Genomic DNA, 115343 nt, shown 5'->3' on the forward strand with positions numbered 1-115343 from the left:
TTTCCCATGTGAAAGTAGGTCACTGCCAGACATTTATACTCCGGCCCTTGCTGAGGTATTTATCATTGACATCACCGATGTCGTGATCAATACTCTCAGCAGGGGCTTCTTTTTGGCTAAAATTCTTGCTTCGTCTGCTTCAAGAACTTCTATATCACACCCAGTTACTCTCTCTTTACCGACCTTTTTTAGAGTGATTTGCCTTACGCTTTATTCATTCTTCGTTTCTTTCTTTTCCAATGGTTGTGCGCCAGATAATTTTTTTTTAAGCGCTAATAACCCTTGATTATTAGGTGAGACGTGCAAGCCAGTTTGTAAGTGTATATTTGCTTGTGTTATATCACCATTATTAAAAAAATATAGGGCTTGTTTAAGGTATTGCCCAGAAATTTTTTCCAGACCTTTCTGTGCCTCTTTATTTCCGGGTTGGAGCTTTAATATATTTTTATAGGAATCTGAAGCATTGCTTTCAGGTGGCTCAATGAGTCGTCCAACAAGTAAATTAACCTCTGCATTTTCGATGAGTGTGTTGATTCTTTCTTGTTCTTTTGGTGTCAGTATTGCTGGTCTTATCTCTTTTTTTATTGAAATAGCCTCGGTGCTCTCTAGTGAGGGGTCGTTGAAATAACTGAAGCTTGTAATGGCTAATAGTGCGAGCCCAGCGCTTGCAATAATTCCACGGATTATTTGCGGCCTGTAAGAGTGGGGTGCGATACTTTCGATAAATTGCATGACGCTGGGTGTGCGGCTGTTTCGGTTGAATGCTAACCCATGTAAAAGCCCTTTCCATTGTTCTCTGGTGAAATTAGCGGGCTGTATGGGTTTGAATTTTTGATCGCGTGCTTGAGTAGATGATAGCTTGTTAAATGGGTGTCGTCCTGTTAACAGTTCATAAGTGATGCAGGCAACAGCATAAATATCATCACGTGGATCTGGATCTAACCCTTCTAGCATTTCACAACTCGCATAAGCGGGTGTAAGAGCGCCAAGGCTGCTGGGATCGAATATTGTGGTGTCATTAGACTTTGTGATTACCCCTGAATTTTCACTAAAGTTAAAAAGGGTTTTGTCTTGTGATGTTGAGCCTGCTTGTTTGAAGGCTCGTGCGATACCGAAGTCGAGCAGTTTGATTATGCCGTCGTGCGTGATAAAAATATTGCCAGGTTTTATGTCTGAGTGCACAATGTGTTGTTTATGTGCATAGGTTAGTCCTTCTCCTATGCCATTAATAATGGAGAGTACCTTTTCTACAGGAAGTCCTTTAGGTGTGATGGTTTTGTTGAACTTTGCAAGAGATTGGCCTTCCAGATACTCCATAGTCATAAATACAGTGTCACCATCCCGATCAAAGTCGTAAACAGTTACAATGTTGGGGTGTGCTAGTTTTTGCGCTTTTTTGGACTCTCTTTGCAGTGAAATCAGAGCATCAGGATGTTGCTTGAAATTTTCCGTGAGCACTTTAATTGCAACATAAGGCTCTCTATCCTGTGCTTCTTCTTTACGTAAATCCCGTGCTTTGTAAACAACACCCATGCCACCGCTGGCAATTGTTTGTTCTAGAACAAAGCGATTCTGAAGTGTTGTGCCTACTCCAATCTTTTTTTCCAAGTTTTTAGAGTTTGGTGGCGAATTATGAATCATATTACTCTTGAATCTTTATGGTTATCGCTGTGATGTTATCCTTTGCTCCTCGCTTAAGCGCTAAATCAATAAGTGCTTGAGCGGCATCTTCGCAATTTTTTTCAGTTAAAATTGCGTGGAATTCGCTGTTGCTAATATCCCTATAAAGCCCATCACTACACAATAAAATTGCATCTCCGAGAGTAAGGTTGAATGTGATGGAGTCAAGCTTTAGTGGTGTTTCTGCACCAACGGCACGTGTAATTACATTTGTTACAGGGCTTTTTTCAGCATCTTCACGGCGCAATATCCCTTGCTCAATTTGTTGCTCAACCAGGCTATGATCTTTGGTGAGCTGCTGAATCTCTCCATTTCGACATAAGTAAGCTCTGCTATCGCCCGCCCATAAGCAGCCAGCTTGCTTGCCATGAGCAAGCAGCGCAACAATAGTGCTGCCAATAACGTTGTCGTTGCCTTGTTTTGCTGACTCTTGAATGAGGTAACTATTGACTAGCTGAAGGCGGCTATCAGCGTGGTTCATGAACTCTTCCAGGCTGCTTGATTTGTTGAGTACGCCCATGTTTTTTACAATGGTGTAACTGGCAAAATCCCCTGCATTATGCCCACCCATTCCATCAGCGACCACCCAAATACCCATGTCAGGCCTGTTCAAACAGGCATCTTCATTAATTTTTCGAACATTGCCAATATGGGTCAGTGCGGCTGAAGACCAATGTAAAGTGGGTGAAGGATTCATAATAAAGTGTCCTAGGTCAGTGTGAATTTTTCTGTAGCCCTTTCGAATAATACATGATTCCCGCCTTATCAATAATAATCGCTTCAACTTCAGGAGTTGATTCGATAAGTTTCATGCCTTTTATTTGTCCCAAAACAAATATGCTTGTCGATAGTGCGTCGGTCGTAGTGGTGTTTGTGCCGATAACTGTAACGCTACGGGTTGAGCGGATGGATTCTCCTGTCTTAGGGCTGATAATGTGATGGTAGCGGATACCGTCACTTTCAAAATATCGCTCATAATCTCCAGAAGTCGAAATTGCAGCATCTGTCATAGGCAGAGCTGCGACAAGCTCTTGTTTGTTGCGAGGGTCACGGATACCGACCATCCAGGGTCGCCCTCGCTTATCACCGAGTATACGGCTATCACCGCCAGCCGTGACTATAGCTGAAGTAATACCTCTATCTGATAGCAGTGTAATGGCACGATCCACAGCATAACCTTTGGCTATGCCGCCCAAATCAATTTGTACATATTTTTGGTTGAAGTAAATTGTTTTTTTTGCTGGGTCGATTTTAATGTGACGATAATTAATTGCAGGTAGTTTGTTAGATAGTCTGGATGGTTCAGGTTTAATTTTGTTGCGGTAGTCATATAAGTTACCGACACTGGCAAATGTGATATCAAATGCACCTTGTGTACGTTCAGAGAACTGTAGCGAACGTTGTATAAGGTTCATCATTTCGTCGCTGATGACAACGGTTTGCCTGCCCGCCAGGTTGTTAATCTTTGACAGTTCACTATCAGGTTTATAAGGACTCATTAAGCGGTCGATGCGATGCATCTCATCAATCACCGCCTGAATAGCTTGGTGAGCTTGCTCTTTTTGGTCATGCCACAATTCTACTTGAACCACTGTGCCCATAATGGACTCTTCTCGGCTGAGCCACTCGGCACTTGTTAGCTGTGGCCATGCCAATATCAAAGTGAGAAAAATGAATTTTTGTCGTTTCAGCATATTATTTCACTTGTAACCAAAAAGTCACAGGCTGATCATTTTTCTAATAAAGCAGTAATAGTGTTCACTTGAGCATTTTGCTGTTGTTCTAATCTGAGTCGCCTGGCTCTAATAATTGCTTTAAGGTCTTCTAAAGCGGTTGAAAAATCGTCATTAATAATAACGTAGTCAGACTCACAAAAGTGTGACATCTCATCAATGGCAGAAGACATGCGCTTGGCTATGATCTCTTCACTATCCTGGCCACGCCCTCGTAGGCGTTGTTCTAAAATAGATTTAGAGGGTGGGAGAATTGAGATGCTGACACTTTTTGGAAGAGTGTGACGCACTTGCTGCGCACCTTGCCAATCAATTTCAAGAATCAAATCTTCACCTTTATTAAGTACTTCCTGGACAGTTTTAGTCGAAGTACCATAATAATTATCAAATACTTGGGCGTGTTCTAAAAAACCATCTTGTTCGAGTATGGCTTTAAATTGCTCAATAGAAGTAAACAAATAGTTAACGCCATCTTTTTCGCCTGGACGTGGGCTCCGTGTGGTGTGTGATATGGAAACAGATATTGAGTCCGTTGACTCAGTGAGCGCTTTTACTAAGCTCGTTTTACCTGCCCCTGATGGAGCAGAGATAATGTAGAGTGTTCCAATAGTCATAATTAAATTGAATAAATTGATATTTTAGAGCAATAAAAATCTAATTGTACCTGAGCAGGGAAGTTCACGAAACGGGGTGGATGAAAACAAGACCTAAATCCTGGTTCCCACATAGAGATTTCGATATATTTAATTTAACAATACCAGTAAGAACAATAAAAACTCGAAACGGTTTGTCAGGTAAAGCCTGATGAAGAAATATATGATAATCAGGTTAGATTAGGACGCTACACTGGCGTAGAAAATTTATTTTTTAATATTTTGTCAGTCAGACCGATAAAAAATCATCGGCTTCAGGTACTTTGTATAAAGTACTTCTGTATGATTGGAAGCTACGCTGATCAAAACTCCGTGAGATTACGTATAGCCATACAATAAGAAGGGAGGGTAGAATATAAGTCTAGCTGGCATCACTTTTGCACGTTTAACTTATGTTCTACTATTTATATAATTGTTATAAAATTTTTGGTACTCTAATGACTTCTTCGACGATAAGAAAAATACTGGATACACATGGCAGGCTCACTAAGCCTGCAGATGAATTGCAAGACCATAGTGATTTATATCATGCAGGTTTAACCTCATTAGCTACGGTGAGTTTGATGTTAGCTATAGAAGAGGAGTTTGATATAGAATTTCCAGACTCAATGCTGGGTCGAAAAACCTTTGGTAGTATTGAAGCGATTGTTGATGCTGTCGATGAACTACAGGAATAAATGCCCCTGCACCATTTGAAAGCACTTAGCGGATTTTTCAAACAAACCGCCTGATTTCGCTACTCTCCGAGGGTAGAAAATCTTTATAATTGTAAAGGGATAAAAAATGTTCAATCATGAATCACTGAACTCTATGAAATTTAAGAAGTTAGTTTTAGAGGTTAAGCGAATTGGTAAAGATGTTATTGCGCCAAATGCTCATGATGTCGATGAAAAGGCTCGATTTCCTAAAGAAAGCTTTGATGCGCTGAAAGATTTAAGACTGCTGAGTGCTTATCTACCTGAAAGTATGGGTGGAATGGGGCTCGACATTGTACAAATTACTAAAATTTGTGAAGTATTGGGTCATTATTGTGGTTCGACCGCAATGATTTACGCAATGCATAAAATCCAGGTCGCTTGTATTCTTCATAATTCGGGTGGGTCAGATTACTTCAAATCCTACTTAAAAAAATTATCAAGTGAACAAAGGCTTATTGCCTCAGCCACCACTGAAACAGGAGTGGGTGGGGATTTACGTTCGAGTATTTGTGCAGTTGAAAGCAGCGGGTCATCTTTCAAGTTAGTTAAAAAAGCCCCAGTAATATCGTACGGAATTGATGCCGATGACTTGATTATTACGGCACGTCGTAATCCTCAAGCGGCAAAAAGTGATCAAGTTCATGTTTTATTGAATAAAGGGCAATATGAGCTGGAACAAATTTCAGGTTGGGATACTTTAGGGTTTCGTGGCACTTGCAGTTCTGGTTTTACTGTGACGGCAAAAGGTGAAAATGAACAAATTTTACCGACCCCATTTGCGGATATTCTGAGCCAGACGATGCACCCTTTTGCACACATTACGTGGAGTGCATTATGGGTGGGAATTGCAGGCGATGCTGTTAATCTGGCACAGCAGTTTGTTAAACGTGAGGCTAAGCGAAATTTGGATATGCCACCTATATCAGCCATTCGACTGGGGGAGGTTGAGTGTGTATTGCAGACAATGCGAAATAATGTCGATGTGGCGGCAACTAACTACCTTAAAATGTTAAATGAGGGGGATGCCGAAGCCTTTACTAATTTTGGGTTTGGAATTCGTACAAATAATCTAAAAGTGGCGAGCTCTCAGTTAGTTGTTGATATTGTTGGCAAGGCTATGTTTATTTGCGGAATTTCAAGTTATCGCAATGATTCAAAAACCAGTTTATGTCGTCAGTTGCGTGATGCTTATGGGGCTGCGCTGATGGTGAATAATGATCGTATTTTACTGCATAACTCGACGTTGCTTCTGATGCATAAAGGAGATGAATAAGTGTGTTTGTCTCATGATTCTCTGGATGAAGCTTATAATTTTTATCGGCAACAATTATTAGAGGCTGGGTTATTACTTTCGTCGGGTGTGCCTGGTGTGTACGGCCTGAGTGGCGATTTTGAGGCTGTTGTTGAAGCTTTTGAAGGTTATGTTACCCGCATGGGTCACCATTTGGAGCCGGAGGTCGTACGCTTCCCTCCAATAATCAGTAGAAATACCTATCTATCTACTGATCATATTAAAACATTCCCTGACTTGATGGGGTCGGTTCACTCTTTCAAGGGAACCGAAAAGGATCATCTCAGGTTGGTACAAAAGCAGGAAGATGCAGAGAACTGGGCAGAAGAGTTAGACCCCACAGAGGTGATGATGGTGCCCGCTGCGTGTTACCCATTGTACCCAACCGCTGCAAATACTATATTGCCTGAAGAGGGTCGACTGGTTGACCTTAGAGCTTTTGTTTTTCGGCATGAGCCGTCACCAGACCCTGCTCGTATGCAAATTTTTCGACAGAGAGAGTATGTTCGTCTTGGCACGCCTGAGCAGGCACATGCTCATCGGGATTATTGGTTGAAACGTGGAGAAGAGATGTTATGTGCACTCGGGTTGGATGTGAAGCCTGTTGTTGCAAATGACCCATTCTTTGGTCGAGGAGGACGAGTGATGGCTGCAACGCAAAAAGAGCAAGAGCTTAAGTATGAGCTTGTAGCGCCCATCGCATCGACAGAAAAATTAACCGCTATTGCATCCTGTAATTACCACCTTGATCATTTTGGTCAAGAGTTTAGTATTAAAACACCTGATGGAGCGTTTGCTCATACTGCATGTGTTGGCTTTGGCCTGGAGCGTATTACGCTTGCAATGTTCAAAAAACACGGTTTTGATGCTGAAAAATGGCCCCTTGAGGTTCGGGGGCTATTGGAAATGTAATGCATCAGATAATTTCTCTAACCCCAGAAACTTACTGTCGTCATCGTATTCATGTTCAGGAAAGAGACTGGGCTGAAACCAACTGTTATGTTGATATCTGGATTGAATTATTGCATGCATTAGAATATGAACCGATTGCTGCGATGCCTTATACCCTGGCGATTGATTTTGAAGGCGATCAATGGACTTTCTTTAAGTTTCCTTTGGCTGATTTATATGATCTCTATGGAATAGATGTTCAGGAGCTTGCGATCTGGCAGCCTCTGGTTCAACATATTGAACAACAAGTGGCTCTAGGAAAACCCGTATTGGTTGAGCTGGACTCTTATTATTTGCCCGATACAGCCGGAACGGCTTATAAGATAGCGCATGTTAAATCGACAGTCGCCATTATTAAAATTGATGTGGAAAAACAACATATTGGTTATTTTCATGGCCAAGGATACTACTATTTGTCGGGCGATGATTTTATTGATGTATTTCGCTTGCGTGGTGAGCAGGATCCCGCCGTGTTATCGCCTTACGTAGAAATTGCAAAGCAGCGGCGCGTCAATAAACTGGATGCTTCCCAGACGCTTGATGTTTCTCTGAAACTATTAAAAAAACAGTTAAGACTATTACCAGAGAGCAATCCTTTTTTTAGTTTCAAGAAAAGGTTTGAAGAAGATTTGAAATGGTTGATGCATGAAAATATTGATACATTCCATCAATATTCATTTACGACATTCAGGCAGTTTGGTGCTTGTTATGAATTAGCGGCTACTTATTTGGAGTGGCTATCCCAGCAAGGTGTCACTGGCTTGGTGGAGGCTAGGGAAAATATTAAGTCTATCTCTGAAACATCCAAGTTTTATCAATTTCAGTTGGCACGTGCAATGAGCCGTAAGAAACCGCTTAATCTTGCTCCAGTTGATGCGATGGCTGAACACTGGGACTTAGCAATGGATCAGCTAACCACTAAATTTTTATAGGCTATGATGTAGAGAGTTAAATGGAATGATTCAACTTGTCGATGACTGGTTTCTCACTCAATCTGAACCCGACATGTGTTTGGTACCTTCTGATCTAATAAACCAAAAACTCAATTGGCTGACGGCTTGTGTGCCTGGAACCGTTGCGCAGTCCTTGGCTGGAGCATGTCAATGGTCACTTGATGATCGGGTTGATTTTGATGATTACGATTTTTGGTATAGGAAAAAATTTGATATAGCAGGTTTATCAGAACAGTTGCCTGTTTATTTAAACTTTTCTGGATTGGCAACGATTTGTGAAGTTTGGCTCAATGGGCAACGGATTTTAGAATCCAATAATATGTTTCTAAGTTATCAAGTTGATATTGCAAAATATATTCAGCCCAAGAACGAACTGTACATATGTTTTCGCTCATTAAATAAGGCTCTGTCTCAGCGCCGCCCTCGTCCGCGTTGGAAGACAAAGCTGGTCGAGCGGCAACAGTTGCGTTGGTTTCGTACCACTTTGCTTGGCAGAATTCCTGGTTGGACACCGCCAATTGCTCCTGTAGGGCCGTGGCAGACAATATCTTTAAGCGAACACCTGGAGCCAATCAATATAGAGGTCACTCCATCAATTGAAGGGCGTGCGGGAGTTGTCAAATTCTCTTGTGATATTTATCATGACAGTGAAGGAAAAGTGGACGCTGTGCTCTCAGTCGGAGGTATTAATGTTCAGCTAACCATTGAGAAAAAAAGTGGTGGGAGTCGTCTATACGGAACACTTGAAATTGATGATGTTACGCTATGGTGGCCTCATACACATGGCAAACCTTCACTGTATCCGGCGCTACTGCGCATCAAAGTCGCAGAAAAAGAGAGATCACACGCACTCTCCTCTATCGGTTTTAAAGAGGTGCGCATTGATCGCTCCGAAAACGAGTTTTGTCTCACGGTAAACAATACAGACATCTTTTGCAGAGGGGCATGCTGGACTGTTAATGATATTATCTCCTTAACAGGTGATTTGGGCGCACTTGAGCATACGCTAACTCTAATGCGAGATGCAGGTGCAAACATGATTCGTGTGGGCGGTACGATGGTTTATGAGCAAGATGCTTTTTATCAATTGTGTGACCGGCTCGGAATCATGGTTTGGCAGGATTTTATGTTTGCAAATATGGATTATCCTGTGGACGACGACAACTTCAGGGAATCTATTCAAACTGAAGCGCATCAGCTTCTCGCACGTCTGCGTCAATATGTTTGCCTGGCAGTCTATTGTGGTAATAGTGAAATAGAGCAACAGGCCGCCATGCTGGGAATGCATTCTGACGCTTGGTCAAATGATTTCTTCTTGAAACAGTTGCCGGAACTTTGTAGTACACACCACCCTGGTATTCCTTATGTTACTTCCACACCTTCAGGAGGGGCTTTGCCCTTTCATACTGACACAGGAGTGACTCACTATTATGGAGTAGGGGCATACCTGTGCTCAGTATCTGAGGTGAGACAGCATAATGTAAAATTTACTTCGGAGTGTCTTGGATTTTCCAATATGCCTGTTGCCAAAACACGAAACTCAGTGTTGGCGGGGCAAATTCCTGTGACCCATCATCCACGATGGAAGGAGAGGGTTCCCCGTGATTCAGGGACGGGATGGGATTTTGAAGATGTACGCGACCATTATTTGAAAGAGCTGTTTTCTGTTGATCCTGTGCAATTACGCAGTTTTGACAATGATAAGTACCTGGCATTGAGCGAAATAGTTTCTGGAGAAATGATGTCACAGGTGTTTGCCGAGTGGCGCAGTGATCATAGTGACTGCTCTGGAGGGTTGGTCTGGTTTCTAAAAGATCTTTTACCTGGTGCCGGATGGGGAATCATTGATAGCAATGGTTTACCTAAAGCTTGTTATTATTACTTGAAACGCTGCTGGCAGCCGATCTCTATATGTATGACCAATGAATCACTCAATGGCTTGCACCTGCATGTGATCAATGACACGGCTCAAAATTTTACAGGTGAATTGGAGGTGACATTACTGAATGAGTCGAGTGTCACTATTGTTAATGTGAAGACGGAAGTGGTTGTAGATGCAAGATCAACGCGACTTATAGGGTTAGATCAGCTGCTTAATACATTTTACGATACAACATATTCTTATCATTTCGGTCCATCAAAACATAACGTTGTTTCAGTTCGCTTATCAAATAAAGAAGGGAGCGAACTGAATAGTGCATATTATTTTCCGAATGCAGAAGTTCCTCGTTTAGAGGAAAACTCTGGAATTATTGCTGAGTTGGTTGAGTCTGGTAAAGAGAGGTATCAGCTGAATTTGTCATGTGAAAAATTTCTTTATACGGTGAATGTTGATATACCCGGTTTTATTCCAGATGATAACTATTTTCATTTGATGCCTGGCATTAAAAAGAGTGTCGAGGTCATTCGAGTGGGTGATGGTCAAAAACCTGCAAAAGGTTATGTGAGTGCTTTAAACATAAGTGAAGATGTTAGAGTTAAAGTTATTTTTCCCTGATGTCGCCATAAATTGTAATTTAAATAGATAAATAAACAGTAAATAATGCAGGGAGAAAGCTTCAAAATATAATGGTTGATTCTGATTTAGTCGTTCGTACGCCCTTTTATTTTGGCCCAGATGGCAAGAAATTGATTGGCTGGTTGCATACAAACGCCACAACTGAAAATCTTGATACAGCAGTGGTTGTATGTCCCCCACTCGCTGTAGAGTATATGAGCACCTACCGCTCAATGCGTTATGTGGCTGATTATTTTGCGTTGGCGGGAATACCTGCAATACGGTTTGATTATCATGGTACGGGTGACTCATCTGGTTTTAATGATGAGGGTAATCGCCTTGATCATTGGCTTTGGAGTATTGAGCAAGCAATGAGCGAGGTCAAAAAACTTTCAGGGTGCTCCAAGGTGGGTCTGTTTGGTTTGCGAATGGGTGCGACGCTCGCTTCATTGGTTTCAGCGAGAGTTGATGTTGATTTTTTAGTTCTATGGGCTGCTTTAGAGAGTGGTCGGAGATATATTCGTGAAATAAAAACAATTCAGATGACTGGAGTCAGTCAAACTGGGGTCGCGCCCAGTTTTGTTGAAGCTGGAGGAATGGTTTATTGGCCTCAAACGGCTGATGCAATCAGTCAGATAGATTTAATAAAGATTACACCTAAGGCTTCTCGTGTATTGATTATTCCCCGGGATGACTTGCAAGTAAAGACCAAATTGAAAGATGGCTGGGTCGCTCAAGGGGTTAGTGTAGAGCAGTTTGAATATTCGGGTTATTCCGAAATGTTGTTGTTGGCACTTAAATCGGTTGTGCCTCATGAGACTATTCATAAGGTGGTGAGCTGGGTCAGAGCGGGAATTGATTGTCCGAGTGCTACAGAGTGTGAAGCTGCAGATTTAGATGTTGCTACGAGCATATGGGTCAAGTCCATCTATGATAAAGAAAAGTATGGTCAAAATGAATCAAAAGTGAAAGAGTCATTTGTTCGATTTGGATCGGATAACAACAATTTTGCTATCTTGGTCGAACCGCCTGAAATAATTTCACCAGAACGTCCTATCATCATTATTGCGAGCTCGGGTGCTACGCACCGAGTTGGTCCGAGCCGATTATATGTGTCTTTAGCCAGAAGTTTGGCCTCTGAAGGTTTTCGCTGTTTGAGAATTGATATCCCTGGCTTGGGGGATAGTATTACTCATGACCACGAACAAGAAAATAGAGAGTACATTGATAAATCAAGTGATGTGATTCGTCAAGCTATGGAGTCATTCGGCTCTGCATACAAAAAAAACAGATACGTTGTGACAGGTTTGTGTTCAGGTGCTTATTTCTCTTTTCATGCGGCTCTGGATCTTAAGAATGTGGATATCGTAGAGAGTATTTTAATTAACCCTCTTACCTTTTACTGGTACGAAGGTATGGAGTTTGATAGTTCACCTGCAAAGAATTTTGGGCACTGGAATTGGTATATGAAGGCGTTGAAGGATCCCAGTAGCTGGTTAAGATTAATAAGAGGAGGGTCAGATTATTCTGAACTTTATGAAACGATAAAAAATCGAATAAAGATTATCATATCCGCAAAAATAAATTCAATAAAGAGTAGCAGAAGTGATAATGTCGCTGCTGAAGGTCATTCTAAAAATAATTTAAATATTGATTTAATGCAAATTGCTTCTCGCAACAGGCACTTATCATTTATTCTTGCAAGAAGCGATCCTGGGTATGATATTTTGATGACCAGCGCAGGAAAAACCGCGAAAAAACTTATTAACGATGGCAAAATAGATATTCATTTCATTGAAGATGCGGATCATACGTTCTCAAAGTATCAACCCCGATGTGATGCGATTGATTGTATGGTTAAGCATATTATTTTTCGGTATGGAAAAGAGTTGTAAAGGAAGGAAGTTATTGTGTTCGATTCGATCAACAAAGAGCTGTATTCAAGCAGTGATGGAGTTCACTCCTATATCAATACTACATTGCAGGCACCCGAGGTCAGCATCCTGGTAAAATATAAAGATGCCTATTACGGTAAAAAAATATTAGACATTGGTTGTGGTGCTGGCCGGACATCCCATTATTTCCGTAATTTTACTCATCAATATATTGGCGTGGACTACTCAAAGCCCATGGTTGATTTTTGTAAAAGCCAGTACCCTGAACTGGCATTTGAGCATTGTGATGCAAGAGATTTAAGCCATTTTGATGATGGTGAATTTGATTTTGTCATGTTTTCATACAATGGGATAGATTATATTGGTCATGATGATCGCATGCAGGTTTTAGATGAAATACAGCGCGTTTTAAAAAATGGCGGGGTGTTTGTTTTTTCGGCACATAATAGAAAATATAACCACATTATTCTAAAACCAAAGCTACAGTTGACACTTCACCCAGTTAGATTGCTTAAAAATGTAGTGAGTTATTATAAGCAAGAAAAAAATCATAAAGAGCTGATATCAAATGAGGTACACAATAAAAGCTTTTCGATTTTAAATGATAATGGAAATAATTTTGGCTTGCTAACCTATTATATTGACAGGTATAACCAAACTAAACAGCTAACAAAGAAGGGTTTCAAATTACTGGAAATGTTTCAGTTGAATGGCCAGGTTTTGTTGCCTGAGAAAGATGATTCTGACAGCGGTTGGATCTACTATGTATCCGAAAAAATATAGCAAGTCAGAATGTCCAAGTTACTACGTGCTCGCTCTTTACTTATGCCTTATTGAAATAGTCATATAATTTATATAAATATTTTACCCATTGGTTGCGTATAATTTGTACATTGACAATGTTGATACTGGAGCGGGTTAGTCGCTCTTTGTAGTGTGTGTTTTTTCCTTTGCCAGCTAACATATCATAGCTGTTTATATCGCTAGCGCATGCGTGCTCTATTTCATAGCCAAAATGTATATAACCTAATGCAATTTTTTTATGAACACTTTCATCAAATCCTGCTTGAATATTATACTTTTGATTATTAACAAGATAGTTGTACTGGATCGAAACGGGATTGTTATCTATAGATAATATTGAGAAGCATAATGCATTTCGTTGATCCATTAATTTCGCTAGAGTCGTATTGAAACGTAATCGTTTATCCCGAAAAACGGGGGATCCCCACCTTTTAGCGTGTAGGTGATTAAGTTGTTTGAATTGAGACTCAATATCATCGTTCTGTTTTGGATTGAAGTGGATCTCTCCCAGCTGATCAAGTATTTTTCGCCGATTAAATAAGCTAAGGCGTGTATTCTTCCCTAAATTTTTAATATAGTGGTCAAAGCTTCCGGTTGTTTCTATAAAAAAGCTTTTGAACTCCTCTGCTATGCGATAGTAGGAATTAGGAATGGGCTTCTCTTTTTTTAGCAGCTTGTATGTGTCTGAATCTTTTTTTAAGTCAACGAGTATGAGTTCATCCCATGTTGATAAGGTGTTTATATGTTTGTAGAAAGCGTTCACAACTTCATTTGATAGTGATTTTTCTGCAATAAAATCAAGGAGCTCAGTTCGCATCGTCGCTTTACCATGCCAGCAGTTACCAATGAACTGCAGCCTATGAGTCACAATGATCTTTTTTGACTTAGCTTTTGATAGATATAAAGGTGCAAGACCAACCAGATTACCCTTGTCATCTACGGCGGCCAAAAGTTGTAACTGCATCTGCTCAGGTTCGGCAAAGGTGTGCCACCATGTATGTTGCCACTCCCAACTCATAAATAGTGGATCTGAGTTTGATTTTTCTAATAGTAAATTCCAGGCGTGCCTGGAATCTCTAAACTGTTTTTCATTCCACGTCTGGATGTTGATTTGCTTCATATAAGGTAAAATATCTCAAGCCATTCGTATAAGTTGTGAGTCAGGTCATATTTCGTGACCGTTCTTTAGAGATTTTTAGTAAAGACAGGTAAATAGGGGGATAGGGGGATATCCATACCATACTTATAAAATTAATGTGCATCCTTGCTATTCCGAATATTATAAATAGCCGAGCTATTTAATAAACCGATGAGGGTAGATAATTTTCATAATAAAAGCTGGAATCATTTTCTTGATTTTTTTACGTAGTTCATCTGGCATCAAATCGCCAAAACTATTTAGAAGACGCAGGTACTTTCCACGGTAGCCATTGGTTCTGAGCTTTCTGTCATACCCCAGATCATTTTCACTTAATTCAAGTTGAAAGAATTGGCTGATTTTTCTGGCTGTTTCTTTTGAATTAAGAGCGTAATCTGAATAGTTCACAACAATATGTGGAATATTGTATTGTTGCATTGCATGCTCTGCTGTTTTCATATGGTGCTCAATGCGCCTAAAAGAGGCTTGTTTATCATCGTTGTTCCATCTTAGGCGAAGAAAACTTTGATGTATCTCTTTTGGGTCACGTTTTAGCAAAATAACCTTTGTGTTTGATTGCTTTAATAAAGGCCACCAATACCCAATTGTGTAACATAAACTCGGGTCTTTCCATAACCAGGGGGTATGTTCTTCAAACTGTGCAATCAGCTCTTTATGTGCTTTTGATGGTGTAAGGGAAAGTATTTTTTCTGTTTGTTGATCAGAAATAGCATCAAATAACCACGTATTTTCACATTCAAATCCAGCTGCTTTAAAAACCTCTGCGTTACATTTTTTTAAAGATTCAGCCTCCCAAAATCCATATGGATTATATTCATTGGCTTGCTGCAGTTGATTTTCTTCATTTTCAGTAACAAAGTAGCCACGATTTTTGAATATTGCAGCAGTCATGCTGGTTCCTGAGCGAGGTGAGCCAACAATGATGACATTTACACTCATTTTTTAACGTCTCGTTCTCTATTCACTTATTTCAGGTTTTTTATACAGGTGGACAAAGCGATCTGTTCGTTTGATGACTTCTTTTTTCCAGATATCCAATTGATAGTTGTCATCAGGGTTTCTGAGCACATCCAATGCTTTTACAAACTTGAAACCAGCACTTTCAATATCTTTTTTCGCCCACTCTTCATCAATCCGGTGCAGTTTAGGGGCACTCTCTTTTCCTGTTCCAGGCTCTGCCGCATGGTCAATAATTAATAATTTTCCGCCTGGTTTTAGCGCGGTGATGACTTGCTCAAAAAACTCTTCTCTATTGGCAGTAATGATGGGGTCTTTTCGTGGAACATAGATGTCATGATAGCTTAGACCAATGAAAATAAGGTCTGTATTGCTCGGTAGTTTCATATCAGCAAATTCGCTATCGAGGCGGACAACATTTTTCAGTCGTTCATTTTTTAATCGTTTCTCGAGATCTTCTTTTGAGAAATTTAGAAATAGCGAGTTATTTTGTATAGTCACACGTCCATCATCACCCACAATGTAATTAAAGAGTTCTGAGTAGTAACCACCGCCGCCAAGAAGATCAATAACAGTGTCTCCAGATTCAAGGCCAGAAAAGTTTAATACTTCGAGTGGTTTGCGTAATTTATCTTTTGAATGATCCTCTGTATATCGATCTGGCTGATGTATCGCTCTTTCATTAAGAGTCATGCTATCTAGATCTTTGGAACATCCAGCTACAAATACAACTACAGTAAGAAACAGGACTTTAATACGACCTAATATATTCATAATCATTACCTTGTTTTATCTCTCAAAAATAAGTGGCTCAACTGATTTTTACAAGATTATACAGCACACTGTTAAGAATACAGTTTTTTTAATATCAGATTTTTCCATCTTTGGCGGCTTTGAGTACGAGTGCATCAAATTTATCCGCTGCCATAAGGTTACGTTCTGCGACAATAATGTTGACAGGTTTACCCGTTTTTTCAGACTCTTTAGCGACTTCAGCCGCAGCGGCATAACCGATATCTGTATTCAATAATGTTGCAAGGGCAACACTGCTGTGCAGAAAAGCTTTACAGCGATCACGATCGACTTGTAAACCTTTTAGGTTTTTTTCAGTGGCGGCGTTAGTTGCATTGGTGAGCCACTCCATCATATCGAATAGTGCTGAACCGAGGGCGGGCATCATCACGTTGAGTTCCAGTTGTCCTGCCTGAGTCATATAACTGATAGCCGAATCTTGCCCAAGAACCTGAAAGCAGACTTGATTGAGCATTTCAAACATCACAGGGTTCACTTTGCCCGGCATGATGCTGGAGCCTGGCTGTACGGCAGGCAGCATGATTTCACCCAGACCTGTGCGTGGCCCTGAGGCGAGCAGACGCATGTCGTTAGAGATTCGTATTAACTCCAGAGAGACTTCACGAATGGTTGATGACAGGTGTTGTAGATCATTCATAGACTGCATTTGTGCCGCCAGATCATCGGCTGGACGAATCGCCTCGAAGGTCAGCTGCGCCAGTGCTTTTGCGACATTTTTAATATAGCCCGGTGAGGTATTAAGCCCTGTGCCGGCAGCACTGCCTCCCAGTCCAACTTCACAAAGCGGATCACGGCAGCTTTCTAAACGTGCTGCACAGCGCTTTAAAGTCCAGGCGTAAGCACTGAATTCACGACCTAATGTTGTGGGTACGGCATCTTGCAAGTGGGTTCGGGCACTTTTAACTGTATCTTCTTCTTGTTTGCCAATGCGTGCATATTCTGTGGCCATATCTTCAATAGCAGCAATTAAACGGGGGAGTTTTTTAAGCGCTGTTAAACGAATGGCTGTGGGGATTGTATCGTTGGTGCTTTGCCCCATGTTGACATGGTCGTTGGGATTAATGGGGCTGTATTCACCTTTTTCCCCCCCCAGAGCGACACTGGCTAAATTGGCAATCACTTCATTGCTGTTCATGTTATGGCTGGTGCCTGCACCAGCTTGAAAACGGTCGACTACAAATTGATCAATATAATGACCTTCAAGAATTTGATCGCAAGCGGCAATAATTGCTTTGGCTTGTTTGTCGTCAAGCCAGCCCCCTTGTTGGTTGGCCTCTGCCGCAGCACGTTTGATTTTTACGTGAGACTGTACGAAGTCTCGGTCAGGTGCTCGGCCACTGATCGGGAAGTTGGCGATGGCACGGGCGGTCTGAATGCCATACCAGGCATTCGCTGGAACTTGAAGTTCGCCTAAACTGTCTTTTTCAATACGGTAATCATCTGTTTGAGTCATTATTTGTGTTCTCCTGAAGAAATTTTAAGTAATACTTTGTCAAGTGCGCGTGAGGTCAACAGTCGCCGCAGTGCTGCAAAAAGGTAGGCTGGAAATGTGACGGGGTAGCGTAGTTTAGGTCGAGGACTTTCCAGTGCATGAATAAGCTTTTTGAGTACCGCATCGGGCGGCAGTGTAAAAGGCGCAACAGGGCCAGGATTTGTAAGGCGCTTTTCGATCGACTGGTAAATCGTGCGATGAACACTGTTTTCTGAGTCGATATTTTCCTTATACTTTTTGTAGCCATTGGCACGAAACTGGCTGGTAATAGGGCCTGGCTCAATCAGTGAGATTAAAATGTCGCTATTATTGATCTCTAAACGTAGTGTATCGACTAACCCTTCCAGTGCATATTTGCTGGCATTATAAGCGCCGCGATAGGAGAGTGCGACATAGCCCAGCAGTGAGCTGTTATAGATAATACGCCCATGCCCTTGTTGCCGCATGACTGGAATGATGCAGTTTGTCAGTTCCAGCGTTCCGAATAGATTGGTTTCAAACTGTGCACGTAATACGTCACGAGTTAAATCTTCCACGGCACCCGGTTGACCATAAGCTGCATTATTAAAGAGTGCATACAAAGTGCCCCCTGTACGAGATAACAACTCATCAACTGCGCTATGAATGGAGTCACTTTGATCTAAATCCAATAGAAAGCTTTCAAGGCCTTGTGCTTGCAGTGAATCAACATCTTTTTGCTGACGTGCAGTCGCAAATACACGATAGCCTTTTTTGTGTAGTCCCAATGCACATGCTAAACCAATGCCGCTGGAACAGCCGGTGATTAATATTGTTTTTTTGTTTGTCATGTGGAGAGCTAAGTTTCTCTTGTAAACGGATTTTTCAGAAGTATTCCAGAATAAAATTGACTGTTATTTAAATCTTCAGAGAGGATGATGTTGCATTTTGAATGTTCGGCCGCACTGATGATGCATGCATCCCAGAAATTGATCTGGTATGAAGTTTTGATCTCTACACTGCGTCTTATCAGAGCTGGGCTTTGTGGGATGATTTCCAGCCCTTCCAAGAGAAACAACTGCCTGAGAATGACATCTTGGCGTTGATGTAACTTATTTAGGGCTACATGAGCATACTCCTGTAATACCTGTGTAGAAATAACACCTGTTCCAAGCCGCATATGCTTTGCTACGATATTCAGAGCCTTTTTTTGCTTCTCCTCATCACGAGCATCGTTGGCATAAATTATGATGTTTGTGTCAATAAAAGTTTTGTTCATCAGTCGTTATAACGATCATAAATTTCATCTCTGGAAAACTTGAATCCGCTAGCAGATTTCCCCGGCATATTACTCGCTATTCGTACAAACTCATCGGCTGATTTTTCTGCATTACATTCGCCTGTAAGTTTGAGCAAATAATCTCTAATCAACTGGTTTAGCGATGTATTGTGCGCGCTGGCATATTCACGCCCCTTTTTGATCAGTTCTGTATCTGCTGAAAGTGTAATGTTCATAGTTTTCTGCCCTCAAATAATTTTTATGTGCTGTAAGTGTGCAAGTGTAGCGCGGCATTTTATTTTGGTCAAACTTTAGTGCAGTCAGCGTAATGGCTTTACAGGTCGCATGTTGAACTTAATGACATTGAGGGCAAACTCCTGACCACACTCGTGTACCCCATTCAATAGACCACTCTTCTTTACATTTGGGGGTATGGTCATCAGCGCTTGTATCGACATCAAGTAACAATTTACATACTCGGCAGTAAATATGGTCATGTGTTTCTGTATTGCTATCATATATTGCCTGTCCATCCACATAAAAGCGCCGAAGCAATCCTGATGATTCTAGTTGTGACAACGTCAAATAGACTGTATTTGGCGAAATAGTTGGAAAACGCTGGCATAACTCTTCATGCAATTCATTCGGTGTGCGGTGGCACTTCTCCAGCAGCAATTGCTTGCAAATAGCGATACGCTGCGGGGTTGCCCGCATCCCGTTATTATTTAATAACGTACTAATTTCAGTATCATTCCGTTTTCCATTCATATAATTAATCCTTTTTACTCTAAATTCGGGTCGATTATCCCTTTTCATTAATAAATTGACAAATAAACCAAACCTACTTTACTATTACTTAGGAGTTATTACTAATAAGTTTTAAATATTAAATTAAAAGAGGTACTCAATGAAAAATGTATTAAGCCGACGAATTTCCAGTGGTGTCACTATTGCAGCACTTGCTGTGTTTAGTGCCAGCAGTATGGCCATGTCATCCAAACCAGAAATACCCGCAGGTTTAGGGGCGTTGCCAACTGAAATTCCTGATAATCCTGCAAATCCACAAACAGCTGCTAAAATTGAGTTGGGTAAAAAACTTTATTTTGAACCCGCGCTTTCTGCCAGTGGGCAGTTTTCATGTAACTCTTGTCACAATTTGGCAACTTATGGCGTTGATAATCAAAAGTTTTCAGTCGGCCATAAATGGCAACGTGGGGGTCGAAACTCACCCACTACATTCAATTCAGCTTTCTGGAGCAAGCAATTTTGGGATGGTCGCTCAGAAACGTTGGAAGAGCAGGCAAAAGGCCCACCATTGAACCCTGTAGAAATGGCCAGTATTGATGAAAAAGAGGTCGTCGAACGCTTGAAAGAAGCGGGCTATACCGCAGAATTTAAAGTGGCGTTTAATAATGATGCGAATGCACTTACATACGATAACATGGCAAATGCGATTGCTGTATTTGAGCGCACACTCAATACCCCTAATGCACCATTTGATCAATATGTACGTGGTGAAGGTAAAATTTCTGAAGCGGCAAAACGTGGTATGAATACCTTGGTTGAAGCGGGTTGTACTGCTTGTCACAGTGGCCCATTGTTTACAAATAATCAGTTCATGAAATTTTCATACGGTACGGATGCAGGTGTAAAAGAGGTGACAGGTAAAGATGCTGACGATAAACTTTTTCGCGTTCAGTCTTTACGTAATATAGCCATGACTGCACCCTATTTTCACGACGGTTCAGCGGCAACATTGCATGATGCGGTGCGTACTATGGCGAAAGTACAGCTTGCAAAAGAGCTTTCTGATAATGAAGTGAATGATGTTGTTGCTTTTCTGGAAACTTTGACAGGTGAAACACCTCAGGTGACTTACCCTGTCCTACCACGTCCAAATGGTAAAACATTGACCTGGCGCGATTAAACCAATCACAGTTTTTTTCTTGGGCTCACATAGACCTCTTTTTAGTTGGTTTATGTGGGCTTTTTTGTGCTCGAAAATAACACCATGATAGGTATATACTGGAGTTCTCTTAGGCTTTTTGAGGGTTGATACCATGTCTGCTTATCGTCATATTTTGCTTGCAATTGATTTTACTCCTGCTGCATACCAAGTTGTTCAGCGGGTTAGGATTTTACTTGGAGAAGAGACAAAATTAACTGTGTTAAATGTTGTGGAGTATGCTTTACCGCTCGGTTTTGGGGATGATTTTACTCCAATGCCGAATTTATTGATCGAAGAGAGTATGCTTTTAGAAAAAGCAAAAGAGTCTCTATCACGCTTTGTTGATAAAGCTGGGTTGGCTTATGCAGAACAAATGATCAAAGTGGGTGGAACACAGAATGAAATTATTCAGGTTGCTGAACAAAAAAATGTTGACTTGATTATTTTGGGTTCTCACGGTCGTCATGGCATCAGTTTGTTGTTAGGTTCGACTGCAAATGGTGTATTGCACCATGCATCTTGTGATGTTTTGGCGGTACGCATTAAAGAAAAATAGTTTGTATTCTATTACAACTCGCTGAGTGCATGCCAAAGTGCATCTTCCAGCCCTGATGTTCGCTCTGTTGTGCGTTTAATTGCTATTTTTAATAAGTTTTCTGAGCTATATAGCGTTGCTATTTTTTTAGCGCGTGTAATGGCAGTGTAGATTAATTCTCGTGTTAATAGTGGTGTGTCCACTTCAGGGAGCACAATAGATACTTTATTAAACTCTGAACCTTGGCTTTTATGGATAGTCATGGCATAAACAGTTTCATGAGGAGGTAAGCGTGAGGGGAGAATTTTGCGTATGGTGCCGTCTGGCTGAGAAAAAAATACTTTTAATTGATGATCAGAATATGAGTCAATTTGTGTGATGCCTATATCACCATTATAAAGTTTCAGGTTGTAGTCATTACGCGTGATCATCACGGGTCGGCCTGCGTATGAAGGTGTATTAGCTGCTGGGATTAGTCCGGCTTTTTTTAATGCCACTTCCACTTGTGTATTCATTGCTTTGGTGCCGGATGATCCTTCACGTTGTGCACATAAAATACGAAACCGATTAAACTGTTTCAAGGCTTCTGAAGCAGTTTCTGCTTGAATGTAAACTGAATAAGCTTCTGCGGCTGACTTTGCAAGGGCAGAAAGCTGGCTCACTGAGCTTTCATGAAGGTGAATATCATTATACTTTTCTAAATTAAGAATCTTGAGTGCCGTCTCTGTATGGCCTTGGTTGATTGCTTGAGCCAACTGGCCAATTCCACTCGTATCGTTAAATCTGTAGCTTTTTCGCAGGAGTGCAATATGGTCACCAAAACTGGATTCTGGATGAGTACTGGGTATTTTATGCGCAGTCAATTGAGATAGAGTGTGGCAAAGCGATTCAGAATAACCTTTGTGCGGTTCACTACCGCAGATATCACCCAAAACACTGCCGGCTTCTACTGAAGAGAGTTGATCTTTATCACCTAATAAAATAAGGCGGGCATCAACGGGCAGTGCCGCGACTAATCGAGCCATGAGCGGCAGGTCAATCATTGAGGCTTCATCGACAACCAGCACATCCAAGTGTAATTGGTTATTTTTATGATAACGAAATTCCGTTTGATTCGGAATAACACCTAATAAACGATGAATTGTGGATGCTTCTTCTGGAATGATTTTTTTGATGGAATCACAATATTTAATATTTTCTTTGGCTTGCTTTATTGATTCATTTAAACGTGCAGCGGCTTTTCCTGTGGGAGCAGCAAGTGCAATACGACAGGCGGGTTGTTGTTGTGCTAATAGCAGCAGTATTTTTGTGATGGTTGTTGTTTTTCCAGTCCCTGGTCCACCTGATATGACTGTAAAGCGTTTCAATACGGCAGTGGCCGCTGCTATTTTTTGCCAATCAGGCTTGTTATTTGACGTGACAGGAAAAAGTTGTTCCAGGTTCTTTTTCAGTTGATCAATATTGAGATCGGAGACAGGTTTGTGAGTACGGTTTAGCAGGTTTTCAGCCAGTGATGATTGAAAAAAGTAATAACGACTGAGGTAGAGCCGGTTGTTGTGATCAAGTATAAGAGGGGAGTGCTCTCTAGGGGAGCCTGTAACACCGCTGGCATTTAAAGTGGATATTAAGGTATCAATATCAGGTGCTTTTATTGTTTTAATATCATCATGTTTTTGTGTGTTAAATAATACCTGATCGGCGATATTATTGAGTTCAATGCATATATGGCCTTCCCCAGATTTTTGACTGAGTAAGCTGGTTAGGAGCGCCAGAGTGTTTGATGGGTTTGTTGCTTGTTCATTAATAAAGTGAGCAAAATGCAAATCAAGCTGACGAATTAAACCGAGTCGAGCTAACTGCCTGAGCTGTTTTAGCATGAAATCAGAGTTCCTGGTTTTTATTTTCTGTAAATAGTTGATCTAATGACTGAATCAGACTCAAGGGTGGTTTGTCATGAAAAATGCCCGTTACGTTACCGTTTTCTGGTGACATTCCTCTTAAAAATAGATAATAAACACCGCCGATATGCTGTTTGTAACAATAATCAGGAAGGCGTTGTTGCAAGTAGCGATGCAAAGCAACGGTATAAATCAGGTATTGCAGGTTGTAGTGATGCTCTTCAATGGCTGAGTTGAGTTGAGTTGAGGCATAATCCTCTAACTGATTCCCTAGGTGGTTTGATTTATAATCAACAATATAATATCTGTTATTGTGCTCAAAAATCAGGTCAATAAACCCTTTTAGCACGCCTTGCATGGCCGGGAAGTTCAAAGTTGTTCTTATGTTTGTGTGGCGCATCAAAAGCTTATTTAATTGATTCGCATTAAACTGTGCCAAAGGAAAATAAAACTCCATTTCAACTATTTTTTTTCTATTCGCAATATTTTTTAATTTGATTGCATTAAGTGAATCGTTTGTAGCATTGAGTGGTGTATTTAATATATCCGAGACCCAGCTTTCAATAACAGGTGTCCATGAAAGATCGAAACCATACTGGGTTAACTGACGAATGACACTCTGATTTAGTGACGACTCTGTTATATTTGTAAAGTCGAGTCGTTCCAGCAAACTATGCAGAAATATTCCAGTATGGGCTCCTTTGGGAAACTGAAATCTGGAAAAGGGGTCAGCCTCCTTAGATTCTTGATAAATTAGCGTACTCTCTGGTGACATTTGAATCAAAGGGGACTGACCTCTTTTCTCGGTGAGCGCTGAATAACTGGTAATACGCCACTGTCTGTTTATTGTGCTATTAAATAGTCTGGCTTTATTGTTTTTTTCTATGGGTTCAATAGAATGATAGAGTTTTTCTTCTGGCTCAGGCAGTCGATTGACCTGAATCGCATCGGGTGCTATTTTTGCTAATGCTAATAATTGGCTCTTGATATCTGCATCAGTCAGTTCGTTAAAGTTTTTGAGCTCGCCATGCAATAAATAACCAAGTGCAGAGTTTTCTGCGCCCTTGATTTTCCCCCACGCGATATAACATAAATATTTTGCACGAGTGAGTGCAACGTAGAGTAAGCGAACCTGCTCTGCAAGCTCTTCTTGTCTGGTCATTTCACGGTGCTTCTCTTTGTCTTTAGAGTTAATGTCGACACAGAGTTGATTGTTGATTGGTTCATGGAAAATAACAGACTGGTTTTTATTCTGAGCTCGTGCGCTCCAGATAAAAGGTAGAAATACGACTGGGTATTCAAGGCCTTTACTTTTATGAATGGTGATGATTTTAATGAGTGATTCATCACTTTCCAGCCGCAATTGCTGCTCTTCATTTTCATCGAAATGAGTACGATTAAGGTCTAACCAACGCAGCAAATTTTCCATACCTGGCTGTGCTATGGCAGCATTTTGTAACAGCTCAGCAAGATGCAGAAGATTGGTGAGTGAACGCTCACCATCACTCTTTTTTAATAGTCTGTCGGGAATACCATACTCCTGTAATAGTTGCTGAAACATGACGATAAATCCATGTTCTAGCCAGCTTTGGTGGTATTTTTGTATTTGCAATAAAATCCTTTCCCATGCATGGTCACTATGGTTCATTGCTTCAAGCTGGTGAGCACTCCAGCCCAGCAGTGGCGTGCAAAGTGCGGCACGAAGCAAGCGCTCGTTACTGGGTTCAATAATTGCAAAGAGTACTCGATAGAGTGCGTTGCACTCGGGTGTGTTGAATACATTTTCTCTGCTGAGGCAAACGCTGGCGACTCGATATTGTCGCAAGGCATTTTGCATGACCTGTGCTTCAGTATGGCTGCGTACAAGAATGGCAATGTCTTGTGCTTGAAGAGGTTGTTTACCAATGACGGCTATACTCTGGTCACCTTGTGTCAATAGTTTGGTTATCTCTGATGCACAGCTTAATGCAATCTCTTTTTTTGCAATATTGGCTGGAACAGCTTTACTATTATCACTTTCTACTTGCCAAAATTGTACTGGCACGGGAGGAAATTTGTCGATAATAAGTGGCTCTTTATCGCTTTCCCCCGCCGCTTCGACAGCAATAAACGGGATATCTTCACTATATATAAAGGGTGAACCGGATTGCTCAAACAGAGTATTTGTGGCGTGAACCATTTTTTGAGTTGAGCGCCAATTAGTGCCTAGTGTGTGGCAGTTATTGGGGTTGTTAATAAACTTTTTGGCCTGGATGTAGGTGAAAATATCGGCTCCACGAAAGCTGTAAATGGCTTGCTTGGGGTCGCCAATCATTAACAAAGTGCTGTTTGGCTGTCTGTTTTCGGGCGAATTTGAGTAGAGAGTTTTGAATATTTCGTACTGCAGTGGGTCGGTATCCTGAAATTCATCAATCATGGCTGCGGGGTATTGGGCTCTTATTTTTTTAATAAGTGTTGCCCCAGCATCCGTACTTTTAATCGCATTGTTGAGTTGTAAGAGCAAGTCATCAAAAGTCAGTTGAGATTTTTCCTGTTTACGTATAGTCCACTCGCTTTTAAAATATGTAATAGCTTTTTGTAAGAGTATTAGGTGAATTTCTGTGCGTATTGACTCAATCAACGCTATAAATTCAGCGCAGTGCTTGAAAAAAATATGCTCAGGAAGCTCAGCTCCTTTTTTGAGTGAATGCTCAATTTTAGTGATAGAAAAAAGTTCGAATTTTTCGGGTGGATTTAACAGGGTTGTGCGATTTGAAAAATATTTTGTGGTATTGGAAATGTATGTGGGTAAACTCTTATTATAAATATTACGCTTTAAGTTTGTTGAGTTTAGCAGGTAGTCGCAAATGACCTCTTGCTCAGTATGCCAGATATTTTTGAGTGGCTCGAAAAGTGAAGTGGCTTTTTTGAGGCAGTCAGTTAAGCCAGATAATGACGTTGTGGGTAAGAATTTTATGTTTGTATGTTTGACGTATGGAGATATTTTTTCCCATAATCCAGCCGGTGTTTTCCAGGTTGATTGGGCAAATGCAATCAATTCGGCAGGTGCATCATAAAAGGTGATACGCCAGAAATCTTCAATGATTTGTCGAGTCAGAGTGCTTTCGTTGGTGAGCAGTTCAGTATCAAATAGTGTGCCGCTTTCAAAGGCATTTTCCTGAAGCATGCGCTGACAAAAGCTGTGTATGGTGAATATTGCGGACTCATCCATGCGCTTGAGTGCATCGTTTAACTGGACGAGTGCTTGTTGTTTGTTGTGGCAACTCTGTAGGAGTTTAGTCAGTGCAATATCAGTGCTGTGACCTTGGAGCAACAGTTCGCGAGCATCTTTAATGCGACGACGAATACGATCTCGCAACTCTTCTGTTGCAGCTTGAGTGAAAGTGACCACAAGGATTTCATCGACTTGCAATGGCTGGTTTTTCTCTTTATCGAGTAAATTGCCCAGTAAAAATCGCAAGTAGAGTGTGCTGATTGTGTAGGTTTTTCCGGTACCAGCAGAGGCTTCAATCAGGTGAAGACCATTTAATGGAAGTGTTAATGGGTTGAGTGTTTGCATGATGCAAACGTGACAGGAAAGGTAAAATGAGTCAAGAAAAAAGGTTTGGCAAAGTAAAGCCACTCGATAACCCAGCTGTGGGAGGGTGAATTACCGGATGAACTTTTTTTCCAAACCTTTATATAAGCTCCGCTTCAGTATCAATACCATCATCTACCTAACGGTATGTTCCTTCTCCATGACTTTTTATTATTTTTCCATTTAATTGGGCTAATTAGAGCATGGTTTTGGAATGGTGGGAATAAGGGTTAATACTTAATTTTAAGATGATAGTTAACTTTCAGTTATACATAAGTGTAAATTTATCACTTAAAATTTTAAAGGAAATGTACTATTATGCTCACTATAAAGGCATGTTATCTATTTTTTAAGATAAACGAATAAATTTAAAATCCTCCTAAATATACATATTTTACGAGTAAAAACAATAGTATAGGCCATTCATATGGAGTTGTAGGAATAACTTAGTACAGGTACTTAATGTTTGAATCCAAGCCACTGCTATGCGCCTCCAAAAAAAATGTTCATCAGTCTGAAGAACTTGAAACAACTGACCTGAATGATAAACTTATTCTTAAAAATATTCTCTATTCTGCTGACTCTGCAATTATTGCGACAGATCTAAACTATCGAATTATTTATTCTAATCCTGCGACTGAAAAAATATTGGATTACCGTTTTGATGCTTCCAGTAAAAGTTTAATTACAGATGTTTGTTCCAGACTTGCTTTAGAGCCGGAATATCTAGAGAAAATTACAGATGAAATTCACACTGAAGGGTCGTTTCAATTTTCCATCAAACTTGATAAGGGAGATGCCCTTAAATGTATTGAGTGTAAATTTTCTGGGATATGGAATGAACATAGAGTATTAATTGGTTTTTTGTTGATGGCGCAGGATGTAAGTGAGCGTGAGAAAGGTTTTTCTGTGATCAGAGCTCACCGTGCGGAGTTGGCTCAAGTTGCGCGCTTGAATGTAATGGCTGAAATGGCTTCCAGTCTGGCGCATGAACTGAATCAACCGCTGACTGTTATTTCCAGTTATTGTGATGCGGCACTGAATTTGATTGATAATGATAATGTGCCTTGTTCTGACCGTGTAATAAACGCACTAAGGCAAAGTCGCTCTCAGGCATTGCGAGCGGGTGAAATTATTAGAAGTATCCGTCAATTGGTACGTAAAGAAGAGGGTGAACGTCGATCGGTTAATATTAACAATTTGCTCGGTAATGTTATTGAATTAGTCGAGACTGATATTCATGATCAAAAAATAGTTTTACGGTGCTATATGGATTCTGAATTGCCTTGGGTTTCTGTCGATGGAATTCAGGTTGAACAGGTTATTTTAAACTTATTGCGTAATGCAGTGGAATCAATGGAAGCGTATGGTGAGTTGATTATTTCTACGGCGCTACATGAGGATGGAGAAAAAATTATTATTTCAATTCTAGATGATGGTGCTGGTTTTTCTGAGGAAATAAGTGACCGGCTATTTGATCCATTTTTTACAACTAAGGCGAATGGCCTGGGAATGGGATTATCGATCAGTAAAAATATTGTAGAGGCGCATGGTGGAAGTTTATGTGCTGAAAACATTCGGCCTCATGGTGCTCTTTTTTGTTTGACGTTACCGGTCGCTGTTAATGGAAAATAATCAGTCAACTGTTTTTCTGGTCGATGACGATCATGCTGTGCGCGGGGCGATTGAGCTGTTTCTTCATACAAAATACATTGCAGTAGAAACATTCTCTTCCGCACATGATTTTTTGGAGCGCTATGATAGCAATCAGGCTGGCTGTCTTGTTCTGGATGTTCGTATGGCTGGAATGAGCGGTTTGGAGTTACAAGATCTGCTTGTTGAAAAAGGAGTTAAAATTCCTATAATATTTATGAGTGGTCATGGGGATATCTCAATGGCAATGCGTGCATTTAAGGCTGGAGCTGTAGATTTTTTAGAGAAGCCATTTGACAATGACAGGCTGTTTGGCTGTGTTAACGATGCATTTCAGCGTGACATAGAGTTTCGTGAAGAGGATTGTTTGAAGAGAGGGGTTATGTCGCGTTATGAGCAGTTAACTCCGCGTGAGCGCGAAGTGATGGCGTTGGTGGTTAATGGTCTTAGTAATAAAGAGGCTGCACGAGTATTAGATATAAGTCATCGTACTGTTGAGATACACCGCCGTCGAGTGATGCGTAAAATGGACGCAGGATCAGTATCTGATCTTATGGGGAGTGCTATGGTGGGTGGGGTGTATAAACAGATATCATAATCTGTTTCTTGGGCAGTTTCCTAGCCAACAATATCCAGCGTTCGCTGACGAAAACCAACCCCAAGCTGTTTAGCAAGATTTTCGCAAGCATCAATATCTAAACCTTCAAGTCCATGAATGGCGGTGACAGTCACTTCGGGTACGTATTTGGGGGCTAGTCGTAAAAAATCGAGCACGGCATTGAATGACCCTTTGAGTGCCGGTTTGCAATGTTGATTGTAAACCGTTTCATTTTGACCGTTGAGTGAAACAGATAGCGCGTCAACTAATCCTTTAAATTCAGGTAATACATTACGTTTATGAAATAGGTTGGCGAGTCCGTCAGTATTGATACGTACTTTTCCTCCCTCTTTTTTGATGTGTTCGGCGACAGTGAGTAGTTCTTTTAATCTGAGAGTGGGTTCGCCAAAACCGCAAAATACAATAGAATCATAGTTTTTTGGATTGCCAATACTCTCTATGATTGATTCAATTTCGGGGCGTTGTTCCAGTGTCAGATCAAAATCATGAACCTTTTTGATGCCTTGTGTTTTAGGGCAAAATTTGCACTCCAGCGTACAGCGATCAGTGATGTTTAGGTAAAGGTTGTTGTTTATGCGATAGGCTATGGTTTGGTTCATAATATTATTTGAATATCAGTACGATTAAAAAACCCGCTACAAACAAGCGGGTTTTTTAGAATAAAACTTTAAGGAGCCTCTGGTCGACTCAATCAGAGGTTCCTTCAGCAATCATTTGATTTTTGCTTCTTTGTACATCACATGCTTACGAACAACGGGATCGAACTTTTTAATTTCGAACTTGCCAGGCATGTTACGTTTATTTTTTGTTGTCGTATAAAAGTGACCTGTTCCAGCTGAAGAAACCAGTTTGATTTTCTCACGCATAATATTCTCCTAGACTTTTTCACCACGGCTGCGGATTTCAGACAGTACGGTGTCGATTCCTTTTTTATCAATAATACGCAAACCTTTAGGGGTGATGCGCAAACGAATCCAGCGATTTTCGCTCTCAACCCAAAAACGGTGAGAGTGTAAATTGGGCAGGAACCGACGACGAGATTTGTTGTTGGCATGGGATACATTGTTCCCAGTCATCGGGCGCTTGCCGGTGACCTGACATACTTTGGACATTTATACGGTCTCCAAAACAGACTTAAAAAATATGTAACTATTCAGATTACAATCTGAATAGTTACAACAATAAAATATAATATTAGTTACAGTTTAGATTTTTAGAGCAAAACGAAGCTTTATATCAAATATCTGTGCTTAAATCAAACCACGTTCAACAAATGATACCGCTTTGTTGTCACCGATGACAAGATGGTCTAGTAATCGAACATCAATGAGTGCCAGCGCCTCTTTAAGGCGTTGGGTGATCACTTTGTCGGCATGGCTTGGTTCGGCAACACCCGACGGGTGATTGTGCGCGATAATCACAGCGGCTGCATTATGTGTTAATACACGTTTGACGACTTCACGAGGGTGAACACTGGCGCTATTAATTGTGCCTTGAAATAACTCTTCAAAACAGATCACACGATGACGGTTGTCTAGAAACAGACAACCAAATACTTCATAGCTGTAGTCTCTGAGTCGTGCAATCAGGTAGTTATGAGTATCTTTTGGGTTACTTAATGTGTCGCCTCGCTGCATCGACTCTTTTAAATAGCGGCGACCCATTTCCAGTACGGCCTGCAATTGTGTGTATTTAGTGGGGCCAAGTCCAGGTGCCTGGCAAAATCGTGTGATGTCTGCATTAAACAAAGCGCGTAATGAGCCAAATTCATTGAGCAGGTCGCGAGATAAATCGACGGCTGTTTTTCCACGGATTCCTGTGCGGAGAAAAATGGCAAGAAGTTCTGCATCTGAAAGTGCATTGGAGCCACGTTTTAAAAGTTTTTCACGCGGTCGCTCTTCAATGGGCCAATCTGTAATGGGTGGCATATGACCTCCTTGTCATGATGCTTTCATTGCTGTTTTTAGGTAACGTTGAAGTGCGAAAGAAAACAGCTTGTTATCCTGAGGGTGTGTTGAGTCAAACTCAATTCCCAAGCGGTATTGGTTTTTTTGACCATCAACAGGAGTGCACCAACGAGCCGCTCCATGAACGCTTAAGTGAAGTTCAAAAGCTTTAAGCTCAATGGTGACAGGAGTTTCTATTGTGATGGGTTGATTGCATTGTGTGCCTAGCCCATAGCATTGTACACCTAACCCATAGTTAGATAGATCAAATGCCCCACTGATTGATTGGCTCGTATGTTTGAATTTTAGGTAAATAACATTGCTCGTTTTTTTTATTTGAAAATTACTCCGGTAATAATTCCGTTTTTCCTTGGACATAATGCCTGATCTCTCCTTGAAATCATGGGGCTGTTCAGTTTGTCTGGTTACAGCTTACGGGGTCACCATTTACCATTGTGGGTGATGAGCGTGCTCTCCCTGTTCGAGCAATGATAATCGCACGATTATATCGGGACTTTCCTGAACATAATGTGAATGTACCATTGTTGCTAGTGATTCCTGTTGAATAGAAACTTAAAAAATAGTCTGTTCGGAAGCCATGATATTGCAGGTTGTTACCTCCTTTAAATGAATTTTGAGTTCGAATAATGAGTTCGTTCGTATCTCTTTTATTATTGTGATTGCTATCACTAAAAATAATCCAGCCTGATTGCCATTGTTGGGTGCGACTGCAGTGTGTGCCGTTATTGCTTTCACATAAAATAACTTTGTTGTCGCGTTTAATGGCTTCGGAGCGAGCCAGGTTAATATCAGCAATCAGAGAGTTGATTTGGCTGGTTAGATAGTTTTTTGTGAAAAAAGATTGCAGGGGCGGGAGTGCCGTTGCTGTGGTGATTGCGACAATAGCAAGCACAGTCAGGAGCTCTATTATAGTGAACCCATAATCACAGGCCGTTGGATCGTGAAAGCTCCGACGGCAAAAATTTTGGGTTTTGACATCCATGTCTTGCCCTTTGTTAGCCAATTAATATCCGTAATATGTGACACTTATCACAAAAAATCAAATTTAATTGATTTTTTGAACATTGGTTTTTTATTATTTAAGTAATTTTTTTATTCTGAATAGTGCTTTCTCTAAATTTTCCATGCTGGTTGCAAAAGAGAGTCGCAGATACCCTGGTGCTCCAAATGCTGACCCTGGCACTAAGGCGACCCCTGATTTTTCTAGAATATATTCGGCTAATTCAACATCATTATTGATATCTTTAGTTGCGTTTATTGTTGCTTGAACATTGGGGAATGCGTAAAAAGTTCCTTGAGACTTCAGGCATTCAAAGCCATTAATTTGGTTGAGCTCATTGACAACAAAATCATGACGATTTTTAAATTCAGCTAACATCATTTGTATACAGTTTTGCTCGCCTTCCAAGGCGGCTTGTGCAGCAATTTGAGAGATAGACGCTGGGTTGGAGGTGCTTTGTGACTGGACTTTTTTCATTGCTTGAATGAGGTTGACTGGGCCCGCGGCATAACCGATACGCCAGCCAGTCATTGCATAGGCTTTAGAAACTCCATTGAGCACAATGCTGCGGTCATATAGCTCAGGACAAGCCATCACAATATTGCTGAAGGGTTCACTATTCCAATAGATATGTTCATACATATCATCAGTTGCAATGATGATATGAGGGTGGCGTTTCAGTACTTCAGCTAATGCAATCAGTTCTGCGCGGCTATAGACGGATCCCGTTGGGTTTGAAGGGCTGTTGATGACGAATAGCCGAGTGCGTTCAGAAATTGTATTTTCCAATTGCTCGGGTGTGATCTTGTAACTTTGTTCAATGCCGGCTTCAATAATGACAGGTTGGCCATCGGCCAATAGCACCATGTCAGGATATGAAACCCAATAAGGTGCAGGAATAATAACTTCATCACCTGGATCAAGCAGTGCTTGCACCAAATTATAAAAACTCTGTTTTCCGCCGCATGAAACCAAAATTTGATTGAGTTCGTAATTCAGACTATTGTCGCGCTTGAATTTATTTATGATGGCCTGCTTGAGTTCAGTGATACCATCAACGGCTGTATATTTGGTGAAGCCTTGATGGATTGCTGTGATAGCTGCTTCTTTGATGTGATCTGGCGTATCAAAGTCAGGTTCGCCCACGCCCAAAGCAATGATGTCTTTGCCCATGGCCTTTAGAGCTGCTGCATGCGCGGTCACAGCGAGAGTAGGGGATGGCTTTATTCTTTTGACACGTTCTGACAAGTGCATGATTTTTCCGATCAAATTGCTGAGCTATGTAGGTCGCTAAATCATATAACAATAAGCCGATAATCAAAATCCTTTATGAATAAAAAATTTGAATTAGTTTCAGCATTTCAACCCTCAGGTGATCAGCCAACTGCAATTGATACGTTGGTGAATGGTCTCAATGATGGTTTGATGTATCAAACGCTGCTTGGAGTCACAGGCTCAGGTAAAACGTATACGATTGCCAATGTAATTCAAAAGGTGCAGCGGCCTACAGTGATTATGGCGCCCAATAAAGTTTTGGCGGCACAGCTTTATGGTGAAATGAAAGCATTTTTTCCAAATAATTCGGTTGAATACTTTGTCTCTTATTATGACTATTACCAGCCAGAAGCGTATGTGCCGGCATCTGATACCTTTATTGAGAAAGATGCTTCGATTAATGACCATATTGAACAGATGCGGCTCTCTGCGACAAAAGCACTTCTAGAACGACGCGATACTATTTTAGTAGCTTCAGTATCCGCTATTTACGGCTTGGGTGATCCAAAATCTTATATGAAGATGATCATGCATCTGGATCGTGGCGATATTATTGATCAACGTGAAATTCTACGCCGGCTTGCTGATCTGCAATACAGCCGCAACGATGTTGATTTGCGGCGAGGAACCTACCGTGTTCGAGGGGAGGTGATTGATATCCATCCGGCAGATTCTGAACATGATGCTGTTCGCATTGAGCTGTTTGATGACGAAATTGAGTCGCTGGCCTGGTTTGATCCTTTGACCGGTGAGGTGTTGCGCCGAGTGCCGCGTTTAACAATTTACCCTAAATCTCATTATGTGACACCACGTGAAACCGTGCTCTCAGTGATTGATCTGATTAAAGTTGAATTAAAAGAACGTTTACTGCAGTTAAATGATGCTGGGAAGCTAGTGGAGGCACAGCGTCTGGAGCAGCGGGTAAAATACGATATTGAAATGATGGTCGAGCTGGGGCATTGCTCGGGTATTGAAAACTATTCACGTTACCTTTCAGGACGGGAATCCGGTGAAGCGCCCCCGACACTATTTGATTATTTGCCAGATGATGCGCTGCTGGTCATTGATGAAAGTCATGTGACGATTCCTCAGATTGGTGCGATGTATAAAGGTGATCGCGCACGTAAAACCAATTTGGTGGAGTATGGTTTCCGCCTACCTTCCGCGCTGGATAATCGCCCCATGCGTTTTGACGAATTTGAAAAATTATCGCCACAGTCAATATTTGTTTCAGCAACGCCGGGGAAATATGAAGCAGAGAATGAAGCGGCTGTTGCAGAGCAAGTGGTGCGTCCAACAGGTTTGGTTGACCCTGAAATTGAAGTGCGACCAGTGGGCACGCAAGTGGATGATTTGTTATCTGAAATTAATAAGCGTGCCCCGATAGGCGAGCGCGTATTGGTCACAACTCTGACGAAACGCATGGCAGAAGATCTGACGGACTATCTGAATGAACATGGTGCCAGAGTACGTTATCTCCATTCCGATATTGATACGGTGGAGCGTGTCGAAATTATTCGTGACTTACGCCTGGGTAAATTTGATGTGCTGGTGGGTATTAACCTGTTACGTGAAGGTCTGGATATCCCCGAGGTGTCACTGGTTGCGATTCTTGATGCAGATAAAGAAGGGTTCTTGCGTTCAGAGCGCTCGTTGATTCAAACCATAGGTCGTGCTGCACGTAACCTTAATGGCAAAGCAATTTTGTATGGGGATAAAATAACGGGATCAATGCGTTACGCTATTGATGAAACAACGCGTCGTAGAGCGAAGCAGCAGTTACATAATAAACAGCATGGTATTACTCCCCAGAGTGTGAAAAAAGTGGTGTCTGATATTATGGAAGGGGCTTATGCCAGCAGTTCAGGGTCATCTGCAAAGCGCTATGCTTCTGTTGCAGAAGAGATCATTGAGTATGGAAGTCTGTCACCTGCAGCGCTGCAGAAGAAAATTAAAGCGTTGGAAAAAAAGATGCATCAACATGCGCGTGACCTTGAGTTTGAGGAGGCTGCATGTGTGCGTGACGAAATTCATAAGGTTAAAAAAGCAAATATGGGGTTGGTTCATTAAAATAAATTTTTTGACTTTTAGGTGTTGGAACGCATAATACGTGGTAGATGAAATTTTTAAAGAGATTAAAAGGTGACTGTATGAAGTGCGTTGTTTATAAAGGCCGAAAAAAATATGACACCTACCTGTTTGTTGAGCAGGAGGATGACTTTTCACGCATTCCTGAGTCATTATTAACGATGTTGGGTGAGCTGGAATTAGTGATGTCTGTAGAGCTGACAGAAGATAGAAAGCTGGCCTGTGCCGATGTTGCTGATGTTAGCAAGCAGTTGCGGGAAGAGGGGTTTTATCTACAGCTTCCACCGAAAACCTATTTACCCAATATGATTCCTTCTATGGCGCATTAATAGGCTATGGAAGAAAAAAACCAACATCAACCTGACTTAGACTCATCAAGCGAGGTCAGAGTTCTGCCGTTTGTCGCACATTTGGTGGAGTTGCGGAATCGGCTGATAAAAATACTTTTGGCGGTATTACTCATTTTTATAGCACTTTTTCCATTTGCTAATGATCTTTACACGCTGCTTGCTGAGCCGATCATGCGCTATTTGCCAGAAGGTAGTACCATGATTGCAACGGGAGTGACTGCACCCTTCTTGACCCCCTTTAAATTTGCATTGGTTTTGGCTGTTTATTTGGCAATACCGGCTATTTTATATCAGGTGTGGGCGTTTGTAGCGCCTGGTTTGTATTCAAAAGAGCAGCGATTGATTTTACCTTTGGTTATTTCCAGTACGTTACTGTTTTATGCTGGAATGGTATTTGCCTATTATGTTGTTTTTCCAGTTTTATTCGGGTTTTTCATGGGAACAGCCCCCGAGGGTGTTGCTGTCATGCCCGATATTGCAAACTATCTGGATACGGTGTTAAAGCTATTTTTTGCTTTTGGCTTGGCATTTGAAGTGCCGGTTGCTGTGGTGCTATTAGTTCGCATGGGAGTGACGAGCGTTGAAAAATTGAGCACTAAACGCCCTTATATTATTTTGGGAGCATTTGTTGTTGCGATGTTACTGACACCGCCTGATGTTATTTCTCAAACATTGTTAGCGATTCCAGTTTGGCTGTTGTTTGAGCTTGGACTGCTTGTTTCTCGATGGGTCACGCCGGTTAAATCTATAGAAAAATCGACACAGGATTGAAATGGAAGAATATAAAACAGTGAGTAATTCTCTAAAGGTATCTTTTATCACAAAAGTGACTGACGCTCTATTTTCATTACCTCAATATTTATTGCCGCATCATGCTTTGTCGCGTTTAGTCTATCGGGCAACCCAGATAAAAGTGGTGTGGTGGAAAAATGGCTTTATAAAGAATTTTATCAAACTCTATAAAATTGATATGCAGATTGCCAAAGAGAGTGATCCCACGGCATACGAGAATTTTAATCAGTTTTTTACTCGCCCCCTTAAACCAGAAGCGCGCCCGATAGCAGAAATAGAAGGGGGGGTGATTTCTCCAGTTGATGCCGTTGTCAGTCAGTTCGGCGCGCTGGTGGGTGATGGAGGAAATTATCTGATTCAAGCCAAGGGGCATGACTATTCGGTGGACTCTTTACTCGGAGGCGGCTCCAAATGGGTGTCAAAATTCCAAGGCGGGGAGTTTGCAACGCTCTATTTATCACCGAGTGATTATCACCGCATTCATATGCCTCTGGAGGGTCGTCTATTAGAAACCATCTATGTGCCGGGTCGCTTATTTAGCGTGAACCAGGCAACGGCACGTTCTATACCATCACTTTTTGCTCGAAATGAGCGTCTGGTGACAATTTTTGAAACAGAAGTGGGGCCGATGGCACTGGTTATGGTCGGAGCACTCTTTGTATCAGGTATTGAAACTGTTTGGGATGGTGGTATCTCACGCCCCCCCGCAAAGAGTGTTCAACGTAAGGCTTACGGTGAGGGTGAGTCGGTTGTCTCTTTGAAAAAAGGCGAAGAGTTGGGGCGTTTTAATATGGGGTCTACAGTCATTTTGTTGTTTGGCGCTGATCAAATTAAATGGGCGGACTCGATTGAACTTGAAGAAAAAGTTCATATGGGGCAGTCGTTGGCTCAAAGAAAACAAAATGTGTTATAAAACGTATTCTTGACTTTATTCATAGGTTTAGAGCAAAATCTTCAAATCACTCTTGTTTAGTCACAATAAGGCATTAGTAATTTTGATCTGAATATTTCCAGGGAAGGAGTGATATATATAGGAAATTAAAGCATGATGCAGTCAGTCAATGACTCTTTCATGCTGATGTTTTTGGAAAAAATTAAGTGTTTAGTAAGTGATTTAACGTATAGGCATTGAGTTTTAACGATGTATTCTTTGCTTAATAACTGTTCGAATAAATATATTAAGAGACTTGCGTATTATGTACTATTTTAACAAGAACAAGAATAAAAAAGCTGAATTTAAACCAATAAAATATATCAGCAAATTATCTCTTTCACTTGTCATAGCAACATCACCTGTCATAAGTCATGCCGTTTTTGAAGCGAATCCTGCTGGGGAAATTTCTCTGGCGGGCGCTAAAAATGGAGGGGTGGCCTGGAGTGATTATAATAATGACTCTTGCCTTGATATCTTGGTGAATGCTGGCAATGTTCAGCTTTTGCAGCAAGACAAGGCTGATGGAATCTGTATGGGTACTTTTAGTATTGCTCGTACTTTTGGCTCTCCAACAGACGATCTTCGCTCTGTCGTCTGGGGCGATTTTAATAATGATGGGTATACTGATTTTGCTGTTAATAAATTTAATCAGCTGGTGATCTATAAAAATGTTGATGGTACGGCGGCATCGTTTATTGACGTATTAAATGAAGATCCCGGTAACTCTGAGGGGTTGGGCTGGCTTGATTATGATGCGGATGGTGATTTAGATCTTTTAGTGCAAAATCAAGAGATGGGTACGTACCTTTATAAGAATAATGGTAATGATGTTTTTGTTTATTCCAGTATTCACTCAGCGAATAAACTTGGTGATTATTTGGCCGTCACTGATTTTGATGTGGATGGTGATGTTGATGCCTATATTCGTCGAGATGGGCGAGCCAATAATGATGCACAAATAGATCTATATGTTAACGACGGTACCGGCACCTTCTCACTCAATAATACAGTCAATGAAAACTCACCTAATAATAATAAGGGTGGGGCAGTTTTTTGTGATTTTGATAATGATGGTGACTTTGATCTGGCTCGAACAGAGGGTGGTCAGCAGGGAATTTTTGAGCAGATCAATGGTGAATTTTCTTTAAAAACAGAAACAAGTTTTTCTGGTCGTTATGAAAGTATTGCTTGTGAAGATGTCAATAACGATGGTCTTGTTGACCTTTTTTTAGGCGGCGAAGTGAGTACGTTGTATCTTAATAATGGTGACTTTTCTTTTACAATAGATAACCTGAATATCGCTGAAAATGGGGGTGTTGGCAAAGGAAGCGCCTTTGCTGATTACGATCGTGATGGTGATATGGACCTGTTGATTAATAAAAACAATGCACCAACAGAGCTTTGGAAAAACCTGAAAAATGATAAAAATTACCTTCAGGTTCAATTAACAACAAATAATCGTGATGCATTAGGAGCCACGGTTCGCTTGTATAATGCGGATACAAATGAAGCGGTCTCTGGTGTGCGAGAAATTAATGGCGGTATGGGGTGGGGAAGTCAGGCTGCACCTTTTGCTCATTTTGGCGGTATTGATCCAGAAAGTACTTATATTGTACGCGTGAAATTTGTTGGTGGAGAGACCGCTGATCATCCGGTTTTGCCTAGCAAACTATGTGATTATCAGTTGCTATCAATTGATAGTGATGGCAGTGATAATTTGCGTGAGTGTACTTCTGATACCGATGGTGATGGTATCAAGGATGACGTTGATCTGGATGATGATAACGATGGCATTACCGATGCAATAGAAGGTGATGGTGGAGTGGACACCGATAAAGATGGTGTGCCTGACAGTCGTGATTTAGACAGTGACAATGATGGTTTGTATGACCTGACTGAATCAGGAGCCGATCTGGCGCTGGTACTGGATAACGACAATGATGGCCGTATCAATGGAGATGTGGGCGCTAATGGTTTGCCAGATTCTGTAGAAACTGCACCAGAGTCTGGTGTGGCTAATTACAATAATGGTCAGCCGGTAGATACCGATGGTGATGAAATTCCTGATTTTCGTGATCTGGACTCAGATAATGATGGCATTCCTGATGTAACTGAAGCTGGCGCACAAAATCCTGATAATAATGCATTTATTGGCGAGGGCGCGCCACCTGTTGTAAATGCGAATGGTTTAGCTGAAGGTGCCGGCGTGACACCTTTGAATACTGATCGTGATAATGAAGTTAAAGAGCAAGCAGCCAATGTTCCCGATTACCGTGATTTAGACAGTGACAATGATGGTTTGTATGACCTGACTGAATCAGGAGCCGATCTGGCACTGGTTATGGATGATGACAGTAATGGCCGTATTGATGGCGATGTAGGTATGAATGGTTTGCCAGACTCAGTAGAGACTGCGCCAGATTCTGGTATGGTGAATTACAATAATGGCCAGCCTGTTGATACCGATGGAGATAAACTGCCAGATTATCGTGATCTTGATTCTGAAAATGATGGCATTCCTGATGTGAGAGAAGGGGGTGCCAATGATCAGGATCTTGATGCTAATGATGGCCGCATTTATGGCTTTATAGATGGGAATAGTGATGGGCTTGATGACAGCATTGGAAACTCTCCATTACCTGTCCCTGATACCGATGGTGATGGAGTTTCAGATTATCTGGATTATGATTCAGATAATGATGGCCTGAAGGATCTGGTTGAAGGTGGTGGAATTGATGTAGATAACAACGGTCTCGTTGATGAAATGGTAGATATCAACACGGATGGCTATGATGACCAGCTTGCAATTACTCCGCTAACAATTCCTGATACAAATGGCGATACAATCCCTGATTTTCGTGATGCTAAAGAACGGGTAGTAGATCCACCACCTGTCGTTGCAAATTATTCAGAGCTGGAAACAGGTTTGAAAGGTGTTGGCGGAGTGGGTGCAATGAGCCCTGTATTTCCATTGTTATTGATTGTTTCACTATTTTGTTTAGTGATGCGGAGCAAATCAAAACTCAGTGGTATGAAAGCTTTAAGTGGCTCGGTGTTCGCTGTGGTTCTAGGTTCAGGCACTCTGTGGGCAACACCCGCAAGTGCTGAAGCGGCAGAACTTGATATGCCTGATCACCAGAGTTCTAGTCAGCGTGTATTTGAATGGCAAAGCCGCTGGTATGGTGGTTTAGGGATAGGCCTCTCTAATCTGGAGCCTGATTCGAACGGAACAGTTTACTCTGTTGAAGATAAGCGTAGTCAAGGCGGACGTGCCTTTATTGGTTATGACCTGTTTAAACGCCTGAGTCTGGAAGGCTATTATTCTGATCTTGGGGAAGCCAAAATAGCTGGAGTAGGAGCGATTCCAGGGGGTGCGATTGAGTATCAGGATGTAGGTTTAAGTGCCTTATATTATCTATATAAGCAAAACCTGAATCATGAAGGTTTTGGCTTGTTCGGTAAAATGGGCGCGGGTCGGATGAGAAACCAGTCAGACTTACCATTTAATCGCCTTAAGGACTACCACCTGTTATGGGGAGGAGGCATTGAGTATGCGTTTAAAAATGGTTTGGCCTTACGGGGTGATTTTGACTTTTATGACAAGGATTCTCAATTCGTTACGGTGAGCTTGATGAAACGCTTTGGTGATCTCAAACCTGTTCCCGTTGTTGTACCATTACCGGAAATTAAAGATAGCGATGGTGATGGAGTTGTAGATGAAAAAGATAGATGCCCTGATACAGTTGTTGGTGCAGTCGTTGATATTCACGGATGTGAGCTAGATACTGATAAAGATGGCGTTGTTGATCGCTTGGATCAATGCCCGAATACTCCGCAAGGAACTCCTGTTGATGCAGTCGGTTGTCCATTAGATAGCGATGGTGATGGCGTAATTGATGCAAAAGATCGTTGCCCTGACACTCGTGCGGGAGCCAAAGTTGATGAGCATGGCTGTGAAATCAAAGAAGTTATTGTGCTTAAAGATGTACACTTTGATACGGATAAAGCAGTACTAACTGATGCAGCACTACACATTTTAAGTGAAGTAGAAGAGACATTGCGTCAGAACCCTGAATTGAATGTCGATGTGATTGGGCATACCGATAGTCGTGGGGGTCACTCTTATAACCAAAATTTATCAATATTACGTGCAAAATCTGTACGTAATCATCTGATTGCTGCGGGTATAGCGAGTGAGCGTTTATTCATCAAAGGTTTCAGTTTTGATAGACCAGATGCTGATAATTCAACCCCAGAAGGACGAGCAAAAAATCGCCGCGTTGAGTTAAATGTTGTGGATCAGTAATATCACTGAAAATGTGTAATTTTTGAAATAAAAAAGCTTGGCCGCATATCATATGTAGTCAGGCTTTTTTTATATCGCACTCAGGTATTACTTACTATTTAACAGGCTACTATCAGTGCCTTATCCATAACGGGATACAAACCAATCTATTTTGGGAAAGAAGAGAGTGTGCTATGTATAAAATGACGAAAATAATTCTTACTTTTTTATTGCTGTCCACCGCCGTGTCAGCAAATATCGTATTGGCAAAAGCTAGTCTTGTTATAGGCAGTATTGCAGCGAAGCCAGGTGATACGATCAATGTTCCAGTCCACCTCTCTCATGATGGTAGCGCTGTAGCACTACAATTTGACCTCTTATTTGATCCTTCTCAATTAACATCCATGTCTGCTTCGGTTGAGGGAAACTCAGGAAGTAGTCATACGATTCAATCATCACAAATACGCCCTGGAGTGCATCGTGTCCTGATTGCTGATACATCTAAAAACAATATTCTTGGCAACGGCATTGTGACCCAACTCTCTTTTAAGGTTCACAATAATGCCAATGTTAACAATAAATTGCTTGATTTAAGTGGTGTAATAATCAGTAATAATCAAGCTATGAAAGTTATGCCTGATCGCTTGCTTAGTGGAGCAATTACAATCGGTGATACCCCAGATTCTAATTTGGAGCCTGAGTTAAATGAGGGCATAAACCTCAGTGAAAATGAACAAGCCACACAGGCTATTGCCCCCCAAATCAGCCCTGCTGGAGGCAGCTATATCATACTTGATAAACCTTTGGTGACGTTGGGCAGTGCAATCCAGAGTGCAAATATATATTACACACTAGATGGCTCCACACCTACAACGGCCTCATCGCTCTACAATACCCCGTTGGCTATCAGTGAAAGTGTGACGTTAAAAGCGTTCACTGTCGCACCAGGCTACCGAGATAGCTTGGTGACCAGTGTCAGCTTTAGCATTACTGAAAGCGAGACCCAGTCAGGAGATTGGAGCAGTGATGCCATTCAACCTTCAAGTAACCCATTCTTCTGGAAGTATAAAGGCAATCAAGTCTTCTTGGTCGGGGCGTCTGATGATGATGCGCTTTTTAAGTGGGATCACAGTGATATGGTGGCTCACCTGAATTTACTTCAAGCTACAGGGGGTAATTTCATTCGTAATGTTTTGAATTATGCTGAAAATAATGTCGATGGACGTGATAGCGGTGCGAATAATATACAGCCGCATGGCTCATCCAATGGCGTGTTTGACCTCAATACCTTCAACCCATCTTACTTTAATAGATTAGAAACATTTCTATATGAAGCTCAGCAGAGGGATATTATTGTTCAGGTGACATTATGGGAAGGCTTTGATTTTATTAATAAAGAGGCCTCATACAGCCTCAAGTATCACGATTTATCATGGAATCCAGCGAACAATATCAACTATACCTCTGCCGCCAGTGGTATGGCTGAAGTAAATGAATCTTACTTTCCCTTCCAGTCTGAATTTCCTAATAAAATTAAATTTTTTAACAGTATTCCAAGCGTAGATAACAATACGATGTTACTGGGATATCAGAAGCTGTTTGTCGAAAAGGTTCTGGAAAGCACGTTAAAATTTAATAACGTCACCTACAATGTTCACAATGAGCGTCACAATCCAATCCCTAAAGCCTGGGCTGACTATTGGGTGGGGTTTGTTAAATCTTATGCTTCATCTCAAGGTAAAACGATTTATATCGCGGACATGGGGGATAAGTACTATGCGAACCACCCAACACAGAAAGAAATTTTAGACACGGAGGTGAACGGACTTTATGAGATTTCTCAAATCGCACACCTTGGAGGACAGCTTCAGTATGACCAAACTCTCTATGCTCGTAATAGACTGATTGAAAATAATAACCGCAAGCCGATCAATGCTGAAAAAATATACGTATCGTCCAGTGCCAGTACATCCCCTGGCCAACATGATGATGAAGATAAATTATGGCGATTTGTCTTTGGCGGAGCAGCGGCGGTTCGTTTTCACCGGCAAACCGATAAGCCCCATGGTTTTGGTTTAACCTACATTCCACCCTCAGAATCAGTACCGACCGCGCAGCCTCAAATTAAAAGTATGAGGATGTTTGTTTCCGATATTGATATTTTCAGCATGCAACCCAACAATGCCAAACTCAGCGGGCGGGCGACGAACGAAGCATATTTGCTGGAGAATGATTCAGCTCAGTATGCGATCTATTTTACCGGTGTATCAGATCAATCCATCCAGTTAAACCTTGGCGGGGAATCCGGGGATTTTACAGTTGATTTGCTGGATGTGAGAAATTCTCAGTGGATACGTGGTTATACAACGGTTCAAGGGGGCGGGTATGTCACTCTTGCCACACCTGACAACAGTCAATATGTCATCGTAATTAAAGGGGCTTACACAGAGGAAACATCACTGTCAGGCAATGGATCTTTGCTTGCCGGTTACACCTTTAATGAAGGCTCCGGTAACATGATTCGAGATGTATCCGGCAATGGTAGTACTCCCCTGAATCTAAATATTGAAAACGAAGCACTTGTGCAGTGGGTTGATGGTGGGTTATTTACGCACCCCGGTGCCCGTATCAGAAGTGTTGGTGCGGCCTCAAAAATCAGCAGTGCGATTATGGCTAGCCAGGAATTTACCGTGGAAGCATGGATCACACCTGCAACCACTGAGCAAAGTGGCCCGGCTCGCATCGTCAGTATTTCAAAGGATCAGAGTGCCCGTAACCTGACTCTGGGTCAGGACAATGATCGTTATATAATGCGGGTACGCCGTAACAAGAGCGACCTCAATGGGGCCAACACTCCGGTCACCACTGAAAGCGTCATTGATCCGAATGCTCTGGCAGTGCAGCATGTCGTATTTACCCAGGCGGAAGATGGAGAGGGTCGGCTCTATGTCAATGGCACCCTGCAGAGTTCTCTGAACTCAGGTGAAATTGATTTCACGCAATGGAATCTTGATTACTCACTGGTATTAGCCAATGAAATTGACAATGAAGAAGATGTCAGGCTCTGGAGCGGAACATTCCATCGCATCGCCATTTACGACTATGCTCTGGATACGGCTCAGGTTACGCAGAACTACCTCGGTGGTGCAGAAAGCGAAGACGGTTTTGGGTCTTACGGGAATGCAAAAAAATAGCCTATGGAATCAAAAAAGGGGTCAGTACCCTTTGGTAATAAAAAGAGAAAATCGGCTCGCCCCTGATGTCCGCCTACCGTTTGAATAAAGCTTTAAAGAAATGGCAGGTGAAAAGCTCATCGATGAAATACGAGTATCAGTACAAACTGGCGCACCTATGGGGAGCGAGCGATTCAAGAATGAAATTGAAAAACTACTCGGCATAAAAGTAGGCCAATCAAGACGGGGCGACCAATCAAGATTGACGAATAAAAGGGCTATAGATCATTTAAAGGGTACTGACCTCTTTTTCCTTTGAACTTTGTTCTCTTAAGAGTACTCTATACTATCTCTTAATCCATCTTTAATTTTATTCATCATCAGTTTTTATGCAGTCCGTAATAAAACGACATACCACCAAAAAAATTACAGTCCAAGCAATACGTTTTGTATGGTCTATCTTTTTTTTGGTGACTCTGTTTTTCATAGGATCAGCCAGCGCTGGTCATGCCATTATTAAACTCACTGCTTCGGAAGGCGCATCGGGTGATCGACTGGGTGCCAGTGTTGCACTGTCTGGTGACACTGCTTTGGTGGGCGCTGATGGAACGGATACGGGAACAGTTTACGTCTATACTCGTGCTACTGATGAACTCTGGCAAGAGCAAAGAAAACTAACAGCAAATGATGCGAGTACTAATGACTCTTTTGGTTATGCGCTGGCCTTCTCGGATGATACTGCTCTAATTGGGGCGATTGGTGGTGATGATAAGGGGCTTGAGTCTGGTTCAGTCTATATTTTTCAAAAAAATGCTACAGGGATATGGTCTCAGAGAGATAAGCTGTTAGCGAGCGATGGGCTGGCGGGTGATTATTTTGGAATCAGTATCGCTCTGAATGGCAATACTGCACTGATTGGAGCATCGGGTAAAAAAGACGGTGGTGCTGTTTATGTTTATGTGCGTAATAGTTCAGGCGGTTGGACAGAGCAAGCCCAATTAAAGGGCGACGACAGTCGAGGGAGTGATAACTTTGGTCGCGCTATTTCACTGTATGGAGATACCGCCATTATTGGTGCAACAGGGCGTGATGATCAAGGCTCTGAATCGGGTGCAGTTTATATCTTTACCCGAAATGGCTTGGGCGAGTGGGCTCAGCAAGATAAGTTGCTTGCTAATGATGGACAAAATGGTGATGCATTTGGTAGCAGTCTTTCACTGAATGGGAATACTGCACTCATTGGTGCCGCGGGTGCGGACTCTACCAATGGTGCCGCTTACCTATTTATTCGCAACAATCAGAGTCAATGGATTCAGCAAAGTAAGTTATTTGCTTCAGATGCGGCATCAAACTCCTATTTTGGACACAGTGTCTCATTGGAAAGTGGCGTTGCACTGATTGGCGCTTATGGTCAAGGTGCTTCAGCGGCTTACCTGTTTACAATGACTCCAACCGGAAATTGGGTCGAGCAAGCGAAAGAAGAGAGTGTCAGGCGCTCGGATGCATTTGGAACCAGTGTGGTGCTTGATAATGGTAATGCACTGATTGGAACCGTCGAGACAGGTGGGAAAAATCAGCCAGCAGGAAATGGTTCCGCCTCTCTAATTTTGGGTATTGCAAAAGATAGTGATTCAGATGGAGTCGTTAATATTGAGGATACATGCCCAAATATTTCTAACCCGGATCAGCTTGATACCGATGGCGATGCGCAGGGTGATGTGTGTGACCCCGATGATGATAATGACAAGGTGCTTGATAGTCAGGATAGATTCCCGCTTGATGCAGCAGAGTGGGCTGACTCAGATAATGACGGAATAGGTAATAATAGTGACCCTGACCTTGATAACGATGGTTTACCAAACACAGTTGAAAGTCAGTATGGTTTGAAAGTTGATGATGCCAGTGATGCTCTCGGGGATATTGATCGTGATGGCTATAATAATATTGATGAATTTCGGGCAGGCACATCACTGACGAATGCTTCAGAAAATCCAGGCTCTGTTTTAGCGTTGCACTATAAAATATTGGCCAGTGATGGGCGTGCAGATGATTATTTTGGTGCGCAAGTCGCACTATCAGGTGATACCGCATTAGTGAGTGCAAGTTGGAATTACGAGGACATTCCAGGCGCAGGAACCGTTTACGTCTATGTGAGAAACAGTTCTGGAAAATGGCTGCAACAGGCTCGATTAAAACCAGAAAGTTTGATTGAATATGAGCAATTTGGGAGTGCGCTGTCATTTGATGGTAATACTGCATTAATTGGTGCGGTCTCTGATGTAAGTCATCGTTCTGGCTCCGTCTATATCTTCGTGCGAAACAGCTCTGGCGAATGGAGTCAGCAAGCAAGGTTATTAGCGGAAGAAGGGTCGCTTGACCGATACTTTGGTCATAGCGTCTCTTTGGATGGTGACACCGCACTCATCGGCTCGCTCGGATCCGATGCTGCTTATCTGTTTACACGGGACTCTGCTAATCGCTGGGCACTGGGGGAAAAATTTGTGGCTGATCCGCCTGTCGCAGGGAGTCAGTTTGGAATAAGTGTCGCACTCTCAAATGATACGGCACTTGTGGGTGCAGCAGCGATTAATTCAGCTTACCTGTTTAAGCGCAATCAAAACTCTTGGCGACAACAACAAAAATTGACCACACAAGAGAGTGATAACGATAACTTCTTTGGTGGCAGTGTTGCACTTGAGGGGGATGTCGCACTGATTGGTGCATATCGGGATGATAGCAGTGGTGTGAATGCTGGCGCAGCTTATCTATTTGTTAGATCGGTGGCAGAGCCGTGGGTGCAACAGGAAAAATTGATGGCAATGGATGGTATGAGCAACGATCAATTCGGGGGGCATGTTGCACTCGCTAATGGTATCGCTGTGGTGGGTGCTATCGGTGATGGTGATTCCGGTTCATCTTATTTATTTATCAGGGATGCCTCGAATCAATGGAGTAAACAAGGAAAAATATTAGCGCAAGATGGGATTGAAAATGATTGGTATGGATACCGTGTGGCCGTTTCAAGTGAGCGAGTGCTCATTGGCGCACCAAAAGTGAATGATCAGGGTGAAAATTCTGGTGCGGTTTATATATTTGATCAGGTAAATCGTGATAGTGATGCGGATGGTTTGCTTGATATTGCAGATAATTGCCCTGATGTACAATCGCAAAACCAAAGAGATAGTGATGGCGATGGGCAAGGTGATGCCTGCGATACGGATGATGATAACGATGGTGTGCTTGATGATAAAGACCCTTTTCCCAAAGATGCTTCAGAGAGTGTTGATGAAGACAAGGATGGCGTAGGCGATAATGCAGATCCTGACCTGGATAATGATGGATTGCCTGACTTGGTTGAAGATCGTTATAACCTGAATGAGAATGATCGCAGTGATGCAGATGATGATCTGGATAAAGATGGTTACAGTAATTTGGTCGAATTTAGAGCTGGAACCAAGCTTGATGATAAAGAGAGTCGCCCAAGTCAACTCACCGCTCTACATTACAAATTATTAGCTAAAGATGGTGCCGCAAATGATCGCTTTGGTTTCAGTGTTGCTTTTAATGGCAATACCGCTCTAATTGGAGCTATTGGAGACAATAATAATAGTGGCGCTGCTTATGTCTATGTGCGTAATTCAGAAGGTGAGTGGGTCTGGCAAGCTAAGTTAGAGGCTGAAAATGGTGAGCCAGAAAGTTATTTTGGTACTAGCGTTTCATTATCGGGTGATATTGCAATGGTCAGTGCACACGCCGAAACGGTGGGTGGGCGTGAAAATGTTGGAGCTGTTTATGTATTTATTCGTAACGAATCAGGCCAATGGACACAGGAAGAAAAAATAATCACAGATGACCGCGTGGCGGGTGGCTATTTTGGTATCAGTGTATCGCAGGAAAATAATATAGCATTTATTGGTGCGCATGGGGCCAGTGCAGTTTATGTTTTTGAACGAAATGGTGCGGGACGCTGGCTGCAAAAAGAAAAAATTTTTAAAAAAGGTGCTTCCATAGAAGACTTTTTTGGGTTTAGTCTGTCGCATTCGAAAGAGACGGTACTTATTGGCGCTAAAGGTGAAGGTCGTGTTTACATTTATAAAAAAAATATTGCTGGAAAATGGTTGCAAAATGCAGCGTTGCAAGCCAGTGATGCGAGTGATGAAAATTTTGGTTACAGCCTCTCGCTTTCAGAAAACACAGTATTAATTGGTGCATATAAACTTAATGGTAACGGAAGCAGTTATGTTTTTGTGCGCAGTGTGGATGATCAATGGACTCAGCAAGCCAGACTGATATCAGAAAAGCCTTCGGGAAGTGACGGGTTTGGAGCAAGTGTCTCGCTACTTGGCAACGTCGCATTGATTGGAGCCGTTTCGGAGAATGCAGCTTATCTTTTTTACCGTGACACTTCAGGTGATTGGAAAAAACAAACTCGGTTAGTCGCTGTGGATGGCGGTACTGGTTTTTTTGCTCAAAGCCTGTTTATTGATGAAGGCACTGCGGTGATCAGTCGCATAGGTGATGACGATAATGCAATTGATGCCGGAGCTGTTTATATATTCAGTGGAATGACAACGGACAGTGATGGTGATGGCCTGCTTGATGTTGCAGATAACTGTCTTGATATGGTTAATGTTGACCAGACCAACACAGATAACGACGGGCTTGGTAACTTATGTGATGAAGATGATGATAATGACGGCATACTGGATGTAGATGATTACTTTCCTTTTGATGCATTAGAATCTGCAGATTATGACGGTGATAAAATAGGAGACAATGCTGACCCAGATGCAGATAACGATGGCCTTCCTGATCTTCTGGAGGAGTATTACAAAGAGCTTGATCCTTTGGATAGTAGTGATGCAAACAAAGATCTGGATGGGGATGGGTACAGTAACCTAGAGGAGTATCGTGCAGGAACATCATTAAGTGATGAGGATATTACACCTAAAATGGTCAGTGCTCTTCACTATAAGATCGTGAGCGATGATGGTACAAAAAATAGCTTGTTTGGCCGGAGTGTTTCACTTGATGGTGATACTGCTCTGATTGGTGCTTCGAGTGACAATAATACAACCGGTGCGGCTTATGTCTATATTAAAAGCGGAGGGCGCTGGATATTGCAAGCAAAACTGACTGCCAGCGACAAAGCTGAGCGCAGCTTTTTTGGTAGTCGCGTCTCTTTGTCAGGAAATACCGCATTGATTGGAGCTTATGGAAGTCAAGTTGAGGGCGTTCGTTCAGGGGCGGCTTATGTTTTTATTAGAGATGGCAATGGAAATTGGAAACAGCAGGCTAAATTAAAATCGTCAGTTGAAATGGAAAATAACCGCTTTGGTTTAAGTGTCGCATTGTCGGGTAACACTGCCTTGGTTGGTGAATACAATCAAAATGAAAAAGTGACTGGTGCGGCTTATATTTTTGTTAGAGATAAACAGTCACGCTGGACGGAGCAAGCCAAATTACTTGCGAGTAATGGAAAAACAAGTGATTTCTTTGGGTCATCTATAGCACTCTCCAGTGCCGGTGATACTGCAGTCATTGGCGCTCATCAAGTCAATGAATCATCTGGTATATATGATAGCGGTGCTGTTTACATCTTTCAACGCAATGGCACGGGGAAATGGGAACAACAAGCACAGCTGGTATCCGTTGATAAAGTAAAGAAAGGCTTTTTTGGATACAGTGTTTCTATATATGGAAACCTGTTGCTGGTTGGTGCCTATGGTGAAGTTTTAAGCCGAGGAGCCGCTTATCTGTTTGAGCGTGATTCAAATAGTACATGGAAGCAGATCAAAAGATTTTCTTATGAAGCTCAAGAGGCGCGGGATTATTTTGGGCGAAGCGTATCATTAAGCGATGGTATTGCTTTGATTGGTGCAAACGGGCGCGGTCCTGGCAGCAGCTTTCTCTATATGAGAGATAAAAAAAATCGGTGGAACTATGCTGGGCAAGCGAGGCCTGCTGATGGGCAGAGTGAAGACGCTTTCGGAGTGAGTGTTTCACTATCTGGCGATGCTGCATTAGTGGGATCATATAAAGATAATGATAACGGTGAAGATTCAGGGTCGGCTTATATTTTTAAAAGTCTTTTGGATGATGATGACGGTGATGGTATATTAAATATTGCTGATAATTGTCCCGCAATCAGAAATGAAAATCAGCAAGACAGCAATGAAAATGGACTTGGGGATGTCTGTGATCCTGATAGTAAAAAAGCAAAAGCATCAAGATTTGTAACAGCCGATGGCGGTGGAGCTGTATCAATACTATTTATATTTATTTTACTCATTGCTGGACGTGTACGTTTTAACAATAAACTAATGAGGTGAGCTATGGCGGCTACAATCAAAGGAACACAAACGGAAAAAAATTTACTGATTTCTTTTGCGGGGGAGTCGCAAGCGCGTAATCGTTACACCTACTTTGCAGCGGCGGCACGAAAAGAGGGATTAGTTCAAATTTCAGCTGTTTTTGAAGAGACAGCGAATCAAGAAAAAGAACACGCAAAGCGTTTTTTTAAATTCCTCGAAGGAGGGGAGGTTGAAATTACTGAAAAATTTCCTGCGGGCACTATAGCAACAACGCTGGAAAATTTACGCGCTGCTGCTGCGGGTGAAGAGCATGAGTGGACGGAGATGTACCCCGCTTTTGCTAAAACTGCCCGTGAAGAAGGTTTTGAAGAGATTGCAGCAGCATTTGACGCGATTTCTATCGCAGAAGCACACCATGGTAAACGCTTCAAACAACTTGCAAATAATTTGGATGCTGGGCGAGTATTTAAACGAATTGGTCGAGTGGTCTGGAAATGTAGAAATTGTGGTTATCTGCATGAAGCAACAGATGCACCAGAGCTGTGCCCTGCTTGTTTGCATCCGCAGGCACATTTTGAATTATTGGGTGAAAATTGGTAGCCGAGTTCGCATGGGTTTAAATTCTATGGCATTAAAAATCTGAAATTTTACGGATAAACTTAACAATCAACCAAAAGAACAACAATGGAAAAGCGATTGTCTGCAGGATAAATACAACAATCAGATTTAATGTATTTTCACTGACATGAGTGGCGGCCGCTTTGTACTTTTCAATACGAGCATCAATATTGATTTGGTAACTTGCCGATTCATATAGGCGCTTGACATTGTCAAGCAGGGAATTAGGGCCTTGAGGCATTACTTCTGGCTGGGCTTCACGATTTATATTGGCAATTGCTTCAGAGGTTTTTTCAAGTTCTTGTCTGGATGATTCATATTGAGGTGCTAGAAAAAACTGGTATATTCCTTCATTAGCAATGGCCACTGTCGGTACGGCAAATCGTATAATAATAAGTACAGCCGCAGCTTTATAAACTCTATATCGCCATTTTTCACCAAGCACATCAGGTCGCCAAAGCAACCACAAGGCTATTAAGCAGGCAAAAGCGATTAATAATGTAAATCCAGGCCAGACCGTGATATCCAGTAATATTTGTTGAATGCCAAGTGAAACACCACAACTCAGCATCACCCAGGAAAAACGTTCAATAAGGTCATTAATGGGATCAAGTATTTGGCCTGGAGTAAAATTAACTCCAATACCTGCGGGTTGAATGGCAATTTCTGTTCCTTGTGCAACGGAAATGACACCATTCAATCCCCGAGCCACACCGAACGTCATGAGCGCACGCTTTGTTCCTGACTCAGTGTAGTTTTTACCGATACTATCGAGTGAACCCAAAAAGGCGATTGCAACCAGCGCCACTAAGAGAGCACTAATAAAGATTTTTAGAGTGACTGAACGTGGAGAATACATATTAGTCACACTGCTGAGTTCGCCCAGGCGTCGCATCTGGATAAAAAGTAACAATGCTACTATTTTGTACGACTAATAGCGCCTGAAATTTTGGGGTGTTCTCTTCGGATGGTACGGTATATAAGCAGGTCTGCTTGCTTTTGGAGCGTCTAGGGTTTAGCTGCGCGTAGGCTCTTGTGGTATGAACCAATAAATCAGCGGCATTAAATGAATAAGCGTAGCCTTTTATTTTGGTTTCTACGGTTCTCCCTTTCCACTGGTGCTGCACGCCTAGTGAATAAATTGTATTGGGAATAATTTCTTCAATTCCCTTTTTGACGGATAAAGGCCCACCCCATGCTTTTTGCTGCATTTCCAGATAACGTCCAACGTAGTGCAATCCCCCCATTTTATCTGCTTTAGGATCACCACAAAAAATATGAGCAAATCCTCGGCGTTTAAACCAGATTGCAGTCAGGGTCTCAATAATACTTTTTTTGTTACAAGCACCGAATGATTCACAACCGACCTCCTGGCGGATGCGTTTAATAATAGGAGCCGATGATCTTTTATATAACAACGCTTTAAAATCTGAAGCTTTTACTTTTGCTCCAAAATCACCGCAAAGCTCAAGAATGCTTTTGTCAAAAGTATTCAGTTTTGGTGGAGGGGGCGTGATATCTCGTTTTTGATATTTAGGAAAATCGACTTTAACCGGATTATGTTTATCGTCAAAAAAAGGGCTGAATTGGCTGGGGGCTGTTGATGGTTCAGGGATGGCGGACATTGCATATAAAGGGCTGAATATTGCAACAGATAAGAAAAATATGACTGTTTTTTTCATTTTAGGTTTTACCACTCTTGAATGACTTGAGTTATTTATAAAATAGATGATAATGCAAAACCTATGAAAATACTCGCAATTGATACAGCTTCTGATGCCTGTTCTGCCGCACTCTGGCTGGATGGGGATATTTTTGAGCGCTATGAGCTGGCTCCTCGCCAGCATACCTCTCTGATTTTGCCCATGGTTGAGTCACTGATGGCGGATGCCGGACTCTCTTTAACTCAACTGGATGCCGTTGCTTTTGGCCGTGGCCCTGGCGCTTTTACTGGAGTTCGAATTGCAACTGGTGTGATTCAAGGGTTGGCTCTGGGGGCTGATTTACCTGTTGTTCCTGTCTCTTCTTTGGCTGCATTAGCACAAGGAGCATCCCGAATTCATCGGCAAAAAAATATTCTGGCTGCCTTTGATGCGCGGATGGGTGAGGTGTATTGGGGACAATACTGTTTGGCTGATAACGGTTTAGTCGAATTGCTGGGCAATGAGCTTGTTTGTGCACCACAAGTTGTGCCTAAACCCAGTCAGAGTCTTGAGTGGTTGGCTGTAGGTAATGGCTGGAGGGCTTATGAGGATGAATTAAATAGTGTTTGTCAGGTGGTTAATATTTCAGCGCAGGATGTCGATTATTTGCCACATGCACAAGATGTTGCACAGCTTGCGGTGAATGACTTTAAAAAAGGTTTGGCGGTATCAGCTGAGCAAGCGTTGCCAGTCTATTTACGTGATAATGTCGTTAGAACATGATTTGCCTTCATAGGCTCAGCCAGTAAATTAGTTGTAATTTACCTAAGGATTATGTGTATATAAAAGGAGTATTTCCATAATGAAAGCTAGGTCAACGCCGCCACCATGGTTACAGACAAAACGCCTGCGTTTACGGGAGTAAGTCGAATCAACGTTGGTTATGGTACGGCGTTGATCACGCAACCAATACGATACTGGCCTATGTATTTGGTTGACGTAAAGATGTTGTTTTTAAAGAGCTGAAAGCTTTGTTGGAACCCTTTGAAATCAGCCATTACTACACCGATGACTGGGGCGCTTATGAGCGTTACCTAAAATCGGACAATCATGAAGTCGGTAAACGTAACACCCAAAAAATTGAACGTAAAAATCTAAACCTTCGAACCTGGATTAAATGACTGACTCGCAGAACAATCTGCTTTTAAAAAACAGACGAAATGCATGATATCGTCATTGGATTGATAATCAATAAAGTGGAATTTAACATAGATATTCATGCCGACATTCAGATTTAACCCCACCACCCTTTATATTTACGGTCGAGGTATTTGACGGCAGGGCGTGCTGAATGAGCATTGCCAAGAATTCAGGACATGCGGTTCAATACATGTTGTGCAAACAAGGCACTCTTCACCAAAGCTGGGTGACTTTGAACGCTGTACCAGATTAATTCGATCCGCACAGGAGAGCAGCATCAACCTCTTAAACAGGCTTTGCCAGTCATGTTTTTGAGGCGAATTATCACCTCGCCAGTGAAGGCGTTCTTTGCCCGTGACTGCATCAATTAATGTAATTGATGGTGCTCCCTGCTCCAGTCGAGCGTCGATCATATAAGTCATCAATAGCTCTCCTCTTGTTGTGCATTTTTGTTATTAATGTGCGAATGATAATGAGATTGATTCTTATTTGCAATAATTAATTTTCCCTGTCTGTTTTTTATGCTTCTGTTTCCTGGATTACAAATGATTGTGATTCGCATTTACTTTTTGTGTTTATCCGTTCATAATTTGATTCAGCCAGCCAATCGACCTGTATGGAGTCGCTGAGTAGCCAGCCAAACTATCAACCTGTCATTGCTTTAGTTCTTAATACCAGAGCTACGGCCATGGTGGTTTTATCGAAAATAAAAAATAGATTGGAGAAGTTGAAAAGTGAAAAGACAAAATCGTTTATTGCGTGATGCTATCGCGCTCGCTGCACTTGGCTTGGCATTGCCTGTGGGCGCAGCAGATGAGCATTCTGGTGAGGCTGAAAAAAAGGAGACCGTACTTGATAAAATAATGGTGATCGGTAATCCGGCTAATATTGAGAAAATGCCGGGTTCTGCGCAGGTGGTGACTAAAGAAGAGATTCGTCAGCAAAACTATGATGATATAAACCGTACGCTGCGTAAAGTGCCAGGTGTTTATGTGCGGGAAGAAGATGGTTTTGGCCTCTTCCCGAGCATCAGTATCCGTGGTGTGGATACCACCCGTAACTCTAAAATCACAGTGATGGAAGATGGGGTGATGATGTCACCTGCGCCTTACACCGCACCCGCCGCTTACTATTCACCGACAACAGGGCGCATGAGTGGTCTGGAGGTATTGAAAGGTTCCAGTCAGATTAAATACGGCCCGCACACCACCGGCGGTGTCATTAACTATCTTTCAACGCCCATTCCAACCAAAGAAAAAGCGTATCTGAAGTCAACCTTTGGCAGCTTTAATGAACTGCGTACCCATGCTTATGCTGGTAATACATTTAATGCAGGCACTGCCGGGCAGTTCGGGGTATTGGTGGAGGGTTATCAACGAAAAAATGACGGTTTCAAACAGATTGACAAGACGGATGATTCTCGCAACAGTGATAATACAGGTTTCAATAAAGAAGATGTGATGCTTAAATTATCATGGGAGCCGAGTACAAAAATATATCAACGGCTTGAGTTTAAATACGGCACCAGTGACCTGGATGCCAATGAAACCTATCTTGGCTTGAGTCAAGCCGATTTTGATGCTGATCCAACCCGTCGTTATGCTGCGTCACGTTTTGACAACATGAATTATGAGCAGGATCAGACCTATTTACGTTGGAACATCAGCCCCAATGATGACGTTGATGTGATTACGACGCTTTATCAGACTGGCTTCAAACGTAACTGGTACAAACTCAACAGAATCAATGGCGACAAGATTGCTGGGGTCATAGAAACTCCAGGCATGTCTCAGGAGTGCATGAAGGGCAAGGCGGTATGTGATTTAATAATCAAAGCCAATAATCGCAAATACAAGGCGCAAGGTATTGAGTCTACTGGCTATTTTAGATTCGGCTCAGACAATATTCAACACGAAGTGATGGCGGGTCTTCGTCTGCATCAGGATTCAATCACACGTTTTCAGTGGGAAGACACGTATGCTCAGGCGGCCAATGGCACCATCAGTGGTATCACTCCAGGCGTAAAAGGTGAGGCGGGCAATCGTTTTCAGGAAACAAAAGCGTTGGCCTTGTTTGTCCAGGATACTATTGAAATCGGTGCTTTGACGGTCGTCCCTGGTGTTCGTTATGAGCAACTGGGTCAAATCTCTAAAGATTCCAAGACGGCTGCACCCGTCGAATTACAAGGTGTTGGTGGCACACAAAATCGCGATGGTGAAAACAGCTTTAATGTTAGCGCCTACGGTGTTGGTGCAGCCTATGAGTTTAATGATCAGTGGACAGGTTTTAGTGGCCTGCATACGGGTTATTCCACGCCTAGCCCACGCGGCACACGTGGCGGGCTTGATCCGGAAACCAGTACTGCTTTTGAAATGGGTGCACGTTACACTAATGCACCACAGGCATTCGCGGCTGAAAGTACTTTTTTCTACACTGCCTTTAAAGACTTGATCGTGACCGATAATGTGGGCGGTACCGGCACCGGTAATGATGAAAACTTTGGTGAGGTGGATACCTTTGGTATTGAACTTGCTATTCAATATGACGCAGGACTCGCCAACCACTGGGGCTTTAGTAACCCATCGTTCCTGAGCGTGACCTACACCAATGCCGAGCAAAAAAATGACTCGGTGTCTACAGATGGAGAGTCGATTTTTAGCTACGGCAGAGCGGGTAATGCAGTCCCCTATATTCCAGAGCTGACATTGAGTGTGGGTACGGGTATCGAAACAAAAAAATGGGGTGCGTCTATCTCGGGTAACTATGTGAGCGAGACGTTTACGAGTGCTAATAATGTAGACGATCAAGTCAATGGTGACGGCGATACCGATGCACGGTATGGCAAAACAGACAGCTATTTTATTGCTGATGTTTCTGCTTTTTATCGCATAAATGATGAGGTGAAGCTCTTTGCTGGTGTGCAAAACGTGATGGATAATGAGTACGTTGTATCACGCCAGCCTTATGGCGCACGCGGAGGCCTGCCACAGTTTGTTTATGCCGGTATTGAAATGGATATGTAAGTTTTTATTGTTTGTCACGGGTGGCAAGTTTCATGATTTGCCACCCTGTTTTGTTTTGAAAACAGAAAAATGGTGATTAAGAATTTATGAATATAGTCGAGTTATTCCAGCAAGGCGGGCCAGTGATGATCGTGCTGTTGGCGATGTCCGTATTGGCGCTGGCCATTATCTTGCTTAAGTTGTTTCAGTTTGCCCGTAGCGGTTTGCGTCGTTTGAATTTTGTGGATTCCACTTTAGTGGCGTTACAACAAGGTGATTACAATAAGGCGCTGGATGAATTAAAGCAGCAGCGTAGTCCTGTGGCTCATGTGATGGCGTGTGCCATACGCTGTGGTGCTGATCCGGCCATGTCGAGCAAAGATGTGGAGGCTGAAGTCAGCCGTGTCGGTTCGGCGCAAATTCGCAATCTTGAGTCGTGGCTGCGAGGGCTTTCATCCATTGCGCACTTGAGTCCGTTACTGGGACTGTTAGGGACGGTGACTGGCATGATTGTCGCTTTCATGAGCCTTGAAGCGGCGGGCAGCCGTGTTGATCCATCAATTCTTTCCGGTGGTATCTGGGAAGCGTTACTGACCACAGCGTTTGGTCTTACAGTGGCGATTCCAGCGATGGCCGCCTTTTATTATCTGGAAGGCGAAGTGGATCAGGTGCGTGCTTCGATGAAAGATGTCAGCATTCGGGTGCTGCGTCATTTTGGTAAAACACCTTCCAGTATCTCAAACCGTGATGACGATAAAATCGAGGATGAAACCCATGGAATTTGAAGGTCGTGCCCGTATCCACTCTCATCTTGATATTGCACCGCTGATTGATATTGTTTTCCTATTGCTGGTCTTTTTTATGTTGACGAGCACCTTTTTGGTGCCGGAAGCTATAGAGTTGGAGCTGCCTGAATCGAGCAGCTCGAATGTGAGTGAAATAACACCCATTACAGTCGCGTTGAATCAAACCGGTGAATTAACACTTAATGGAGAAAAAATTGCATTGGATCAGTTGAAAACAGCGATTGAACCCTTGCTAAAACAAGGTAGTGATGCGCCTATCACTCTGAAAAGTGATGCTCATAGCGAAGTGCAGCAATTACTCAGTGTCATGGATGAAATTCGCGCTGCAGGCGGTAGCAATATCGCGCTGGCTACAACGCAGAAATAGTTTTTTGATCATTACACGTTTACACATTGTTATTGCGCTGTTGATAACACTGGCATTACACGGCGGTTTGGCTATATGGCTGGTGTTGCCCAAGAAAGATCCACTTCCTGAGCCACTTAAACAAATCGTACGTATTAATTTGCAGGCTGCTGTCGCAGAAACCACTGTGACTACACCTGCACCGATTGTTGAGCCACCTCCAGAAGAGTTGACTCATGAACCAAAAATAGAGCCTAAGCCAATCCCTGCACCGCCCAAGCCAAAACCTGTTCCCAAACCAGTGATTCAAAAACCTCCGACAAAGCCTCAACCTATTGTCGAGCCCACACCCAAGCTGGAGCCGCCACCTGAAGTTGCTCAAGAAGTCACCCCACCTGTGGAAACCTTGGTCGTACCTCCGCTGGATGCCGTTGCGACTGCGAAGTATGAACAATTGCTCACGGCATGGCTGGATAAACATAAAAAATACCCCAAAAGAGCCAAGCGTATGCGTATTGAAGGAGAGGGTGTATTGCGTATTTTGATCGACCGTTCGGGGCAGTTACAGCAAGTGACACTGGGTCAGTCAACGGGTAATCGGCTGCTCGATAAAGCTGCACTTGAGATGGCTAGAAAAGCTAATCCATTTCCCGCCATGCCTGAAAATGACCCTCGCCAATCACTGGAATTTGTTGTGCCTGTGGAGTTTGTGCTGCATTAATTTTTCGGGTGATGTTTGTCATGTTTGTTATCGGTCTTATAGTGATTTATGAATGGCTATGGCTAATGAATCAGTTAGAAGGTTTTGAATTCTAAAGTGTTTTGTGAGTGATCTGAAGAGTTGAATCTTTGTGGCTTTATTCCTTGTTGTCTGCGGAGGAATACTTTAAGAGTTTGTTAAGTTTGGGGGACTAAAATGTAATCACTAAAAATTAAATTATAGCAATTTTGGTGGCAGTTATGTACCTGACTAAAATAAAAAGAATAAGGATATACAACAAACGTTCATCTCTCTTCATGTTACCCATGCTACGAAGACCGGTGATTGCATTGCTGGCCGGAGCAGTGCTGTATTCGGATATTTCAACGGTGACTGCTGCTCCGATAGTAAACCCAAAAGTTGTACACCACTCAGCGGTAGAACAGGCACGCCAAGGCCAGCATGGAGCGGCACTGAAACAACTCAACTCACTCGTTCAGGCTTACCCTGACAATCTGTTATTTCGTTACGACTATATTAATACGCTTGCTTGGGCCGAGCGTGATGAAGAGGTACTGGCACAATTACCTCATATTGATTTTGAGCAGGCGCCTACCTACGTTCTCAGAGCCATTGGTAAATCTGCACGCAACCGGCAACACCCCAATGTGGCCATCCAGGCTTATCGTGCAGCACTGAAACAGACCCCTAATGAGCGGCAAACTCAACTAGGTCTTGCCATGAGTCTGGCTGAAGCCAAACAGCCTGTTAAAGCTAAAAAACAAATCCAGTCTTTGCTTAAAACTGATCCCGGATCTATCGAGTTATTAAAAACACTGGCCTATATAAAAGAGGTTGATCATGATTACGCAGGTGCTTTTGATATTTATGATCGACTGTTAGTCATTGAACCTAACAATAAAAGTATTCGATATGCTCGGGTTATGAGCTTACTCCAACTGGGTGTTCCTCATGAAGCACTGCAGTTTGCCCGTCGCGATACCAGTTTATTCACTCCCGAAGAGTGGAATCGAATGCTTGGCGATCAGGCGGCAATAGAAATACGTTGGGGACAACAGCGTGTAGTGGAGCCATCCCAACGTTATTTCAATACCGATAAAGCAATTGAGCTGCTAAAAAATCAACTCAATAATATAACGAATAAAACATCTCCAGCGTATCTGCGTAATCGCTTTGATCTTATTGCAGCGTATCGTAATCGACGTTATATGCGTGAAGCCACTAGGCTGTATGAACAGTTACGTAAAGAGGGTGTAAAGCATTTTCCTCCTTATGTGCAAGCACTTGTTGGTGATGCTTATTTATCACAGCGTCAACCCGAGCAAGCCATTACCTTGCTGGAAAAATCCATCAATAAAGATCCTCACAATCTGGATGCACAATATTCACTGTATTACGCTTACCTTGAGGCAGGTCGTTATGAGCAATCACTGACTCATATTGATGCCCTTGATAATTCATTGCCGCAATGGATATGGCCACCAGGCAGCAAGGAAAAGCAGCTCAATTTTGATAAATTATATGCTAGTACTGTTTCTTCCATGGCTCGTGCCTATACTGGAAAACTGGGTCAGGCTGAAAATAGGCTTAATGCCCTGTTAGCTCAGGATCCCGATAATACTGGTGCGCAAACCAGTCTTGCTCACGTTTTTTTATGGCGAGGCTGGCCACGTCTGGCCTTGGAAAAGTACCAGAGCGTGCTGGCTCAAGATTCAGATAATACGGAAGCTAAAACAGGCATTGTCAGTGCGCTGTCTGCTCGTGGTAATTTCGCAGAATCAGAGGCAGTGTTGAAGCCACTTCAATACCAATATAGCGATTACCTGCAAGTAAAAAACCTGACTCGGGAAGTCAATATTCGTAAAATGCGAGAGGTATGGCTCGAAGTGAATGGTGGCTCCAGTAGCGATACTACACTCTATCAGGGCAGCAGTGATCTGGGGTTTACAGCCTACTACTATGATCGACCCTGGCGTTTGGGGCTTCGCTCCTTTGCTTATCTATCACACCTTCAGGGTAATTTTTCTGGGGAAACAGCAACCCGTAACCGAGGGGGCATCGGGTTTCATTATCAACAACAAGATGTTGTGCTCAGAGGTAATGTCAGTGGTGGTGATGGGTCTGCGGGGCTCTCTCTGCAGGGGAGCTGGAATCCAACCGATCATTGGCAGGGAAGCCTTGCTATAGAAACATTCAGCGATGAAACACCATTAAGAGCTGATCTGGCAGGTGTTAAAGCACGGTCTCTGAATGTCGGTACAAAGTATCGTTTTCACGAAAGCCGCAGCTTGGGAGCTTCTATTCAATATATGGATTTCGATGATGGCAATCAACGAAATACGCTTTCTGTGTTTGGCCAGCAACGTCTTTTCACGGGCTTGCGTTACAAGTTAGCGAGTGAGTTGTATCTCTACCATCAAACGAATTCAGTAGATAATGCGGCCTATTTTAATCCTTCAAAACAAAGCTCTGTTGAACTGAGCTTTAATAATGAGTGGCTGACCTTTATGCATTATGAAAAATCAATGCGCCAACGCTTCAAGATCGGAATTGGCTCAAGCAGCCAACAAAACTTTGATACAAAACCAACCTGGATGGTGAGCTATGAACATTACTGGAGCTTTAGTCAGCAGTTGAGCTTGGCTTACGGTATGAGTCGCTCCAAACCTGTTTACGATGGTGTGAAAGAGTCTTTTATCCGTGGGTTTATGAACTTATATATAAGGTTTTGATGATGAATTTTCCAAAAAAAATAAAAAAATATTTTTTCTGTCAGAGGCTGCATTATTTTTGGGTTACTCTGCTATTTTTGGCAATAATCACCCCCGTGCATGCGGAGCTTATTGTGCTCTCCTATCATGAAGCCAATCATAAGCTTGATCAAGATGCAGATTTTGATGCCATGACGCTTAAGACCTCTGAGCTGGCAGCACAATTTTCCTGGCTCAAAGAGCACGACTATGTCGTGATCGGTATTGATGATTTATTGGCCGCTCAAAAAGGGGTGCGTGCTTTACCTGATAAAGCCGTGCTGCTCAGCTTTGATGATGGCTATCTGGGAATGTATACACAAGTTTATCCACTGCTGCGTGCTTTTGACTATCAGGCCGTGATTGCATTAGTTGGACGCTGGATGGAGACACCTGGCGGAAAAACTGTGATGTATGGCTCCAAGCCCGTAGCTCGTGAAAAATTTTTAAGCTGGGCTCAAATTCGGGAGATGGTGAAATCTGGATATGTAGAAGTCGCTTCTCATAGCTATGATCTTCATCATGGCATCATAGCCAACCCACAAGGCAACACACAGCCTGCTGCTATCAGTCAGCACTATAGTACTGATATCGGCGAATACGAAAGTGATAAACAGTATCGTCAACGTATTTATAATGATCTGAAACGTAACTCAGACCTTATTGTCCGAAAAACAGGTCAAAAACCACGAGTGCTTGTGTGGCCTTACGGTGCTTATAATCGCATCACCACCGACATTGCTCAAAAACTTGATATGCCTATTACGATGAGCCTTGAAGAGGAAAAAGTAGATATCAAGAGTTCTGATAGCATAAACCGACTACTGATTGGCCACGGAATTACGCTAGCTGACTTTATCTGGCAAATCACCAATCATTACAAACCTAAAAAAGAGCTTGTACGTGCAGTCAATCTCAATCTTGATGATATCTATGATCCAGACCCCAAACAACAAGAAAAAAATCTGGGAAAATTTCTTGAACGGGTCAAAAAACACCACATAAACAGAGTCTACTTACAGGCATTCTCTGATCCGGATGGTGATGGTGGTGTAGATACAGTGTATTTTCCTAACCGCCATTTTCCGGTACGTGCTGATCTGTTTAATCGAGTGGCTTGGCAGCTACGGACACGTACTGGATCTAAAGTCTACGCCTGGATTCCCCCTGAAGCCTTTGATCCAAAAACTACCTACTTATCTGGTGATCTCTACGAAGATTTGGCCAAGTACGCGTCTATAGATGGCCTGATTTTTTATCATGGTGAGTTAAGTGATTATGAACATGAGCTGGCTGAACGTGCTCGCCTCTATCGTCCTCAGCTCAAAATTGCACATCAACAAGCGGGTTTATCTCCCATGATTTTGGAGAAAAACTGATCATGGAATATTGGCTTTCAATCTATCTGAATCTGGCACTTAACCTGGCTTACTACTACCCTTTAGTCATGGCTTATGTCTGGATGGTGGGCGGAGTGTACTATTATAATAAATGGGAGCGTGGGCAGCCAGTTGGTGGAGATGCGATTGCATTGCCATATTATCCTCCCGTTAGTATTTTGATACCTTGTCATAATGAAGGCGCAAACCTGCGTGAGACCATCTCGGTACTGCTTAACCAGAATTATCCTGATTTTGATATTATTGCGATCAATGACGGAAGCAGTGACAACACAGGAGAGCTGCTGGATGAGTTGTGCCAGAAATCCCCTCGTTTACACGTTGTACATCTGAATGAAAACCAGGGAAAAGCCATGGCTCTGAATGTCGGAGCCATGATGTCTTCCAGCGAGTTTCTGATCTGTATTGATGGCGATGCATTACTGGGCACTAATGCAACGAATAGGATGATGCAGCACTTTATTCGTGGTTCTAATGTAGGTGCTGTGACCGGAAACCCACGGGTACGCACCCGCTCTACACTAATCGGGAAAATACAGGTCGGTGAATTTTCATCAATTGTTGGCTTAATCAAACGCGCACAGCGTATTTATGGTCGAATATTCAGCATATCAGGTGTTGTTTCCGGGTTCCGAAAATCAGCCTTGCAAGATGCTGGATATTGGAGTGTGGATGCGATCACTGAGGATATTGATATCAGCTGGAAGCTACAGTTAAAAGGCTGGGATATCCGTTTTGAACCCAATGCCTTGTGCTGGATCTTAATGCCGGAAACATTTAAAGGTCTGTGGCAGCAACGTCTTCGCTGGGCTCAGGGAGGGGTCGAAGTCTTTACCCGTTATTTTTTACAAATTATACGCCTGCGCCATCGGCGCTTATGGTTGTTAATGGCTGAATATTTTATCAGCATACTGTGGACTTATGCCGTTGTCTCTCTGCTTGTGCTATGGCCTCTGATGCAATTTATTCCTAACATGGAAGAGACTAAAACGTTTTCCCTTCTGCCCAGTTCGGCAGGCTTATTACTGGCAATGACTTGTCTGATTCAGTTTGCTGTGAGCTTTTATATTGATGCTCGTTATGAAAGAGGCTTAGGGAAAATTTATTACTGGATAGTTTGGTATCCCTTGATTTATTGGCTAATTAACCTGATCACACTTGCTGTAGCTATACCTTTAACACTACTGAGAACCCGTAAAAAACGTGCTATATGGACGAGCCCTGACAGAGGAGTACGACCATGAATACATTAATAATTCAAAGCCCCCACAACCAAGGCATACTACGCAAATATACACAGAGCTCGATGACTGCGGTGTTATGGATATTATGGATTTATCTACTATTGCCAATATTAGCGCCATTACTATTATTGATTGGCAATGATGTTCAAACCATAAGTCATATTGAAGGTTCATTAAATATTAAACAGTTCATTGCTATACTCCCTTTTATTGCCATGATTGCTCTGATGTATTGGTTGTGGAGTAAATACAATACGTTACTGTATCTTCAACGCAATAAAAAAGATAAGGGGAATAGTATTCAACAGTATGCGTCATCAAACTATTTTGGTGCTTCAACCAAAGAGCTGAGCTGCTGGCGGAATTTTAAACAGGTGACTGTCAAGCTAACTGAGCAAGGCGATATCTCTTACGTAAAAGAACATAAATTGTAAAATAGATATCTGTTGATATTATGTGAGTATTAGAGAAGCAGAGAATGGACATGTAATTATTTTCCATCATTGGATCAGGTTGTTAATTGCCTTACTTATTAGTAAGGCATATATAGTGAGATTAAATAGCAAAGGCAAGCAACAATGCAGACAGCAACGATTACAAGTAAAGGGCAGATAACCATCCCAAAGGATATTAGAGATTCAAAAGTATCTAATGCTGACTTTTCAGATCACTTATTAGCACGTAAAAATGAATCTGCAGGTTGTAAAACCACCGTTACTTTTGATAAAAAATCTTCAAAGCAACCCGCTTTCAAGCTACTTAAATAAGAGACTGACTGGTGCAGTTTTGATGTGTTAATCTGATATAAATTTTGCTGTGAGCAACCAAAGGTTGTGTGATAACAGTCACTAAGTCCTCGGCTCTATAGTGAGACTATCTTTCACTTCATCTCATATATTAAAAATCTGGAAATCATTAATATGCAGTGCTTCCGCTCATTTCATGCCTTTGCAACCCTTACCCTATTAACTTTTTTACTTTTCGTCACAGGTTGTGGTGGTAACAGCGACCCACAAAGCAGTGACGATACGGACAGCTCAATTGTAAAAATCAATTACGATGCAGAATCAGCGAGCTGGTGGCTACATTACAGTTCCGATGAGCCTGTGCTCTGTGCGATTAATCTAGGTCAAACAAGCTCAGAGGGATTTAGCCAGCTGCAATCCATGGATATGACACGCCCGGTGAGGGAACATAGCCTTGAACTCACCCTTGTGGCCGATATGCGCTACCGAGCTATGCTGACCACCTTTGATACAACAAACAACGTACAACGCTCTCAAATTTTTCATTTCACCACAACCCGCAACCAAAATGGTGATCTGAACCTCATTGAAGAGACAGTTACTCAACTAACAACTGTTGACGATTTAAGCAATGCCGCTGAGATCTGGCAGATTACTCCCAATAGCTCAGAGGTCAGCTCCAATAGTGCAACCATTCAGTTCGAAACAGATATACCAACACTTGTAAGTACAGCCTATGGTAAATCGACAAACTTCGGACTATCGGAGCGCATGGCCGGTGGCATGGCCACAACAGAGCACATGCTTCAACTCATGGCACTTTCTGCTGAGATGGCCTATCACTACAATATCATCGTGATTGATGAGTCTGGCGAGTTGTATCAATCAGAAAATCTTACATTTACGACCGAACAAAACATCATTCCAAACAGTAGTTTGGGCGATAATATTGCACTGAAATCATTAGGCGCAAGCATCTCAAGCGTAAGCAGTAACTGGAGTAACGGTGATAACGACAGCAGCTTTGGTGCTAATAACGCCATTGACGACGACCCTAACACCGAGTGGTCATCCAACGATGAGGGAAACAACGCGACCATAGAAATTACGCTGGATAAAGCATACGCTATTACCGGAATCGGCTTCTGGACAAGAACAATGGGCAGCAGTGCCCAAATCACACAGTTCGAAGTATTGACCACAGATGGCACTTCACTCGGTATATTCGACCTGCCTAATGCCACTCAACTCCATAAATTCGATATTTCAGAAACTATGCAGAAAACATTGAAATTCAGCGTGATAAGCAGCAATGGGGGTAACACTGGGGCTAGAAGTATTGAGATTTATCAGTAAATACTGAGATAAGGAATAAGTATGGAGTAATTTATAAAATTATTCTGTGATCGTTCTGTAGAAAATTGGGTGGCTGAGTGACGCTCAGCGCTTACCTGATTTTTTCGGTAGTAGATCTAACGCTTGTTTCAATGCAATCTGGCTGCTCAACCTCTTTGCTTGTTCTAATACCTAGCTTTGTGAATTTTTGTGCGGCTGGGGTAATCTGGCGTTCAAATGATCCGATGGCTTTGTTGTAGTGCTCTACGGTATTTTCGAGATTGTTACCGAGTTTTCCTAAGTGTTCTGAAAATGTGGCAAGGCGTTTGTACAGGTCTTCACCGAGGTCACGAATGGTTTCTGCATTGTCGGCCAGTGTTTGTTGTCGCCAGCCATAAGCGATGGTGCGCAGCAGTGCGACGAAGCTGGTCGGGGTGGCGAGAATCACTTTTTTGATGAGTGCTTTTTCTAACAGGTCTCGGTCGAACTCCAGTGCGGCACTTAAAAATGGATCGCCAGGGATAAACAACACGACAAAATCTGGGCTATTTTTGAATTGTTTCCAGTAGTTTTTACTGGCCAGTTCGTTAACACGGCGATTGACATTTCGCGCATGTTTTTCTAGGTACTTGTTACGTGTTTGATCATCAGGGGCTTCAATGGCGCTGAGGTAAGCATCCAGCGGTGTTTTAACATCGACAATAATTTCACGAGACCCAGGAATGCGTATGATCATATCGGGGCGAAAAGCACCTTCAGGTGTTGTTGTATGCTCTTGTTCATAGAAATCACAAAATTCAACCATGCCTGAAAGTTCGGCAAGGCGTTTCAGGGTTAATTCACCCCATTGACCACGCACCTCTGGCCTGCGCATGGCTTGACTTAAATTGTGTGTCTCAGTATGGAGCATCTGCTGAGTTTGCTGCATTGAATCGAGGTATTGACTCAGTGAGCCATAGGCTTCTTTGCGGTCCTGTTCAACACGTTGAATTTGCTGATCTGTTTTGTTGAGCGCTTCTTTGATCGGATCAAGCATCGCTTTAATGGAGTGTTCTTTTTGAGCGAGGTCACTTTGGGATTGTATGTGGAGTTGCTTCAGGTTTTCGTTGGCCAGTTTGAGAAACTGCTCATTATTTTGATTGAGCGCCCTTGTGGAGAGCATTGAAAAGGTATCTCTGAGCTGCTTTTGCATGGTGTGGGTGTCGGCACGTTTTTCTAATGCATTTTGTCGTTCAAGTTCCAGAGTGGTTCTGAGCTTTGTATTTTCTTCACGCAGTTCGCTTTGTTGGCGCAGCGCCCAGAAATAGGTGAATGTCCATGCGGTCATTGCGGAGAGTAGGGCGGTGATTGCAAATAGTATATAGAGTATGTTTTCAGTAAATATCAGTTTTAAATCCACTGCAAAATATCCTGTGGATGGTGAATCAGCCCATCGGCTTGCCAGCTTTGTGGATAATCATTGTCACTAATATAGCCAAACAGTGCGGCCAATGTTGTCATACCTGCACGATTACCGGCTTCAATATCTCGCTCGGCATCTCCGACGTAAAGGCACTTTTCAGGGGGTTGGCTGGCCAAACGGCTGGCATGGAAAAGTGGTTCGGGATGGGGTTTTCTCATTGAAGTTGTATCACCGCTGACAATGCAGGCGGCTCGATCAGACAGCCCAAGCTGATCCATGAGCGGGTCGGTTAAAAATGCGGGTTTATTGGTGACTACACCCCAGGTTTTTCCTTGTTGCTCGATATGATCCAGCAGTGAATTCATGCCGTTAAAAAGGCTGGTTTCACGCGTAATATTGTTGGCATAAATTTCAATGAGCCTCTGACTGAGTATTTGATGGTTTTCTGTTTCACCAAAGCCAAGTTTAATCAAAGCACCTGTGCCGTTGGATGCTGCAACGCGAATTTTTTCAAAAGGACATAGGGCTTTGCCTTGTTCTTTCAATACAGTATTCAGAGCATAAGCCAGGTCGGGCGCTGTATCAGCTAGTGTGCCATCCAGATCAAACAGAATGGTTTCTATTTTTGAACTCATTTAGGGCGAACCACATGAACCAGATAGTTGACGCTGAGATCCTGATTAAGTTTATAGCTCTGAGTCAGAGGGTTGTAGCTCATGCCTGTTATTTTTTTGAGTTCCAGACCAGCTTCTCGAATCCACTCTTCCAGTTCTGATGGACGAATGAATTTCTGATAGTCGTGTGTGCCCTTGGGGAGCATTTTCAGAATGTATTCTGCGCCGAGAATGGCAAAGAGGTAGGATTTTGCATTTCGATTGAGTGTAGAAAAGAAAAGATTTCCACCTGGTTTAACCAGCTTGGCGCAGGATTTAATGACCGAAGAAGGGTCGGGTACGTGCTCCAGCATCTCCATGCAGGTGATAACATCAAAAGTTGATGGTTGTTTTGTAGATAGAGTTTCTACTGAAGTTTGTTGGTAATTAACTTTTGCACCGGATTCAAGCAAGTGAAGTTCTGCAACAGAGAGTGCGGCTGTTGCCATGTCGATCCCCGTTACTTCTGCGCCACGAAAAGCCATGCTTTCAGAGAGTATGCCGCCGCCACAGCCAACGTCCAGCACCTCTTTTCCTGCAATGCTCGCGTGTTCGTCGATATAGTTTAAGCGAAGTGGATTAATGTCATGCAGGGGTTTGAATTCACTGGTGGAATCCCACCAACGTGATGCTAAGGCATTAAATTTTCCAACTTCTTGAGGGTCAACATTTTGAAGGATTTCAGTCATGGTGAATTACCTATCATTCTTCGGCAATACAAGTTTGCCAGCGCAGAGTTTTTTGTTTGATCTTCTGTTCATCTAATGTGGTGAGCATACCACTTTTTAACAAGTGCTGGCCTGCAACCCAGACATCCGTAACATTATGCCGGCCGCTGGTATAAACGATTTGTGATATTGGGTGATACATCGGCTGGCTTTCTAATGAACCAAGATTCACGGCGGTGATATCGGCTGCTTTTCCTGCTTTAAATGAACCTGTTTTATCATCAATTCCTAATGCTTTAGCACCCCCCAGTGTGGCTATTTTGAGGGCATCTTCTGCTGGTAAAGCACTAGCATCGTTGGCGACTGCTTTGGCAAGAAGTGCGGCACTGCGCATCTCTCCAAACATATCAAGGTCGTTATTGCTGGCTGCGCCATCGGTGCCTAATGCAACGTTTCCACCCGCCCGCATGATTTTATGAACGGGGCAAAAGCCACTGGCGAGTTTTAAATTCGATTCAGGGCAATGTACAACGTGTACGCCTGCTTTAGTTATTTGTGAAATTTCATCATCATTCAGGTGAGTCATATGAACGGCAATTAAACGGGGAGATATCAAACCCAGACGAGTCAGCCGCTCTAGTGGCCGCTCTTTATATTTTTCAATGCTTTGGCTGATTTCATCAGAAGTTTCATGAAGGTGAATATGTACCGGAATATCGAGCTGCTCAGCCAGTGTATTGATCTGTTGTAGCGGTTCATCGGAAACCGTATAGGGCGCATGAGGTGCAAATGTAGTGGTGATGCGGGGGTGGTGACGATAACGCTCATGCACTTCCAGACCTTTGCTGATGTATTCATCGGCACCACTCGCCCACACCGTTGGAAAGTCAATAATGATCATACCAACAACGGCTCGTATGCCACTTTTATCTGCAATACGCGCCGCAACGTCTGGAAAAAAATACATATCACTAAAAGTGGTTGTGCCGCCGCGTATCATTTCGGCGATTGCAAGCTCAGTACCGTCCTGAACAAAATCACTGTTAACCCACTTTCCTTCAGCGGGCCAGATGTGATCGTTCAGCCACTCCATCAAAGGCAAATCGTCAGATAACCCCCTGAACAGACTCATTGCCGCATGAGTATGAGTATTGATCAGGCCGGGAATCAGTGCATGTTCTGTGAGATTTTGTACGTTGTGGCCTAGATATTTTTCTTTGGCTTGGTCTGTAGGCAAGAGTTCCAGAATATGTCCTTCATGAATGGCAAGGCTGTAATTTTCATGAACAATGTTTTCAGGCTCAACGGGAATAATCCAGCGGGCGTGGATGAGAGCATCTATATTTTGCATCTGTTTTTATTTTCAAGTGCGATTAGTGATAAATGAGCGAATTATACTGTTTATGGTGTGGCTGCGTATATGAAAATCCATAGAGTATTAAGCAATATGAGTGCATTGCCGATTTATTGAGTGGATAAGAGTTTTTTGATGCTGACTGCCCCATCTATGTTCAATCCAGGTAAACGATATGATCTATATTTTTAATCTTGTTAAAACAAACTGCTGTTACCTGTTTCTGTTATTGCTCACCCCGTTGGCCATCTGCTTTCCTCAATGGGCAAACAGCGGAGCACTGTTTGATCTTAATTTTGAAGGTGTTGCTGGTGCTGATTTTCTCAAAGGTGGTTACGCGAACTCTGGACAACCTTTTGTGTGCCCTGATGCAAGTAATCCAGACTGTAATATTGGAACCTTTCCTGACCCTGATACGACGACTTTTTTACATGAGCGAATTGGCGGCTATTGGCATCTTGTGATTGGCGACCCTAGTGAGGGTTTTGTGCAGGAGACCTATACACCGATAAAAAACACGTTCTTATCGGATAGCGGCGGTCGTGAACCTGTTTTTTTTACGTTTAGTGGCAATCTGGAGCAATGGAGCGGGAATGGTTGGGATCCTTTAGAGTTTAACAATAAAACCTTTGGCCCTGATAATGTCAGCTTTTCTGGTAACGGTACGGGTAATCCTACAAAAGTTATTATGCGTCAGGTGCTTGGGTCTGGCTCTTTAGCTGCGACAAGCGATCGAGTTCGTGAATGGAGTTGTGATGCGGGTCAGTTCTGCCAAGAGTTTTTAAAATCAGACTTTGATTTCAAACCCGTCATCACTCAGCAGTTTGATTCAGATGAAACGACCTCTTTTTTTAAAGTAGATATGAGTGCGATAGATTACAATACGATGGGCACAACAGGGATCATTACCAACACTCTTGCTATCACTGATCCTGATATGCCTGATAGTGATCAAGTGAACCCTTTTGGATCTAACCTTATCGCTCCTGATAGCAGCACCTTTGATATGGCTGTCGATTCCGAGCGTTCAAATGCCAATGCGGGTCGTTACACTTATACTGCGGGTATAGGGTGGTATAACGATGGTGATGGTGATGGTTTTCGTGCCTTTGATCCTGGGCAGTACGATTATGAGGATATAGGCATTAATGCCGATCAGATGGAGATGGAGTGGGGCGTGTTCTTCGATCCCAGTCAAAACAGTTATGGTGGTAATGAAATCAAATGTGCTGTTGAAAATCTTGACCCGTGTAATTTTCCTGCTATCAACTACTAATTCCCTTAACGCGATAGATGCTTTATGGCGCTGCTGCGTATATGAAAATCCATATAGTATTGTTATGGTGTCGCTATGTTTCAAAGGGATTAACCGATGCGTGTATTAGTAATTGAAGATGAAGCCCCATTGCGAGAACAATTGACTGAGCGATTAACGAGCCAGGGTTTTGCTGTAGATTGTGCTGATAATGGTGTGGATGGTCTGTTTTTGGGGCAAGAGCACCCTTATGATGTCATGGTGATTGACTTGGGGTTGCCGGGAATGCTTGGAATTGATGTGATTAAAACATTGCGTTCAGAAGGCAATATGTGCCCAATATTGATTTTAACTGCGCGTGGGCGCTGGAACGAAAAAGTGGATGGCCTGGAAGCGGGGGCGGATGATTATATGGTGAAGCCTTTTCATATTGAAGAGTTACTGGCACGCCTTAACGTTCTGGCACGGCGAGCCGCGGGTTGGGCGCAGTCTGTATTGCAATGTGAGGTCATTGCATTGAACACAAGTACTCAGGTAGTCACTGTGAGTGACGAAGCGGTAGAACTGACATCTTATGAATATAAACTGCTGGAGTATTTAATGTTACATGCGGGCGAAGTAATTTCAAAAACTAACCTGACGGAACATTTGTATGATCAGGATTTTGATCGTGATAGCAATGTCATTGAAGTGTTTATTCGACGTTTAAGAAATAAGCTCGATCCTGATAAAAAATTACAGCCTATCGAAACATTACGTGGACGCGGATATCGTTTTACGCTGGCACGCTTACCAACTTAACTTGAAATTATGCGCTTATTCCAATCAATCAGTGGTCGTTTATTGCTTGCTGGAAGTCTGGTTTTGACGGCGTTTTTGGGGGTGACCGGCCTGATACTGGACCGGCTATTTTGTCATAGTATTGAAGCAGGTATTCAGCAGCGCTTGAAAACAACAGCGTATTTACTGATGTCTGCGGCAGAGCTAGGGGGAAAGCAAGGGGTTCGTTTACCTGAGGTACTGCCAGAAGCACGTTTTTCAACTTTGAAATCAGGTTTATATGCACAAGTTGCAAATAATGCGGGCAATGGTTTATGGCGCTCGCCATCCATGAGTTCCTTGAATATCTCTTTTCATAAGGATTTGGCTCCATTAGAGCAACGTTTTAAACGATCAGTGGCATCAAATGGCCAAGAGCTTTTTATTTTTAGTTTTGGTTTGACTTTACGGAATAATGCTGGGCCTGAAAAACAGTATACATTCAGTGTTGCAGAGAGTTTGGATAGTTATAAAAAACAAGTGGCTGCATTTCGTCAAAATCTAGCCATATCACTGGGGAGTGTTGCATTGTTGCTGCTCGTTACGCAGTGGTTAGTTTTACGTTGGGGTTTGGTTCCTTTGCGTCGTGCAGCAGATGGTTTGGTCGCAATAGAAACGGGGGAACAAACGCAGCTTCAGGGTAAATACCCCAAAGAGTTAAGAGGGTTAACGAATAATATTAACGCACTGATTCTTAGCGAAAGAGAACATATAACACGTTACCGAGATGCACTGGGTGATTTGGCTCACAGCATGAAAACACCTTTGGCTGTTTTGCAGGGTTATATGGAAGAGTCTGAAAAACATGACTCAAAAAACTCATTATTAAGTGAAGCAAAAGAACAAGTGGTGCGGATGACGCAAATTGTCGAGTATCAACTGCAACGTGCTGCAACATCGGGGCGTATTGCACTGGCCAAGCCCGTTCTTTTGAAACCATTAGTTAAAAAAGTGATTGGAGCACTCAATAAAGTCTACTCAGAAAAGTCAGTAGAAACCATGTTAGATTTTGATGATACGGTGATTTACCATGGTGATGAAGGTGATTTGATGGAAATTACCGGAAATTTATTGGATAACGCGTTTAAATGGTGTAACAGTCGTGTTGATGTGAGTGTTAAACGGGAGATAGCTGAAAATGGCACCATTGCTGGGATACAAATAAGAATATGGGACGATGGGCCAGGCATTCCAGTGGAGCAGATGGAAAAAGTATTGCAACGTGGAACACGTGCTGATGTAGGAATAGAGGGACACGGTATTGGGCTTGCGATTGTGGATACGATTGCTCAGCTTTATGGTGGACGAGTCAAGATTGAGGCGGGGCCACTTGGTGGTGCCATGATTTCAGTCTATTTAGAAGGTGCATAAATAAAAAAACAGGGGATAACAATGACAAAATCAACCCAAACTTACACATACCATGCGGGCGAAAAGCTCATGCTCAAAAAAAAGCCCGATCAAATGGTGGTGCGTGCGTTACCCGATGTACTGGAAAAGGCTGGAATTCACTCATTAGAACGAGTCTCTTCGGCCTCATCTCGCGTGAGTGGTATTGCGCATGAAAAGCTTGATCAATTAATGGTGCGTGCGCGGGGTTTGGCGGTGACTCACCACGCTTATGAAGTTGATGATAGTAGCAAGAGTGATTTTCTTATAACCGATCGTATATTCGTGACATTTATACCCAGTGCAACGCTGGAGTTAATTAGTGCATTAGCAGGAAAGTATGGACTGATAACAAAAGCACGTTACAGTGGGCACGAATTTTTATATCAGCTCACCAATGCAACAGGTATGAACCCTGTGAAATTAATTGTTAAGCTGACTGAGGATGAGCCTTTAGTAGAACGTGCTGAACATGACTTGAATCTGTTAGCCAAGACTCAGGCACTCTCTTTGCCGACTGATCCTTCTTATTATCGTCAATGGCATCTTCATACTGATTTTGTTCATGATGATTTTGATTCGATCTCTTCAAGTCGCTGCCAATCTGCCTGGCAGTTATTGGAAGGGTATGGCAGCGCTGATGTGGTGGTTGGAGTCACCGATGATGGTTGCCAGCTTGATCATATTGATTTTGACTCGGGGCAAAAATTTTCAGGTTGGGGTTACTTTCAAGGTGATAGTCTTATTACAAACAGTGCTGTAGGGGCTGATCCTGCTGAAATGTACCAGCTGGGTTCCAATCATGGAACTTCTGTTGCGGGTGTGGTTGCTGCTGAGCTTGATGCGCAATTAACTGTAGGCGCTGCACCAGGTTGCAAGCTGTTTCCTGTTAAATGGGAGTCTGATGGCCCAAACCTCTATATTTCAACAGGAAAATTTTATACAGCATTACGCTATCTCGCTGATAAAGTCGATGTTCTTTCAAACTCATGGGGAGTAACGCCTTCAAGTTATTGGCCCAGTTATGTGACGACATATATTGAAGCCTTGGCTAAAGATGGAGGGCGACGCGGCAAGGGGATTGTCTTTTTGTGGGCGGCGGGTAATGAAAATTGTCCGATCAATTACGAAAGTAATCTTGATATACCTTATTCTGATGGCTGGAGTTCTGGGGCTAATGGTTGGTACTGGAGCGGTGTTCGTACTTCCCGAAAGTTTACAAACGATCTGGTAGGGTTGGATGGGGTGATGCATATCGCTGCATTATCTAGTACGGGAAAACGCAGCCATTATTCAAATTATGGCAGAGGAATTTCACTGTGCGCGCCTAGTAGTAACGTCCATTCGTACTCTCGCCTTGAAGTTGATGGTTTAGGTATTACAACGGCAACAGGACCTTCAGCGGGTTCATCATCTCCCGTCACGCAAAGTTTCGGTGGCACTTCCAGTGCAGCACCTCTTGTTGCAGGTATTGCTGCTTTAGTGATCTCTGCGAATCCTGAACTGAGTGGACAAGCAGTGATATCACTGCTCAAACGTACGGCTTCAAAGCAGTTAAACATGTCGGGTTATCCAAGAACGCCCGCAGCAAGTTACGACCCTGATCCTGATTGGGATATTTCACCTGTCGCACCATTTGATCAAGGAGACTTTCAGGAAATTGAAGGTGAAGAGGGAAGCTGGAGTCCGTGGTTTGGCCATGGAAATGTTGATGCGTTTAAAGCAGTGCAAGCTGCGATAGGGAAATCTCAAAGCACAGCTAAAACTGATGATTACCTATTTGAATCATCACCCAATAAAAATATTCCTGATGAAAACATGATCGGTATTCAAGATACGATTGATGTGAATAAAAGTGGTCGCCTGGAAGGCGTTCAGGTGAGTTTGGATATTACTCATACCTGGGTGGGTGACCTGGAAGTACGATTAACAGCACCTGATGGCAATAGCGTACTATTGCATAATAGAACGGGCTCTAATCAACAAAATATTCAGCAAAGTTATGACTTTAATAATCATGCTGCTTTGGCCTCTTTCAAAGGAAGCACAATCAATGGGCGTTGGGTTTTGCAAGTAAGAGATCTGGCAGGGCAGGATGTGGGTCAGTTAAATCAGTGGGGCTTACAATTTCAAATAGCTACTTTAGCTGTATTTAAAGAAGATAATAATTCAGAAAAAATTCCTGATAATCAGCCGGAAGGAATTACTAAAATAATTAAATTTGATGAAAAAATCATGATAAAGGCTATAAGAGTTGCTGTTGATATCACTCATCCGTGGGTTGGTGATTTGGTTGTTAAATTAATTGCACCAACTCAAGATGAATTTATTTTACATAATCGCAGTGGCCGTAGTCAGGATAATTTGAGGCATGAGTGGAGTGCTGAAAACTATGCTGAGTTTGGCCTTATGGTTGGGCAAGAAGCGAAAGGAGAGTGGCTGTTAAATGTTTCTGATCATGCTGGGCGTGATATTGGAAAGCTGAACCGATGGAGCATTACTGTTTCAGGTTGAATTTGTCAGATATTTAAAGGGGAAAGTTATGTCAAAAATAGTTTTAACAGGTTTGGTTGTCTCACTGTTTTTAGCTCAGGCAACATGGGCTGACTCTGAGAAGTTGCATTACAATCAGGTCAACTTGTCAGCAACGGCCTCAGATGAGATTAAAAATGATATTTTGGTTGCAATGCTTTACGCACAAGAAGAGGGACGTTACCCCAATAATCTTGCAGATCGAGTCAATGAAAAGATTAGTAAGGCTGTTGAGAAAGCTAAACAACAGGCCGAAATAAAAGTTCAAACGCTGGCTTATCGTACAAATCCTTATTATAAAAAACAGAAAATTGCAGGCTGGCGAGTGCGCCAATCGATTCGATTGGAAAGTAAAAATTTCAGCCAGTTAAGTCAGTTGATTGGCGATCTTCAAGAGAGTTTGGCTTTGGAGCAGGTGAGCTATCAAGTGTCGTTAGAGAGGCGGGCGGAAGCAGAAAATCGAGTGATTACAAAAGCAATTACAGCATTTAAGGAAAGGGCTGGCATTATTAGTCAGCAGTTGGGTTTTGTGAGTTATAAATTGATTGATGTCAATGTGAATACATCGGGAGGGTATCCTGTTATGCAGGGGCGAATGAGTAGTGAAATGTATGCGAAGGATGGTTTAAGGCAGATGGCAGCGCCGACACTTGAAGGTGGAACTCAAACAATACAAGTTAATATTAATGGGCGTGTCGAGTTACAATAAAAAACCCTGAAAGTGATCGTGCTTGCAGGATTTAGGTTATATTTGATACGGAATTTTTAGAACCTGTCCGGCTTTCAATGTTGCATTGAGTGAGAGATTGTTGGCTTTAAGTAAACGGCTTAAAGTCACATTGTAGTGATTGGCAATGAGTGTCAGAGTTTCCCCTTTTGTGGTGGTGTGCCTATTAGATGCCAGCCAGCTACCTGGTGGTGAATTTTGTGAAAAATAGCTATAAATGCCTGATGACATTGTTTTGGCAATCGTTTTTTGGTATCTCTTTGTGCGTAATTTACGTTCGTCACCAGGGTTGGATATGAATGCTGTTTCAACCAAAAGAGAGGGGATATTAGGTGATTTGAGTACAGCAAAACCTGCATGCTCCAGTTTAGGTTTGTGTAGTTTTATTTTTCCACTTTTCTTGAAATGTTTCAAAATAACATTGCCAGCCTCAATACTGCTTCTCAGAGTTGCCGTTTGGGATAAGTCGAGTAAAACAGTTCTTAACAGGGTATTGTCACTCTCTTCAATCACACCAGCAATTAAATCTGAGTTGTTTTCATTGTTGGCTATTAAGCGTGCCATTTCACTACTGGCACCCTCTTTGGATAGAACGTAGATTGAAGCACCATGTACACTTGAGGCTTTAAATGCATCTGCATGAATCGAAATAAACATATCAGCCTTGGCTTCATGTGCTTTGGCAATGCGGTCACGCAGAGCTACATAGTAGTCTCCGTCACGAATCATTAATGCTTTCATCCCTTTTTTGTTATTAATTAATGTGGCTAATTCGTTAGCAATTTTAAAGACAACATCCTTCTCTTTTGTCTTTTTAAAGCCAATCGCACCAGGGTCTTCTCCACCATGTCCAGCATCAATAGCAATGACAACATCTCGTAATTTTTTGTTAGTAATTGTGTTTTTAACGGTTTTTATTTTCTTTTTAATTCCTGCCTGAACCAGATCTACAACAAGTCTGTAACCATTATTCTTGTATGGCTTTAAAATAAAGCTTTTAGCTTCAATTTTTGAGTTTAAGTCTAAAACAATACGATAATCAGTTTTATTTCTGACCGCAACGCGCATTCCTGATAGTGGGCTGTCATTAAAACTGGAAATTATAGGGTTTTTTGGTGCTGAAGCATTGATTATATCTATAACCAGGCGCTCGGGTTTGCTTAGTGTGAATAGTCGATGCTCAATATTTTTATTGATATCAAAAACAATGCGAGTTTTATTGGGCGCGTTCCACATACGCACATCATTAATAGTCGCAGGACTTGCCGCATAAATTTGTGTACAAAAAAAACAGCTAATAAAAGTGAGTATAAGTGATCGCATACCTGACTATTCCGAAACGGCTAGTATTTAATAAAGTATTGTGTCGGCAAAAGATAAAAATTTATTAATATTTAACAAGATAGGGTGTCTGATTAAATATTTCATCAAATATTTTTTGCGGCTATTTTAAAAATAGCCTCTATTTTAGCAAAAGTGCAATCTTAATGGTGGGTTATTTTTTTAATAATATTTTCAGCTATTAAGGACTGAGGTATTAAAGTCACTTCGCGTTTTATATTTTTATAGCAAATTTTGACTATTAAATCAGGGGAAGGAAGGTGTGGTTTGCCCTTGTCGGGCCACTCGATAAGTGTCACCGTCTGCTGTGAGAAGTAATCTCTAATTCCCATAAATTCCAGCTCTTCGGGGTCACCGAGTCGGTACAAATCAAAATGGTGAATTGTTAAATTATTAAAAGGGTAAGACTCTACGATTGAATAAGTGGGGCTTTTAACTGTACCTTGATGCCCCATTGATTGAATAAAACCTCGGGAAAATGTTGTTTTTCCTGTGCCAAGCTCTCCTTTAAGGTAGATGATAGTTCCACCAGAGCATCGTTTGGCTAACTCTGCTCCGAGTACCTGCATGGCCGTTTCACTTTTTATGATGAGTTTTTTCACAAGAGAGATTGGTGAGATGAGTGGGTACGTGAAAACAAGATGCCATAGAGCACTCTATTTTTTAAGTGTTTATTTCTAAAATATTTATTTGAGCTGGTATGTGATTCGTGTAATAAATAGACCTGGTTGGGTCTTTTCTACTTCGAATGTAATAAGGCCTGATACAAATTCAAAGTGATCACTATTAATGTTTTTTACAGTAACAACAAATTCACTTGTACCTTTTGATATATTATTGTTTGTATTCCATGCAATCTCTTTTATAGCAATTTGTCGAGCATCTGTTGTTTTAAAAAGGTCAATATAGTCGGCCTCAATGCCATTGCGGTCAGCTTCGGTTGCGCCATCAAACCCAGTCGCGTCTATTGAAAATAACTTCATGAATTGAGTGATTTCACCCTGCTCATAGGCCGTTGTAAAATTACTGATTAAGTTAATCAAGTCAACTCTTTTAATGTTATTAGATGTTGTAGCCTTTTTGGTACTTTCATCTGAATAAAGAGTTGCCAGGGGCAATTTTTCTTCTGAAGTAGCAGGTGGTGGTTCTGTTGCTACACTGGGCTCTGGTATCTCTTCTACTGTCTCGGGGATAATTTCTTTTTGTGGTAAAAGTGTAGCTATGGTTTCTGATTGATCTTCAGCAAACTCCTGTACATTTGAAATTTCTGTGTTTTCCAGCCATGGATCATTACCTGATAATGACGAATCGTTATATTGTTCTTCAGTCGTATTTTTTGTCGATGTTGTTTCTACAGTCTCTTTAATAGTGCCCTCTATTTTGTCGTGAGCACTATTTTTTGTATCAAAAATTATTGCTTTGTTTGATAGTTGATTGGTGGTAGGTTCTGTTCCGGCAATAGCGTGCTCGTCTTTATGAGTGCTAAATTGTGTTTTGTAAATACCAATACCAATCGCTGTCGCTATAACTCCAATAATCAAATATTTTGTATACACGCCTGACTTGTTATTGTCAGGTTTTTTGAATACGGGTCTGACAATCTCTGAAGGGTCTATAGTCTCTTCACTAAGAATTTTATAGGCTTCCTCTATGCGATCAGATTTAGCATCACTTTTTTGTTTTGTTTTTGCAGTGAGGCATGTTAATTCCTCCGTCTCTTTTGTTAGAGCCGTGTATGCCTTTTCTATACGAAATATGTATTCTGGTCTGTTTTTATGTTCGGTTTTCTGGTGGCTTAAAAATGCTTTAAGATGTTGGTAATTGCTTTTTATTTCATGAATAGATGCATCATTCTGTAAGCCAAGAGTTCTATAATGATTGCCGCCAGGTTTAAGTAAAACTTCCCATATATAAAAATTAATTGCTGTTTGTAAATTTTTTCGGGAAATTCCTTGCAGTGATTGAGGGAGTGCTGCTTCAATCGTATTGTCATCTGCTGTTGCAAGTTCTAATAACTGTCCTGCATGATCTGGAGGAGGTTTACTCGGGTCTGTTAACTGTTCAAAGTGTTTGGGGGATAGTTGAAAGGCTAAAACAAGTTTCAGAAGTTTTTTTTCAATTTTTTTCTTGGGTAATGGTTGGGGTTTATCGCTTTTAAATTGAGGTTTTGAGGGCGAGCGTCGCTCTTTACCACCATCAATAACACGAAGCTTGGCTCTACTGATGGGTGCTGCTTCATTTGTGTTGAATGATGGTTGTGCAGAGTGAGCCATTGCAACAGCAACACAGCTTTCCAATTCTTCAGCTTTCAGGGAAGCGATGGCTTCTTGCTCAGATTGATCTGTACTCAGGATCTCTTCTTCTATGGAAAATTCTTCTTGTAAAATGGATTCCTTTTTATCTTTATCTTCCAAAGTATTCTGCTCTTGGGACATCTGAGCAAACATTTCTGAATCAGAAGGTGTATTTATAACTGAATCTTGCGTGCTAATCTGCTCATCAAAATTGTCTTTGCTTTCAATAAGTGAAGGTGTTTCCTCTTCAGTATAAATACTTTCGGCTTGTGTACTTTCTTTAGGAGTAGAAGTAATGACTTCTATATTATGGTTTTCTAGTGGTGCGTCTACCTTATTCGTTTGTATCGTTTCAGTGGTGTTACCGTCTATTTCATACGGTACAGTAATAGCTCCATTATGATCTGTTTCATCAATTTTTATATTTTCAGACTTGTGTTGTGAAGCAGGTGTTTCCTGTTGAGATTCATTAATGACAACCTGAACAATCTCTTTCGAAATTTCTGTTTGTTCTTCAAGATAACCATAAAGAAGCAGCTTTTCACAAAATTTATTGATGCGGCGTGGAATACCTTCAGTATGTTCGTGGATGCAGAAAATAGCATCATATGAAAAGTGTGGATTACCCTGCCAGTTGGCATGTAATAGGCGACTTTCAATATAAGCCTGTGTCTCTTGAAGAGTAAATGACACCAGATGATAATTTGCGACGACACGCTGTGTAATTTGAGTGAACTCTTGGGTACCCAACATTTGTCGGAATTGCTCTTGCCCCAAGAGAATTGTTTGTAATAGTGTTTTTGCACCTAATCTCAGGTTAGCGAGTAAGCGCAGCTCTTCAAATGCGCAGAGGGTTAAGTTTTGGGCTTCATCAATAACAAGTAGTGTACGTTTTCGTTCACGGATACAGGCCAGAAAAAAGTTTTTAAGTAATTTTAAAACTTCTGATTTGGATTGGCCTTCAGATTTGAGGCCAAATGAATCTGCTACAGCACACAATAAATCATCCGCAGCAAGGTGTGTGCTGGGTAGGTGGGCGACAACAACCGTTGTGTTGTTGGCAAGTTCTTTAAGTAAAACGCGTGCGAGTGTTGTTTTGCCTGTACCTGGTGCGCCTGTAATAACAACAAACCCCGTGCTTTGGCTAATGCCATAGCGTAGATGCGCCATCGCCAATTCATGACCTCGGCGTGTAAATATAAAGTCAGGATCAGGGTTTGAACCAAATGGTTTTGTGCTTAAGCGATAGAATGATTCGTACATACTGTGCCTTCCGTATCCCAAAACAGAGAAATAGATGCTATTAGAAGCTGATCTGAAAGATCGTTAATATTAAGCTGGATCATATAGTGTATATCTTCATAGTAAGCCTTTATACTGGCGATTGCACATACTATTGTGCCGTTTTGTGAGCTAATACCGAAAATTTATCTGGTTGAATTATAATTCATTTTTTTATATTAATTTTTTAAGAATATGGCAAAAAAAAATTCTAAAAACAAAATCAGCGATAATACGATTGTGTTAAATAAAAAAGCACGTCATGATTATTTTATTGAAGATCAATATGAGGCCGGTCTTGTTCTGGAAGGGTGGGAAGTTAAAAGTCTTCGTTCGAAAAAGGTGCAGATAAAAGAGAGTTATGTGATGTTGAAAAATCATGAAGCATGGCTGCTTGGAGCGCATATCACTCCGTTACCAACAGCATCCACGCATATCCATCCTGCCCCAGTACGAGCGCGAAAATTACTATTTAACGGAAAAGAGCTGGGGAAACTTGCTGGCTTGGTTGAGCGTAAAGGGTATACGCTAGTCGCTTTGGCAATGTATTGGAAACAGGGGAGAGCCAAGCTGAAAGTGGGTTTGGCCAAAGGAAAAAAAGATTATGATAAACGTGCTGTCGAACGGGATAATGATTGGAAGCGGCAAAAAGCACGTCTACTTAAAGGTGGGTAAGGAGGGGGAATGACAACAATTAAGAAAAGCGCATTAGTCTCTTACTCTGCTGCTCAAATGTTTGAATTGGTGGATGATGTTGAAGCTTATTCTGAATTTCTTCCTTGGTGTTCAAAGTCGACAGTATTGAGCCGAAATAATGATGAGGTTCGAGCTTCATTGGAACTTTCCAAAGGAGGGTTGAAAAAAACATTTACAACATGCAACCGAATCCAAAAAAATAAGATGATTGAAATTCGTTTGGAAGAAGGGCCATTTCACCATTTAGAAGGTTTTTGGCGGTTTGAAGCATTAGAAGGAGCCGCGTGTAAAGTCTCTTATGACATGGAGTTTGAACTTTCGGGAAAACTATTGAGTTTGACCATGGGGCCTGTATTCAGTCAAGTGGCAGAAAGCTTGGTGGACTCTTTTTGCCAAAGAGCGAAAGATATTTATGATGAGTGTCAATAAAGTGATCGTCGAAATTGCTTACGCTCGTTCTGACGAGCAGGTTATTATTCCTTTGAACGTCACTCCTGGTGTCATCGTTGAGGCTGCAATTTTGGAGTCAGGGATTCTGAAGCGCTTTCCTGAAATTGATCTGTTGAATTGTAAAGTGGGTATTTTTGGTAAACTTAGTAAACTAGATAAGGTATTGAATGATGGGGATCGGGTCGAAATTTACCGCCCCCTTATTGCTGACCCTAAAGCGGCTCGTAAAAAGAAAGCGAATAGCTCTTAAAATTATTTGTTATTTATAATCTGGGAAAGGGTGTCGTCTTTAAATAAAAGTGAAAGGTGTTTTATTTCTGACTTTGAACCATCACCAAGTTGCAAGCTATAGATATAGTTCCAGCTATTGTTGCTAAACGCGCTTGTAACAAGAGGCTCTCCAAGGATAAATTTTATCTGCTTTTTATCCATGCCGAGTGTGAGCTTTTTGACGAGTTCGGCATCAATAATATTACCTTGCTGGATATCCACTTTATGTATTGAACATCCTGAGATAAGCAAAATTGAAGAAATTAATATGGCTGTAAATGTTTTTTTCATATTTATATCTTTATAGATAATATTTTCGGTGTATTCTAAATTTTGTAATAGTATACAAAATTCAGAACTTCAAAGTTAATAATATTTCTATTGATTGAGAATTGGATTAAATTTTTCGTAAGCTGAGATGATTGTTGAATGGCTGATAATGTAGAACTAAAAAAAGCGGGTCTTAAGGTGACGCTACCAAGAGTAAAAATACTTGAAATATTGGAGCGTAATTCTACAAGCCATATGAGTGCTGAAAGCATTTATAGGGAGTTAATGAGCGAACAGGAAGAGATTGGTTTGGCAACAATCTACCGAGTGTTGTCTCAGTTTGAAAGTGCGGGTCTGGTTATTAGGCACCACTTTGAAGGTGGAATTTCAGTTTATGAACTGGATGATGGGAAGCACCATGATCATATTGTTTGTGTGAAGTGTGGAAAAATAGATGAGTTTTTTGATGATGTAATTGAGCAACGACAACGCGAAATTGCTAAAAAATCAGGCTATATTGTGACTGATCACTGTTTAAATATTTATGGAATATGCCAAGAATGTAACAAAACAACTTAAAAATATTAATATATTTAATGTGTTGGGTCGATAATTAAAGCAGGATGCGACTTTACGAAAGTGAAAGGGTGCTTTTGTTATGAAAATTATGGAAAATATAGTAGTCGATGGATAGTGTATTGTTGATTCAAAAAGAGACATCCGGTCGAGCATTGGGGAGCAATGCCTTAATCGAACCGGCCTTCCTTTCAAACTTGAGCATCATTGAGGGTGACCGAGCGTTAGGTGAGCGGGTTTCAAACCATCTGGCGCGCAAAATTGTTCGACGGATTGCTGATCTGGAGAGCCATACTCAGCGAATTATTATTTATTCAAAATTTCAAAATCCAGACGCGGTCTATGGAGCGTTGTTAGACCTATTTATCGCACTTGGGGATAAGGGGTTTTTGATACGGCAAAGAATGTTGAATATGGTTGCCGAAGTTATTGGCTGTGCTCGTTATTCACAACTTCTTGGCGTATTGGATCGGGGAATAACGACTGATGAGTTATTGCCATGCACGCCTTATTCTATGTTAAGTGGTAGTTTTGTAGGAGCCAGTCGGCTTGTATATAAGTGCTCAATGGATGACATGGATATCAGGTCACCTCTGGAGGAAGCACGGGATCTTGTTGATTCAGGGATGATTGATGAAGGGAGGAAGCTTCTAGAGTCAAGTTTGTTGCTGGATCGTGGTAATGAAGCTCTTAATATAGAGTTGTTGGAAATTTACCGACATACAGAAGATGCAAATGCATTTAACAGAATGTTCGTTAAATTAGGCCGAAAACCATTGGCGGCGGTTGAAGAGTGGAATCGCTTGAACGAACTTTTTGAAAAAAGTGAGGTGTCAACTTGACTTCACCGACTAAAATGGTTGCATTTGGCGTTGATCAGCGCTCACGTGAAATGCTTCGAATGGTTTTTGCCGGCCCTGGAAATGGTATGTATGAGTTGGCCGAAGAATCTGTTGCAACGGCTGCCATTATTAATATGGATAGTTTGGGGGCTGAAGAGTTATTGATCAAGTATCGAAAACGTCACCCATCACTGCCTACGATTTTGATTGCAATAAAACGCCCTGAACTAGAGCAACAAGGTGACTCCGAGTTTATTTTTGTACAAAAGCCAATGCGTGTTGATCGGCTGATTAAAGCACTTGCCTGTTTGCCGGTTAGTGAGCCTAAGTCTCCTCAGCCTCCACCCGCTACTTTATCGTCAGTAAAAGTCAAACAAGCAACAAGAGAAACACAGCGTTTAAAAAGAACGCGTAATGCAACTAAAATGCTGGAATCAATGGAAAGAAGCAGCACAACTCAAGAAATTGATTCTTACGAAGAAAATAGAGAAGAGTCGATATATTTTGATGCTTCGGATCTACTGTTAGGGTATTTACTTCAAGCACGCAATCAAGCATTTTCCAGTAATCAGCCTGTTAGAATTGAAGACCAGCTGGTGGGTGGAGTTAAGCCTATTACTTTATTGCCAAAAAGTGCCGAAGTTGTAACCAGTATGACGGATGATGAACTGAAGTCCTTGTGCTTTGTTAAGCTGGATAACGCGGTCAATATTCGGCCTTTTACGACAGAGCAATCAGACGCTATAGACCCAAGTGCTGAAAAACAGTCGCTGGAATCTTTTATCTGGAAAGTTGCGATATGGACATCAAATGGCCGTGTGCCGGAAGGTACTCAGGTCGCAGCACACACATCATTAAAACAATGGCCTAATTTTACACGCCTCATGATGACACCTAATGCATTACGTATTTCCGCATTGTGGAATGATAGGCCGTACTCGCCTTTATTGGTTGCTAAAGTGCTTAAAGTCCCGGTTCAGCATGTTTTTTCTTTTTATACAGCCGCTCATTCGATTGGTTTGATCAACACTGCGGTACAGAAGAGTTCGACCTCAGTGGATGTTAAAAAACATAAACATCGCAGTTTATTTAAGCGGATTTTAAGTCACATTAAAAGGTCGGGTTAATAACTCGAATATGGGGCGTAATATCATTGAAAGTGATGGTAAATAAAAAAGTTTGGGTATCAGATGAGCAACTATAAAATAATATTCACAGGCCCAGTCGGTGCGGGTAAAAGTACTGCAATCGCAGCTTTGAGTGATGTTCCTCCTGTGACGACAGATGAACAGGCCAGTGATATGACAAAAGAGCTGAAACCAACCACCACAGTCGCGATGGATTATGGTGTGATGAAGCTTGGTGGAGATGAGTGTATTCATCTCTATGGTACGCCCGGCCAGGAAAGATTCAATTTTATGTGGGATATTCTTAGCGAAGGAGGGTTGGGATTGGTGTTATTGCTTAATAATGCACGTAATGACCCTTTTTTGGATTTGCACTTTTTCATGAACTCATTCAAAGGCTTTATTGAGCAGACAAAGGTTGTCATTGGTGTGACCCAGGTGGATTTGGCATCACATCCGCGAATTGATGATTATCATACTGAGTTGCAGAAAATGAATTTAAATGTTCCGGTATTTTCTGTTGATGCGCGTCAACGTGATGACGTTTCAATTATGGTGCAGGCACTGCTTTATTCACTAGATCCTGGGCTGGGGGGGTAATGTCAAACTATCAAATCGCCGAAAACCGATATGTTACGCCAACTCCGGCAGGCGCATACTATGCAGTGTCCAGTCAATCAGAGGATATTGCGCGTAAGTTATTACTTCACTTGTTAGCTCAAAGTAGTACTCAGCTGTTTGATTTGGATGAGCTGCATTCGTGGGGCTTTAATGATGAGCATAGCGATGATGTTTTAGATCTTATACACCGAATGCAAAATCTGGGTTGGATACAAGGGAGTATAGCATCAAAGAAAGCTCCATTAGGCACGATTGAAGAAGAGCTTCCTCATTTGCTGGAAGCCCTCACGATTAATGGAAAAGCACTACTTGCAGATGGTGATGGTTTTTATCTTGCAACACATGGTTTTCCCCATGAAGCTGCCGAGGAAATTTCAGCACTGAGTGCTGATTTATCAAAACTGCACGATCGTCACGAAGGGTTGTTGAAAAACAACTTGAGTATTACAGTATCTGCATGGGGTGTGATTGATGCTGCAGGTAATAGCCAATTAGGGTTTTGGCCTATTTATATTGGCTCAAGCCACTTTGTGCTGGTTTTGTCGGGTTTGCCTAACTTAAATCAGTCTGCTTTCGTTGATTTGGTTTGGTTGTTAGGAAGGCGTTATTCATAAGTAGCCAAGTAAAATTATTTTACAACACTGAAATGATTCAAGGAGTATAGAAACAATGCGTGAAGAAATGATTTCGTCAATTCTCAGCGATTTAAATGGAACTTCAGCCGATATTGAGGCTTCAGCTGTTATTTCTACTGATGGTTTAATGATTGCCGCACTGTTGCCGAGTGGCATGGATGAAGATCGTGTTGGCGCAATGTCGGCCGCCATGCTCTCTTTAGGTGATCGAACGGCTCAAGAGTTAGCCCGGGGGAGTCTGGAACAAGTTATGATAAAGGGTAATCAAGGCTATGTTTTGATGACTCACTCTGGAGAAGATGCTGTTCTATCTGTACTTGCTAAACCGAATGCCAGATTAGGTCTGATTTTTCTTGACGTAAAAAGAGCCGCCGAGAATATTACTAAATTACTTTAACAGCTAAAAAGCCTTTCCCTCGCTACGGCTCCTATTCTCGGGCAGGCTCCTAGTCTATAATAAGCTAATCTGATTTATTGATTAGCGGAGTTTGGTGTGGATGCAGTTCAGCCTATATTGTTAGGTGTTAATATTGATCATGTTGCAACATTGCGTGAAGCTCGGGGGACACGATACCCAGACCCTGTACAGGCAGCAATAGAGGCCGAGCAAGCGGGTGCAGACGTTATTACTCTACACTTGCGTGAAGATCGTCGTCATATTCAAGAGCGTGATGTAGAAATATTTAAAGAAATTTTACAAACACGAATGAACCTTGAAATGGCAGTGACGAATGAAATGCTTGCCATTGCTGAACGTATTCAACCTGAGGACTGCTGCCTTGTTCCTGAAAGTCGTGAAGAGCTTACGACTGAAGGTGGTCTGGACGTATTAGGGCAAACATCACGCATCGCCGATGCGTGCTGTAAATTACAAGCAGCAGGTGTGCGGGTATCCCTTTTTATTGATGCAGATCTTGATCAAATTGATGCCGCAGCAAATGTGGGCGCACCGGTGATTGAAATTCATACGGGGCACTTTGCTGATGCAAATAATCCACAAAAACGTCGCCAAGAGCTTGAACGTATCACTAAAGCGGTAGAACATGGAAAAAAAATGGGCTTGCACGTCAATGCAGGCCACGGTTTGAACTATCATAATGTGACCCAGATTGCAGCGTTATCTGATATTGTTGAATTAAATATTGGTCATGCAATTATTGCACGTGCTCTGTTTGTTGGGCTTTCTTGTGCGGTTAAAGAGATGAAGCAGCTCATGTATCTGGCGCGGAGTCTGTGATTTATGGGGTCGGCACCGATATTGTGTATGTTCCTCGTATGGAGAAAATATTCAAGCGTTTTGGCAGGAAATTTTCTCAACGTATATTGACACCGAATGAGCTTTTAAATATGGAGCAGACGGCACAACCTGCAAGGTTTTTAGCGAAGCGTTTTGCTGCTAAAGAAGCTTCAGCCAAGGCTTTTGGTACAGGTTTTAGGGATGGGCTTTCTTTACCTCATATAGGTGTTTCAAATAATAAAAATGGTAAACCATTGCTTGAATTTTTCGGGCAGGCAGAGCAGTTTATGATTAATTATAAAATTAGTAATACACAATTAAGTCTTTCTGATGATGGCGATTATGCCATTGCATTTGTAATTTTTTATAGCTCACCTTGACACTTCCCACCTCGACTCTATTACAATCCCATTATTTCGTGCTCGTTCTTAAACTACTGTTATACACATAAAAATACTAATCTATATGAATATATTTAGCCGATTTTTAACTCCAAAATGGAAGCACAAGAAGCTTGAGGTTCGTAAGCAAGCAGTTCTTGAGCTGATTCCGGGGAAAAAAGAGTCCCAGATTATTTATTCGCAAGTGGCACAAAATGACCCTGGAAGTGAGTTACGGATCATCGCTGTTCGAAGGCTCAGGTTCATTGATGTTGTGCAGAAAGTTGCAAATGATGGCCACGATAGCCGAGTGAAATCGGTTGCGAGTCGACGACTTCATCAACTGTTGACAGGTGAAAATGTTGATATAGAAGCGTGTTTTGAAATTATTCAAAAAACAACAGATGAAAAGTTACTGGAACACGTTGCAAAATCAAGCAGTCAACTCAAACTAAAGCAAGCGGCTCTTGATCGTATTGAGCGCCAAGCATTTTTGGGTGATTTAGCCATTAATGATGATAATGCTTCAATACGTATGGCGGCATTGCAAAAAATTATGCAGCGCTCTACTTTGGCGAGAGTGGCAAAAAAGAGTCGTACAACAGATAAAAAAATAAGTACGCTCGCTAAAGAACGTGTTGCTGTATTGGTCGCAGAAGAGGAACGCCCCGAGCGTCTTAAAGCTGAAGCAAAGCAGTGTGCGAAAGATCTTTCATTGTTAATACAGGTTAATAAAAAAAATAGGGAGTGGCAGCAAACGAAGAGTCGCTATGAAAGTTTGCTCTCAACTTGGCATGGGCTGGAAGCGGAGTGGAGTGATGCGAAAAACTATGGGGTATGGAATGAACAGTTAGATGAGAGGTTCACAGAGCTGTGTAATGAATACGCTTCATCACTCGCTATACAGAATGAAAAAGAAGCTGAAAAGCGTGCTTATGAAGCTGAACATGCGCCGATGAGAGCAGTGATCGTTGAGTTGTGTGAAACGTTGGAAACGATAGCTTCAGATTACTCAGGGAAATCTTCACCTGAGCCTGATGATGCGAAGGTTATTGAGCAGTATTTGAGGTCAGCTAATATACAGTGGAAAGAACTGCAAAATAAAGCACCAGAAGATGTGGCACTGTACAGCGCTCGTTTTGAGCAGGTTTGTGAAAAATTAAATATTTATCAAAAAGGAATCGAGCTTCATACAGAGTCAAAATATAAAGCTCTGAATTTATTAGAAAATATTTCTACTGAAAATAACAATCAGCACTTAAATATTCGCAACATTAAAAGTCTGGAAAAACGATGGAGCGAATTACCTAGGCCTCTTGATTATAAGTTGGAGCGTTCACTGATAGATTTAGTGACAGCCGGTTTTCAAACACTTCATGAAAAATTCAAACAACAGGAAACTGAATGTAAAGAGAGTGCTCTTCTATTTGAATCATTAGTGATTGAGATCGGGACGACACTGGATAATGGGGAAGTGCGACATGCGGCCAAATTAGTCAACCAGGGACGAAAAATACTGGAAAAAATACCCGAAAAGAGCTTGAAATTACTAGTTGATCACGATAAAAAGCAGCGCTTTCAAAGATATTCTGCGGAGCTGAATGAGCTAAAAAATTGGCATGATTGGTCGAGCCTTCCTGTTAAAGAGCGTCTTTGTCAAGAGATGGAGCAGCTTGCAGTTGAAGTCGAAAAAAATCAGGAAAACCCCGATTATGATTTGGGTGAAGTGGCTCGTTTAGTGAAAGTAGCCCGCGATGAATGGAAAACGACAGGTGCCAGTGATGATAAAAAGTTTTGGGAACGTTTTAATGATGCTTGTCACCGTGCTTATGAGCCTTGCAAAGGCTATTTTAATGCTCAATCGCAGCAGCGCGAGCAAAGCTTAAAACAAAAAGAGGCAGTTTGTGAAGGTTTGGAAAAATATGCTGACTTGCAAAAAATACAGGTTGAGCAAGGAAGCATTGACTGGGCTGCAGCAGAAAAAATTATCCGTGCAGCACAACAAGAGTGGCATGAAGCTGGCTTTGTTGATCGCAAATACCTTAAAACGATTAACAGTCGTTTTCGTAAAGTGATGAATCAATTACGTCGTGCCACAAAAAACAATCGGATTGAGAATAAAAATAAAAAATTAGAGTTAATCAAACAGTCTGAAGACGTGCGAACAAAATTGAATGAAGAAGAAATTGATATACAGCAAGCTATTCTTCAGATTAAACAAATTCAAGCGGTGTGGAAAATTGTTGGTAATGCATTAGATGACAGAGCTCTTTGGAAAGATTTACGTGTTATTTGTGATGATATATTCGATCGTCGTGATGAAAAAAATGAGGCAGCACATCAAGAGCAGTTGAATAATTTGACAGCAAAAGAGATTTTATGTGATGAAATTTCATCTTTAGCAAAGAACGATGTGGAGTTGATTCAAGTCGAGGTCGAAAAATTTCAAGATTTAAAAGATAAGTGGCAACAGTTAGGTGCTGTGCCTAAAAAAGAGTTTAAATCATCCAGCCAACGCTTTGAAAGTGTATGCGAGCAATTTGAAGTAAATTATAATAACTATATTAAAAATCAAAAGAAAATTAAAAAAGAACAACTGAAATTAAAACACAAAATATGCAGCGACCTTGAAAAACTATTAGGAGAAGTCGTGAGTGCCAATATTGAGAAAGCTGATTTAGAAGATAAAATATTAGCGATTGATGAACAATGGAACGCACTCGAAAGCCAGAGCTCAGCTATTGATGCCGCGATAGTCATGCGTTATGAAAATACAAAATCTTCTCTTGATAGGCATAAAGTTGGTGAGGATATCACTGCTGATATTGATGCGTATTGCCAATCAAATCAGTTAGCAAAAGAGAAGCTCTGTTTACGTTTGGAGGTTCTTGCTGGCGTTCCGTCGCCGGAAGAGGTCAAGCTGGAACGAATGCAGTATCAAGTGGCTATTCTGGCGGATGAGATGAAAAATAGTGAACCAAAAGATAAAAACTCTACACGCTTGGAGATTGAACACTCTTGGTATGCAGTAGGTTTGGTACCCGATGAACTTAATAGGCAACTGGAAAAGCGGTTTTTTACTGTTTTGGAAAATTTTTAATGAAATATTGCGATGTATTTAATGGTGATGCGGATGGTATTTGTGCTCTGCAACAGCTCAGACTGGAAAGCCCACAGGCAAGTCAGCTTGTAACAGGTGTAAAAAGAGATATTGCGTTACTGAATCGTGTTGATGCAGACGCGGGTGATTTTGTAACTGTATTGGATATCTCGCTGGATAAGAATAGGGGAAGTTTATTAAGGCTATTAAATACAGGTGTCAAAGTTCAATACTTTGACCATCATTTTGCCGGTGACATTCCTGAAAATGAGCGTCTGGATGCAATGATTAATCCATCTTCAGATGTTTGTACCAGCATACTTGTCAATCAATATTTAAATGGAAAGTTTTCTGATTGGGCCGTCGTTGGAGCATATGGGGATAACCTGGCTGTAACGGCAGAGCAAGTAGGTAAGTCACTAAATAGCGAACAAAAAATTCTACTCCGCCAGTTGGGAGAGTGTATGAACTATAATGCATACGGAGCTTCATTAGATGATCTGCATTTTACGCCGACTGTATTATTTAATTTGATTCGGCCTTATGAGTCACCTTTTGAGTTTATTGAAAAAGAGTCAGATGCTTATAAAAGCTTGTGTGATGGTTATCGCCAGGATATGCAGAAGGCTGAAAATATCAAAATGATGAAAGCCGATGATGCACATGCTGTTTTACTATTTCCTAATGAAGTTTGGGCGCGACGTGTGAGTGGTGTTTATGCCAACAAACTTGCAAGTGAAAATCCAAATCGGGCTCATGCACTGCTCACTGAGCGAAGTGACGGTGGTTATCTTGTCAGTGTCAGAGCCCCTTTTTCAAATAAGGATGGTGCTGATTTGTTATGCCGCAGTTTTCCAACGGGAGGCGGACGTAAAGCTGCTGCGGGTATTAATAATTTACCTGAAAATATGCTGAATGAATTTCTGGAACAATTTAAGCGAGCCTATATTTAGCAATGATGTGGGAAGCCTGGTTCACGTTAAGTGTTATTGCGCTCTGTTTTGGTATCCTGAGCTTGACACGACTGGCACCAGATATGGTGCTGGTCGGTGGGTTAACACTTCTTTTATTAAGTGGTGTGCTGACACCACAAGCAGCGCTGATTGGTCTTTCAAATGAAGGTATGGTTACGATTGGAATGTTGTATGTCGTTGCCGCAGGAGTGCGGGAAACTGGCGCAATAAACTCATTTGTTCCGACTCTTTTAGGTCAGCCGAAATCACTTCAACATGCACAAAGCCGATTGATGGCTCCCGTTGCCGTGATGAGTGCTTTCATGAACAATACACCTGTTGTTGCCATGTTAATTCCTGTCGTGAGTGAATGGGCGAAAAAATACCAGTTTGCCGTTTCCAAGCTCATGATTCCTCTGAGTTATGCAGCCATTGCAGGTGGAACTTGTACGCTGATCGGTACCAGCACTAATCTGGTGGTCAATGGTTTATTAGTTTCGGAGACTGATCATGCCAGCTTGGGAATGTTTGAAATTGCCTGGGTGGGCGTGCCTGTTGTAATTGCCGTGATGTTATTCGTTTTGTTGTTTAGCCGATGGCTATTACCTGAGCGCCAGTCTGCAATTGCCCAACTGGCTAATTCTCGCTCTTACATTGTCGAAATGTTGGTGGAGGAAGGTAGTTCGCTTGCAGGAAAAAGTATCAATGATGCTGGATTGCGTAATCTGCCTGGTATGTATTTGATGGAAATTGATCGTGAAGGTCATATTATGCCGGCTGTTTCCTCTTATGAGCATTTAAAAGAGAATGATCGACTGATTTTTACAGGGGTTGTAGAGTCTGTCGTTGATTTACACAAAATTCGAGGGTTAACACCTGCAACGGATCAGGTCTTTAAATTAAACTCTCCACGTACTGATCGGTCACTGGTTGAAGCTGTTGTTTCAGATAGTTGCCCTTTGGTTGGAAAAAGTATTCGTGAAGGGCGGTTTCGTACAAGATATAATGCAGCAATCATTGCTGTTGCCCGTAATGGTGAGCACATTAATGAAAAAATTGGTGATATTGTACTGCGCCCAGGTGATACTTTGTTACTAGAATGCCACCACTCATTTGCTGATCAGGAAAAAAACTCAAAAGACTTCTTTCTTGTCAGTAAAATAGAAGATTCAACTCCGCCTCGACATGAAAAATCTGCGATTGCTTTAGTAATTCTCATTGGTATGGTGGCTTGTGCAACGTTTAACATCCTGAGTATGCTGGAAGCCTCAATGTTAGCCGCAGGTTTGATGATATTGACAGGCTGTGTTTCCGCATCAAGTGCCAGGCGTAATGTTGACTGGATGGTTTTAATCGTTATTGCGGCTTCGTTTGGAATCGGGCAAGCAATGCAAGTCAGCGGAGCCGCTGAGCAAATAGCGCAACTTCTCATCTCTTTTACAGCAGGAAACCCTTGGGTTGCGTTAAGCATGATATTTTTGATTACCGCAATATTTACGGCCATGATCACAAATAATGCTGCGGCTGTATTAATGTTTCCAATTGCATTGCAAACGGCGCAGAACCTTGATGTGAACTACATGCCTTTTTTAATTGCCATTATGGTGGCTGCATCGGCAAGCTTTGCGACACCTATTGGTTACCAAACAAACTTAATGGTGATGGGCCCTGGCGGCTATCAATTTAAAGATTATCTAAAAATTGGTATTCCTTTAACAATAATAGTTGGAGCGATTACCATACTTATCGCACCCTTGGTCTGGCCTTTTTAAAGATACTTAATAATGACGAATCGCCGCTCTTGTCTGGTTTTTTCTGGTAAACATGAGTGGTGTCAGGATAATGCAAAAAAGCTGCTTGATGATTCAGGTTTTTCTTCTACATTATGGGTGTCAGATAGCCCGCCTGATGGCGTGAATACGCTCACTAATAAGCAAGCAAAAAAAGTGTTAGGCCAAGAATTTGATGCAGTTGTTGTGGATGCTTGGTCGGGTCTGAATCCAGATGTTTTAGGCGCTGTTGCGGGTACGGTACATGGTGGTGGAGTGCTCGTATTATTGGTGCCAAAATTGAGTGAATGGCCACTGTTTAATGACCCTGAATATACGCGTCTTATAAATATTCCTTATCAAACAACTGATATTAAAGGACGTTTTTTAAAGCGCTTTTCTCATGTGATTGCCAGTGATTCAAATATAACATTGTTAAAACAAGAGAGAAACCAACTATTAAGCAGCGCGCTTCCCGCCTTACATAAAAAGAGTAATAAAGTAACAAGTCGAACAGCGGATCAACAACGAGCTATAGATGCCGTGATCAAGGTAGCAACAGGTCGTCGTCGCCGTCCCATTGTTTTAAATGCAGATCGTGGGCGCGGTAAATCAGCTGCATTAGGGATGGCATCAGCAGAGCTATTTCAGCAAGGCGTGCAACGTATTATTGTCACTGCACCGCGTAAAGAGGCCGTAGCGATACTCTTTGAACATGCCGCTTCACTATTTCCAGAACCAGCAACAAAGCTGGTCTTTATACCCCCTGACGAATTATGTCAATCAAAACCACAGACTGATCTGTTGTTGGTTGATGAAGCGGCGGCAATTCCGGTGCCAATGCTGGAAAATCTATTGAAAAAATATTCCAGAATTGTTTTTTCAACGACTGTTCACGGTTATGAAGGAACCGGTCGGGGCTTTTTTTTACGCTTTCATAAAATATTGGATCAACGTACACCAGGATGGAAAACAGTTCATTTAAAGCAGCCCGTTCGCTTTGATGAAAATGATCCTGTTGAGCGATTTATTTTTCGGGCTTTAATGTTAGACGCATCTTATGCGCCTATAGATCAGGTGGATAGGGCAAGTCCAAGCAACTCTATTGTTGAACGCATTAATCGTGATGAGCTGGTGAATGATGAAAGCATGCTTTCCCAACTGTTTGGACTGCTTGTATTCGCACACTACCGAACACGACCCAATGATTTACGCCATCTACTGGATGCGCCCAATTTATCGGTTTATGTGTTGCGCCATGAAGGTTTTATTGTGGCAACAGCACTGGTGTCACAAGAAGGCGGTTTAGATGGCATATTAAGCAAAGCAATTTACGAAGGTCATCGTCGAGTACAAGGACATCTTATACCGCAATCACTGGCTGCACATGCAGGGCTTGTTAATGCGCCTGAACTGAAGTGTGCACGTATTATGCGTATTGCTGTTCATCCAGAGTTGCATGGGCGAGGGCTTGGAACGCAGCTGCTTTCCGAAGTTACAAAAATGGCAAAAGTTGAAGGCTTTGATTATATCGGAGCCAGCTTCGGCGCAACTTGTGAACTTATTCGGTTTTGGGGAAATTCTGATTATCATCCCGTTCATTTGGGGTTGAAACGAGAGCATGTGAGCGGCAGTCATGCTGTGATGGTATTAAAACCATTAACAAGTAAAGGGGAAAGCTTATATCAACAAGCACGTCAGAAGTTGTCCATCTGCTTTCCTCACTTGCTGTCAGAATCTTTGTGTGACTTAGAGCCTGAAATTGCTTCAATGTTGATGTTCAATCTGGTAAAAAATAAAGTTTGTATAAAAGACCAGATTGATTGTGAAGAGTGGCGTGATATAAAAGCATTTGCTTTTTCCAAACGTGGCTATGAAGTCACACTGTTGCCATTATGGAAATTGACTGTCTGCGTATTAACCGAATCAAAAGGTCATGGTTTATTAAACGATATGCAACGCTCTCTACTTGTGACAAAAGTTTTGCAAAAGAGGAGATGGTCTGAAGTAGTATCGCTATTAAATTTGCAAGGGCGTGCCCAAGCGATTGAGATGTTACGTCAAACGATTGCTGATTTATGCGCAGCTATTTCAAGCAAACAATCCAGCCAAGAGAAAGCCAATCGCTAGATAGATCGCAGCTTCAATGGCTCCCACCGCAACATTCTTTTGTTTATCGACCTCTAAAGCAACGTCAACACCGGCAAGGACCACTTTACGAGTGATAGCAGCAGCTCCCGTTAATAATAGAAACATAATGCAAGCCACAACAAACCAGAGTACCGCTTGAATCGTTAAGCTATCTTCAATATAAGCAACCATGCCGGAGGCCGCCGTCACAGCCAGTGCGACACCGATACGATACCCAGAAAAGCGCAAGGCGAGGGCGATGTTATTCTTTTCAATCTCTTGGTGAATAGAGCCGCCAGGGTGACGAGAGACGAATAGTTTACTGCGGTATAACGTAGCAAGTAGCAGTAGAATCTGTGATAACAAAAATCCCCCAAGAACCATAAAAATATCACTCAGTGCACTGCCATCGACCCAAGTCATAACGGCGCGAATAATGATGGCTGTTGCGATCATGTTGCCGGCATCAACCAGTCCCGCAGCAATATTACCTTTCATTATCTCACTTTGAATTGAGATGTGAGGCAGGGAAATTCGATCAAATACAATGCGGGTGAGCCACATTAGAAAAATACCAGATACGCCATAAACAAGTATGAGTATTAACTCATCCAGTAGGCTGGTACTGATATCACCTGAAAGTACGCCCATCAGCATGATAGCAATAGCAATAATCGCTCCTGCTTTTGCGATCCCGAGTGCAGGGTTTGCTTGCCTGGATTGTTCGTTTGAAACGCTTGCGACCAACCCCATCATTAATTTCACACCCGCCAGCATTGCAACAACGACTATGAAATCAAGAAAATAATAGCCTAGTGTGATCGCATCAATATTGATAAAGTTTTCCATTTTCATTCTCTCGAAAGTCGATTACTTGCCACGTTTTAAACCGCGTGAACCAGATGAAGTTCCACGGCTGCTACTGGAATAGGATGAATAAGTTGAAGCGCGCTTTGAAGCACTTCCAAAACCACTGGGTTTGGATGATGAGCCACGGTTTGCCGCATAATTACTTTGACGTTTTTGACCAGCAATACTGCCATATTTTTTGGCTGGAGGCGTTTTAATTCCTTTTTTTGCCAGGCTGCCTTTGTTTTTTTCCCAACCCGCACGATCTGATGCGCTACCGTATGAGGAGCGTCCATAATCTTGATGGTAGCTGTAATTTTGACGACTGTGCCAGTTGTCACGATTGATTAAGCCTCGATTATAACCAAAGCCGCCACCAAATACAGCGTTAGCCACTGTGCTGAGCATCATGTATTGGCCATACCACTCCCAAAAAGAGGTGCCCGAAGAGTCTGTTTTCCATTCGCCGTAACCGGGGTTTCCGACCAATTGGTTGCCAGGCGTAGTAAGCTCACCAGCTTGTTTTTTAGGAATATTGACTCGGGGGAGTTTGCCATCTGAGAGGTCAGCCAGTGTATTGACAATATCCAGGAGTGAATCATTAAAAATGATGGGATCAGAGGCAACCCATAAATTATTCAGTTCATTGATTGATGCATTGAATGCTTGTTCATTCTCTGGTGTTTGCTTGACCGCTTGAAGGCGGGTATTCAGTGCTGTGTAAGGGGTACCAGAAGAAGTTGCATCGCGCCCAAGCATATCGGCAATATCTGCCATATCGGGTTGCTGATAGATAAGTTTGTCAGCATAATTTTTAGCGATGAGTGCATTACGCAGTTGTTTATTATCCAATGATTTGCCAAGATCACTAATGCGCTGGGCGGTCATTTGATAATTTTCAGCAACCTTCTCTTCATATTGATTGCCGCAGCCTTGTAGTACCAGCATCAGGCAAACAATGAAAAACACTTGCGACAGGTTTCTCAAATTGTTCAAAAGGTTATCTCCATAATATATTGTTACTGCAAGATTATTGCAGAACGCTTTGTATGCTATTCGTTTTGGGCTTTTTCTGCAAATTCAATTAAATCGTTGCGAATGGCTTCTCTGATGCTCTCTTTATCGTCCGGTGACAGGCAATATCGAGTGGCTAAAGATTGATAATCTTTCTGATTAAGTGAAATTGTAAGGCGAGGGCGCTTTGGCGGTGTGACTTCCAAACCAATAATTTTCCTGATTTGATCAGAGGGACTCAAACCCAGTTTGCTGGCTTCATCACGAATAATATGTGGAATATTGCCGCTGAACTCGAAAGCAAGTTGAATCGCTCGAATGCTTTTTGCCGAGCGACTCCAGTTTTGTGGCAGTTTTTTTTTGACCAATTTAATAACCTTTGCGGATTATTTTGAAGGCCAGAGCTCTTCAATTTTACTGATAGGCAAGTAGACTGTTAATTTCACTTCAGTACGGCCACCATCATGCACTTCAATCTGGATACTGAATTGACGGTCATCACTCACCAATAAATAGTAGTCAAACTCTTCACTGCCATCTTCAAGTCGAGAAAGTACACGTTCTCTATAGTCTCCAGCATGGAGGTAGGCTTGATGCCCCGTTTCCTGGCGGTAGAGAGAGGTTGTCCAGCCGTTGATGTGGTCGGGTTCACCCATGCGCTCCAGTACGTGATTGACTCCAGAGTCTGAATCAAATATTTGGGCAAATTGTTGAATATCAAAAACTTGTTCGACAGTATCAGGCAACACGGATTGTGATATTTCTAAAAAATCCTGACCACGCTCATTAACGACTGCCAAATCAAAAATAGACTGGCCACCCTCAAGGGTAAACAGAGTCTTCTTTTTGCTATCGCCACCTAAATCGTAGGTTTTGATCGCCTTCACTTTGAAGGTTTCATTACTGATGCCTGATTGAGCGGTAAAACTGAACTTGATGATGTCGTTAATTTGAAGGTCTTTGGGGTGTTCAAGTTGGCGAGAAGGGGACTTATCCTCCTCGCGGTTGAACAGACTTTTAAAGAAGCTCATGCCTGACCATACCTTTATTTAGTTAACCAGATTTATGACTTTTTAGTTTTTTTATCTTTTTTAGCTTTGAGGCGTGCTAACACATCATTGCTGGATGCTCCGCCACTGACGATTCCGGCTTTTTTCATTCGTGCTTTCAGATCACCGCCATCTGTTTCGTTTTGCAGATCCATTGCAGCACTCATCTGATCGCTACGTTTTTGCTGCTTTTGTTTGATACGCTCAAGTGATGCTGTGGCTGAAGTCATGGCAGAGTTACTGCCTGAAAACTTTGCTGCGGCCGCTGAGCTGGCTTTTTGTACACTCTCAGTCGTTTTAACAACTGACAGTTCACGATCCAGTGATTTAACATTACGCTCAGTGGTTTTGATCGTGCTTTTCAGGTTGTTGATGCTATTGCCGTAACTGGAGAATAACTCTTCTTGTGCTTCAAGTTCGTTACTAAATTCAACGATTTTGTCAGCAATTTCGATGGCAAGTTCTTCATCACCTTTATCAAGTGCTTGGCTTGCATAAGTTTCATGCTCTGTAATCTCTTTTTTCAAACGGGTCACTTCACGCTCTACACCCATTTTTTCAGCCATCACTTTAGTCAGGTTCTCTTTGGCTTGATTCAGATGTTTTTTGGCATCACGCATCTCTTGCTCCATGATACGAATCGCTTGGGTATCGACGATGGCTTCACCGGCTTCTGTTGCTGTGCCACGAACGGCTGTCCAAAGTTGTTTTAATATGCTCATAAGTATTGTCTCCTAAAAAAATCGGGTTTATTTCAAATAGTCATTGACGGCTTCGATGGCATCCAGTGTATTTTCACTGAGCACTGATATCTCATATTTAATATCTTCAATCGAAGAGGTACTTGTCAGAGCACCAAAAAGAATATACTGGCTGCCTACTTTAGAAAAAGAAGAGAGTGGCATCGGTACATTCATGGTTAAAAGGGCATCAAGCAACTCTTCACGCAGCTCTTTTTTAACTTCAGACTCTTGCCATAAGTGGGTCACACAGAGAATCTGGCTTTCATCTAAGGTGATATAGATCGGAAACTCTTCTCGGTCTTGTACGGTGACTTGCAGTACATCGACCTCACCTGGAATTATTTCAGCTCCAAAGTTCAAACCTTCTTCAGTCTGTGTGCCATTTAAAGTAGATTCCAGTTCCTTCAGTTTTTCTAGGTTGTTCATGATTTCTCCTTACAGGATGATGTAGACATAATATGGGGTATTGGTGTTTGTTGTCAAGACATATTATGGGGTTGCTAAATATTCGATGATCTATTTCCCTTTTTTATTAGCAGTCAACCAGTCTGATGCTGCAAACAATAGTATAGAGACAACAAAGGTCATGTGAATCCCGACTTGCCAGGCAAGATCTTCATTTGACATGTTATCCACAGTAAGAAAAGCTTTCAGCAGTTCGATTGCAGAGATGGCAATGATAGTGCCCATCATTTTCATTTTCAGGTCTGAAAAACTGACCTTGCCCATCCAGCTGGGTTTATCTTCACTGTTTTCTACATCAATTTTTGATACAAAATTTTCATAGCCAGCAAAAATAATAATTAATAATAAATTGGCAATCATCACAACATCAATAAGTGTCAACACACCTATAACGACATCTGATCCTGTGCCAGTAAAAACAGTGACCACAAAACCTGCAAACTCTTTGATAAATTTAACCAAAAGCAGGGCGATACAAGCGACGAGACCCAGATAAAAAGGAACCAGTAACCAGCGGCTGCTGAAAATAAGGGCTTCAATAAAATGTTCTATTTTTTTCACTTTGTTATTTTGTCTCCAAGATTAATGTTCATAAATTCCCTGCTCCTGTTCCCATGCTTGGTGGTGATATAGGTACGCAGTATTTGAACCGGATCGATTTATTTTAATTTGATCCAATCCATCAAAGTAGTGACGACCAAATTCAAATGATGCCAGTATGATACCTTTTGTTATCCAGCCATCATTAATTGGGAGTGACTCCATATTTTTCAAGCGTTGTCTGGCTGAAATGCCATTTTTAGTTGCAATTGTCCAGCCCCACTCTCCAAAGCTGGGTACATTTTGGTGATATTGATCAACGTTTCTAAAGCCTGCATGTTTGACTGTTTTTCCAATTGACAAGAAGGCATTTTTGGCATGGTACGGTGACGTTGATTGTATTGATATTGCACCATCCCCCGATAATAAGTTACCCAGTTTGGCATAAAACCGAGCTGAATACAGGTTGTTTAGATCTGGATGGCTGGGATCCGGAAGATCAACAATGATTGTATCAAAAAAGCGGTTTTCGGAAAGGAGTTCATCCACTTTCAAGTAAGCATCACCTATACGAATTTCAACGCGTGGGTCAGAAAAAGAGTAGTCATTTAATTTAAGCAAAGGTTCATTAATAAAACGTCCATTTTCTTCAAGAGGCGTTGAAAAAAACTGAATCACCTGTTCGTCGAGATCCAGTAGTGTCACTTTTTCAGGGTTCCATTGCAGTACATTACGCAGTGCAAGACCATCGCCCCCGCCGACTATGAGTATTTTCTCATGTCGTGCTGAAGCTGCCATCGCGGGGTAGGTCAGCATGGAATGGTAGATATGTTCATCATTGCTGGCAAATTGTGTTCTGCCATTAATGTAAAGGGTCAGCACAGGGGGCTTGGCAGGATCCATAGTGCGTTCTGTTATGGTGATATGTTGATATTTTGTGTTCATGCGATAGATCACTTTATCTTGATAAAGCATATCTTCCATTGCTTTATCCCAGTTCGACCCGTGATTTGCGATGATGATGATAACGACGACCACAATGCCGTGCAGAGCGAGTAGCAGTCGGCTGAAACGGATGCGCTTTCTGTATAGTGCGAGGAACAACAAGCCTGCAACAATATTGGCAGAGGCGGTGATGATTGCTGCGCGATAAGGATCAATGGCCAGCATGAAGGTCACCCACAGTGCAGCGCCCACACCTGCGCCAATATAATCAATACCATAAATAGACCCTGTGTTGTTCTCTAAGTGCTCGCCATAAAGTTTTTCACGTACTTTGGCAATGAGGGGGATTTCCATACCAATCATCAGCCCCAAAATAAAACCAAACAGATAAGGTGTTATTTTAGTAAATGCAATCATCCCTTGTATGATGCCACCGGTGGGTGCCAGGTCAGGGGGCAGGCCATATACATCGGCGATAATTTGTGGCATTAAGTGTGTTAATGAAAAGATAACGGCGATCATTAAAACGGCTGTTGCCCCGAGCAGCGCGATTGCAACTTCAAGCCAGGCAAATGCGGTAAAGCAGTCTTTAAATATGCGTGCAAGGAATGCACCGATTCCCATTGCCACGATCATGATGCCAATCATGATGAAAATGGAGGTTGCTACTGTACCTAAAATGCGACCGGCGTAGTGTGAAAGCAGGTATTCATAGATTAAACCACAGCCAGCAAGTATGGCCATGATTGAAAAAATAGCCACATCATGCCAAAACAGTGCGCGTTTATTTTGAGGCTTTTTTGTATTCAAGTTGATTTAAGGTAAAACCTTTTTAAACGGCTTAATAGTGACTTGATTGTAGACGCCCGCTTGCAAATAAGGATCGTCATTCGCCCAAATTTCTGCTTCTTGTAGCGTTGTAAATTCAGCAATGACCAAGCTGCCCGTAAAACCTGCTTCACCGGGCTCATTGCTGTCACTGGCTGGGTGAGGCCCAGCAATAATGAGCCGCCCTTGTTCTTTCAGCTTGTTTAGGCGTTCAATATGAGCTGATCGTGAATTTTTTCGCAGAGGCAAGCTATTTTTTACGTCTTGTGAAAATATGGCGTATAACATTACTTTTCAACTTCCACTGCTTTCATATGTTTGGCGAGCCAGATACCTTGGGCGACGATAAATACCAGAGTCATTCCCATCATTCCAAATAGTTTGAAATTAACCCAAGCATCCATATCGTAATTGTAAACAACATAAAGGTTCGCCAAGCCTGAAATGATAAAAAAGATCGCCCAGGCCAGATTAAGTTGAATCCAGAGGGCATCGGTCAGACCAACCGCTTTTCCCAGCATGCGTTGCATGATAGGTTTCTTCCCAAAGAAAAACTGACTGCCTATAAATACCGCAGCAAATAACCAGTTGATTACAGTGGGTTTCCATTGGATGAAGAGCTCATTTTTCAGCAAAAGTGTGGCTCCACCCATCACAACAACCAGAGCCAGAGTGATTAAGTGCATATTTTCAAAGCGGCGGTGTTGTAACCAGTGCACGGCAACTTGAACAAATGATGCGACAATGACAACGATTGTGGCGACATAAATATCGTAAGTTTTATAAGCGATAAAAAAGAGTACAATAGGGAAAAAATCAAACAGGAATTTCATCTTTGCTCGTCTATCAGTTAGTTTATAAAAATCGAACGCAGATTATACGTGAAACAAACCCTACGTGTTAGAAAATAGCGCTCTTTGTTACGATCTTCATAGTCACTCTATTGCTTCAGATGGTGTGCTTACGCCTACTGAGCTGGTGGCGCGCGCCTCTAAATGTGGTGTAGATGTCTTGGCGTTGACTGATCACGATGGGCTTTCAGGAGTTCCTGAAGCATTGTTGGCAGCAAAAAATCATGACCTGAAAGTTGTACCTGGTGTTGAAATATCAGTCACTTGGAACAAATATCTATTGCATATTGTAGGTTTGTGTGTGGATCATACAAACCAAATTTTAAATGAAGGTTTGAAAAAAATACGAAATACACGCACAGAGCGAGCCCATGAAATGGCGCGTCGCCTAGAAGCTTATGGCATTCCAGATGTACTAGAAGGTGTCATGAAACATGCAAATGGTGAGGTTATTAGCCGCAGCCATTTTGCTTATTTTCTAATAGAAAAAGGCTATGCCAAAGATCAAAAGCAGGTTTTTAAAAACTTTTTGGTTTCCAATAAACCCGGTTATGTTGCAACGGAGTGGGCGACGCTTGAAGAGACCATTAACTGGATTCGTGGTGCGGGGGGGATTGCTGTCATTGCTCATCCTGCGCGATACAAAATGACTGCAACAAAATTCCGTAAGTTACTCGCAGAGTTTAAGTTATTGGGTGGTGCGTCGATTGAGGTGCTTTCCAGTAGCCATAGCTTTGATGAAAGCATTAAAATGTCGGCTTATGCACAAAAATTTGATCTGTATGCTTCGCAAGGTTCTGATTTTCATCGACCGCATACACAATATGTCGAACTCGGGCGTTTGCCAAAAATGCCAGTGGGTTGTACTCCCGTGTGGGAAAGTCCAGAATGGCGCGTTTGATGGTATGAATTGTAGTGACCGATGAGCCAGTTTTTCGTAATACACCCGGATAACCCCCAAGTTCGCTTGATCACTCAAGCCGTTCAATGTATTCAGCAAGGGGGCACTATTGTCTATCCGACCGATTCGGGATATGCATTGGGGTGTGCTATTGGCAATAAAAATGCGATGGAACGTATCAGGCAGATACGTCAATTAGACCATCAACATAATTTTACCTTGTTATGCCGAGATCTCTCAGATATTTCTGTATACGCAAAAGTGAGCAATACAAATTATCGTTTGTTAAAATCAATGACACCGGGCCCTTATACTTTTATTCTTGAGGCCAGCAAGGAAGTGCCGAAACGCCTGCGCCACGCAAAGCGAAAAACGATTGGTTTGCGCGTTCCTGAGAATAATATTGCTCACGATTTATTGGCGCAGCTGGGTGAACCTTTGATGAGCTCCACTCTGATTTTACCCAATGATGATATGCCTTTAACGGATCCGTACGAAATGCGTGATGCGCTAAGTCATCAGGTTGACCTGATTATTGATGGCGGTTATTGCGGCTTTGAACCAACGACAGTGATTGATTTAATGGATGATGTGCCACAAGTGATCAGGCAGGGGCGCGGTGATGCCAGTGTATTTACTCATTAGAAAATACGGAATGAATTAAAGAAGCTCTGAGCTTATGGATACGAATATAATACAAACAATAGCTATTTGGGTTTTGCCTGTGCTGTTTGCAATTACAGTGCATGAAGCCGCACATGGCTGGATGGCCAAGCGTTTGGGTGACTCTACCGCGATGATGTTGGGACGGTTAACCCTTAATCCTATTAAACACATTGATCCTATTGGCACGATACTGGTGCCTGTTGTGTTATTAATATCAGGAAGTGGCTTTCTTTTCGGTTGGGCGAAACCTGTACCAGTTACTTGGGAAAATTTAAAAAATCCTCGCCGAGATATGGCATTGGTCGCACTGGCGGGGCCTGCGTCTAACTTGATTATGGCCATCATGTGGGCGATTGTCGCTAAAATTGCGATCGTAATTGATGGAGGAGGAGGGGTGTTGCAACCCTTGATTTTAATGGGGCTTGCCGGTATACAAATCAATATTATATTAATGGTGCTTAATCTTTTACCTATACCGCCGCTTGATGGTGGGCGAATTGTTACGGGACTATTGCCTGGGCCAATGGCTTGGCAGTTTAGTCGTATCGAACCATTTGGGTTATTTATTTTAATCGGTTTGTTGCTCATTGGTGTGCTTTGGCAAATATTAGGGCCGATTGTTGCGGCGGCTCAAAGTTTTATTTTTCTTATTACGGGATTGTAAGCGGAGGCTTTCTTGAATTCAGTTCCTTCACGAAACCAGCGAGTGCTTTCAGGGATGCGTTCCACTGGCAAGCTTCACTTGGGCCATTATCATGGCGTTCTTAAAAATTGGTTGTCACTACAGCATGAGTATGACTGCTTCTTTTTTGTAGCAGACTGGCATGCATTGACGACACATTATGATGATCCATCAATCATTCAAAAAAGTGTTTGGGATATGGTGGTTGATTGGCTGGCTGTGGGTATAAACCCCAGCGCGGCTAAAATTTTTATTCAATCCCGTGTTCCTGAACATGCTGAATTACATCTGCTGCTCTCCATGATGACTCCACTAGGATGGCTGGAGCGTGTTCCAAGCTATAAAGATCAGCAAGAAAAACTGAAGGAAAAGGATCTCGATACCTATGGTTTTCTGGGTTATCCACTGCTGCAAAGCGCGGATATTCTTATCTATCGCGCAGGCCAGGTGCCGGTGGGTGAAGATCAGGTGGCACATATTGAGTTGACGCGTGAAGTTGCGAGGCGCTTTAATCATCTTTATGGTCGTGAGCCTGATTTTGAAAAAAAAGCAGTGAACGCGATTAAAAAACTGGGGAAAAAACAGGCAAAACTTTACAATAGTTTTCGCAGAGCTTATCAGGAGCAGGGCGATGCTGAAGCTTTAGGGAGTGGGCAAGCACTGCTGGCGGACAATCAAAATCTTGTTCGATCTGATCGTGAACGACTTTATGGTTATCTGGAGGGCTCTGGAAAAATTATTTTGCCAGAGCCTCAAGCACTATTAGCTCCTGTATCAAAAATGCCAGGGTTAGATGGCCAAAAAATGTCCAAATCGTATGGTAATACGATTAGTTTGCGTGAATCTCCTGAAGTAGTCACACAAAAAATACGTAAAATGCCAACTGATCCCGCTCGTGTGAGGCGTACAGATCCAGGTGATCCAAACAAGTGCCCTGTTTGGGAGTGGCATCAAATTTATTCAGAAGATGATATTCGTGCAGAGGTGAAAGCAGGTTGCCGCAGCGCAGGTATTGGATGTATTGATTGCAAACAGCATATCATTGATGCAGTTATAAAAGAGCAGGCTCCTATTCGTGAACGTGCAAAAGAGTATGAAGAAAGCCCCAGTATTGTGCGCAGTATTATTGCCGAAGGTTGTGATGAAGCACGCGACGAAGCACGTAAAACATTGAGTGAAATTAAGAAGGTTATGGGGCTGAACTATAAGTAATTGTTGAGTATACAGTGAATAAACCAGAGTTCGGCCCACAAATACCACTTGCTCTGGTCGAGGGGCAAGCGGTGACAGAGCTTCCCAAGGATTTATACATCCCACCAGATGCTTTACAGGTTATTTTGGAAACCTTTGAAGGGCCTCTGGATCTGTTGCTTTATCTCATCAAACGTCAAAATCTGGATATTCTGAATATACCCATTGCAGACATTACGCATCAATACATGGGCTATGTTGAATTGATGAAGTCTATGAATTTAGAGTTGGCTGCAGAATATCTGGTGATGGCCGCCATGTTGGCAGAAATCAAATCACGAATGTTGTTGCCCAGACCATCTGATGTCGAAGATGAAGACGATCCACGGGCAGAGCTCATCAGGCGTTTACAAGAGTATGAGCGATTTAAACAAGCGGCGCAGGATATTGATTGTTTGCCACGAATTGAGCGAGAAATTTTCCCCGTGCAGGCCGAAGTTCCAGTGACAAATATAACCCCATTAGTGCCTACAGTTGAGCTGGCTGATATTTTTTTGGCTTTGAAAGATGTCATTGCACGAGCAGAACTATTTACTCACCATGAGATTAAAAAAGAAGCTCTTTCTGTGCGGGAACGTATGACGAAGGTATTAACTCAATTAAGAGATGACAGGTTTTGTGAGTTTACATTGTTGTTTCCTCTGGATGAAGGGCGGGCAGGGGTTGTCGTGACACTGCTGGCAATTTTAGAATTGGTCAAAGAGTCACTGATTGAGATGATTCAAAACGATCTGTTTGCTCCGATTTATGTCAAAACAGCGGGTTCGATGAATGAATCAGCAACAGCTTAAAAATATCATTGAAGGCGCACTGCTGACAGCAGGCCAGCCTTTGACTGTTCACCGGTTATTGGCACTGTTTGAGGCGGAAGATCAACCTTCACATCAGGAGATTCATGATGTTTTAGATAGGCTGAGTGAAGAGTATGAATCACGAGGCATGGAACTGAAAGAGGTTGCGAGCGGGTTTCGCATTCAAATCAAACAATCGCTTGCGCCGTGGGTATCGAAACTATGGGAAGAGCGCCCCGTACGTTACTCACGTGCACTGCTGGAAACGTTGGCTTTGATTGTTTATCGTCAGCCAATTACACGGGCAGAAATTGAAGAAGTTCGTGGAGTTAGTGTCAGCACTTCAATTATTAAAACATTATTGGAGCGCGAATGGGTGCGTGTTGTAGGGCATAAAGAGGTTCCGGGTAAGCCCGCACTGTATGGCACAACAAGTGAGTTTCTTGACTATTTTAATCTGAAAAAACTGGATGAATTACCCGATTTATCAGATCTTTCTGATTTGGATAGTATTGAAAAAAAGTTTAAAAATGAATTGTCAGCAATTAATGTAACGCTGCGACAAGCGTAACGAAGGTGAAATAATGAGAGAGAGAATACAAAAATTATTGGCGCAGTCTGGTTTTGGGTCACGCCGAGAAATTGAGGGCTGGATTCGAGCTGGGCGAATCACGGTTAATGGTCAGTTAGCTAAGCTGGGTGATGTGGCTTCGGAAGATGATAAATTAACTCTGGATGGGCGTTTGGTTCATCTGAAAAAACGTGAAACTGTTACAACGCGAGTACTGGCTTACCACAAACCCGTTGGACAAGTATCTACCCGCAGTGATCCTGAAGGTCGCCCGACTGTTTTTAACAGTTTGCCGCGGCTGTCGGGTGAGCGCTGGATTGCTGTGGGTCGTCTTGATTTTAATACCAGTGGCTTGATATTAATGACCAATAACGGTGAATTAGCGAATCGTTTGATGCATCCATCGAATGGCATGGATCGAGAGTATGCCGTGCGTATACTCGGCGAAGTTGATAACGACATGTTGCAGCGTTTGCGTGATGGCGTAATGCTGGAGGATGGTAAAGGCCGTTTTGAAGATATTGTAGACAGCGGTGGAGAAGGGGCTAATCATTGGTATCACGTTGTTCTAAAAGAAGGGCGCAACCGCGAAGTTCGGCGTTTGTGGGAGTCGCAAGGTGTCAGGGTCAGTCGATTGCAGCGTGTACGCTTCGGGCCAATTATTTTACCGCGTAAAATTAGACCTGCAAAATTTCAAGAGTTGGAAGAGGGCGATCTTACCGTGTTGATGGAAGAAGTCGGTATGAAATACCGCAGACCAGTGACCACTAAAAAAGGGAGCCAGCGCGTGACACGTGCACCCAAGTCTAAATATTCAAGAAAAACTAAATTTTAAAAACATGCTTGCGGTAATGGATGAGTTCATTAATTGAGTCTTTGATATCATCCATTGCCAAGTGCGAAGAGCTTTTTTTGATCATTTTTACAATATCAGGTGACCAATGCTGTGTAAGCACTTTGATTGTGCTGACATCCAGATTTCTGTAATGAAAATAGTTCTCAAGCTCTTTCATATGACGATATAGGAAGCGACGATCCTGGCAAATGCTGTTGCCGCAAATTGGCGAACTGTTCTCTGGAACATATTTTTTGAGGAAGTCTAACGTTTCTCGTTCAGCTTCAACTTCAGTATATTGGCTTGCCTTGACTCGGTGAGTCAACCCTGATTTTCCGTGTTGTTTGGTATTCCATTCATCCATGCCTGCGAGCACTTCATCACTTTGATGAACAGCAATAATAGGGCCTTCTGCAACTGTATTAAGCTCGCTGTCGGTAATGACTGTTGCAATTTCAATAATACGATCATGATCTGAGTCTAACCCTGTCATTTCCAAGTCAATCCAGATGAGATTATTTTTATTTTGCAGCATGTTTTAACTCCTTTTTTTTATAAAAAGTACTTCGGCTAAAGCACTTTTGTTCTGGCTTATGAGATCAGCAAGTGTGTATTGATCGAGTACTTTTAAAAATTGTTGGGTGGCTTGATCCAGAATTTGGGTGAGTTGGCATATTTCCGAAATAACACAGTTCTGAGTTAAATTATTACAATCGAATGCGGATAAATTGACTTCAGTGTGGCGTATGAGGTCGCCGATATTAATTTCACTGGGTGGCTTGTTAAGGGTGGCTCCCCCATTTTTTCCAAGTACTGTGTGAATGAACCCGCCCAATGAGAGCTGATATACTACTTTTGCAATATGATGTCTGGAAATATTATAGCTTTGAGCAATCTCATTAACAGTCACAACTTCGCCTTGTTTGACAGCTAAATAGATCAATACGCGCAGTGAGTAATCGGTGTAACGTTTTAATTGCATTTTATGGCGATGACTCTATTTCACGCCTTCCGGAAAAGGCATGAGATAAGGTTCCACCATCGACAAACTCCAGTTCACCCCCTAGAGGCACACCGTGAGCAATGCGTGTTGTTTTGATCTGTCGACTGCGTACCATTTCACCAATGTAGTGCGCAGTGGCTTCACCTTCAATGGTTGGGTTGGTGGCCAGAATGATTTCTTTTATTTTGCCTGAATCAAGATGTGTTGCGAGCTGGTTTAAGCCGATTTCATCAGGCCCCAGGCCATCAATAGGGGAGAGGTGCCCCATCAATACAAAGTATCGCCCCTGAAATCCGGTTGATTGCTCAATGGCTTGTACATCGGTCGGCATTTCTACGATACAAAGCAGGCTGCGATCTCGTTTTTCATTGGAACATAAACGACAGACTTCCTTTTCACTCAAATTTCTACAGATTGAGCAGTGCCCCACTTTATCAGCCGCTTCGGTCAGATAGTGCGCGAGGCGGCGTGCGCCATTTCGGTCACGCTCTAAAAGATGAAATGCCATGCGTTGTGCAGACTTAGGACCCACTCCAGGCAGGCAGCACAGAGAGTCAATAAGTTGGGCAACGAGTGGTTCTTGAGTCATAAATATTTTTCAATCACTTAATTAGCTTAGAATGGCATTTTAAAACCAGGAGGCATTGGGAACCCTGCAGTCATGCCGGACATTTTTTCCTGACTCTCTTTTTCAATTTTACGTACGGCATCATTAACGGCGGCAGCAAGAAGGTCTTCAATCATCTCTTTGTCATCATCCATGAGTGCATCATCAATACTGACACGTTTCACATCATGTTTGCCTGTCATGATGACACTGACCATGCCGCCCCCTGCTTGCCCAGTCACTTCCATGGTTGCAAGATCTTCCTGAGCTTGTTGCATATTTTCCTGAATTTTCTGAGCTTGTTTCATCAGGTTGCCTAAATTTTTCATAGCAGTCTCCTTTTATAATGTAACTTGTTCGGGCTAGGGAAGTGGTTTTATTGAGTCAGTAACGACTCTGGCATTAAATCTATCTTGCAGTGCTTTAACATGAGCATCTTCAGAAATGGATTGTTTGGCCATTTCTAAACGCTCATCCGCTTTACGTTGCTGGCGTACAGCGGGTGTTTCTGTTTTGAGTGATGTTGCTGGTTCACTTTTCAGCTGGTCTTTTGATTCAAATATAAGTTTTACTGGAGCACTGAAGTAGTGTTGTAACGCCTTTTCCAGCCTTTCGATCAATTGTGGGCTGCGTAATCGCTCACCATTACGATCAACTTGCAAGGTTATCGTATTGCCGTCACGGTTTTTATACAAACTATTAAGTGCCAGTTGTTGAACCAGGCCTGTTAATTGTAATGACTCAACGATGGTATGCCAATCGTCTGAAGGAGAAGCTGCGGGTTGAGTCTGTATTTTTTGCCTAGAAGTTTTAAGGGGGGGTGTCACTTCTGGCTTTGAAGGTTTAGATTTTGCTAACTCTTTAGCGGCTGCAATCGCCTGTTTTGCTGGGCTGAGAACGGGTGCTTCAGGTTGCTGCTCTGGAGCTTTGGGTGGTTTTTGAGTTTTTATATTCAGTGATGCAGCCAGTGCCGGTTTTTTTTGTGGAACTGCAGCGGTGGGTTGTATGTTTTTTTCTGAGTTTGGAGTCGTATTTGATGCAGGTACAGGTCTGAATGCCAGCATACGTAACATGATCATTTCGAAACCCGTGCGTAAGTCGGGTGACAAGGATAAATCTCGTCGACCCATTAAGGCTATTTGATAATAAAGCTGAACATCTTGTGGTGATATATTTTCTGCAAGCTGTACGATAATCTCTCTATTATCCTCATCATCACTAAAAGCCGATGGAGCGGTTTGTTGCAGTGCAACACGATAAAACAGGGCAATCAGATCAGCGAGTACGCCATTAAAATCCGGGGCTTGCTCGGCGAGTTGGTGAACGCAGCCTAGCAAAGCTTCTGCACTGTTTTCGGCGAGTGCTTGTGCCAATTTTAATACATGTGTTTGTTCAATGGTGCCAAGCATCTCATGCATTTGAGCGGTCGTTAGTTGGCCACCGCTGTATGCTATGGCTTGATCAAGCAGGCTGAGTGCATCGCGCATACTGCCATCAGCAGCACGCGCAAGTTGCTTTAATGCGCTGTTTTCTGCTTCAATTTTTTCAGCTGTCAACACATAGCTTAAATGCTCTTGAATCAGCTCTGGAGGTAAACGTTTCAGGTTGAACTGCAAGCAACGAGAAAGAATGGTGGCAGGTAGTTTTTTCGGGTCGGTTGTTGCAAGTAAAAATTTGACGTGAGGTGGTGGTTCTTCCAGAGTTTTTAGTAGTGCATTGAAGCTGTGCGTTGATAGCATATGCACTTCGTCAATAAGGTATACTTTGTAGCGACCGCGCGTTGCTGCGTATTGTACGTTATCAAGTAACTCTCGGGTATCTTCCACTTTGGTACGAGAGGCGGCATCAACTTCAATCAGGTCAATAAAACGTCCGTCATTAATCTCTTGGCAAATACTACATTGACCGCATGGAGTCGAGCTGACCCCCGCTTCACAGTTGAGTGACTTGGCAAAAATGCGGGCAATGGTTGTTTTACCTACGCCCCGGGTACCCGTAAAAAGGTAGGCGTGGTGCAGGCGGTCGTTATCCAGCGCATTGGTGATTGCGCGCAGTACATGAGTCTGACCGACCATTTCGCTAAAGATGCCTGGGCGCCATTTACGCGCCAGCACTTGATAACCCATAGCTGCACCTGTTTTAAAGCTTGCTAATTTCCAAGCTTAAGAGTATATGGGTGGCAACTTGTACCCGCCGAATCCCGGCACACGCATCTGCTGCTGCCGTTGCTCCCTTCCGAGTCTGGCGGGGTTCACAGCGTAGCGTTGCGAGAAGACCGATACAAGTCACCATAAACTTTTGTTGTTTTACAACATCGGCGCATTATCAGTGATAATGCGCCGCTATTCAATCTGTTTTAAAAATTATTTATTTTGTGAACGTTCTTAAAGAAAGCTTAAAATCCTTTAATTGATGATTCTACAAAGTCTTTCCATGAGGTGGCCGCTTGATAATCTTTTGGAACCGAGTATTTTGCAAGGTCAAATTTCTTTTTTTCTACTGAAATGACCTCTTGCTCATCACGTATTGTGTCATCCTTGGAATTAGTTTTTTGAGGCATATCTGGAGTCGCTGCAAACATACCGTTACCGTACTTGATTCGTTTAATAAAATAGCCTTTATCATCTAACGTCGCTTCTGCATCTTTTTCAGGATCTTTCATTTTTTTGCCGAACATGGCTTCTTGCATGCCGCCCATTGTCTCTTTGAACTCTTTGGATAGTTTATCCAGTTTTTTAATATCAATCTCTTTGGAAATATCTTTCTCTAATGCCTTTGAAACCCATATTTCGCTGACTTTTTCATCACCTACCTTTAATACATACAGATCAGAATCATAGCCTTGTATAGAGGTTGAACCCTCTTTTTTTACGGTGATTTTTACATCACTCTGTTTTGGTAACATCTGCTCCATCATTTGCTTCATATAGGCTTGGTCTTCACTGCTCA

At 42.2% G+C, this 115343-nt stretch carries 104 protein-coding genes, 1 other RNA gene and 2 pseudogenes (1 of these 107 running past the window's edge); 58 read left to right on the forward strand and 49 right to left on the reverse strand.

The genetic code is table 11. From position 1 onward, the window contains the following. Positions 1 to 210: 210 nt before the first annotated feature. From L3J70_05780 to gmk, 4 genes are read right to left on the reverse strand one after another with little or no spacing between them, the layout of a single operon-like run. On the reverse strand, positions 211 to 1641 hold the full coding sequence (locus L3J70_05780) for a serine/threonine protein kinase (GenBank protein ID MCF6235869.1): 1431 nt from the start codon (positions 1639 to 1641) through the stop codon (positions 211 to 213). A 1-nt stretch (position 1642) separates the two neighbouring features. Next, complete coding sequence (locus L3J70_05785) at positions 1643 to 2377, reverse strand: protein phosphatase 2C domain-containing protein (protein MCF6235870.1); 735 nt, start codon at positions 2375 to 2377, stop codon at positions 1643 to 1645. 16 nt (positions 2378 to 2393) lie between these two features. Further along, complete coding sequence (locus L3J70_05790) at positions 2394 to 3374, reverse strand: FAD:protein FMN transferase (protein MCF6235871.1); 981 nt, start codon at positions 3372 to 3374, stop codon at positions 2394 to 2396. A gap of 35 nt (positions 3375 to 3409) precedes the next feature. Then, positions 3410 to 4027 (reverse strand): guanylate kinase, encoded by a 618-nt coding sequence (gene gmk, locus L3J70_05795; protein MCF6235872.1) that lies wholly within the window; start codon positions 4025 to 4027, stop codon positions 3410 to 3412. A 476-nt stretch (positions 4028 to 4503) separates the two neighbouring features. On the opposite strand from gmk, the gene L3J70_05800 reads away from it, so the two are divergent. The 7 genes from L3J70_05800 (at position 4504) to L3J70_05830 (ending at position 13134) form a co-directional block, all read left to right on the forward strand. Continuing rightward, positions 4504 to 4743 carry an acyl carrier protein gene (locus L3J70_05800; protein ID MCF6235873.1) on the forward strand — a complete coding sequence of 80 codons (240 nt, stop codon included), beginning with the start codon at positions 4504 to 4506 and terminating at the stop codon, positions 4741 to 4743. Between the two features lie 106 nt (positions 4744 to 4849). Continuing rightward, positions 4850 to 6037, forward strand: coding sequence for an acyl-CoA/acyl-ACP dehydrogenase (locus L3J70_05805; protein ID MCF6235874.1), 1188 nt, complete (start codon positions 4850 to 4852; stop codon positions 6035 to 6037). Further along, a complete protein-coding gene (locus L3J70_05810) occupies positions 6038 to 6967 on the forward strand; it encodes an amino acid--[acyl-carrier-protein] ligase (GenBank protein MCF6235875.1) in 930 nt (309 codons plus the stop codon). Then, positions 6967 to 7938 carry a DUF1839 family protein gene (locus L3J70_05815; protein MCF6235876.1) on the forward strand — a complete coding sequence of 324 codons (972 nt, stop codon included), beginning with the start codon at positions 6967 to 6969 and terminating at the stop codon, positions 7936 to 7938. Before L3J70_05810 ends, L3J70_05815 begins: the two co-directional genes overlap by 1 nt. Positions 7939 to 7963: 25 nt before the next feature. Beyond that, positions 7964 to 10456, forward strand: coding sequence for a glycoside hydrolase family 2 protein (locus L3J70_05820; GenBank protein MCF6235877.1), 2493 nt, complete (start codon positions 7964 to 7966; stop codon positions 10454 to 10456). Between the two features lie 71 nt (positions 10457 to 10527). Beyond that, on the forward strand, positions 10528 to 12351 hold the full coding sequence (locus tag L3J70_05825; GenBank protein ID MCF6235878.1) for a hypothetical protein: 1824 nt from the start codon (positions 10528 to 10530) through the stop codon (positions 12349 to 12351). Positions 12352 to 12366: 15 nt separating this feature from the next. Further along, the gene (locus L3J70_05830) at positions 12367 to 13134 is read left to right on the forward strand and encodes a class I SAM-dependent methyltransferase (protein MCF6235879.1); all 768 of its coding nucleotides are present in this window, start codon (positions 12367 to 12369) and stop codon (positions 13132 to 13134) included. 40 nt (positions 13135 to 13174) lie between these two features. On the opposite strand, the gene L3J70_05835 is transcribed toward L3J70_05830, so the two are convergent. The 8 genes from L3J70_05835 to L3J70_05870 form a co-directional block, all read right to left on the reverse strand. Continuing rightward, positions 13175 to 14275, reverse strand: a complete 1101-nt coding sequence (locus tag L3J70_05835; GenBank protein MCF6235880.1) for a GNAT family N-acetyltransferase — start codon at positions 14273 to 14275, stop codon at positions 13175 to 13177. Between the two features lie 174 nt (positions 14276 to 14449). Beyond that, the gene (locus L3J70_05840) at positions 14450 to 15253 is read right to left on the reverse strand and encodes a sulfotransferase (GenBank protein ID MCF6235881.1); all 804 of its coding nucleotides are present in this window, start codon (positions 15251 to 15253) and stop codon (positions 14450 to 14452) included. Positions 15254 to 15271: 18 nt separating this feature from the next. Further along, the gene (locus L3J70_05845; protein ID MCF6235882.1) at positions 15272 to 16045 is read right to left on the reverse strand and encodes a hypothetical protein; all 774 of its coding nucleotides are present in this window, start codon (positions 16043 to 16045) and stop codon (positions 15272 to 15274) included. A 94-nt stretch (positions 16046 to 16139) separates the two neighbouring features. Beyond that, entirely contained in the window at positions 16140 to 17537 is a 1398-nt protein-coding gene (locus L3J70_05850; protein MCF6235883.1) for an aspartate ammonia-lyase, read from the reverse strand. Then, positions 17537 to 18385, reverse strand: a complete 849-nt coding sequence (locus tag L3J70_05855; protein ID MCF6235884.1) for an SDR family oxidoreductase — start codon at positions 18383 to 18385, stop codon at positions 17537 to 17539. The genes L3J70_05850 and L3J70_05855 overlap by 1 nt, the downstream gene beginning before the upstream one ends. 8 nt (positions 18386 to 18393) lie before the next feature. Next, the gene (locus L3J70_05860; GenBank protein MCF6235885.1) at positions 18394 to 18813 is read right to left on the reverse strand and encodes a PIN domain-containing protein; all 420 of its coding nucleotides are present in this window, start codon (positions 18811 to 18813) and stop codon (positions 18394 to 18396) included. After that, a complete protein-coding gene (locus tag L3J70_05865; GenBank protein MCF6235886.1) occupies positions 18813 to 19049 on the reverse strand; it encodes a DUF6364 family protein in 237 nt (78 codons plus the stop codon). Before L3J70_05865 ends, L3J70_05860 begins: the two co-directional genes overlap by 1 nt. A 118-nt stretch (positions 19050 to 19167) precedes the next feature. After that, a complete protein-coding gene (locus L3J70_05870; protein ID MCF6235887.1) occupies positions 19168 to 19581 on the reverse strand; it encodes a transcriptional repressor in 414 nt (137 codons plus the stop codon). 139 nt (positions 19582 to 19720) lie between these two features. Between L3J70_05870 and L3J70_05875 the strand changes: the two genes are divergently transcribed. Both L3J70_05875 and L3J70_05880 read left to right on the forward strand, forming a co-directional pair. Beyond that, positions 19721 to 20740, forward strand: coding sequence for a c-type cytochrome (locus L3J70_05875; GenBank protein ID MCF6235888.1), 1020 nt, complete (start codon positions 19721 to 19723; stop codon positions 20738 to 20740). A 133-nt stretch (positions 20741 to 20873) separates the two neighbouring features. Next, entirely contained in the window at positions 20874 to 21317 is a 444-nt protein-coding gene (locus L3J70_05880) for a universal stress protein (GenBank protein MCF6235889.1), read from the forward strand. Positions 21318 to 21328: 11 nt separating this feature from the next. Here the strand turns inward: L3J70_05880 and recD are convergent, their stop codons facing one another. Both recD and recB read right to left on the reverse strand, forming a co-directional pair. Continuing rightward, positions 21329 to 23173 (reverse strand): exodeoxyribonuclease V subunit alpha, encoded by a 1845-nt coding sequence (gene recD, locus L3J70_05885; protein MCF6235890.1) that lies wholly within the window; start codon positions 23171 to 23173, stop codon positions 21329 to 21331. A 4-nt stretch (positions 23174 to 23177) separates the two neighbouring features. Next, positions 23178 to 26753, reverse strand: coding sequence for an exodeoxyribonuclease V subunit beta (recB, locus tag L3J70_05890; protein ID MCF6235891.1), 3576 nt, complete (start codon positions 26751 to 26753; stop codon positions 23178 to 23180). 480 nt (positions 26754 to 27233) lie between these two features. Here recB and L3J70_05895 point away from each other — a divergent pair, with 480 nt between their 5' ends. Both L3J70_05895 and L3J70_05900 read left to right on the forward strand, forming a co-directional pair. After that, the gene (locus tag L3J70_05895; GenBank protein MCF6235892.1) at positions 27234 to 28406 is read left to right on the forward strand and encodes an ATP-binding protein; all 1173 of its coding nucleotides are present in this window, start codon (positions 27234 to 27236) and stop codon (positions 28404 to 28406) included. Beyond that, positions 28396 to 29022, forward strand: a complete 627-nt coding sequence (locus L3J70_05900) for a response regulator (GenBank protein ID MCF6235893.1) — start codon at positions 28396 to 28398, stop codon at positions 29020 to 29022. Before L3J70_05895 ends, L3J70_05900 begins: the two co-directional genes overlap by 11 nt. 20 nt (positions 29023 to 29042) lie before the next feature. Here the strand turns inward: L3J70_05900 and L3J70_05905 are convergent, their stop codons facing one another. The 7 genes from L3J70_05905 to L3J70_05935 all read right to left on the reverse strand — a co-directional run bounded on the left by L3J70_05905 (position 29043) and on the right by L3J70_05935 (position 33264). Continuing rightward, a complete protein-coding gene (locus tag L3J70_05905; GenBank protein MCF6235894.1) occupies positions 29043 to 29642 on the reverse strand; it encodes a TatD family nuclease-associated radical SAM protein in 600 nt (199 codons plus the stop codon). A gap of 111 nt (positions 29643 to 29753) precedes the next feature. Beyond that, positions 29754 to 29909, reverse strand: coding sequence for a 50S ribosomal protein L33 (gene rpmG, locus L3J70_05910; protein MCF6235895.1), 156 nt, complete (start codon positions 29907 to 29909; stop codon positions 29754 to 29756). Between the two features lie 9 nt (positions 29910 to 29918). Next, positions 29919 to 30155 (reverse strand): 50S ribosomal protein L28, encoded by a 237-nt coding sequence (gene rpmB / locus L3J70_05915; GenBank protein MCF6235896.1) that lies wholly within the window; start codon positions 30153 to 30155, stop codon positions 29919 to 29921. A 138-nt stretch (positions 30156 to 30293) separates the two neighbouring features. Then, positions 30294 to 30971, reverse strand: coding sequence for a DNA repair protein RadC (gene radC, locus L3J70_05920; GenBank protein MCF6235897.1), 678 nt, complete (start codon positions 30969 to 30971; stop codon positions 30294 to 30296). 12 nt (positions 30972 to 30983) lie between these two features. After that, the gene (locus L3J70_05925; GenBank protein ID MCF6235898.1) at positions 30984 to 31367 is read right to left on the reverse strand and encodes a hypothetical protein; all 384 of its coding nucleotides are present in this window, start codon (positions 31365 to 31367) and stop codon (positions 30984 to 30986) included. 34 nt (positions 31368 to 31401) lie between these two features. Then, a complete protein-coding gene (locus L3J70_05930) occupies positions 31402 to 31992 on the reverse strand; it encodes a GspH/FimT family pseudopilin (GenBank protein MCF6235899.1) in 591 nt (196 codons plus the stop codon). Positions 31993 to 32085: 93 nt separating this feature from the next. After that, positions 32086 to 33264: a pyridoxal phosphate-dependent aminotransferase gene (locus tag L3J70_05935; protein MCF6235900.1), complete on the reverse strand. Its 1179-nt coding sequence runs from the start codon at positions 33262 to 33264 to the stop codon at positions 32086 to 32088. A 75-nt stretch (positions 33265 to 33339) separates the two neighbouring features. On the opposite strand from L3J70_05935, the gene uvrB reads away from it, so the two are divergent. The 8 genes from uvrB (at position 33340) to L3J70_05975 (ending at position 51821) form a co-directional block, all read left to right on the forward strand. After that, positions 33340 to 35355 (forward strand): excinuclease ABC subunit UvrB, encoded by a 2016-nt coding sequence (gene uvrB, locus L3J70_05940; GenBank protein ID MCF6235901.1) that lies wholly within the window; start codon positions 33340 to 33342, stop codon positions 35353 to 35355. Between the two features lie 80 nt (positions 35356 to 35435). Beyond that, a complete protein-coding gene (locus L3J70_05945; GenBank protein MCF6235902.1) occupies positions 35436 to 35702 on the forward strand; it encodes a YcgL domain-containing protein in 267 nt (88 codons plus the stop codon). Positions 35703 to 35708: 6 nt separating this feature from the next. Then, positions 35709 to 36494, forward strand: coding sequence for a twin-arginine translocase subunit TatC (gene tatC / locus L3J70_05950; GenBank protein ID MCF6235903.1), 786 nt, complete (start codon positions 35709 to 35711; stop codon positions 36492 to 36494). A gap of 55 nt (positions 36495 to 36549) precedes the next feature. Further along, complete coding sequence (gene asd, locus L3J70_05955; GenBank protein MCF6235904.1) at positions 36550 to 37428, forward strand: archaetidylserine decarboxylase; 879 nt, start codon at positions 36550 to 36552, stop codon at positions 37426 to 37428. Positions 37429 to 37711: 283 nt separating this feature from the next. Continuing rightward, the gene (locus tag L3J70_05960; GenBank protein MCF6235905.1) at positions 37712 to 41755 is read left to right on the forward strand and encodes an FG-GAP-like repeat-containing protein; all 4044 of its coding nucleotides are present in this window, start codon (positions 37712 to 37714) and stop codon (positions 41753 to 41755) included. A 173-nt stretch (positions 41756 to 41928) separates the two neighbouring features. After that, positions 41929 to 44928: a chitobiase/beta-hexosaminidase C-terminal domain-containing protein gene (locus tag L3J70_05965; GenBank protein ID MCF6235906.1), complete on the forward strand. Its 3000-nt coding sequence runs from the start codon at positions 41929 to 41931 to the stop codon at positions 44926 to 44928. A 368-nt stretch (positions 44929 to 45296) separates the two neighbouring features. Next, a complete protein-coding gene (locus L3J70_05970) occupies positions 45297 to 51239 on the forward strand; it encodes a thrombospondin type 3 repeat-containing protein (GenBank protein ID MCF6235907.1) in 5943 nt (1980 codons plus the stop codon). Positions 51240 to 51242: 3 nt separating this feature from the next. Beyond that, entirely contained in the window at positions 51243 to 51821 is a 579-nt protein-coding gene (locus L3J70_05975; GenBank protein MCF6235908.1) for a rubrerythrin family protein, read from the forward strand. A 31-nt stretch (positions 51822 to 51852) separates the two neighbouring features. Here the strand turns inward: L3J70_05975 and L3J70_05980 are convergent, their stop codons facing one another. Together L3J70_05980 and L3J70_05985 are read right to left on the reverse strand one after the other, a co-directional pair. Next, on the reverse strand, positions 51853 to 52698 hold the full coding sequence (locus L3J70_05980) for a hypothetical protein (protein MCF6235909.1): 846 nt from the start codon (positions 52696 to 52698) through the stop codon (positions 51853 to 51855). Position 52699: 1 nt separating this feature from the next. Beyond that, positions 52700 to 53521 carry an EndoU domain-containing protein gene (locus tag L3J70_05985; GenBank protein ID MCF6235910.1) on the reverse strand — a complete coding sequence of 274 codons (822 nt, stop codon included), beginning with the start codon at positions 53519 to 53521 and terminating at the stop codon, positions 52700 to 52702. A 63-nt stretch (positions 53522 to 53584) separates the two neighbouring features. Here L3J70_05985 and tsaB point away from each other — a divergent pair, with 63 nt between their 5' ends. Further along, a complete protein-coding gene (tsaB, locus tag L3J70_05990; GenBank protein MCF6235911.1) occupies positions 53585 to 54265 on the forward strand; it encodes a tRNA (adenosine(37)-N6)-threonylcarbamoyltransferase complex dimerization subunit type 1 TsaB in 681 nt (226 codons plus the stop codon). Positions 54266 to 54453: 188 nt separating this feature from the next. Then, positions 54454 to 54663: pseudogene (locus tag L3J70_05995) on the forward strand (transposase). 135 nt (positions 54664 to 54798) lie between these two features. Here the strand turns inward: L3J70_05995 and L3J70_06000 are convergent. After that, a complete protein-coding gene (locus L3J70_06000; protein ID MCF6235912.1) occupies positions 54799 to 55104 on the reverse strand; it encodes a hypothetical protein in 306 nt (101 codons plus the stop codon). Between the two features lie 312 nt (positions 55105 to 55416). On the opposite strand from L3J70_06000, the gene L3J70_06005 reads away from it, so the two are divergent. The 10 genes from L3J70_06005 to L3J70_06050 all read left to right on the forward strand — a co-directional run bounded on the left by L3J70_06005 (position 55417) and on the right by L3J70_06050 (position 67053). Continuing rightward, positions 55417 to 57705, forward strand: coding sequence for a TonB-dependent receptor (locus L3J70_06005; GenBank protein ID MCF6235913.1), 2289 nt, complete (start codon positions 55417 to 55419; stop codon positions 57703 to 57705). An 86-nt stretch (positions 57706 to 57791) separates the two neighbouring features. After that, positions 57792 to 58469 carry a MotA/TolQ/ExbB proton channel family protein gene (locus tag L3J70_06010; protein ID MCF6235914.1) on the forward strand — a complete coding sequence of 226 codons (678 nt, stop codon included), beginning with the start codon at positions 57792 to 57794 and terminating at the stop codon, positions 58467 to 58469. Continuing rightward, the gene (locus L3J70_06015) at positions 58459 to 58857 is read left to right on the forward strand and encodes a biopolymer transporter ExbD (protein MCF6235915.1); all 399 of its coding nucleotides are present in this window, start codon (positions 58459 to 58461) and stop codon (positions 58855 to 58857) included. The genes L3J70_06010 and L3J70_06015 overlap by 11 nt, the downstream gene beginning before the upstream one ends. Before the next feature lie 487 nt (positions 58858 to 59344). After that, on the forward strand, positions 59345 to 59557 hold the full coding sequence (locus tag L3J70_06020) for an energy transducer TonB (protein MCF6235916.1): 213 nt from the start codon (positions 59345 to 59347) through the stop codon (positions 59555 to 59557). A gap of 305 nt (positions 59558 to 59862) precedes the next feature. Continuing rightward, positions 59863 to 62289, forward strand: a complete 2427-nt coding sequence (gene pgaA, locus L3J70_06025; GenBank protein MCF6235917.1) for a poly-beta-1,6 N-acetyl-D-glucosamine export porin PgaA — start codon at positions 59863 to 59865, stop codon at positions 62287 to 62289. 77 nt (positions 62290 to 62366) lie between these two features. Next, complete coding sequence (pgaB, locus tag L3J70_06030; GenBank protein MCF6235918.1) at positions 62367 to 63686, forward strand: poly-beta-1,6-N-acetyl-D-glucosamine N-deacetylase PgaB; 1320 nt, start codon at positions 62367 to 62369, stop codon at positions 63684 to 63686. 2 nt (positions 63687 to 63688) lie between these two features. Next, the gene (pgaC, locus tag L3J70_06035) at positions 63689 to 64951 is read left to right on the forward strand and encodes a poly-beta-1,6 N-acetyl-D-glucosamine synthase (protein MCF6235919.1); all 1263 of its coding nucleotides are present in this window, start codon (positions 63689 to 63691) and stop codon (positions 64949 to 64951) included. Then, positions 64948 to 65385, forward strand: coding sequence for a poly-beta-1,6-N-acetyl-D-glucosamine biosynthesis protein PgaD (gene pgaD / locus L3J70_06040; protein MCF6235920.1), 438 nt, complete (start codon positions 64948 to 64950; stop codon positions 65383 to 65385). Before pgaC ends, pgaD begins: the two co-directional genes overlap by 4 nt. Before the next feature lie 144 nt (positions 65386 to 65529). Next, a complete protein-coding gene (locus L3J70_06045) occupies positions 65530 to 65718 on the forward strand; it encodes a hypothetical protein (GenBank protein MCF6235921.1) in 189 nt (62 codons plus the stop codon). Positions 65719 to 65871: 153 nt separating this feature from the next. After that, a complete protein-coding gene (locus tag L3J70_06050) occupies positions 65872 to 67053 on the forward strand; it encodes a discoidin domain-containing protein (GenBank protein ID MCF6235922.1) in 1182 nt (393 codons plus the stop codon). Positions 67054 to 67144: 91 nt separating this feature from the next. Here the strand turns inward: L3J70_06050 and L3J70_06055 are convergent, their stop codons facing one another. Genes L3J70_06055 through L3J70_06070 form a run of 4 tightly spaced genes read right to left on the reverse strand, consistent with a single transcriptional unit; the run spans position 67145 to position 71106 of the window. Further along, the gene (locus L3J70_06055; protein ID MCF6235923.1) at positions 67145 to 68431 is read right to left on the reverse strand and encodes a DNA recombination protein RmuC; all 1287 of its coding nucleotides are present in this window, start codon (positions 68429 to 68431) and stop codon (positions 67145 to 67147) included. Continuing rightward, positions 68422 to 69069 carry an HAD-IA family hydrolase gene (locus L3J70_06060; protein MCF6235924.1) on the reverse strand — a complete coding sequence of 216 codons (648 nt, stop codon included), beginning with the start codon at positions 69067 to 69069 and terminating at the stop codon, positions 68422 to 68424. The genes L3J70_06055 and L3J70_06060 overlap by 10 nt, the downstream gene beginning before the upstream one ends. Then, positions 69066 to 69776: a bifunctional 2-polyprenyl-6-hydroxyphenol methylase/3-demethylubiquinol 3-O-methyltransferase UbiG gene (ubiG, locus tag L3J70_06065; protein MCF6235925.1), complete on the reverse strand. Its 711-nt coding sequence runs from the start codon at positions 69774 to 69776 to the stop codon at positions 69066 to 69068. The genes L3J70_06060 and ubiG overlap by 4 nt, the downstream gene beginning before the upstream one ends. 13 nt (positions 69777 to 69789) lie before the next feature. After that, on the reverse strand, positions 69790 to 71106 hold the full coding sequence (locus tag L3J70_06070; GenBank protein MCF6235926.1) for a TRZ/ATZ family hydrolase: 1317 nt from the start codon (positions 71104 to 71106) through the stop codon (positions 69790 to 69792). A 178-nt stretch (positions 71107 to 71284) separates the two neighbouring features. Between L3J70_06070 and L3J70_06075 the strand changes: the two genes are divergently transcribed. The 5 genes from L3J70_06075 (at position 71285) to L3J70_06095 (ending at position 77813) form a co-directional block, all read left to right on the forward strand. Next, a complete protein-coding gene (locus L3J70_06075) occupies positions 71285 to 72385 on the forward strand; it encodes a hypothetical protein (protein MCF6235927.1) in 1101 nt (366 codons plus the stop codon). A gap of 96 nt (positions 72386 to 72481) precedes the next feature. Beyond that, entirely contained in the window at positions 72482 to 73165 is a 684-nt protein-coding gene (locus L3J70_06080; protein ID MCF6235928.1) for a response regulator transcription factor, read from the forward strand. 9 nt (positions 73166 to 73174) lie between these two features. Beyond that, positions 73175 to 74554: an ATP-binding protein gene (locus L3J70_06085; GenBank protein MCF6235929.1), complete on the forward strand. Its 1380-nt coding sequence runs from the start codon at positions 73175 to 73177 to the stop codon at positions 74552 to 74554. Between the two features lie 21 nt (positions 74555 to 74575). Then, positions 74576 to 77086, forward strand: coding sequence for a proprotein convertase P-domain-containing protein (locus tag L3J70_06090; protein ID MCF6235930.1), 2511 nt, complete (start codon positions 74576 to 74578; stop codon positions 77084 to 77086). Between the two features lie 28 nt (positions 77087 to 77114). Then, positions 77115 to 77813 (forward strand): SIMPL domain-containing protein, encoded by a 699-nt coding sequence (locus tag L3J70_06095; protein ID MCF6235931.1) that lies wholly within the window; start codon positions 77115 to 77117, stop codon positions 77811 to 77813. A gap of 36 nt (positions 77814 to 77849) precedes the next feature. On the opposite strand, the gene L3J70_06100 is transcribed toward L3J70_06095, so the two are convergent. From L3J70_06100 to L3J70_06110, 3 genes are all read right to left on the reverse strand, one after another. Beyond that, positions 77850 to 79154, reverse strand: a complete 1305-nt coding sequence (locus tag L3J70_06100; protein ID MCF6235932.1) for an N-acetylmuramoyl-L-alanine amidase — start codon at positions 79152 to 79154, stop codon at positions 77850 to 77852. A gap of 161 nt (positions 79155 to 79315) precedes the next feature. Beyond that, positions 79316 to 79741 (reverse strand): tRNA (adenosine(37)-N6)-threonylcarbamoyltransferase complex ATPase subunit type 1 TsaE, encoded by a 426-nt coding sequence (gene tsaE / locus L3J70_06105; protein ID MCF6235933.1) that lies wholly within the window; start codon positions 79739 to 79741, stop codon positions 79316 to 79318. Positions 79742 to 79858: 117 nt separating this feature from the next. Then, complete coding sequence (locus L3J70_06110) at positions 79859 to 82729, reverse strand: AAA family ATPase (GenBank protein MCF6235934.1); 2871 nt, start codon at positions 82727 to 82729, stop codon at positions 79859 to 79861. Positions 82730 to 82942: 213 nt separating this feature from the next. On the opposite strand from L3J70_06110, the gene smpB reads away from it, so the two are divergent. Genes smpB through L3J70_06125 form a run of 3 tightly spaced genes read left to right on the forward strand, consistent with a single transcriptional unit; the run spans position 82943 to position 84143 of the window. Further along, positions 82943 to 83422, forward strand: coding sequence for an SsrA-binding protein SmpB (smpB, locus tag L3J70_06115; GenBank protein ID MCF6235935.1), 480 nt, complete (start codon positions 82943 to 82945; stop codon positions 83420 to 83422). A 9-nt stretch (positions 83423 to 83431) separates the two neighbouring features. After that, on the forward strand, positions 83432 to 83872 hold the full coding sequence (locus L3J70_06120; protein ID MCF6235936.1) for a type II toxin-antitoxin system RatA family toxin: 441 nt from the start codon (positions 83432 to 83434) through the stop codon (positions 83870 to 83872). After that, positions 83856 to 84143 carry an RnfH family protein gene (locus L3J70_06125; GenBank protein MCF6235937.1) on the forward strand — a complete coding sequence of 96 codons (288 nt, stop codon included), beginning with the start codon at positions 83856 to 83858 and terminating at the stop codon, positions 84141 to 84143. The genes L3J70_06120 and L3J70_06125 overlap by 17 nt, the downstream gene beginning before the upstream one ends. Positions 84144 to 84145: 2 nt before the next feature. On the opposite strand, the gene L3J70_06130 is transcribed toward L3J70_06125, so the two are convergent. Further along, on the reverse strand, positions 84146 to 84454 hold the full coding sequence (locus tag L3J70_06130; protein MCF6235938.1) for an outer membrane protein assembly factor BamE: 309 nt from the start codon (positions 84452 to 84454) through the stop codon (positions 84146 to 84148). A gap of 138 nt (positions 84455 to 84592) precedes the next feature. Here L3J70_06130 and fur point away from each other — a divergent pair, with 138 nt between their 5' ends. The 12 genes from fur to L3J70_06190 all read left to right on the forward strand — a co-directional run bounded on the left by fur (position 84593) and on the right by L3J70_06190 (position 97803). Further along, on the forward strand, positions 84593 to 85012 hold the full coding sequence (gene fur, locus L3J70_06135) for a ferric iron uptake transcriptional regulator (protein MCF6235939.1): 420 nt from the start codon (positions 84593 to 84595) through the stop codon (positions 85010 to 85012). Between the two features lie 107 nt (positions 85013 to 85119). Beyond that, positions 85120 to 85851, forward strand: a complete 732-nt coding sequence (locus tag L3J70_06140) for a hypothetical protein (protein MCF6235940.1) — start codon at positions 85120 to 85122, stop codon at positions 85849 to 85851. Beyond that, on the forward strand, positions 85848 to 86978 hold the full coding sequence (locus L3J70_06145) for a hypothetical protein (protein MCF6235941.1): 1131 nt from the start codon (positions 85848 to 85850) through the stop codon (positions 86976 to 86978). The genes L3J70_06140 and L3J70_06145 overlap by 4 nt, the downstream gene beginning before the upstream one ends. Before the next feature lie 63 nt (positions 86979 to 87041). After that, on the forward strand, positions 87042 to 87578 hold the full coding sequence (locus L3J70_06150) for an ATP/GTP-binding protein (protein MCF6235942.1): 537 nt from the start codon (positions 87042 to 87044) through the stop codon (positions 87576 to 87578). Next, complete coding sequence (locus L3J70_06155; GenBank protein MCF6235943.1) at positions 87578 to 88213, forward strand: hypothetical protein; 636 nt, start codon at positions 87578 to 87580, stop codon at positions 88211 to 88213. The genes L3J70_06150 and L3J70_06155 overlap by 1 nt, the downstream gene beginning before the upstream one ends. A gap of 55 nt (positions 88214 to 88268) precedes the next feature. Continuing rightward, a complete protein-coding gene (locus tag L3J70_06160) occupies positions 88269 to 88631 on the forward strand; it encodes a roadblock/LC7 domain-containing protein (protein MCF6235944.1) in 363 nt (120 codons plus the stop codon). A gap of 96 nt (positions 88632 to 88727) precedes the next feature. Beyond that, complete coding sequence (pdxJ, locus tag L3J70_06165; protein ID MCF6235945.1) at positions 88728 to 89471, forward strand: pyridoxine 5'-phosphate synthase; 744 nt, start codon at positions 88728 to 88730, stop codon at positions 89469 to 89471. Between the two features lie 38 nt (positions 89472 to 89509). Beyond that, positions 89510 to 89851 carry a holo-ACP synthase gene (gene acpS / locus L3J70_06170; protein ID MCF6235946.1) on the forward strand — a complete coding sequence of 114 codons (342 nt, stop codon included), beginning with the start codon at positions 89510 to 89512 and terminating at the stop codon, positions 89849 to 89851. Between the two features lie 85 nt (positions 89852 to 89936). Continuing rightward, positions 89937 to 92951: a DUF349 domain-containing protein gene (locus L3J70_06175; GenBank protein MCF6235947.1), complete on the forward strand. Its 3015-nt coding sequence runs from the start codon at positions 89937 to 89939 to the stop codon at positions 92949 to 92951. Next, positions 92951 to 93904, forward strand: coding sequence for a DHH family phosphoesterase (locus tag L3J70_06180; protein ID MCF6235948.1), 954 nt, complete (start codon positions 92951 to 92953; stop codon positions 93902 to 93904). Before L3J70_06175 ends, L3J70_06180 begins: the two co-directional genes overlap by 1 nt. 2 nt (positions 93905 to 93906) lie before the next feature. Then, the gene (locus L3J70_06185) at positions 93907 to 95676 is read left to right on the forward strand and encodes an SLC13 family permease (protein MCF6235949.1); all 1770 of its coding nucleotides are present in this window, start codon (positions 93907 to 93909) and stop codon (positions 95674 to 95676) included. A 12-nt stretch (positions 95677 to 95688) separates the two neighbouring features. Then, positions 95689 to 97803, forward strand: coding sequence for a GNAT family N-acetyltransferase (locus tag L3J70_06190; GenBank protein ID MCF6235950.1), 2115 nt, complete (start codon positions 95689 to 95691; stop codon positions 97801 to 97803). Here the strand turns inward: L3J70_06190 and L3J70_06195 are convergent. The 10 genes from L3J70_06195 to L3J70_06240 all read right to left on the reverse strand — a co-directional run bounded on the left by L3J70_06195 (position 97765) and on the right by L3J70_06240 (position 105069). Further along, positions 97765 to 98652, reverse strand: a complete 888-nt coding sequence (locus L3J70_06195; protein ID MCF6235951.1) for a DUF350 domain-containing protein — start codon at positions 98650 to 98652, stop codon at positions 97765 to 97767. The two genes, L3J70_06190 and L3J70_06195, sit on opposite strands and share 39 nt — an antisense overlap. 21 nt (positions 98653 to 98673) lie before the next feature. Further along, entirely contained in the window at positions 98674 to 99648 is a 975-nt protein-coding gene (locus L3J70_06200) for a hypothetical protein (GenBank protein MCF6235952.1), read from the reverse strand. A 56-nt stretch (positions 99649 to 99704) separates the two neighbouring features. Next, entirely contained in the window at positions 99705 to 100034 is a 330-nt protein-coding gene (locus L3J70_06205) for a hypothetical protein (GenBank protein MCF6235953.1), read from the reverse strand. A gap of 18 nt (positions 100035 to 100052) precedes the next feature. Beyond that, the gene (locus tag L3J70_06210; protein ID MCF6235954.1) at positions 100053 to 100697 is read right to left on the reverse strand and encodes a hypothetical protein; all 645 of its coding nucleotides are present in this window, start codon (positions 100695 to 100697) and stop codon (positions 100053 to 100055) included. A 32-nt stretch (positions 100698 to 100729) separates the two neighbouring features. After that, on the reverse strand, positions 100730 to 101437 hold the full coding sequence (locus L3J70_06215) for a PspA/IM30 family protein (GenBank protein ID MCF6235955.1): 708 nt from the start codon (positions 101435 to 101437) through the stop codon (positions 100730 to 100732). 27 nt (positions 101438 to 101464) lie between these two features. After that, positions 101465 to 101884: a YjfI family protein gene (locus L3J70_06220; GenBank protein ID MCF6235956.1), complete on the reverse strand. Its 420-nt coding sequence runs from the start codon at positions 101882 to 101884 to the stop codon at positions 101465 to 101467. Between the two features lie 90 nt (positions 101885 to 101974). Beyond that, the gene (locus L3J70_06225; protein ID MCF6235957.1) at positions 101975 to 102484 is read right to left on the reverse strand and encodes a TIGR00645 family protein; all 510 of its coding nucleotides are present in this window, start codon (positions 102482 to 102484) and stop codon (positions 101975 to 101977) included. 21 nt (positions 102485 to 102505) lie between these two features. Then, complete coding sequence (locus L3J70_06230) at positions 102506 to 104152, reverse strand: polyamine aminopropyltransferase (protein MCF6235958.1); 1647 nt, start codon at positions 104150 to 104152, stop codon at positions 102506 to 102508. Positions 104153 to 104224: 72 nt separating this feature from the next. Next, positions 104225 to 104524 carry a YciI family protein gene (locus tag L3J70_06235; protein ID MCF6235959.1) on the reverse strand — a complete coding sequence of 100 codons (300 nt, stop codon included), beginning with the start codon at positions 104522 to 104524 and terminating at the stop codon, positions 104225 to 104227. Beyond that, positions 104524 to 105069, reverse strand: coding sequence for a septation protein A (locus L3J70_06240; GenBank protein ID MCF6235960.1), 546 nt, complete (start codon positions 105067 to 105069; stop codon positions 104524 to 104526). Before L3J70_06240 ends, L3J70_06235 begins: the two co-directional genes overlap by 1 nt. A 64-nt stretch (positions 105070 to 105133) precedes the next feature. On the opposite strand from L3J70_06240, the gene L3J70_06245 reads away from it, so the two are divergent. From L3J70_06245 to L3J70_06275, 7 genes and pseudogenes are all read left to right on the forward strand, one after another. Continuing rightward, positions 105134 to 105988, forward strand: coding sequence for a PHP domain-containing protein (locus L3J70_06245; protein ID MCF6235961.1), 855 nt, complete (start codon positions 105134 to 105136; stop codon positions 105986 to 105988). Positions 105989 to 106009: 21 nt separating this feature from the next. Next, positions 106010 to 106633, forward strand: a complete 624-nt coding sequence (locus L3J70_06250) for a threonylcarbamoyl-AMP synthase (protein ID MCF6235962.1) — start codon at positions 106010 to 106012, stop codon at positions 106631 to 106633. A 34-nt stretch (positions 106634 to 106667) separates the two neighbouring features. Next, a complete protein-coding gene (locus tag L3J70_06255; protein MCF6235963.1) occupies positions 106668 to 107318 on the forward strand; it encodes a site-2 protease family protein in 651 nt (216 codons plus the stop codon). Between the two features lie 12 nt (positions 107319 to 107330). Beyond that, the gene (locus L3J70_06260) at positions 107331 to 108548 is read left to right on the forward strand and encodes a tryptophan--tRNA ligase (GenBank protein ID MCF6235964.1); all 1218 of its coding nucleotides are present in this window, start codon (positions 107331 to 107333) and stop codon (positions 108546 to 108548) included. A 14-nt stretch (positions 108549 to 108562) separates the two neighbouring features. Then, on the forward strand, positions 108563 to 109378 hold the full coding sequence (locus L3J70_06265) for a segregation/condensation protein A (protein ID MCF6235965.1): 816 nt from the start codon (positions 108563 to 108565) through the stop codon (positions 109376 to 109378). After that, positions 109359 to 109892, forward strand: a pseudogene (scpB, locus tag L3J70_06270) (SMC-Scp complex subunit ScpB). Before L3J70_06265 ends, scpB begins: the two are co-directional and overlap by 20 nt. A gap of 70 nt (positions 109893 to 109962) precedes the next feature. Next, positions 109963 to 110784 (forward strand): pseudouridine synthase, encoded by an 822-nt coding sequence (locus tag L3J70_06275; GenBank protein MCF6235966.1) that lies wholly within the window; start codon positions 109963 to 109965, stop codon positions 110782 to 110784. Here L3J70_06275 and orn read toward each other — a convergent pair. From orn to L3J70_06310, 7 genes are all read right to left on the reverse strand, one after another. Further along, the gene (orn, locus tag L3J70_06280; GenBank protein MCF6235967.1) at positions 110774 to 111316 is read right to left on the reverse strand and encodes an oligoribonuclease; all 543 of its coding nucleotides are present in this window, start codon (positions 111314 to 111316) and stop codon (positions 110774 to 110776) included. The genes L3J70_06275 and orn overlap by 11 nt on opposite strands. A 6-nt stretch (positions 111317 to 111322) precedes the next feature. After that, positions 111323 to 111766 (reverse strand): Rrf2 family transcriptional regulator, encoded by a 444-nt coding sequence (locus tag L3J70_06285; GenBank protein ID MCF6235968.1) that lies wholly within the window; start codon positions 111764 to 111766, stop codon positions 111323 to 111325. Position 111767: 1 nt separating this feature from the next. After that, positions 111768 to 112376 carry a recombination mediator RecR gene (gene recR / locus L3J70_06290; GenBank protein MCF6235969.1) on the reverse strand — a complete coding sequence of 203 codons (609 nt, stop codon included), beginning with the start codon at positions 112374 to 112376 and terminating at the stop codon, positions 111768 to 111770. Positions 112377 to 112402: 26 nt separating this feature from the next. Then, positions 112403 to 112723, reverse strand: coding sequence for a YbaB/EbfC family nucleoid-associated protein (locus L3J70_06295; protein MCF6235970.1), 321 nt, complete (start codon positions 112721 to 112723; stop codon positions 112403 to 112405). Positions 112724 to 112756: 33 nt separating this feature from the next. Then, on the reverse strand, positions 112757 to 114520 hold the full coding sequence (gene dnaX, locus L3J70_06300) for a DNA polymerase III subunit gamma/tau (protein ID MCF6235971.1): 1764 nt from the start codon (positions 114518 to 114520) through the stop codon (positions 112757 to 112759). A gap of 58 nt (positions 114521 to 114578) precedes the next feature. After that, positions 114579 to 114675: signal recognition particle sRNA small type (ffs, locus tag L3J70_06305), an RNA gene on the reverse strand. A 114-nt stretch (positions 114676 to 114789) separates the two neighbouring features. Continuing rightward, positions 114790 to 115343: the 3' portion of a DUF4412 domain-containing protein gene (locus L3J70_06310; GenBank protein MCF6235972.1), read on the reverse strand. The gene runs 301 nt beyond the window's last position; the window shows 554 of its 855 coding nt (coding positions 302-855); its start codon lies off the right edge, out of view; it ends in the stop codon at positions 114790 to 114792.

It is taken from the genome of Gammaproteobacteria bacterium, assembly GCA_021648145.1.
Taxonomy (GTDB): Bacteria; Pseudomonadota; Gammaproteobacteria; order JAADGQ01; family JAADGQ01; genus S141-38.

Bases quoted from the DNA above. Each gene is read 5' to 3' on its own strand.
- L3J70_05780 (MCF6235869.1), bottom strand. From the start codon at position 1,641: ATGATTCATAATTCGCCACCAAACTCTAAAAACTTGGAAAAAAAGATT.
- L3J70_05785 (MCF6235870.1), bottom strand. From the start codon at position 2,377: ATGAATCCTTCACCCACTTTACATTGGTCTTCAGCCGCACTGACCCAT.
- L3J70_05790 (MCF6235871.1), bottom strand. From the start codon at position 3,374: ATGCTGAAACGACAAAAATTCATTTTTCTCACTTTGATATTGGCATGG.
- gmk (MCF6235872.1), bottom strand. From the start codon at position 4,027: ATGACTATTGGAACACTCTACATTATCTCTGCTCCATCAGGGGCAGGT.
- L3J70_05800 (MCF6235873.1), top strand. From the start codon at position 4,504: ATGACTTCTTCGACGATAAGAAAAATACTGGATACACATGGCAGGCTC.
- L3J70_05805 (MCF6235874.1), top strand. From the start codon at position 4,850: ATGTTCAATCATGAATCACTGAACTCTATGAAATTTAAGAAGTTAGTT.
- L3J70_05815 (MCF6235876.1), top strand. From the start codon at position 6,967: ATGCATCAGATAATTTCTCTAACCCCAGAAACTTACTGTCGTCATCGT.
- L3J70_05820 (MCF6235877.1), top strand. From the start codon at position 7,964: ATGATTCAACTTGTCGATGACTGGTTTCTCACTCAATCTGAACCCGAC.
- L3J70_05825 (MCF6235878.1), top strand. From the start codon at position 10,528: ATGGTTGATTCTGATTTAGTCGTTCGTACGCCCTTTTATTTTGGCCCA.
- L3J70_05835 (MCF6235880.1), bottom strand. From the start codon at position 14,275: ATGAAGCAAATCAACATCCAGACGTGGAATGAAAAACAGTTTAGAGAT.
- L3J70_05840 (MCF6235881.1), bottom strand. From the start codon at position 15,253: ATGAGTGTAAATGTCATCATTGTTGGCTCACCTCGCTCAGGAACCAGC.
- L3J70_05845 (MCF6235882.1), bottom strand. From the start codon at position 16,045: ATGAATATATTAGGTCGTATTAAAGTCCTGTTTCTTACTGTAGTTGTA.
- L3J70_05850 (MCF6235883.1), bottom strand. From the start codon at position 17,537: ATGACTCAAACAGATGATTACCGTATTGAAAAAGACAGTTTAGGCGAA.
- L3J70_05855 (MCF6235884.1), bottom strand. From the start codon at position 18,385: ATGACAAACAAAAAAACAATATTAATCACCGGCTGTTCCAGCGGCATT.
- L3J70_05860 (MCF6235885.1), bottom strand. From the start codon at position 18,813: ATGAACAAAACTTTTATTGACACAAACATCATAATTTATGCCAACGAT.
- L3J70_05865 (MCF6235886.1), bottom strand. From the start codon at position 19,049: ATGAACATTACACTTTCAGCAGATACAGAACTGATCAAAAAGGGGCGT.
- L3J70_05870 (MCF6235887.1), bottom strand. From the start codon at position 19,581: ATGAATGGAAAACGGAATGATACTGAAATTAGTACGTTATTAAATAAT.
- L3J70_05875 (MCF6235888.1), top strand. From the start codon at position 19,721: ATGAAAAATGTATTAAGCCGACGAATTTCCAGTGGTGTCACTATTGCA.
- L3J70_05880 (MCF6235889.1), top strand. From the start codon at position 20,874: ATGTCTGCTTATCGTCATATTTTGCTTGCAATTGATTTTACTCCTGCT.
- recD (MCF6235890.1), bottom strand. From the start codon at position 23,173: ATGCTAAAACAGCTCAGGCAGTTAGCTCGACTCGGTTTAATTCGTCAG.
- recB (MCF6235891.1), bottom strand. From the start codon at position 26,753: ATGCAAACACTCAACCCATTAACACTTCCATTAAATGGTCTTCACCTG.
- L3J70_05895 (MCF6235892.1), top strand. From the start codon at position 27,234: ATGTTTGAATCCAAGCCACTGCTATGCGCCTCCAAAAAAAATGTTCAT.
- L3J70_05900 (MCF6235893.1), top strand. From the start codon at position 28,396: ATGGAAAATAATCAGTCAACTGTTTTTCTGGTCGATGACGATCATGCT.
- L3J70_05905 (MCF6235894.1), bottom strand. From the start codon at position 29,642: ATGAACCAAACCATAGCCTATCGCATAAACAACAACCTTTACCTAAAC.
- rpmG (MCF6235895.1), bottom strand. From the start codon at position 29,909: ATGCGTGAGAAAATCAAACTGGTTTCTTCAGCTGGAACAGGTCACTTT.
- rpmB (MCF6235896.1), bottom strand. From the start codon at position 30,155: ATGTCCAAAGTATGTCAGGTCACCGGCAAGCGCCCGATGACTGGGAAC.
- radC (MCF6235897.1), bottom strand. From the start codon at position 30,971: ATGCCACCCATTACAGATTGGCCCATTGAAGAGCGACCGCGTGAAAAA.
- L3J70_05925 (MCF6235898.1), bottom strand. From the start codon at position 31,367: ATGTCCAAGGAAAAACGGAATTATTACCGGAGTAATTTTCAAATAAAA.
- L3J70_05930 (MCF6235899.1), bottom strand. From the start codon at position 31,992: ATGGATGTCAAAACCCAAAATTTTTGCCGTCGGAGCTTTCACGATCCA.
- L3J70_05935 (MCF6235900.1), bottom strand. From the start codon at position 33,264: ATGCACTTGTCAGAACGTGTCAAAAGAATAAAGCCATCCCCTACTCTC.
- uvrB (MCF6235901.1), top strand. From the start codon at position 33,340: ATGAATAAAAAATTTGAATTAGTTTCAGCATTTCAACCCTCAGGTGAT.
- L3J70_05945 (MCF6235902.1), top strand. From the start codon at position 35,436: ATGAAGTGCGTTGTTTATAAAGGCCGAAAAAAATATGACACCTACCTG.
- tatC (MCF6235903.1), top strand. From the start codon at position 35,709: ATGGAAGAAAAAAACCAACATCAACCTGACTTAGACTCATCAAGCGAG.
- L3J70_05960 (MCF6235905.1), top strand. From the start codon at position 37,712: ATGTACTATTTTAACAAGAACAAGAATAAAAAAGCTGAATTTAAACCA.
- L3J70_05965 (MCF6235906.1), top strand. From the start codon at position 41,929: ATGTATAAAATGACGAAAATAATTCTTACTTTTTTATTGCTGTCCACC.
- L3J70_05970 (MCF6235907.1), top strand. From the start codon at position 45,297: ATGCAGTCCGTAATAAAACGACATACCACCAAAAAAATTACAGTCCAA.
- L3J70_05975 (MCF6235908.1), top strand. From the start codon at position 51,243: ATGGCGGCTACAATCAAAGGAACACAAACGGAAAAAAATTTACTGATT.
- L3J70_05980 (MCF6235909.1), bottom strand. From the start codon at position 52,698: ATGTATTCTCCACGTTCAGTCACTCTAAAAATCTTTATTAGTGCTCTC.
- L3J70_05985 (MCF6235910.1), bottom strand. From the start codon at position 53,521: ATGAAAAAAACAGTCATATTTTTCTTATCTGTTGCAATATTCAGCCCT.
- tsaB (MCF6235911.1), top strand. From the start codon at position 53,585: ATGAAAATACTCGCAATTGATACAGCTTCTGATGCCTGTTCTGCCGCA.
- L3J70_06000 (MCF6235912.1), bottom strand. From the start codon at position 55,104: ATGACTTATATGATCGACGCTCGACTGGAGCAGGGAGCACCATCAATT.
- L3J70_06010 (MCF6235914.1), top strand. From the start codon at position 57,792: ATGAATATAGTCGAGTTATTCCAGCAAGGCGGGCCAGTGATGATCGTG.
- L3J70_06015 (MCF6235915.1), top strand. From the start codon at position 58,459: ATGGAATTTGAAGGTCGTGCCCGTATCCACTCTCATCTTGATATTGCA.
- L3J70_06020 (MCF6235916.1), top strand. From the start codon at position 59,345: ATGCGTATTGAAGGAGAGGGTGTATTGCGTATTTTGATCGACCGTTCG.
- pgaA (MCF6235917.1), top strand. From the start codon at position 59,863: ATGCTACGAAGACCGGTGATTGCATTGCTGGCCGGAGCAGTGCTGTAT.
- pgaC (MCF6235919.1), top strand. From the start codon at position 63,689: ATGGAATATTGGCTTTCAATCTATCTGAATCTGGCACTTAACCTGGCT.
- pgaD (MCF6235920.1), top strand. From the start codon at position 64,948: ATGAATACATTAATAATTCAAAGCCCCCACAACCAAGGCATACTACGC.
- L3J70_06045 (MCF6235921.1), top strand. From the start codon at position 65,530: ATGCAGACAGCAACGATTACAAGTAAAGGGCAGATAACCATCCCAAAG.
- L3J70_06050 (MCF6235922.1), top strand. From the start codon at position 65,872: ATGCAGTGCTTCCGCTCATTTCATGCCTTTGCAACCCTTACCCTATTA.
- L3J70_06060 (MCF6235924.1), bottom strand. From the start codon at position 69,069: ATGAGTTCAAAAATAGAAACCATTCTGTTTGATCTGGATGGCACACTA.
- ubiG (MCF6235925.1), bottom strand. From the start codon at position 69,776: ATGACTGAAATCCTTCAAAATGTTGACCCTCAAGAAGTTGGAAAATTT.
- L3J70_06070 (MCF6235926.1), bottom strand. From the start codon at position 71,106: ATGCAAAATATAGATGCTCTCATCCACGCCCGCTGGATTATTCCCGTT.
- L3J70_06075 (MCF6235927.1), top strand. From the start codon at position 71,285: ATGATCTATATTTTTAATCTTGTTAAAACAAACTGCTGTTACCTGTTT.
- L3J70_06080 (MCF6235928.1), top strand. From the start codon at position 72,482: ATGCGTGTATTAGTAATTGAAGATGAAGCCCCATTGCGAGAACAATTG.
- L3J70_06085 (MCF6235929.1), top strand. From the start codon at position 73,175: ATGCGCTTATTCCAATCAATCAGTGGTCGTTTATTGCTTGCTGGAAGT.
- L3J70_06090 (MCF6235930.1), top strand. From the start codon at position 74,576: ATGACAAAATCAACCCAAACTTACACATACCATGCGGGCGAAAAGCTC.
- L3J70_06095 (MCF6235931.1), top strand. From the start codon at position 77,115: ATGTCAAAAATAGTTTTAACAGGTTTGGTTGTCTCACTGTTTTTAGCT.
- L3J70_06100 (MCF6235932.1), bottom strand. From the start codon at position 79,154: ATGCGATCACTTATACTCACTTTTATTAGCTGTTTTTTTTGTACACAA.
- tsaE (MCF6235933.1), bottom strand. From the start codon at position 79,741: ATGCAGGTACTCGGAGCAGAGTTAGCCAAACGATGCTCTGGTGGAACT.
- L3J70_06110 (MCF6235934.1), bottom strand. From the start codon at position 82,729: ATGTACGAATCATTCTATCGCTTAAGCACAAAACCATTTGGTTCAAAC.
- smpB (MCF6235935.1), top strand. From the start codon at position 82,943: ATGGCAAAAAAAAATTCTAAAAACAAAATCAGCGATAATACGATTGTG.
- L3J70_06120 (MCF6235936.1), top strand. From the start codon at position 83,432: ATGACAACAATTAAGAAAAGCGCATTAGTCTCTTACTCTGCTGCTCAA.
- L3J70_06125 (MCF6235937.1), top strand. From the start codon at position 83,856: ATGATGAGTGTCAATAAAGTGATCGTCGAAATTGCTTACGCTCGTTCT.
- L3J70_06130 (MCF6235938.1), bottom strand. From the start codon at position 84,454: ATGAAAAAAACATTTACAGCCATATTAATTTCTTCAATTTTGCTTATC.
- fur (MCF6235939.1), top strand. From the start codon at position 84,593: ATGGCTGATAATGTAGAACTAAAAAAAGCGGGTCTTAAGGTGACGCTA.
- L3J70_06140 (MCF6235940.1), top strand. From the start codon at position 85,120: ATGGATAGTGTATTGTTGATTCAAAAAGAGACATCCGGTCGAGCATTG.
- L3J70_06150 (MCF6235942.1), top strand. From the start codon at position 87,042: ATGAGCAACTATAAAATAATATTCACAGGCCCAGTCGGTGCGGGTAAA.
- L3J70_06155 (MCF6235943.1), top strand. From the start codon at position 87,578: ATGTCAAACTATCAAATCGCCGAAAACCGATATGTTACGCCAACTCCG.
- L3J70_06160 (MCF6235944.1), top strand. From the start codon at position 88,269: ATGCGTGAAGAAATGATTTCGTCAATTCTCAGCGATTTAAATGGAACT.
- acpS (MCF6235946.1), top strand. From the start codon at position 89,510: ATGGAGAAAATATTCAAGCGTTTTGGCAGGAAATTTTCTCAACGTATA.
- L3J70_06175 (MCF6235947.1), top strand. From the start codon at position 89,937: ATGAATATATTTAGCCGATTTTTAACTCCAAAATGGAAGCACAAGAAG.
- L3J70_06180 (MCF6235948.1), top strand. From the start codon at position 92,951: ATGAAATATTGCGATGTATTTAATGGTGATGCGGATGGTATTTGTGCT.
- L3J70_06185 (MCF6235949.1), top strand. From the start codon at position 93,907: ATGATGTGGGAAGCCTGGTTCACGTTAAGTGTTATTGCGCTCTGTTTT.
- L3J70_06190 (MCF6235950.1), top strand. From the start codon at position 95,689: ATGACGAATCGCCGCTCTTGTCTGGTTTTTTCTGGTAAACATGAGTGG.
- L3J70_06195 (MCF6235951.1), bottom strand. From the start codon at position 98,652: ATGGAAAACTTTATCAATATTGATGCGATCACACTAGGCTATTATTTT.
- L3J70_06210 (MCF6235954.1), bottom strand. From the start codon at position 100,697: ATGAGCTTCTTTAAAAGTCTGTTCAACCGCGAGGAGGATAAGTCCCCT.
- L3J70_06215 (MCF6235955.1), bottom strand. From the start codon at position 101,437: ATGAGCATATTAAAACAACTTTGGACAGCCGTTCGTGGCACAGCAACA.
- L3J70_06220 (MCF6235956.1), bottom strand. From the start codon at position 101,884: ATGAACAACCTAGAAAAACTGAAGGAACTGGAATCTACTTTAAATGGC.
- L3J70_06230 (MCF6235958.1), bottom strand. From the start codon at position 104,152: ATGGCCATACTTGCTGGCTGTGGTTTAATCTATGAATACCTGCTTTCA.
- L3J70_06235 (MCF6235959.1), bottom strand. From the start codon at position 104,524: ATGTTATACGCCATATTTTCACAAGACGTAAAAAATAGCTTGCCTCTG.
- L3J70_06240 (MCF6235960.1), bottom strand. From the start codon at position 105,069: ATGAAATTCCTGTTTGATTTTTTCCCTATTGTACTCTTTTTTATCGCT.
- L3J70_06250 (MCF6235962.1), top strand. From the start codon at position 106,010: ATGAGCCAGTTTTTCGTAATACACCCGGATAACCCCCAAGTTCGCTTG.
- L3J70_06255 (MCF6235963.1), top strand. From the start codon at position 106,668: ATGGATACGAATATAATACAAACAATAGCTATTTGGGTTTTGCCTGTG.
- L3J70_06275 (MCF6235966.1), top strand. From the start codon at position 109,963: ATGAGAGAGAGAATACAAAAATTATTGGCGCAGTCTGGTTTTGGGTCA.
- L3J70_06285 (MCF6235968.1), bottom strand. From the start codon at position 111,766: ATGCAATTAAAACGTTACACCGATTACTCACTGCGCGTATTGATCTAT.
- recR (MCF6235969.1), bottom strand. From the start codon at position 112,376: ATGACTCAAGAACCACTCGTTGCCCAACTTATTGACTCTCTGTGCTGC.
- L3J70_06295 (MCF6235970.1), bottom strand. From the start codon at position 112,723: ATGAAAAATTTAGGCAACCTGATGAAACAAGCTCAGAAAATTCAGGAA.
- dnaX (MCF6235971.1), bottom strand. From the start codon at position 114,520: ATGGGTTATCAAGTGCTGGCGCGTAAATGGCGCCCAGGCATCTTTAGC.